This window comes from Cohnella abietis (assembly GCF_004295585.1).
GTDB classification, from domain to species: Bacteria; Bacillota; Bacilli; order Paenibacillales; family Paenibacillaceae; genus Cohnella; species Cohnella abietis.
Map to the genome: position 1 here is coordinate 2432987 of NZ_AP019400.1, position 115343 is coordinate 2548329.

Sequence of the window (115343 nt, forward strand, 5' to 3'; positions counted from 1 at the left end):
TCTCCAGTGACATTGTTAATTTGAAGTAAGCTTGGTGCAATGCCGGTTGTAGTAATAATTGATACGCCTACTGCGATTTCTGAGATGGGATTAGAAGCCGCTTGATTATTAGCTTCACTGCCTGGGACCAAGACGGTGTTAAGCAGCAAGGAGCCTTGCAAACCTCCGCCACTTGTAGGGACGCCTTCAAAGGTGTAGACAATATGGTAAATATGGCCTTGTGCTAAAAATATATCTGTTGTGCCGGAAACATGTGTGATATCTGAACCATTAATCGAATAATTCACATTCAGCGGAACTGGGGTATTCAATGTTGTAAATGTGCCTAGAAAACCGATATCTGCGCTATTTGCTGTTACTACAGGACCCGTTCCACCAGTTGGTCCAGTCACTCCAGTTGCCCCGGTTGCTCCAATTGCTCCAGTGACACCAGTTGGTCCAGTTGCCCCAGTGGTACCTGTAGCACCGGTAGCTCCAGTTGCTCCTCCTGAGGATGAAGACGGAGCAGCTAGAACGCTCTCCAGTTTAAATTGGAGAAGCATTTCTTTCTTGATCACTTCCTGCATAGTGCTTCTTACACTTGCATCAATGGTGAGTAAGTCATTGATTGAAGCCGGCACAGTAAGTCCTGGGAGAGTCCCAACGGCGTATTGAATTTTTTCGGCTTCGGCATTAATGATGTGTCCTAAGCCTAGTTCTTCAAGGGCAATCGATGCTAACAATAGATTTAGTGCGTTATCTCTTGTAAGGGTAATATTGGGAGTTATATTCGGAATATTCGCTTGTGACAAATAATATCATCCTCTCACATATGGTTATGGTACGCACACGTACATCTTATGTTAATGAACGTGCTAGGATTCCCCCAAATTAAGGAGCTGGAATTCACCGCAATAAGGGTAGTAGTCCAGTAAAGTAAAATAGTCCCCATCTTGTACGAGGAAGGGGCTACTAATAAAGCAAGTTGAGCTTGTCACAATTAAAAACGCTTTACACAAAGAGCAGATTGCCTAGCGGTATTTAAAAAGGCTTAGTTATTAGGGTTTTTAGTAATCAATATCATCGAGTTCATTGTAATGATTGGCATTGTATTTATTTTCGAAAGAGGAATCGTAGGGCCCTTGTGAATCAACACTTTTATTAGACGTATTTTTTAGGTTAGATGGTTGTGCGAGTTGCTGGAACTGCATCACGGTGTCGATTTTTTTCATCATTATCCATTCAGCCATCAATATAGAATCAAGTATTTGTGTTACGGTTTGATTAAATTGGATAAATTCGGAGGTTGAAGGCTGGGTAGGGAGGTCTCTCTCTTTCCCTACAAAAGCGAGTGTTTTATCTGCCTCTGCCCGCATCAGGGTAGCTAGCGCTTCTTCCTCGATTGCGATAGATTTTACTAATTGAGAAAGCGCATCATTCAAGGACCTCGAATGGTTCAGGTGATTCTGATCATGCATAAGTCTTCCCCCCCAAGCCTATTCCATCAATCATATGTTTGTATGGAGAAGATTATGTGGACCAACACAAGGCACCAAGGATAGAAAGGACATATCTTACAAAAATGGAGGGGTATCCGGATCTATTCAGATCGTAGGGACAGCCCTCCATTATTATTCCGAAGAACTTGTATATGCAAGTATTAGCTGATAGCAACGCCTGCGCTAGCATATCCTATAATAGTGTTAACCAAGCTTAAACCAGTAGCTGTTGCTGAGAAGACCATGAGTAGACGAGTTTGTGGGGTTACAGGAATGGACAAACCGGTAGTCAGGCCATTAGTGATATCGCCGAGCGAAATAAGTCCAGTAAGTGATGGTGTCAAAGTAACAACTGCTCCTGGAATTGGTGTTAAGGTGTTATTAGGTGTTGTTGAACTGTACAATTGCGCTGAAATTGTAAGAGATGAGCCGATTATTGAAAGACCAGTCGTTACACTGAAGTAAGCGGCAATACTCGTAATCGTTCCTGCCCGAGGTACTGAAAATGCAAAGTTGAGCAGCGTGCCCGCAGCACCAGTCAAGTCGATGGCACCACCACCTAAGAGGCTGACACCTGCAATAGAGGAACCGAAGCCTACTAGGCTCGTTGTGCCTACTAATCCACCAAGAATAGTAGTTAAGGTTGTTGGAATCCCCGAGGCGAACGGGATGATTGCACCAGATCCGGCTATACCAGTGACCCCAGTGACCCCAGTGACCCCAGTGACCCCAGTGACCCCAGTGACCCCAGTGACCCCAGTGACCCCAGTGACCCCAGTGACCCCAGTGACGCCAGTAACGCCAGTAACGCCGGTAACCCCAGTGACTCCGGTGACTCCGGTGACGCCAGTGACGCCAGTAACACCAGTAACACCAGTAACACCAGTGACGCCAGTAACGCCAGTAACACCAGTGACCCCAGTGACGCCAGTAACACCAGTGACTCCGGTAACTCCGGTGACGCCAGTGGCTCCAGTAGCTCCAATGGCTCCGGGATCTCCAGTCGCCCCAGTGGCTCCGGTAGCGCCAATGGCACCAGTCGCCCCAGTGGCTCCGGTAGCGCCAATGGCACCAGTCGCCCCAGTGGCTCCGGGATCTCCAGTAGCTCCAGTAGCCCCAGTTAGGCCTGTAGGTCCAATTGGACCTCCTGCAGGTCCAGTAGCCCCAGTTGGGCCAGTTGGTCCTGAGAAGGATGGTGCAGCCAAGACGCTTTCAAGTTTAAATTGGAGGAGCATTTCTTTTTTTATCAATTCCTGCATCGTGCTTTTCACACTTAGATCAATAGCCAGTAAATCTGAGATGCTAGCCGGTGTAGTAAGTCCTGGTAGAGTCCCAACGGTATATTGGATTTTCTCCGCTTCGGCATTAATGATATGTCCTAAGCCTAATTCTTCAATGGCAATCGACGCTAACAAGAGATTCAGTGCATCATCTCTCGTCACAGTAATGCTTGGTGTTATATTAGGGATATTTGCCTGAGACAACAATATCATCCTTTCACGCTTAGTTTTAGCTTGCACATATCATATGTAATAAATGAGACGAAGGTACGCCATTAAAAATTAAAAGGCTAATAGTCCCCACCCTGTGCTACCAAGGATAGAGACTACTTGATAAAGCTTATGAAAGAGATTGGCATGCTCTTGCTTGTCCCGACTGTAGTTACCTAACACGAAGCGGAAGGAGAAAATCTGCAGGAAACCTCTAAATATTATTATTTTTGTAGAACAGTATGCCGTTTCTGACCAACCGAGCAACCTTGCCCTCATTTAATAATTGTCTTACATACGACTGCGTGATGGTATATGCCAAGTCATATTGTTGTTCAATGTTTTCAAATTCATATTTACTCATCATGCGCTGTGTCAAGCTTTCTATGGTCTGCCATTGTTGTTCGATTAACGATAACACTTCAGAATAAGCATTATCCACGAGGTTTATATTTTCTTCAATTAACTCAGAAATACTTCTATAAATACCTCCGTGATAGATGACGTATTGCCTAGCATGAAGGGTTTTCAGCTTTTCTAGAGATTGCTTTGCTTCGCTTGTCTCCATGAAAAAAAGTAGCTTTTGCTTGGATAATGTTGACGAACCGAATAGAGCATCAGCACAATAGAGAACTTGATCCGGTGTCTGGACACCAATCATTCCGGGAAAGTGTCCCGGCAGTGTGTGAACGGTAAAAGGGATGCCGTTGATCTCAAGCACGCCATCCTGGTAAGGAATGATATCGGTTATTGCAGTTGAATCCGATCGTTCTAATAATTCTGTGTTTGAATGCTGCGCATGGGAATTGGCGCTTATTGGTGCAAGCAAGGAGGGGGAGTTGATAAATGGTGCTGACAGGGGGGAGGCGTAGCTACGAAGCTCAGGGTAATGCTTCCTAAAGTAAGAGCTTCCCCCCGTGTTCACAAAATGGCCATGTGAATGGATAATTGCTGCGACTTGATATCCTTTATTAGTGATCTGGTGATCGATCATTTCTGCTGTTCTTTGATTCGGGCCGCTATCAAGTAAATAGGCTGTTTTAGTTTCCTTATGAAAATAAATTCCTACTGCATATTTTCCCGACCATGCGTAGCTACTGCCTGAAACTTGTATCAGAGTATCATTTGGCATGCGAATTTCTCCTCTGTAATCGTGTTTATCCATAGATCAGAGAAAGCCCTTGTAAGCCTGGGAGCCAATTTGAATTTCAAAGGTATTAGCGTCTCTTTTATTTCTTTGCTTGGTTGTTTTCTTAATATCCTGTTTACTCAAGTATAGAAAGGGACTAGTGGGGTTCTTAGTCATCTCTTTTGATTGAGCAGTATCCTCAGGTTCCGCTTCGATTGGTTCGTTTAGGACAATATGATCTGCCGGAAGCTGAGGCTCCTCCTCTTTTTTTAATAATCCTGTAAGCAATTCTCTTAAGGACGCCTCCATTATTTCCAGTTCTTTGCTGTCGGAAGCGGAGGGAGAGGGCTGCTCGTAAGTGGATAAAGCATTTATTCGTGAGAGGAAAACTTCATAGAGTTGATTTAGCAATTCCGTTTGCTTAGTTCTGTGGTAAGCCAAGAGACTGATTTCTCGTTTGAACATATGGTCTAAATCGATCGCGGTGGAGGTTTGAATTAATTGTACAACGGCCCCGACAAGCATTAGCAATCCTTGCTTACTTTTCGTGACCTCTCTATGTAGCATTATCGTCACCCCGTTAGTAATCAATATCATCAGATTCATTATATATATGGACTTGCTGTTCATTTTCGAATGGGGAAGGGTAGCCAGCTTTGTTTTTAGAGGTAATATTCAGCCCTGATGTTGGTGTGAGGTGCTGGAACTGCATGACAGATTCGATTTTTTTCATTAGCATCCATTCAGCCATCAATATTGAATCAAGTACTTTTGATACTGTTTGATTGAATTGAATAAATTCTAAGCTGGAAGGCTGTGTAGGCAGTTCTCGTTCTTTTCCTACAAAGGCAAGTGTTTTATCTGCTTCTGCTTTCATCAGGGTAGCTAGCGCTTCTTCCTCTATTGCAATGGATTTTACTAATTGAGAAAGTGCATCATTCAAGGACCCGGGACGGTTCAGATGATCCTCATCATGCATCAGCATACCTCCTTGGCATCAGATTCAGGAATTAGTGGTATCTTTATTCCTCAAAAACTTCGAATTCGTGAGTCATCATCTCTTCCAACCGGATAATATCCTCCAGTTTAAACTGCAGGAGCATTTGATTCTTTATGACATTACGCAGCATGATTTCAACGCTACGGTTAATTTTCAAGACATCATTTAAATCTACACAGTGGTCTTTGACAAAACGTTGAATTTTCTCGCCTTCCGCATTAATAATATGAGACAAACCAATTTCTTCTAACGCGATTGAAGTAAGAAGTAGGTTGAGAGCTTCATCCCGTTTAAGTGTAATTTCGGGTCTTATATCTGGAACGTTAGGCATGGACATTAGCGTTCACCTCTTTCTTAGGTAACAAAAACTTCTTAATAATATGCTGGAATGGAGAAGGTTATGTAGATAGTTAGAGGGCGGCAAACATTGTCAGTTTGCCGCTGATAGAGATTAACTCTAACTAACCGTAGCTTTAATGCGTAATGGGAATATTGTTAACGATATTTTCCAACTTGAACTGCAGCAGTATTTCGGTTTTGATGACATCCATCATCGTTGACCTTACACTGCGATTAATGGCAAGGACGTTTGAGATGGTGGCACCAGGTGGTGTAACACCGGGTAGCGTTCCCAGGACGTATTGAATTTTCTCTGCTTCGGAATTTAAGATATGTGCTAGAGCGAGTTCTTCAAGTGCAATGGAAGAAAGCAACAAGGCTACTGTTTGCCCCACAGTGATGGAAATAGTCGGTGTAATGTTCGGAATGTTCGCTTGAGAAATTACAATCACCTCATCATTAATTTTAGTTTGCTAAGAGGGGGCGAGCGGCAAACCCTGTCAAGTTAGCTGATGAGTATGAAGGTTTATAATGTAAGGGGTATGTTGCTAAGTATGTTTTCCAGCTTGAACTGCAGTAGTATTTCGGTTTTAATGACATCTTGCATTGTTGATCTCACACTTTCATTAATGGCAAGAACGTTCGAAATGGTGGCACCAGGCGGAGTAACACCAGGCAGCGTTCCCAGAACGAATTGAATTTTCTCTGCCTCGGAATTTAAGATATGTGCTAGGGCGAGTTCTTCAAGAGCAATGGAAGCAAGTAACAAGGCTACTGTTTGCCCGACGGTGATGGAAATAGTCGGTGTAATATTCGGAATGTTCGCTTGAGAAATGATGATCACCTCTATTTTTTTTTGAAAAACATGTGCCACGTCTGACAAAGCCTATGAACAGAAAGGCAATCTTGACCTCTTGCGGTCACCTCCTTGGTAGGATGTGATCGTTTATCGAAACCATGCTCTTACACTTCAAGGCACATGTAAAGACTATGAGAGATATGATTAATTATGACGTATATCATGTAAGGCTTGACTCACAAGGATAGGCTTGCGGATAAAGTCATTTCTATTATCTTTTGTCCAAAATACTTTCGGTTATTTTGAATGCCAGGATGTTCGGGGTTATGGAAAGAGGCCATTTCATTGTGCAGCTGAGCTTTCGCCCATTGTCCCATCTGATCGTAGCAAATACTTAATTGTGCATGGGGGATCCATGTCCAATAGTCACTAACAATCGGGCCCAGATATTGATCGGGCCGGCCAAGCCGAGTGGCGGTGTTATACCAGTAAATAGCTTGTTCCAGTCGGTTAGATTCCAGAAATATCAATCCCAGACGACAGCACATTTCTGCTCTCGGGGTACCGTACTTAAGGGAGAGGAGCAAGGCTCTTACGGATTCCGCCTCTAGATTTAACTTGCTATAGCAGTCCGCCATGCCCATGCAGGCGTGGAAACAATCCTCTATCCATCCTTGCTTCGTCGCAAGGAACTGCTCGTAGGTCGCAGCGGCCTCCTCAGGGAAATCGTGATCTCTTAGCTCATTGGCATAATAGTACAAGTCTCGTGGACTGAATGTCAGATTCGCTTGCTTTCGTTGACGGAAAATACGCAAATTGCGGTCAGTATGCATCTCTTTCTTGTGGTGAGTGATAGCGATATCACTTTGGAGGATTGTACCACTGACGATAAGGACTTCATGTACCGCTCCTTCCCAGCGGAATTGGCAATCCCGCCGGACAAGCCTGTTACGGCGTAGGCTGAATCCGGGCTTGCCCTTATTGTCAAGAGTAAGATGATAAGGCATCATGACACTATCCGTACCTTTATTCAATTGCTGCTTGAGGGTTATGAATTTCAGACGATCCTTTTCTTCCAATATATCGTCAGCGTCGAGCCACAGAATATAGTCTTCCGTTGCTTGTGCAAAGGCGAAATTACGTGCCGCAGCGAAGTCGTCGATCCAAGGGAAATCATAAATGCGCTGTGTGAATTTTTCAGCAATCTGCTTTGTTTTGTCTGTAGAGCCCGTATCAATGATGTTGATCTCATCCACGATTCCCTGAACCGAAGACAAGCAACGCTCCAACGTTTCTTGCTCATCCTTGACAATCATGCACAAGCTGATCCTGAGCAAGTCGTTCACCCTTTCTTCTCCAATTGCTTCAAAGGCATCGTTAAGCTATCCAGAGCTTCTTGGGCATGGGTGTAGTTAGGGTAGAGACTAAGAGCTTCTTTATAAGCATTTATCGCTAGCTCTGTTTTTCCCAGCTTCTCTAAGCAGCCCCCTTTGTAGTACCAGGCATGAAAGCTACCCGAGCCTCTAAGGGTCAAATGATTGATGTTGTCTTCTCCCATGAGAAGGCATTGCTCGAATACATCGAGCGCCAGTGTATATAGCTTACTAATGTATAAGGCTACTCCTTTGAAGAAATACAAATCTACATAATCGGGATATAACTTTATCGCTTTATCGATGGCGGAGGGGATACCTTCAACACTTCCGACCGAAATGAGGCAAGAATATTTCAATTTGTACAGGAGTGAGGGTGGCAATTTGTCGTTCTTCAGGAAGCGGGCGATGGACAAATTAACGAATTCGTACGCTTGTTCGAATTTGCCGAGTCGATAATATTCACTGGCTAGATGATATTCCGTCCACGGGTTGTTGTTCTCCACAGTTAGCTCATGCAGCAGCATAACTAGGTTTCGTTCATTTTTTTTCTTTGCTGTGGTGTACTCTTGGAGGTAGCCATAGTGATGGATGGTTAGTCCATCATGCAGCTTGATCCTACTGAGAGCATGATCATTGATGAATACCTCTTCAACGTTCAATGTTTCATGTATATGGTATAGGAAACGTAAGCCGATCCGGTTGCGGAACAACCGGGTGTGGGCGATATGAAACGTCTCGTTCGGGTTAGTTTCTTCACCGATGTAATTGATCAGATGAACGTTTAACACGGAATCGGTTTCTGCGGCCAATTGTTCTTTCCAGTCTGCTGCCGCTGAACCATCCAGCACTTCATCTGCGTCCATCCATAGAATCCAGTCTCCGGTCGCCTGATCAAGACTATAATTCCGCGCATCGGCAAAATTATTGTTCCATTCGAACGTATATACTTGGGCTCCTGCCGCTTGGCACAGTTCAATTGTCCGATCAGTCGATCCTGTATCGACGACGATCAATTCATCCGCGAACGGTTTCACGCTTGTCAGACAGCGTTCAATGTTCGCCTCCTCATTTTTGACAATCATGCAGAGGGAAAGGGTTGGCAATAGAAACATCTCCTTTTATGTAGGGGCTGGGAACGGGTTATCATTGCCATATTTATACGGAAAAGGCTGTAATTATGAGCGGTTTGTGGAATAAACCTGAATGGAGCAAAGACCGGGAACCTATGCAGAAGAAACAGCGTGCCGGGTGCCCGGGGGTACTGGAAAGGTCATCTAAAAACAAGGTGCTTATCCTCATTTTTTGAGGATGGGTATCTTGTTTTTTGTTTATGAGGAATTAAAGCATAAATATTGCCTTTACGGCTGCTAGCTCCAATCAACGCGACTAATGGCGAGAGGTTACTGGGGTAATGGGAGGTTATAGTTGCATTTTGCGACGATGGCGGGAGGTTACTGGGGAAAGGGGAATTATAGTAGCAATTTGCGACGATGGCGAGAGGGTGGTGGGGAAATGGGAGGTTAAAGTTGCATTTTGCGACGATGGCGAAGGGTTGGTGGGGAAATGAGGGATTATAGTTGCATTTTGCAACGATGGCGGGAGGTTGGTGGGGAAAAGGGAGGTTATAGTTGCATTTTGCGACGATGGCGGGAGGTTGGCAGGGGAAAGGGGAATTATAGTAGCAATTTGCGACGATGGCGAGAGGGTGGTGGGGAAATGTGAGGTTAAAGTGTGTTCGAGGAAGTTCTTATGGAGGGATAGTGCGGACATGATTTCTTTCATGCATCCTGTGCATAAGAATAGATTAATGAATTTTGTCATTCAGAGATGTTGTTTAGAAGTTCATGCCACATCAACTAACGAAGGAGTGTGAAAGTACATTGTCACAAGCGAGTATTCCTAATATTACGCCCAGTATTACTATAACAAGAGATGACACTCTGAACCTGCTGCTTGCATCCATCGCATTGGAGGAGCTGGGACTCAGTCATATCATCAACGCTGAAGCCGAGAAAATTCAGTTCGCAATCGGCACGTTGCCGGGGCTGAGTACACCAGTCACAATCAGTGATTTGCTAACGGTTAACGAGAGTGTTCGTGCTACGCTGCAGGATACGATAAAGACGGAAATGCTTCTCCAATCTAAACTGGAGAAGGTCTTGGAGTTTAGCTCTATAGCGGGGTCTACTGGCACCGGAGCTACCGGAGCTACAGGAGCGACTGGAGCAACAGGGCCAGCAGGATCAGGAACTGGGACCACCGGAGCAACCGGAGCGACAGGTACAGCGGGGATAACAGGAACGACCGGAGCGACAGGAGCAACAGGGCCAGCAGGCACGGGAACAGGAACCACCGGAGCAACAGGAGCGACGGGAGCGACTGGGACAGCAGGAATAACAGGGGCCACCGGGGTTACAGGTGGCACATTTACCTCCAACAACATCAAAGTAGGTAGCTTTACTCAACAAACCATTACACCAGGATCGTCTTATGTGTTCGATACGACAATAAACTTAAACGGAACGGGAATATCCTTCACACCTGGATCTCCAGATATTAGTTTGAGTCCGAACAGTATATATTGGATAGCCAGCTATCTGGAAGGATTTCAGCTCCCGACTGGAGGGATTGCTTTTGCGCTTCGCTTGAACGGTGTTCCACTTTTTGGAAGCCATGTCGGCAACGGAGGCTCCGTAGGTGTCGATACGCAGCTGTCCGGCGCATTCATACTGAACACTGGGCCCGGCGCTAACATACTGCAGATGTTTAATGATCAAGCCACGAATACGACGACAGCTAGCAACGGGACAATCGGCGCTTCACTGACGATTATGCAAATTGGTTAGAGCAGCATAAAGTAAAGGCCTATACCAAAAATCTCCTCACGCATAGTATGTACCAAACGTCTGTGAGGAGGGAATTCCATGTGCAAACATATTCATATTATTATACGGTGTGAGAATTCAAGGAGGTGCACTCCTGTACATCCAAGGAAAAAGTGCGCTGTCAAGAAGTGTTGCCCACATCGAAGAAGACATAGCCATTGCCGATGTAGAGAACACTATTAAGAAATCGACACGAAGAAGAGGCATAGACAAGAATCTATGCTCTTTCTTCGTGTCTTTTTTGCTAGCTTTGCCTTGCAGCAAGGCAGACAAATTAAGCTAGGCTTGAAGCTGTCGAATGGAAACGATGATAGCTAGAGCTTCATCATAATAAGGTTCATCTTGATAAAGCTCGGAATAGATTTCCTCGAATCGATCCGTATCTGCAATCATTTTCGTCGTAATTATTTCTCTGAACCATGGAATGGCGTAGCCGAAGAGCGTCTGTTTCTTTTCTCGATTAATGTCGTCCTGTGACAATCCTCTGCCTACGAAATGCTGCAGGATCGACTGGTAGCTCCGAAAGATGATCTCGGCAAAATTGTATTCATCCGAAGAAAGACCAGCGTAAGTAAACATGCCGCAATTCATAACGCAGAATCGTGGATTATTTTCCAGAATCGCATATTGCAGATAGAGCTGATTAAAAGAGGAGTGAAGGAATAGTGCGGGCTCCTCAAGCTTCACTAGATCCTCGCGTCGTAGAACAATCGATGTAATAAAGGTGGCATAAATGGATGTTGCATTAAGATAAGCACTCATCCCCTCGCCGGTCCAAATTCTCCCGTCGCCGTTTCTTACGAAGATTTGAACGATTCCGCAATCACCATGGCTGTGAAGAACATGCAACAGTGGCAGTATTGTGCCGTCTACGTAGAAATCATCATCACCCTGCAATTTGACAAATTTACCTTGTGCCAGATTCATAACTTGGAATATATTGCGATCCGCACCGATGTTCTCTTCGTTACGCACAACTCTCATATTCGAATAAAGAGAAGCATATCGATTGGCTATTTCAGCAGTTGCATCGTTAGAAGCGTTATCGGACACGATGACCTCAATTAATTCGTTGTTCCCGATTTGCGAATAGATCGATTGCAGACATTGCTCAAGATGGGGCGCGCGATTATACGTCGGAATGCATATAGATAGAAGGGGATGCTGACGGCGTACGGCGAGAAGCGTATTCGCGTGCATACTTCCAGAAACAGCGATCCATTTGCTTGAAGACACATCGAAGATTTCAACAATTGCAGCTGGATTTCCGGCTACTACGCAATAGTCAGGAACATTGCTTACAACAACGCTATTCGGTCTGACGACGCTGCCGGTGCCAATGCGTACATCACCTGACAGGGTGGCATTCGCGCCGATCCAAGCGCCTTCACCAATATGGATCTGCTTGTTAACCTCGTCATGAATGTGGACATGGGGACCTATAAGCACGTTACGGCCCAATTTAACACTGTTATTGGCGGTAATCGTGAGCCCAGGATTAATCTGGCAGCCGTCCCCTAGAAGGATTGCAGTAGACTTGTTGTCGCTCTCTATAACATTTATCGAATAAGGAGCGCGTATAAATATGCCATGACCGATTGCTATCCGCTCAGGGTGATCGAAGGTACCACCGCTTTGAATATAGGTATGGCTCCCGAATTGCTGAAACCGAGCGGCTAGTTCAGGCGTGATGTACGTTGTCATTTGGCGCCTCCCTTGAATGCTATTGATGATTAGTAAATCCCCTCTTACGGCTTTATTTCCCTATATAAATCATATAGGGTGCAATCATAAATATGTTCATTCAGCTTTTGATCTCAATAAATAGGTTAAATATTTGCAGTGATAGGCATATACCAGAAGAAGAGTTTATTGCTATTTGCGAAAAATAAGATTTTATCCAATAAATTTTGTAAGTGTAGGAGGATTCATCAAAGATGGATTTGTCGGATCAAAGTCTTAGGAAGCAAATTTTGGAGCTATCAGCCGCATACCACGCAAAGAAGTGGCCGCAAAAGGCATTTCGACCAGGTGAAGATTATATTCCTGTTAGCGGAAAGGTGTTCGATCAAGATGAGGTAACATCCTTGGTTGATGCTTCCCTTGATTTTTGCTTGACTACAGACCGTTATGCCCGACAGTTCGAGCGTGAATTTGCTAAGTTCATGAATTGCAGGTTTGCACTCCTAACAAACTCAGGCTCCAGTGCCAACTTGTTGGCCTTAGCTACACTTACCTCTCCGCAGCTTGGGGAGCGCAGGCTCCGTCCAGGTGATGAAGTTATAACGGTTGCTGCCGGGTTTCCCACAACGGTAAATCCCATTATTCAATACGGGCTGGTCCCCGTTTTTTTGGATGTGGATATTCCTACTTACAATTTGGATACCACGTTGTTGGAAGCAGCAATCAGTAGCAAAACCAAGGCAATTGTCATCGCACATACACTTGGTAATTCATTTCGAGTCGATGAGGTCAAACGGATTGCGGATCAGCATGGCTTGTGGCTCATAGAAGATACGTGTGATGCAGTAGGTACGATGTTTCAAGGAAAGAGGGTAGGATCATTCGGGGATTTAGCGACAGTTAGCTTCTATCCAGCGCATCACCTTACGATGGGAGAGGGAGGGGCGGTACTGACCTCTTCACCAAAGCTGAAGAAAATTGTAGAATCGTTCCGGGATTGGGGAAGAGATTGCTGGTGTGATCCCGGTAAAGATAACACCTGCGGTAAAAGATTTCAGTGGCAGCTCGGGGAGCTTCCTTGCGGCTATGATCATAAATATACGTACAGCCATATTGGTTACAACTTGAAGGTTACGGACATGCAGGCGGCCATCGGTGTCGCTCAGTTGAAGAAGCTAGATGGGTTCATCGCCCAGAGAAAGCAAAATTTCAGCTTTCTTAAAGCGGCGTTGAAGCCACTGGAGGATGTGCTCATTCTCCCCGAAGCGACCGAGGGAAGCGATCCAAGCTGGTTTGGATTTCCAATTACTCTACGTGAAGAATCGCCTTTATCACGTAATGAGCTTGTGCAAGCATTGGAAAAGCATCGTATTGGTACTCGGCTGTTATTCGCTGGAAACCTCCTTCGTCAGCCTGCTTATCAAGATATTAACTGCCGTATCGTCGGTGAGCTGCATAATACAGAGCGGATTATGAAGATGACCTTCTGGATTGGTGTGTATCCGGGGCTTACTCAGGAAATGCTGCAGCACGTCGTGAATGTTTTTCATACGCTTCTGAAAGGGAGTTCTTCATCATGAAGGTAGTCATCTTTGCCGGAGGCTTCGGAACGAGGATCAGCGAAGAAACACATTTGAAACCTAAGCCAATGATCGAAATTGGAGATAAACCGATTCTATGGCATGTCATGGATATTTATTCAAAATACGGATTTCGTGAGTTTATTATTTGTCTGGGATATAAAGCAAATGTGATTAAAGAATACTTCGCCCATTATTATTTATATGGTTCAGATGTGACCTTCGATTTCGGCAGTAAAACAAACGAGATCACCGTTCATAACCGATATATCGATCCCTGGAAAGTAACATTAGTGGACACAGGGCTAGACACGATGACAGGTGGAAGATTGAAGCGAGTCCAGAAATATGTGGGTAAGGAGCCGTTTATGCTTACTTATGGGGACGGCCTTTCTGATTTGGATATTCGAAAGCTGGTGGAATTTCATAAATCGCATGGAAAGTTGGCGACGGTGACCGCGACACAGCCTCTTGGGCGGTTCGGAGCCTTACAGGTTACAACCGAGGGACAGGTGCTAGGATTCGTAGAAAAACCTCAGGGTGACGGCGGATGGGTAAATGGTGGTTTTTTTGTCTTGCAGCCAGATGTATTTGACTATATTGATGGTGATGCAACGGTATGGGAAAAAGAACCGCTTGAGTCTCTAGCGAAAGCTGCACAATTGATGGCTTACCATCACACAGGCTTTTGGCATCCGATGGATACCCTTCGTGACAAAAACTATTTGGAGGAGCTGTGGAAAACGGGCAAAGCCTCCTGGAAAAGGAATGGATGAGAAGTGATGCCTAACAATGGTTTCTGGTCGAAAAAAAAGGTGCTGCTTACAGGGCATACAGGCTTTAAGGGAAGCTGGCTCAGTTTATGGCTTCAAGTGATGGGAGCTAACGTGACTGGCTACGCACTACAGCCTGCAAGTGCTCCGAGTCTATATGCCTTGAGCGGCCTTGAGCATTCTATTCGATCCGTTATAGCTGATATTCGAGATCGGGAATCTTTACTTCGAACGATACAAGATACGCAGCCCGACGTCATTATCCATATGGCCGCTCAACCGCTTGTTAGATATTCTTATTTGAATCCGGTTGAAACCTTTGAAGTGAACGTTCTTGGAACCGTTAATCTGCTCGATGCTGTTCGAACGGCCGTAGCTGAAGGAGTACACATACAAGCGGTGCTTAATATCACAACGGACAAATGCTACGAAAATCAGGAATGGACATGGGGCTACCGTGAAAATGATAGACTTGGCGGTTTTGATCCTTATTCGAATAGTAAAGCTTGTGCGGAGCTTGCCACTTCTATGTTCCGAGATAGTTATTTCAACCCCAAGGACTATGCTTCTCACGGACTCAGCATTGCGACAGCAAGAGCGGGTAACGTGATCGGTGGGGGAGACTGGTCGGAGGATCGAATTATTCCCGACTGTATAAGAGCATTAATGGAGGGAAATAAGCTTCCCATACGCAATCCAGTTGCGACACGTCCCTGGCAGCATGTACTTGAACCGTTGCAAGGGTATTTGTTGTTGGTTGAGCAGATGGTGGAGCGCGGAACTAAATTCGGGGAAGCGTGGAATTTTGGACCTAATGACGATGGTGTGAAAAGTGTGGAGTGGCTCGTTAAGAAGATAGGCACACTCTGGGGAGTAAATGATTTCTATGAATTGGCAGAAGGGAGCAATCCTCACGAAGCTACTAATCTCAGCCTTGATAGCTCGAAGGCAAGGCGAGCATTGGGCTGGCAGCCGATATGGAGTGTGGAGAGGGCGCTGGAGAAAACAGTGGAGTGGTTCCAAGCCTATCAACAGCAATCCGATATGAAGGCTGTATGCTTAGAACAATTGGAAGCATACACACTCGCAGGGGCTCATAAGGACAAATAGTAGTGGAGGGGATTAGCGTGAAGTTATCCGACTATGTGATCGATTTCATAAGCAAACAAGGCGTTGCGCATATATTCGAGCTGACTGGCGGAGCTATCGTTCACTTGCTGGACTCCACCTATGACAGGAAGGATATGAACTGCGTCTCAGTTCATCACGAACAATCTGCAGCTTTCGCTGCGGAAGGATACAGTCGGATTAACGGTAAGCTTGGAGTTGCCATGGGTACCAGTGGCCCGGGAGCACTTAATATGCTGACGGGTATCGGCAGCTGCTATTTCGATTCGGTTCCTTGTCTGTTCATTACGGGGCAGGTGAATACGTATGAATATAAATTTGATCAACCCGTTCGGCAAATTGGTTTTCAGGAGACCGATATCGTTAGCATCGCGAAACCGATTGTGAAGTTTGCCGAAATGATTACAGATGCGCAACAAATCCGCTATTCCATGGAAAAAGCAGTATTTGTTGCTCAGCATGGACGTCCGGGCCCAGTTTTACTCGATATCCCTATGAATATACAGCGTGCTCAGATTGAACCGGATGCATTAGAAAGCTTCTTCGATAGCGAGGAATTCTATGGGTATACGAATTTTAAGCAGCCTTGTCCTTCTGGAGACATAGAGCAAACCATTCAATTGCTCCAAAATGCTGAACGCCCCATCATTCTCGTCGGTGGCGGTGTCCGGGCTGCGGATGCTGTCAAAGAGCTACGAGAGCTCATCGATTTTAGCCATATACCAGTTGTCAGCTCATTAATGGGCCTCGATGCCTTGCCTGCGACGCATCCAATGAGCACGGGCCTTATCGGATCTTATGGAAATCGCTACAGTAATCTGGCTTTGGCGAACTGCGATTTTTTGCTTATCTTGGGATCACGACTCGATACTCGTCAGACGGGAACTAGGCCGGAAACCTTTGCTAGAGCAGCGAAGAAAGTTCATGTGGATGTCGAGGATGTTGAACGGCATGGAAAGGTTCGAGCGGATCTAACCATACATGTAGATGTTAAGCAATTCCTCAAAGACATAAATACGGCTTTGTCCGGAATCGTCCTTTCGGATTACTCTCCATGGCATGAAGCTATTCTGCGCTATAAGGAGAAATACCCGAGCGGGGGAATGCTTTCCCAGCTTGATCAAGCTGGACCTATTAATCCGAACCGGTTTATGGAGCTGTTATCCTCACGCAGCAGTGAAGGCGACATTATTGTGCTTGATGTAGGCCAGCATCAAATGTGGGCAAGCCAGTCCTTTCATTTGCTTGAAGGACAACGTCTCTTGAATGCAGGTGGCATGGGAGCTATGGGGTTTGCTCTTCCTGCCGCGATTGGAGCAGCGTTGATGGCTCCGCATCGTCAGATCATTGTAATTGCTGGCGATGGTGGTATGCAGGTGAACATACAGGAGCTTCATACGATTGCCCACCATGGGCTGCCGATTAAGGTTTTTGTCATGAATAATCATAATTTGGGCATGGTACGGCAGTTTCAGGATATGTATTTTGACGGTCGTCAGCAATCTACTGTTCATGGTTATGGCTGTCCTGACTTGGTGAAGGTAGCGAATGCTTATGGGATCCCTGCTTTAAGGATTGAAACCATTGAAGAAGCCGTAGCTAAAATAGACATCGCTTTGCAAACCAAAGGGTGCTTCCTAGTGGAAATCAATTTAGAAACTCAGACGACAGTGAATCCCAAGCTGGTTGTCAATCGGCCTATTGAAGACATGTCGCCATTCCTAGAACGGGAACAACTAACTGCCGAGATGCTCATAGAGCCGCTTGGAGATGAAGAGGTGATCAAATGACCACTAGCATTGTGATCTTGACACATAATCAACTGCCTTTAACTTACAAGTGCTTGCAAAGCATTCGGCAGCATACTGAGGATTATGAGCTCATTGTTGTTGATAATGGCTCGACAGATAACACACTTGCCTACTTAAGACAGCAACCGGATGTGATTCTTATAGAAAATGAAAAAAATCTAGGTTTTGCCAAAGGGTGTAATCAAGGAATTGAACTGTCAAAGGGAGAGAATGTTCTCTTCTTAAATAATGACACAGTTGTAACGGAGTATTGGTTGGAAAATTTGCTGCGTGTTTTGTACGAGAATGAAAGAGTTGGGATGGTAGGCCCTGTTACGAACAACTCAAGCGGTCATCAAATTATTCCAGTTACCTACAGCGATCTCAGCGGACTAGATGCGTTTGCACAGCTCCATTGTGAGGAAAATGCTGGCTGTTATACAGAAGTACGTCGTTTGATCGGCTTCTGCTTGTTAGCTAAAAGAAGCGTTCTCGACGAGATAGGTGGCTTTGACGAGCTGTACGGTCTGGGGAATTTTGAAGACGACGATCTCTGTTTACGAGCTTTGCGAGCGGGATACTCTTTAAGAGTAGTTAACGATTCCTTTATCCACCATGTTGGCCATGCGACTATGCTTCATCTACAGGATGCGGATTTAACGACACTGTTGAAGGTAAATCGCGAGAAAGCAGCGGCGAAGTGGGGGAATGACATCCATCATCTCTTGTATAAACCAGAGATTACGGTCAGCTTATGCATGATCACTAGGGATGCCGAGCAAACTTTGAGGCAATCGCTAGATTCCATAATGGATGATGTAGATGAAATTGTTATTGTTGATATGGGGTCTTCTGATAAGACGGTTGAGATTGCTCATTACTACACTCCGTTTGTGCATAGCCTTGTCGGGAACAGCCACGACATTCGTCCGTACCGGCATGCATTCGAGATGGCAACAAAAGAGTATGTGATTTGGTTAAAGCAAGATGAGGCTGCGGATACCGAAAGCCTTAGAAAGCTGTCTGGTCTTAAGTTTTCAATGGATGGCAGCCAAGATATTGCGACTCTGTCAGACAAGGGTTTAGCAATATTCAGAAGAGCAGCTGGGCTTCGGCTGCCGGACGAATGGAGAGAGGGAGCTGAGCTATGATAACGATCAGCTTGTGCATGATTGTCAAGAATGAAGAGGAAGGACTGGCGAAATGCTTGTCTTCTGTGAAAGGAATTGCCGATGAAATCGTAATTGTGGATACCGGATCAACCGACCGTACGAAGGAAATTGCGGCACAATTTACGGACCGAATTTTCGATTTCGAGTGGATTAATGATTTCTCAGCGGCTCGAAATTATTCCTTCAGCAAGGCAACCAAAAAATATATATTATGGTTAGATGCGGACGATCAGATTCAAGAGAAAGATCGACTGCTATTTATTAAACTGAAAAAAAAACTTACCTTGGACGTTGATAGTGTGACAATGAGTTATAATCTCGCTTTCGACGAGTCAGGGAATGTGACTTCCAGTCTGCGGCGAAACCGCTTAGTCCGCAGAGATCGCAGCTTTCAATGGATTGGCCCTGTTCATGAATATTTAGCTGTATGGGGAAATATACAGAACAGTGATGTAAGCATTACGCATGGTAAAAACAAAGCGTACACAGACCGCAATTTACAAATTTACTTAAAACGAGAGCAGGCTGGTGAACAATTCACGCCAAGGGATTTATATTATTTTGCTAATGAGCTCCGTGATCATGCTCAGTATAGAAAGGCCATTCTCTATTACGAAATGTTTCTGAAGGGAAAGCAGGGGTGGATTGAAGACAATATACAGGCTTGCACGAAAATGGCTGACTGCTTCGGAAAACTGGGTGATAAGGAAAAGTATTTCGAATCGATGTGTATGACACTTTCCTATGATAAACCACGAGCGGAGGTTTGCTACGCCATTGGTATTCATTTTCTAGAAGATAATAAATACGATATCGCGATATTTTGGTTTACGGCAGCGGTCGACTGCGGGATTGACAAGAATAACATGGCGATGGTAAATCCGGCTCATTCCACCTGGCTGCCTCACTTGCAGCTGTGCCTTTGCTATGATCGTTTAGGTCAATTGGAGAAAGCAAATGAGCATAACGAGAAAGCCTTAGCCTATCACCCAACGCATCCTAGCATGCTTTATAACCAAAAATATTTTCAAAATATGTTTAAGGATCGCATCAAGGAGGGGTAGGCATTCAACAAGCTGAGCCGTGATTTAATCAGGCAACTTTATTGTACTTGAACGATAAGTACAGTAAAGTTGCCATTTTACAGTGGAATATGCAATGAATATCGCTATTTACAGTTTAGTTTAATGAAATGAGCAAGTAAGATGAATGTGGATATTAATAGAATCAGAACTATCCTTCTTTACTCACTATTACTTAATCGATGAACAAGAAACGCATTAAGGCATGAGGGTCGGGAAACCGATTCCTTTTGCATTTTCTGGTTTCCGAAGGTACAACCTAGTATAATTAATTTTTCTTATTATTACTTGGCAGGTGAATTCCATGAGCACCATTAACCAAAAGAAACAGCGAAAGTTTTTGCGAAGCATGTACGCATGGATAACGCTTACAATGCTACTGGTGCTAAGCCTATTTGCTACTATAACTTATTTTAGCGCCGGGGGAGCATTATTAAATAATGAATATGCGTCGAACAAGAAAATTTTGTCCCAAGTCAAATTTAATATTGATTACATGGATGAAATGATTCGCAATTCAGTCTTATCTTTATTTTATAACCCGGATGTCCAGACAATATTGTACAACAAAAGTTTGGATCTTGGAGAAACATTAAAAGGGATTAATACCGTCAGAACCTCAATCGTCAATTCCAATCCATTTATTAATTCGATTTATTTTTACAATGACTATTCCAAATTGTATTACTCGACGGGAGATGAGCTACTCTTCCAGGACAAAAGCTTAAATGCAATGTTTGATTCCGGAAAGGTGCTCCCGATACTAAAGCCCATCCCCAGAAGAATTGAATATCCGATGGTGGGGGACAAGATAAGATATGAGAACGTCGTTACCTATTTTATGTACGAGTTTAAAGACGATAATAACTTGCCTAATGGCGCATTAATCGTTAACGCGAGTACGAATTGGATATTAAACAATATCAAAATGATTAACAATGCAGATTTAGATAAGCAAGATCAAATTATGATATTGGATGGGAATGGCGCCTTAGTCGGTGATAGCCTGGAGGAAGATTCATTTCTAACGAATCTGAAAGCAGCTTATGTGCATCAACAAGCTGGAGAAAAAGTAAAAACCGAAACGGAAGAGCAGACAGGCTATTTCACAAGCGATATTAATGGAAAGAAATATCTGATTACCTATACTTATTTAGATAATATGAATTGGACGATAGTGAAAGCACAGCTTTATCACGATGTGTTCCAGAAAATCAATTCGTTAAAATATACATACTTTCTAATCACTGCCGGATTTTTGTTAATTGCATTCATAATCTCGGTGTCTTTATCCCGCAGGTTTTATAAACCGATTGATCGATTGGTTAGACAATTCGTTGTTGTCGATCGCGATCGTGGGCTGCCGAAGGGAGAAGATGAATTCTCGTACTTAAACGATGTTTTTCAAGATGCCATCGACAAGATGAATCATTATAAACAAAGAAGCCATACGTCTCAAGAAGTCATGAGGGCCTATTTCCTAAGAAAATTGCTTGTAGATAGTTATTCGGTGTCGGCGGGTGAGTTTGCTCAAGCCCAGTCAGATTTCAGTATACGTTTAGATGCGGAGATGGGGTTCCTAATCTGTATTGTCAAGATAGATGGTTATAACCAATTTAAGGAAAAGTACAATTTAAGAGATCAGGCACTCTATTTGTATGGAATTGAAAACATGTCGTTGGAATGTATCGGAGAGACTTTCCAATGCGAAGTGGTGAAGATGAAGGATGAGTATATCGCCTTTATTATTAACACCAATTCAGACTCAGAGAATCTGCATGTACTAACGGATAGCTGGAAGAAAGCCCAGATGTATATTATGAAGTATTACCACATTTCCATTTCCGTGTGTATCAGTGACCCTATTGAGCGTTATACGGACCTTTCAGATCAGCATTACGAAACACTAAATAATTCTCTATATCGCTTAATTTACGGCCATTCCAGTATTCTGACTGGTGATCGAATCAGGAACAATGTGGATAATCCGCAGCTCGGATATTCAGCATCGCTTGAGAAGAAGCTGATTGATGCTTTGAAAAGCGGCAGCATTCCTGTTACTGAGGATACACTTTCCAGAATTTTTCGAGAAATTGCTGCTTTGAACTATAACAATGCGCTCTTATCTATTATGAGCTTGCTAAACGTGCTGAAAACGACGGTTGAGGAAATTAGTCGAGTAAAGGTGGAGCCGATCCATGTGAATTTTAATTTGATCACGAAGCGCTTGTTCGAATTGGAAACCTTAACAGAGCTTCAAGAAAAGATCATGCTGTTGTTAGTGGATATGATTTCCAAAACAGATAACATAGAGAATGAGAAGCAGTCCATTGTAGTAGAAACAATGAAAGAACTGATTGATGCGGATTATGCTAATCCGGGACTATGCCTGCAATTTGTTGCCGATAAGCTCAATGTTTCGCCTAAGTCAGCCAGCAAACTGTTTAACTCTAAGTTGAATATGTCAGTTGCTGATTATATTAATGAAGTAAGGCTTAATAAAGCGGTAGAATGGTTGGAAAGCTCCGGACTGAATATCAAGGAGATACTAGCTAAAATTGGTGTTGAAAATGAAAGTTATTTCTACAAGCTATTCAAGAAAAAACACGGAACGACTCCTAAAGAATATATGTTAAGCAAAAGTGTGAAGCAAATTCTAAACAAGAAATGATCCATTATAAGAGGAATTATTGCTGGGCGTGCACTGTACTTGCGTAAAAGTACAGTGCACGCCTTTTTGTACAGTCGAAAATGTTGTAATCGACTCCATTTACACTATATTAATATCGCCCTGTGGCAGTAAAGTTTGGTAGTGAGCAAGAGAGATCTGACAGAATGAAATAAGGGAGACATGCTTTATGGGAAATATGGCTGATCATTCCGTACTTAACATGGAAAATTCGATACGAATCAATAAAAAGAAAAACAGCGGTTTCTGGCGAGGGATCATACGTAACAAAGGCATCATTTCGTTGGCTATACCGGGGCTGCTGTTCGTTATCGTATTCTACTATTTGCCCATGTTCGGACTGGTACTCGCTTTTAAAGATCTGAATTTTACAAAAGGTATTTGGGGAAGCGATTGGGTTGGTTTTACTAACTTCAAGTTTTTCTTCACTTCGGACGCCGCGTTACAGGTAACTCGTAACACGCTCGTGTTGAATTTTTGCTTTATTACGATCACGAATATCGTAGCCGTCACCTTTGCTCTGCTGTTATTCGAACTGAGCCGCAAAGCGGTGAAATTGTATCAGACTGCCATCTTTTTTCCTTATTTCTTATCCTGGGTAACCGTTAGCTATGTCACTTATGCGTTGCTCAATCCCGAGCTGGGAGTCATCAATCACTTACTCGAGCTATTTGGCTGGGAAGGGATCAGCTGGTATTTTGAATCCAAGTATTGGCCTTCTATATTAAGCTTAGCTTTTTTATGGAAAAATGTTGGCTACTCAATGCTTATATATTATACGGGACTGTTGGCAATTGATAAAACCTTCTATGAAGCCGCAGCTATTGATGGCGCTTCTAAATGGCAACAAATTCGCAGCATATCTATTCCTTTGCTCACACCTTTAATTACATTGATTGTCCTCTTGCAGATCGGGCGCATTTTTTATTCCGATTTCGGATTGTTCTATTTCTTGCCTGCAGATTCAGGGGCATTGTATAGTACGACGGACGTCATTGATACGTATGTATTCCGTGCCTTACGTGTAACAGGTGATACCGGAATGGCCACTGCGGCAGGTCTATATCAATCCGTTGTCGGGTTTTTACTTGTTCTGACAGTTAATTTCATCGTTCGCAAGATCAACAAAGAAAATGCAATCTTCTAAATAGATTCAATAAATGAGATAGGAGGAGAAATCATGGATATACGCAGAAAACCTGTTTTATCGAAATGGCTCATTCATTTGTGGTTTATTGTATTCTCACTGTTTTGTATTATCCCATTTTTATATGTAATCTCCATTTCATTCTCGAAGGAATCGGATATCGCGATATACGGATACCAGCTCATCCCAAGAACGATCACTACGTTCGCTTACGAGTACTTGCTAGAAAGTCCTAAGGCCTTAATCAATAGTTATCTGGTATCAATTACCGTAACGGTGCTGGGCACGGCTCTTAGTCTGATCATCACGGCGAAGCTAGCTTATGTGTTGTCGCGAAAAGATTTTCACGGCTCGAAGCCTATGTCCTTCTTCGTATTCTTCACCCTGTTGTTTAGCGGAGGTTTAGTGCCCTCGTATATTCTGATCAAAAATTATATGCACATCGATGATACGATGCTTTCCTTGATTTTTCCCTATGTGATTATGCCTTGGCATGTTTTGCTAATGAAAGGTTTCTTATCGGATATTCCGTTGGCTCTAATCGAATCGGCGAAAATTGACGGGGCGGGCGAATGGAAAATCTTCTATCGCATTGTGCTACCTATTTCCAAGCCGGCGATTGCGACACTTACGCTATTTATCGCTTTCATTTACTGGAACGACTGGTACATGGCTTTACTATATATCGATAATCAGAACCTGGTTCCTTTGCAATTTATGTTGTATCGAATTATGAATAATATTCAGTTCTTATCTACATCGTTGCAAACGGGCAATATCTCCATCGATCTTAGCCAGATGCCGAATGAAACGGCGCGTATGGCCATCGCTATTCTCGCCGCAGGTCCTATATTGTTTGTATTCCCTTTCTTCCAGAAATATTTTGTCAAAGGTTTGACAGTAGGTGCCGTTAAGGGATAAAAGGCTTACATGGGGATAGTTGTAACCGGCATAGCCGATACAATATAGTTAAACACAAAAATATGGGAGGTTTTATTCGTGAACAAAAGAACCACAAAAGCTTTATCTGTCGCCTTGATAGGCATACTGTCGCTATCGATGACATTGGCGGGCTGCGGCAAGAATGAAACAGGTCCGTCCAAACCGGCTGCTACGGAAACAGCTTCAGCTACACAGACGCAAGAAGCGGCTTCACCACAAACAACCGATGTCTCCAAGTTAGACAATGTTGACTTGACCTGGTATTTTGGCGGTACTTCGCAAGCGGATGTAGGCTCAGTGGAAAAGGCAATAAATGAATATTTGAAAGACAAGCTGAATATCAATATTCATTTGAAAGCGGTTGATTGGGGAAGTCTTGGTCAAAAAATGCAATTAGCGAATGCATCCGGCGGAGGTTATGACCTTGCTTTTACTTCAAACTGGGCAAATGATTACTATCAAAATGTAAATAAGGGTGCTTTTCTTCCTTTAGACGATCTATTGAAGCAATATGCGCCTGACATTATGCAAACTTTACCTGAAGGCGGTTGGGAAGCTACCAGAGTAAATGGGGAAATATATGCCGTTCCCAACTATCAAATCTGGGCAAGAACGGATGTTGTATGGCCGATGAAAGAGCTTACTGACAAATACAGCTTGGACGTTGCCAATGTAAAGGGCTATGAAGATTTTACCTCTTTCCTGGAGAAGGTAAAGGCTGGCGAGCCTAACCTCATTCCTTTTGAGAACAGTAAAGTTGGCGAATTTGGAAATGCTGTTGTCCATTATGGTTTTGATGAATTCGTAGGCCGTAATGTTCCAGGCGTAGTTAAATTCGATGATTCCAATCTGCGTGTGCTTAACCAATTCGAATCTCCAGAATATCAATCTTTCGTAACCCTTATGAGAGATTGGAACCAAAAAGGATTTTTCAGAAAAGATGCGGCAACATTGACGGATAGCACAGCTGACCGAAAAGCGGCTAAATTGGCCGTTATGGTTGGCGGTACGGTGAAGCCTGGCGGTGACACTGAGATGAAATCCTTAACACAGAAAGATGTACTGATGGTAGGTGTATCACAACCTGTACTTACAACATCGGGAATTATTGCTACGACTACTGCGATAAGCAAATCCTCTAAAAATCCGGAAAGGGCGATGATGTTCTTAAACCTGCTCTATAAAGATAAAACACTTTTCAATTTAATTGCACACGGTATTGAAGGTAAGCATTATAAGAAAATCAACGACGAGACTGTTGAAACGATCAAAGATGGCGGCTATGATCCGGGTACGGATTGGGTGTTCGGCAATCAGTTTAACGGTTACTACCGTAATGGGCAACAGCCTGGCATTTGGGAAGAGACAATCAAGCTCAATGAGAGTGCAGCCCAATCTGTCCTTCTTGGCTTCAGCTTCGATCCAACACCGATTAAAACCGAGATCGCTCAAATCGCTACTGTGACTGCACAATATGTTCCGTTGTTAGAAACAGGCTCTGTTGACCCAGAAAAATTCCTTCCGGAATTTATAGACAAGCTGAAAAAAGCTGGTAGCGACAAAGTCATTCAGGAAGCGCAAAAGCAAATCGACGCTTGGAAAGCTACGAAATAATAACGATTTATATCATTTAAACCATGCAGGTCTGCTTATCCTGATTGGATATGCGGACCTGAGGTTCGTGTACTTAGCAATTCGGCGAATTGAAAGAGAAGGTAGGAGCGCAGATGGAATATACAATGCTCGGAAAAACGGGATTAAAGGTTTCTCAGCTTGGATTGGGCGGTGCTCCGCTTGCGGGTGATTTCGGCAAGACCGATGAAGAAGAAGTTCAGCGTTTAATTCACGAATCGATCGATTCGGGCATTAATATCATTGATACCGCCCCTTTGTATGGACGTGGTGAATCGGAACGGCGTATTGGCAAAGCACTAAAAGGCCGTAGAGAAAGTGTCGTACTAGCGTCAAAAGCAGTTCGATCCGACTTGTCCTATGATTATGCCAGCACAATTGGCTCGGTAGAAGATAGCTTGAATCGACTGCAAACGGATTGGATTGATCTTCTACAAATTCATGATGTGGAGAAGCAGCAGTATGAAGTGATTATGAATGAGACAGTTCCTGCTTTGCAAAAACTTCAGCAAGACGGGAAAATTCGATATATAGGCGTGACTACGCGGGATTTGCAACTATTAATGCGCTATATGAGGACAGCTTGTTTCGATGCTATTCAATTTTATGCTCGTTATATGCTGATTGATTATACGGCCAAGGACGAAGTGCTTCCGTTGGCAAGCAGCATGGGCATTGGCGTTATTAACGGTAGTGTACTCGGTATGGGAATTTTAGCGGACGCTCCGGCGCACTTTTTGGATCAAGAAACGTTGGATCAGGCCGAATATAGGATGGAGCAGTTGAAGTTCCTACGCAAGCAGGAATCGAAAGGATTGATCGAGCCGGGCATGAGGTTTAGCTTGGGAAATCCCGATATTCATGTGACGCTTACCGGAACATCCTCGCTTAATTCTCTGCGCAACAATCTATCTTTCTGTGACGGGAAAGGACTAGAACCCAATGATCTGCTTAAAGTCCAGGCTTTGTTTCAAGGTCAACCGTTATTTAACTGAAGCTGCATCGAGAAGCTCAATAATATGAGAGGGGTTAGAGCATGGGAGTGATTTGCAACCCGATTCTTACAGGCGATCATCCCGACCCTTCGATTGTTCGTGTTGGGACGGATTATTACATGGTAACATCGACTTTTCAATTCTTTCCTGGGGTTCTTATTCTGCATTCCAAGGACTTGGCACATTGGGAACCGATTGGACACGTTGTCACCCGCAAGAGCCAGCTCGATTTAACCGGATTACCCGATTCATTCGGTGTGTTCGCGCCGGACATTTCCTACTATGACGGAAAGTTCTGGGTGGTCGTCCCGTATTATCACGGACAACCGCGATGCACCAATTTGCTGTTTGTTGCTGACCGACCTGAAGGGCCGTACAGCGAAGCGACTGTGCTTAATCATCATTTTATCGATCCGTCTATCTTTAACGATGATGATGGGAAGCGTTATTTGGTGTTCGGAGGCGGATGGGTCCATGAACTTGCAGAGGACGCTTCAAGGCTGATTGGCGAAGCCAAGCAGGTATGGCCGGGTACCGGGGGGGCTGCCCCGGAAGCGCCCCATATAATCAAACGTAATGGATGGTATTACTTGATGTTGGCTGAAGGGGGAACCTTCTTCGAGCACAAGGAAACGCTAGCCAGAAGTTTATCCATCTGGGGACCTTACGAGCCGTGTCCACATAACCCGGTGCTAATGCAGACGAATCCTGAGATGAAGATCCAGAAAGCTGGACACGGTAAACTGGTTGAAGACGTGAATGGAGAGTGGTGGATGTTCCACTTAGGAGGGCGCCCGCTTACACCAGGAGGCTTCTGTCCACTTGGACGGGAAACCTTCCTTCAGCCAGTTCAATGGACGGATGACGATTGGTTTATGGTCGGTGAGCAGGGTGTTCCTATGAATGAGATAGAGCTGACATTAGTAGAAAACATTGATGGCATTGTGCAGGTGGTTGACGATGAGCATTTTGCCGGAACAGAGCTATCAGCAGAGTGGGAGTGGGTACGGCATCCCGTTGAAGGCGGATTCGGCTTAACGCAAGAAGGTCTGAGCATCGATTGCAAGCCTTTCATTCCCTTCGGACTTCAATCTACGCTTATTTTAACGCGTCGTTGGCGGCATTTTGGTTTTGAGGCTACAACGAAGCTGCTGTTTCATCCCAGGAGCTTAGGCGAGGAGGCGGGAATAACGCTATATCGCGATTCGGATGCTTTTCTATTTTTTTTAATTCGTAGAGGGATTGGTCAAACATCGGGACAGGCTTTTGATGTGACCAAGCTTCATGAGAATCAGGAGCATGATGGGCTGTATGTAGAGCTTAATCAGTATGTGAATGTTGGTAAAAAAATACTAGCTAGAAGCATGCTACCTATCAAACCGGGAGACCCGATATGGTTGCGTACTAGATTGGTTGAAAAGTCTCAAACGTTTACTTTTTATTACTCTCTGGACGATATCGAGTATACGAACATGGGTGTAGAGCTTCCGGCACAATTTCTGTATCCAGAAAACTATACGCGTTTTTTATGTTTTACAGCCCCGAGACTTGGAATATATGCAAAAGGCGTGTATGGGGAACCGGAAGGTTCAGCCTTGTTTCGGACATTTATTTATCGAGGTATATGATCGTATAAAAATAAATGAGCCGTAAGAAACGGACTTAGTAGAAAGCGTGGAGCCTATGTATCGGCAGAACAAAATCATTGATGCACACCAGCATTATTGGCAAATCTCTCGTGGAGATTATGGGTGGCTCACGCCTGAGCTAAAGCTGCTTTACCGTGATTACATGCCTGGAGACTTGGCATCACTATTGCACAAGCATGGTGTTACGGGCACGATTGCCGTTCAGGCGGCGTCCACTGTTGCAGAAACAGAATTTTTGTTGGCGCTGTCGGAGCGGCACAAAGAACTACTCGGTGTTGTCGGTTGGATTGATCTAGATTCGGACGATATAATGGAAACGATCCGGCGTCTAAACCGGCATTCTAAGCTCGTTGGTATTCGCCCAATGCTGCAAAAGCTGCTGGAGACTGATGGAATTCTGTCTTCCCGAGTCATCCGCCATCTACAATTACTTGCTGAAGCAGGGATATCTCTTGACGTAGTTGTGGAGTCGGAGCAGCTTCCTTGTATTGTATCTATGTTAATAAAGGTTCCAAAACTGCGAATTGTTCTGAATCACTTAGGATCGCCAGATGTGAAACGACCGGAGGCTTTTGCCGATTGGGCGGAATGCATATCTGCCATCTCTTGTCATCCTAAAGCAATGTGCAAAATCTCCGGTATGATTACGCTGGCTGACGGCTATGACCCCGCGAGGCTGAAACCGTATGTCAACCATGTACTTCATGCGTTCGGTACTCATCGTGCCATGTTTGGCAGCGACTGGCCTGTTGCCTTGCTTGCGGGCGGGTATGATGAAGTGATTCGGCTCTTCTGGAACAGCTTGCCTGAAGGCTTGAGCCAAGACGATGTCGATCGAATCACATGGCGGAATGCTGAGCATTTTTACAGAATCGAAGAGAGATTGGCTTTAATGGACAAAGGGGAGGCATGATTGGGATGGCATGGAAGAGCAGCTTAGCGGGTATCGCATCTGTTACAGCGCAGGAATCTTGGACGCCGCCGCAGTGGGCGTTGATGGAACGCCAGCTGATCGATACGTTGAACCAGGCGGCGAAGGAATTTGTGCAGAAGTACGTCCGTCCGGACGGTACACTGAACTGGCGCAGTGATTGGCCTGGGATGGACGGCTCGGATGACCCCTACGAGGGATTTATGTATTTGGCTTTGTTGTATGCGATCGGCGGAGCGGAAGAGCTGCGCGAGAAGGCGCTTCACATATGGGAAGGCATTACGTGGCAATGGACGGAATACGGGCAAATCTATCGCGATTTTGACGCCTATTACGATTGGATGCACCATGGAGAAGGATATTTGTTCTTCTATTTCCTTGGACTGGCAGATCCTTTCGATTTGAAAAGCGTCCAGCGCGCGCAACGTTTTGCCAATCTATATACAGGCGACAATCCAGAAGCGCCAAACTTTGACTCGGAGAACAAGCTGATCCGTTCCCCGATTACCGGCAGCCGGGGGCCTCGACACGAAATGTCCGAAGAGGATTGGTGCACCCACCGGGGCATTCTAGACAATTATTTGGCGCCGTTCGAAGATATCCCGGGCGTTGATTTTGCGAGCGGCACTTGTGCATGGTCGGACGATAAGGTGTATCAGGATGTCATTCGCTTAATGAACGAACGCATGGCGAAAGGGGATGTGCCGCTCAATCTGAACGCAACGAGTCTCATCAGCCATGCCTATATGTACTCTGGTGACGAAAAGCTAAAGACGTGGGTACTTAATTATGTGCAAGCGTGGGCGGATCAGGCAGCCAAGAACGGTGGGATCATCCCAGATAACATCGGTCTTTCGGGTGAGATCGGACAATATAACGATGGCAAATGGTGGGGCGGCTATTATGGTTGGCGCTGGCCGCACGGATTTTTGACGATTATTGAGCCCATTGTCAATGCTTCTATGAACGCAGTGCTGCTGAGCGGTGACTTAGACCAACTGCGGTTAGCACGTGATCAGCTCGATCGTAATTGGGCACTCGGACATGAGGACAACGGACGTTGGGTGACCCCGACTAAACATTTTGATAGCGGTTGGACGGCTTATCGCTTGCCAAGTCCCTTGTATCCGATTCAATTGTGGACGGTCTCTATGGCGGAGGAGGACGCAGCCCGTGTCGATCGGATTGACCTCATGCCCTATGACCAAGAAATTGATGTGCCCGAATATTCTGGCACTAATCCGATAACAGGAAAGCTAACCAAACATTATAACGGCAACACTGTACAATGGTTCCATTATATGCGCGGGAAAAACCCGGCGTATCCGGAACAAATTCTTGAAGCTAATTTCAAGCTGGTGTCCCGCCAATTGCAGAAAATGCGCTCAGCAGAAGGAGATCCGGAAAACTGGAAGTCGGACGGATTCAGCCTAGGCGCGTTGTCAAGCATCCACAAATGGCAGGAGATGTGTCCGGTTTATTTCGAAGGGCTGCTACAATTGACGCTCGGTGCACCGATACATACTTCGCATGGCGGTCTTCAGCACGGTCGCGTGCGCTACTTCGATGCACAGGCTGAGCGGCCGGGTTTACCGACAGGCGTAGCCGCGCTTGTCGAAGCGCTTGAGGCCGATTCCTTAACCTTGAGTCTGGTCAATATTGATTTACATGGAGAGAAGCAGGTGATTATTCAGGCGGGTACGTTCGGGGAGCATCAGTTCGAAGAAGTCACGGTTTTGAGTCAGGAAGATCAGGTGAAGGAAATCGTGCAAGCAGACGGCAAGTGGTTTCGCGTCGAGCTTCTTCCTGGTACGGGAATTCGCTTGAGTATGAAGATGAGACGTTACGTCAACAGGCCGACCTATGAAACACCTTGGGGCGATCCGAAAGATAACGTTAAATTGCTTCGCGGTCGGGAGCAAGGATGAGAATGGGGCTGTAAACATGAGAACGAACAGGGAAATCCGAGTCGCTAGGCTGAAATGGGATAGTATCGGTGAGTACCGTCACCTGCATGACCATATACCCGAGCAGAACGTCAAGCACATCATTCAAGCTGGATATACTGAGCTGCAAATTTTTCTGCTGGATGATCTGCTCATTATGTTAACGGAACTCGATCCGTCCCAAGCGCTTCCTGACCGAGTGATCGATGAGCAGGTAGAAAAGGAATGGCACGAAAAAACCGGGCGTTGTTTTGAGTCTGAGTGGCAACAAGTAGATACAATATTCGACTTACAGCAATTGTTGAATAAAGGGTGAAACGCCGGTTATAAATGATGTATCCATGTTAGCATAGCCTATAATAGCTCTCACCATAACACTAGGTGGGGGCTATTTGGCCATTGCGCATATGAAGAACTTAATGAGGTGATAATGGAAGGGATTATTTAAAGACTAGATCTAAGACAAGGGGCAGAGAAATGGAGCTGTTTTTATTCGTATTGTTGATGTTAGGGCTGATTGGAGTATCCAATGTTATTAATCGCTTTGTGCCATTCATTCCTGTTCCATTAATTCAAATCGCGTTGGGGGTAGCTCTAGCGCTTATTCCGTCTGTCGAGCATGTGGAACTGAATCCAGAGCTTTTTTTAGTGCTTTTTATAGCTCCATTGCTGTTTAACGACGGGCGAAGAACGCCACGCAATGAGCTGTGGAAGCTGCGTGCTCCGATCCTGCTAATGGCGCTTGGACTTGTGCTCGCAACGATAATTGTTGTAGGTCCGTTCATCCACTGGCTGATACCGGATATCCCACTCGCGGCAGCATTTGCCCTTGCGGCAATTCTTTCCCCCACCGACGCTGTTGCTGTTGGATCTATAGCCGGTCGCATAAGGCTGCCTCATAATATTATGCGGCTGCTGGAAGGCGAGGCGCTGATGAATGACGCATCAGGATTAGTAGCTTTTAAATTTGCGATTGCTGCGGCCGTTACTGGAGTTTTTTCTGTGGGCGAAGCCACATTAAGCTTCATTCTTATCGCAGTAGGAGGTTTATTGGCAGGAGCAATTCTGGCATTATTGTTAATTAGAATGCGTGTATCTCTTCAGCGTCTCGGAATGGAGGACGTTACGATACATATGCTGATCTTGATTATGACGCCATTTCTTATCTACATGATCTCTGAAGAGATTGGGGTTTCTGGTATCCTTGCCGTAGTGGCAGGAGGCATCGTACATGCTATCGAGCGAGACCGCGTTCAATCTGCATCTGCTGAGTTAAGAATCGTGTCTGAGAATACTTGGACCGTTATTTTATTCATTTTGAATGGTCTCGTTTTTATTATTTTAGGCTTAGAGGTACCCGATGTCGTATCCGTTATTGTTCAAGATCAGGCCTATAAGAATGGTATGGTTTTCGGCTATATCCTTCTTATTACAGCAGCACTGTTAGCTTTGCGATTCATATGGGTCTACCTGCTCTCCTCAGTACGGAAGCCGGGGAAGCTGCATGAGTCGATATTAACCGCGCTCTCGGGCGTTCGTGGAGCTATTACTTTGGCAGGTGCGTTTTCTATACCACTTGTTATTTCGAACGGAACTCCTTTCCCTCAGCGTGATCTTATTATTTTCCTGTCAGCCGGGGTTATTTTACTTACACTTGTACTGGCAAGTGCGTTGCTTCCTTTAATTTATAAAAGTCCGAAGGTTGAAGCGGGCATTGGCGAAGAAATATCAGAAAATATTATGCAAATCCGGTTATTAAAAGCGGGTCTAAAGACTGTGCGTGACAATATGACTGATGAGAACAGAGGAGCTGCTTTATCCATTATTTCTGATTACCAGCAACAGCTTCAATGGATCAGTCGCAAGGATCAGGGCTGCTTGGCTGATATGCAAAGGAAAACAGTGGAAATAAGGCTGCAGGCTTTGCAAAGTGAAGGCCAGACCGTCCGTCGCTGGCTGGAGGAAGGACGAATTACTGAAGAGGTTGCACAAGCTTCCCAATTTGCTCTTAAACAAACAGAGGTTATATTAACTCACCGCTTTAAATTTCTAGCTGCCTCAATACTGTGGACGATTCGACACTTCTTCCACAAAAAGAAGCATAAAGAAATAAACAAATGGACTAAAAGCGAGCTGAAGCCATACAAGGAGCTTAAGATTCAGTCTATTAATGATGCAGTTGAGACCATTAAGCGGAACATCGATGACACCAATCGGGGATCGTCATTAATGGTAATGGCTCATTATCAGGACTTTAAAGAAATGATTCAAGCAGAGAGCTACAATCCGACGATGGACGAGGAGCTACAGGACCAGAAGAAGGAGCTTCAGGTGAAAGCATTCCAATCCGAGCGAAACGTCATTCAAGTGCTTTATGAACGGGGAGACATTGACCGTTCTATGACGAGCAAGCTGCGCTTGTTTTTGAATTATCGAGAAGCAAACGTATTTGAATCAGAGCTTGTAGAAACCTAGATAAAGTCTAGGTTTCACAGGCTATTACTTGTGATTTTTATTTCTCTTTCTTTTCTCATATTTGATTTATAGAACTCACACAATTCACTAGTAATATTAGATTCAAGCCCAACAAAAAAAAGGAGATGTTGAAAATGTTAAAAATGAAAAAAGCAATGGTCGCCTTCCTTTCTTCGGCAATTCTTATCTCAGGTGCTGGTAGTGCATTCGCCGCTACAGGGACTACGACTTCAAAAGCAGCTACGAGCACGACCCAGGCCGCAACGAAATCGGACGCTAAAACGACTGATTCTAAAGGAACGACAGCTGCGGTTAAAGCACCAAAAGTAGTAGCACCTGTAGTTAAGCCAGCAGCGAAACCAGAAGTTAAGCCAGCAGCGAAACCAGAAGTTAAGCCAGCTACAAAACCAGTCGTGAAGCCGGCTGCAAAACCAGCAGCAAAGACTACGACCAAAAAACATAAAGCTGTTAAGCATAAGAAAACAAAACCAGCAAAAAAACCAGTAAAAAAACCAGCTGCAAAGGCAGCAACTAAACCAGCTGCAAAGCCAGCTGTACCTGCGAAGAAAGCAACTAAGTAATCGGCATTTCTAACCCAGCAATTAAGCGCAATAAATAATCAAATGACAAAGGCGGGATGCTTGCATTCCCGTCTTTCTTTTTATACGATCAAATGAGTATCTTAATGAAAATGAAATGTCTTCCACCTATGGTTGAAGGAGGGGCTGTCATGTCACGCATCCTTGTTGTCGATGATGATCAAAATATTTGCCAATTGATATCTGAGTATCTAAAAAAGGACGGACATGAAGTACAAGAATTGTTCAGCGGGGAGGGGCTAATCGACAGGGTTAGGCAGGAGCCCCCCGATTGTCTAATCTTGGATATCGTCATGCCAGGCGTTAATGGTTTGCAATTGCTCACTTCAATTCGAGGCTTCAGTGAACTGCCGATAATTATGGTTTCGGCGAGGGGAGAAGAGCTTGATCGTATTATGGGGCTTGAGCTTGGATGCAATGATTTTCTGGGCAAGCCGTTCCACCCCCGTGAATTAGTTGGTCGGGTTAGATCGATGATGCGTTTGGTGGAATTCTATCAAACTCCTAGAACGGAAGCAGCGACTCCACCTGTCCGGGCCGGGAATTTACTCATATCGGAGCAGTATCGTAAAGTTCAAATCGAGAATGGACCTGAGCTCGTGCTTACCTTTCGAGAGTTTGAGCTTCTGCTTCATTTTGCTAGAAATCCTAATCGTCCTTATAGTCGCGAGCAAGTCATTCGGCAGGTTTGGGATTACGATTTTCTAGGCGATGTTAGAGTAGTCGATGAATTGGTTAAGCGGCTACGCAAAAAAATTCTAAATTCTGCAGCCGGATTCAGCATCGATACGGTGTGGGGCTATGGCTACAAGGCTACAGTTGAATTGTCGTGAGGTCGCTTAGAGCTCGTATTTTATGGTCAATGATGCTCGTCATGATTTTCACGGTTGTTGTGACTGTTGGCTTTTACTCCCACATTACTTATCGAATGCTTATTGATCAAACGAAAAACCAATTGCTTCTTCAGCTGGATAAAGCAATAGGGATTTTGGAGGGTGGCACGCTTGATGATTTGGAGCCCAGTGATCTTACGTTTCGGTACAAAAACCATGAATTTAATGCGCACTTCTATGTTGTTAATGCCTCAGGATTTATTGTAGCGGCAAGCAACGATGATTTCTTGGGCAAGGCTCCTGATCTTCGAGTAAATAAAGAGCATGGAATGGGAACGATACAGGGCAATAAAATCATGTATGTATCGCAAGAGATGGAAGGGTATACGGTTGTTCTATACACGCCGGAAAAATTGTTGAAGCGAATGTTTCATGAGGCGATCCGCCTTGTGTTGGCTTCTATAGCCGTTAGTAGCCTCATTTTGTACGTTATTGGTTTTCTGCTTGTTTGGAAAATTACGCGTCCTATCGTGAAGCTGAAGGAAGTCGTTAATCGTTATGATCCTTATCGTGGCGATCTCAAGGTTTCCCAAGTCGGAGCGACAGAAATTGACGAATTGATGCACACGCTGCAATCGATGTCTAGCCGCATCCGTAATCACCATGAAAACCAGATTGATTTTTTACAGACAGTATCTCATGAGCTTCGTACGCCATTGATGTCGATTCAAGGATACGCTAATGCGATTAAGGACCAGGTCGTATCCCAGGAAAAAGGACTTTCCATTATAACGGAAGAGTCCTATCGGTTGATTCGTATGGTAGATCGGCTCCTCGAGCTGACCAGACTGGAAAATCCGGATTGTCCTCAAAAGGATCAAGTTATCGATTTGAACGAGATGGTTAGTCAGGCAAGCGATTTATTATCAACGAATGCAGCAGAGCACGGAGTTCAGATAATATGGACGGAGCGGGAGGCCAAAATTATAGTTCCTGCGGAGCAGCTTTTTGAGCTTTTAATTAATCTGCTGCAAAATGCGATTCGCTACGCTTCAGCTGTTGTGCGTGTGTCATTCGAAACGAATAAAGGGGAATGGTTTCTAGCCGTTGAGGATGATGGGAACGGAGTGCCACCTGAGCTGCAAGACCGGATTTTCGATCGCTATTTTAAAGGGGAAGCTGGTCAGACAGGTCTGGGGCTCTCCATTTGTCGCCGAATAGCAGAAAGTATACAAGCCGAGCTTCGATATGAACGATCAGAGCTTGGAGGGGCACGTTTTGTTGTTGCAAAGGGCAAAAGCTCATTTTAGGGAGAAGCTTTAAGTAGAGTTTTGTGAATTCAATTGTAAAGGTGAGGGTCCTATTGAATCCATTAATTGAGAAACGACATTTAGCGCTACGAGAAGCTGAAAGGAAAGCCGAAGAGCTGTTCAAAGCGATTGAAGAAAAGGGAATATTGCGTAGTGGGGCGACTGAAAAGCAAATCAATAAAGAGATTTATAGCTTGGCTTTTGAGATGTTTGGAATTAAAAAATATTGGCATAAACGCATTGTGCGAGCGGGCAAAAACACCTTACATCCCTATAATGAAAATCCGCCTGATTTAACGGTCGCTGAGGATGATATTATCTTTCTTGATTTTGGCCCTATTTTCGAAGATTGGGAAGCTGATTTTGGTCGGACATTCGTGCTCGGAGATGATTTGAGAAAGAAAAAGCTAAAGAATGATATTGCTCGGGCATGGGATGAAGGCAAAGCTTATTTTCAATCTCAGCCTAATATTACAGGGAGTGAGCTTTACGTATTTGTTTGCGAGCTTGCTCTAAAGTATGGATGGGAATTCGGGGGTCCGCATGCGGGACATCTTATTGGCGAGTTTCCTCATGAACAAATTCAAGGTGATGAGGTTGAGAACTATATTCATCCCGATAATCAAATTCCGATGAGAGATCCGGACACAAACGGTCATCCAAGAGATTGGATTCTTGAAATCCATTTTATCGACCGTGAGCTCGAAATTGGAGGCTTTATAGAGCATTTACTAACAGTTGAGTAGGCGCTGAGATACTAATGAGACAAGGGTCAAACTACCGCGGATTTTCTAGTGTCTAGTTAGTCTGAGGTCTATCGCCTAACTGACTGTTGTGCGTCCGGGCTAACGAATCGTATCGTGCTTATTACCACAAAAATGATCGGAAATGCATACAAGGACTATTCAATAGAAACCGATCGTGCTATAATCAACTGAAAGTTAATAGCTGGTCGGAGAACGGGAGACACCACAATGCTTGGTCGCGATTGACGCGGCTAAAGATATTGTGGTGTCTTCATTGTGTCCGGCTGCTTGAAAAGTGCTTGGAAGGGGGCATCAAAGCGGCCTTTGCAGGAGAATTGCGCGGTTAAGGTTGACGTCTTAGGTGCTTTAGCCAATTGTTATGATAGCGCTGTCATGATTAAAATTTGATCAGAGGAGATCTTACATGAAAAAGGTATATTCGTTTTTGAAAAAACCGCAGGGGCTGCTGGCCCTCTCGCTGGTACTTATGATTCTGGGCAGCTTCTTCGCAGGCATGTTTAACACGTCTGTTTACTCAGTCAATGTGAAAGAAATATCGTTTAAAGGCGACCATGGCAATCTCAGTGGACTGCTGTACACGCCCAAAGGAGCGGGGCCGGAGGATCCAAGGCCGGTCATCATTACAACGCATGGGTATCTGAACACGAAAGAAATGCAGGACGCTCCCGCCATCGAAATGTCCAGACGCGGCTATATCGTCTTGGCGCTAGACCAATACGACCACGGGGATTCACGATGGACCGCAGATATCCCGGTGAAGAGTATGTTCTCCACCTTCTGGGTCTATTCGCAGTTCGACGCAGCGAAGTATATTTATCAGCAGCCTTACACCAAAAAAGACGAGAAGGGCAACGCTTATGTCGCCGTAAGCGGTCACTCCATGGGCGGATTCTCCTCCCTGGTCTCAATGTACATGGATGAGATGAACGCTTTGAAGACCGGCTATCGCATGATTTATTCAGGTATTGCGGTAGGCGCGGATTTCTCCTACGCTTCAGCAATTGCTCCTCAAGATCAGTTGCAGGCTGCTTTCGGCAACCGGACGGTTGGGGTAATCGGCGGCAAATACGACGAATTCTTCTTTAACAAATCGGAATCGGAGAAAAGCGATTCGGAGAAGAAAGTCAAAGGCACGGTTACGCGCAAGGATTTCGCATCGACCGCTTCGGGCAAAGCGTTCCTTGGCGTGCCAGCGGAACAGCAAGCTGAGGCCGGCAAGTTCTATTCCGTGCAATCCGGTGACCTGCTCTTTGAAGAAAAAACGATCCGTCCCTCAGAGGCGGGCGAGCGCATCGTTTTCACGCCGAATCAAACCCATCCATGGAACCACACATCTCCGACAGTGACGGGGAATTTGATCGAGTTCTATACCCATGCTTTCAACGGAGTCACATCGCCTAACCAAACCCATGCAGACCTTGCTTCGGGCAATCAGATTTGGTGGCTGAAGGAAACCGGTAACTTCATCGCCCTGATCGGCTTCTTCCTGATGTTCGTTCCGCTCATCAGCCTGCTGCTCAAAGTACCGTTCCTGAGTAAAGCCGTGACGGCAAAGATTGCGACCGTATCGGCAGCTTCAACCGGCAAACAAAAATTGGTCTACTGGGTAGCCATTGCGTTCTGTACGCTAATCCCGGCGATCCTGTTCCCGACACTGATGGACAAAAAAGCGGGTGGATTAGATACCCTGAGCGTTATCTCTCTCATTTTGCTGGGGTTGAGTGTGGTAGGGGGTATCATTGGGTTCGTTACGAAAAAGAAGACTATTGGCATAGGTAGCACGCTGCTTGCGGTTGTGTCCCTTGTGATGTGGCTGGTTTTCCAAAATGCCAATTCATTCGTTAAGCTTGGGGCTTACTTTAACGAGCCGACGACGAACCAGATCGTTTACTGGGCGATCGTATCGGCATTGATCACAGCTTTCATCACTTTGGCTTTCCATTATTTCTCTAAGAAAGATGCGGGAACGACGTTCAGCAGCTACGGCATTAGCCTAAACCCGGCTACCATCGTTGCCAGCCTCTGCACGGCGATTGCGGCAGTCGTGATCGGCTATCTGATTTTGTTCACACTCCAGGCCGTATTCGGCACCGACTTCCGCATCTGGGTGCTCGCAGTGCGCACCTTCAGTATGGAGCATTTTATTACGGCCTTGCGGTACATTCCGTTCTTCTTAGTCTATTATTTCGTAAGCGCTGTTGCGTTGAACGCAAATACACGAGGCAAAAAAGGTGGCTACTTGCTGTCGATCATTTTGAACATAGGCGGACTTGTTTTGTGGCTGGTGGCACAGTACGGTAAAGACTTCATTTCGGGTGTTGCGCTTTACCCGGGGCAAGCCTTAAACGGCATCCTATTGCTGGCGCTAGTGCCTTGTCTAGCTATGGCTGCGGTCTATTCCCGCAAGGTGTTCGAGAAGACGAACAACGTATGGCTGACCGCTTTCTTGAATACTCTCTTGTTTACCATGATCACGGTCGCCAACACGGCGTTGTTCTGGAATCTGGTCTAACGGAACGATATGGAATAGTTCACTTTAATCAAGAGTGACATTCCAACGAAAAGGTGTTGGTGCAGGAGATCATCCTGTGCCAACACCTTTCGTTATTGAGCAACTATTCGTATTGGGTTCGTTAGATACATGCTCGATAATGATACTTTCTTTCAATTACTCATACGTGTCATAAAGGCTCCTAATCGTGAGATGTTCCTGGAATGCCTCCAGAGTTAGAGCCTCGGACAGGCTGTCTTTCTTGACTGTAACCGTTTTGGTGCGGTCAGCCGACAAGTCAAAGACGTTATCGCTCCAGAGAGCATCGGCAGTCTTCAAATCCAACAACACGTAGTTGGCGAAAGCTTGGCTGTTCAGCTCGATGATGAAGCTGTCTTGCGACTCAGTAATGCTTGCGCTAATACGAGGATCGAGATAGTCGAAATGCTTGGATTTGACGAACAATACAGAACCGCCGCTTACCGGATGGTTGTCCACCGTCAATTCGAACGCTAGATAGCTTTGTCTCAGCTTTTGTTTGTTGTCTAGGACATCGCTGAAATCCAGTCCTATAGCCTCTTTAGTAGAGAGGGCATCCAATGATACCGCTACTTCCCCAGACTGAATGACCTCGGAAAGATGGTTTAGTAGTCGCCAGCTCAACCTTCCTTCGACGGGGTTCAACGTTTCGTTCGTCACATGAAGAGCAACGGAAGTTCCTTCCTCGCAAGCGGAAGCGAGCACAGGGGCGAAAAACCGTTTGGCTGAGTGGTGCGTAGCTTTCCATCTGCCGAAATAATCGAGACTCGACCAAGAAGCTCCTGGCCAAATATCGTTAAGCTGCCAGTAGATGGCGCCCATGCATCTTCCCCGATTTCTTCTCCAATGTTCCACGGCAACACGCATGCCTTCCGCCTGAATAAGCTGGGACACATACAAGAGCGAGTCGAAGTTTTTAGGGTATTTGAAGTATTCGCTAATGTAATAAAGAATCTTCTCGTTGCCAGTTCCGTTTTTCTGATGGGCTTCCATGACAGATGAGAAAATGTTTCTGTCGGCAGGTAGCGTGAATGTTTCCACCGTCTTGAGAGACGGAAAAGATTGTAGTCCGAATTCGGACATGAATCTCGGAAATAACGTCCTGTATTCCGTAATCGGTTTCCGGCCGTGCCAGACGTCCCAATAGTGCATGTCCCCGACGCTTTCATTATTCGGATCGTCAATTCCTCCGTAGGAAGACGGAGAAGAACGCCAATAGAACGTGCCCGGATCCAACGAGTCGTTAAGCGCTGGAAGGAATTCCTCGAACTGACGGAGATAGTCGTCCCGAAGCTTTTCCCCGTATCTTTCCGTCCATTCCCAGAGCGCCCATGCGTACTCCAACTCGTTATTGCCACTCCATATACCAAGACAAGCGTGATGGCGAAGTCTTTTTACGTTGTCGATCGTCTCCAGCTTGATGTTTTCTTTGAATTCGTCGTTAAAATCGTAAGCCCCACAAGCGTACATATGGTCCTGCCAGACAATCAGCCCGTATTGGTCGCACAAATCGTAGAAATAATCCTCTGGATAATAGCCGCCGCCCCATACTCGAACGCAGTTGTAGTTGGCCTCCACACAGCTCTTTAGCAATTTCTCCGTTCTTTCGAAGCTTAACCGCCCGAAGACGTTATCCTCAGGTATATAGTTGGCACCCATGGCAAATATGCTCTTCCCATTTACTTCAAACTCGAACGATTCGCCCCATTCGTCCTTCGCCTGTCTAATCTTCATTGTTCGTAAGCCGATATTTAGTGTTTTTTCATCGATGATAGTGGTTCCGTCTAGTAAAAATACTCGTAACGAATAAAGCGGCTGGCTGCCATAATTGTTCGGCCACCATATTTGGGGGTTCGTAATATCCAATGTAATGGACGTATCGGTAAGGCTCGGGCTCGCGTTCGTTTCTTGCTCCCACACTTTCCCTTCCGGGGATATCAACGTTGCCCGGATACTCAGATCGGAATTTTTCCACTGCTTAATATCTACATGGATGTCAAGGCTGACACTATTGTCGCTATGCTTTTGCGTTACATTGACGTCGTCGATCCTCCCTTGATCATAAGCGCACAGAGAGATGTTTCTCCATATTCCCGAATCCGGCAGCTGTGGGCCCCAATCCCAGCCGAACATGCTGTGGGCTTTTCGAAGATGGGATATTCCCGGCACCGCATCGGCGCAGCTTGTCAAAAACATTTCCTTATCTTTGTCCAGAACGTAGCGAGTCGGCGATCTTAGAATGACATGGATGTCGTTACGACCTGTAACGAGGAAGTCTTTCACGTCGGTCTCGTAGGTGCGATGCATATTGTCGGATTTCAGCACGAGAGTCCCATTAATAAATAGCTCGCACAACGTATCAAGGCCTTCGCAGCGCAGCAGGACAATGTCATGTGCAAGCGCATCTTCTGCGAGAATAAAGCTTCTTTTGTATTCGAAATCAGATTTAGTCAGCTCCAAAATTTCTTGCTCATTATCCCGGTAGAACGGGTCCTTCATCTTCCCCGCTCGCAGTAGATCGTTAAACACGGAACCGGGAACGGTCGCATCGATCCACTCCAATTCATCGGTTTTTTTCATTTTCCACGCGCCGTTAAGCGTTAGCATATGCATGTTCATTCCTCCTGATTGCATCAAGTGAATTGTGTTATATTCATAACAGAGGTGCTACGAAACCTAGAAGCCAACGTCAAAAACAGCTTGATCATAGCATTCAGGCGGAAACGAGTCTTGTGTTCCTTCGGCCTTTCTTTGTGCTATATTAACATCTAACTTGTTTAACATAATGAAGGTTGGGGGAGAGGGAAATGCAGGTTTCCATGCTGAAAGCGGCAACGCTGATCGATCCGGAGGTACAGTCCAATTTTCATATCGAATATTCGATCAAGCATGCGTACCCGCTACACAGCCATGATTATTATGAAATCTTTATTATTATGGCGGGCAAATGCGCGCATCTCATTAATGGAGAGACGCAGTATCTAGAGGAAGGCACGATGGTGTTTATTCGTCCTGATGATACGCATTGCTACGATTTCTACGAGGATGCGGACTGTCAGTTTATGAATGTGAACTTCTATAGAGAAGTGGTGGAAAATGCCTTCGAATATTTTGGGAGCCCTCTTTTTGCGCAGCAGCTAAAAACCTCTCGACTGTCACCCGTCATTCCACTTCTTCCCTCAGATACGGACGTCCTGCTCCGGAAGGGCAAACAAATTCAGCTTTATACGTCTATCGACAAGCAGAAAGCTCGTATTCTGGCGCGGAGCTTCGTTACCGATGCATTGACGCATTACTTTGGCGATTATCGGGACGAGAGCACTATAATGATGCCTCAATGGTTCGACCTGTTGCTCTCGGAGCTGCAGAAGAAGGAGAATTTCACCGGCGGACTAAATCGGTTGCGTATGCTGTCTGATCGAAGCATTGGTCATTTGAACCGCGTGTTCAAACAGTATCTTCATACAACGCCGACGGCATACATTAATCACTTGCGGCTCGGCTACGCCAAAAACCTGCTCCTCACGACCCGCATGAGCATTCTCGAAGTCGCTTATGAAGCAGGATTTGATAACCTGAGTCACTTCTACCACTTGTTCAAAAGAAGCTACGGTATTTCTCCTGGTAGAGTCCGCTGAGCCGAAAACGGATAGGTTTTATAACGATAAGGAAAGCAGGGTGGCCTTTGGACGAGCTGCCCTGCTTTCTCCAATCTAAGCGATGAAAAACCAATCGCTGTGATATGGTTACGCTTACAAGCTATCCGTATAATAAGGCTACAGAGGTGATCCCATGCTAGCAAGAGTAGCCAAATATCGTTGGCAGTATGTCATGATTGCGCCGGCTGTCGTGTTGTTGTTCTTATTCAGCTACATTCCAATGGCCGGCATTCAAGTTGCGTTCAAAGATTTTCACCTCGGTTATACGATCTGGAACAGTCCGTGGGTTGGGTGGGACAATTTCTCCTTCTTACAGGATGAACAGTTCTGGGTAGTTGTGAAAAACACGCTTTGGATCGCAGTTCTCAAATTGGTGTTTGGATTTCCAGCTCCGATTATTCTGGCCTTGCTCATCAATGAGGTCAGGCACAGCAAGTTCAAGCATTTTGTTCAGTCCGTGAGCTATTTGCCCCATTTCTTTTCCTGGATTGTTGTTGCTTATATTCTACAATCCATGCTTACGTTGGATGGCGGGCTGGTCAATCAGTTCATAACTAAGCTGGGAGGGAACCCGATTTTCTTCCTCGGCTCGACCGATTGGTTCCGACCGATGATTGTGGGAAGCGGTCTGTGGAAGGAGGTTGGCTGGAACACGATTTTGTACCTGGCTGCTATTACAACCATTGATCCGCAGCAGTACGAAGCAGCAAAAGTGGAGGGCGCGGGACGATTGGCGCAAATTCGCAACATTACTATCCCTGGTATGCTGCCAACTATCTCTATTGTACTTATTCTTAGCATGCCGAGCTTGATCGCCGTAGGTATGGATCAGATTTATCCATTGATGAATCCGGCCAATCAGCCAGTTGCAGATGTGCTAGACACGTATATTCTTCGCAGCGGGTTGCAGCAAGGGTACTTCGGAATGGCGACGGCAATTGGGCTGTTGTCTTCAGCAATTAGCTTGATTCTTGTGCTTATCACGAATCAGACAGCGAAGAGAATTAACGGGGAGGGGCTGTGGTAAGCATGAAACAATCCACAAGTGAAAAGGTCGGCCAATTGCTGATCGTCCTGCTTCTCATTCTTCTATGTGTCTCGGTTCTGTATCCCTTCTTATACATGCTGGCTATTTCGCTTAACGTGGGAAGTGATGCGGCTAAGGGTGGGGTATACCTGTGGCCGAGAAAATTCACGCTGTACAACTTCCAAGTCGTGCTTGGCAACTCCGTTATCCAGCACTCTTACTTGATTACCATTGCTCGTACCATCATAGGTACGGTGTCCGGGCTACTTATTACTCTGCTTGCCGCTTTCGGCTTATCCTATCGGGTGCTGCCGCTACGTAGGACGTTGCTTGGTTACGTACTCATTACAATGCTGTTCAACGGAGGACTTATTCCGTTCTATATCCAGCTTCACGAATTGTCCCTTCTGAATTCGTTCTGGGTCTATATCGTGCCGAGTGCATTCTCTGCATGGAACATGTTCGTCATGATGAAATTCATTCAGGGCATTCCCGACGCCTTGGTCGAATCGGCAGAAATAGATGGTGCGCATCCGTTCAGGGTGTTATGGTCCATCATTCTGCCGCTGTCTAAACCGATGTTGGCTGCGCTTGGTTTGTTCACCGGTGTATTTCATTGGAATGATTGGTTTGCGGGAGCGTTCTTCATATCGGATCAGAATCTCATTCCGGTGCAGACGTTCCTCCAGCAGCTGCTGTCGGCGCAGGATATGTCGACTGTGCTCGGCTCCAATAATAACATTGAGGCGCTAGCCAGAGGCTCGATGATGGCAAACGTTACACTGATGTCAATCAAAATGGCTGTCGTTATGGTCAGTGCGCTTCCGATTTTGTGCGTATACCCTTTCTTGCAGAAGTACTTCGTGAAGGGCGTGCTGATCGGTTCGGTGAAAGGCTAGAGTTATTTAACAGTGGGTATAGGGCAATACCAATACCAATCGAGACAAAAGGGAAGGGGAAACATCAATGACTTTTCGTAAAGTAAAAGGAAAGAGTTTGGCAGCAATGACCCTCGCGATGGTTGTACTGGGGACAACGGCCTGCTCAGGCAGCAACAATAATGCCGAGCCTGCTCCGTCTAGTAGTGGGGCTCCAGTATCGACACCTAGCGGGGATGCTAATGCCACTGGAGGAGCGGGCGACTCTAAGTCATTCAAGCTGTGGCTCGGATGGACCGCAACTATCAACAATGACAGCATGGTACAGAAAATCTGGAAAGAGAAAGAGCCAGGTATCGAAGTCAAGCTGGAGGCTACTCAAGGCGACGCTATGACAGCTCTGAACCTGAAGCTAAACACAGGCGGCTTTGATGACGCGGCGATCTTCAAAAGAACCGATATCGTTAATTCCTCTATGATCCGGTCCGGTAGTGTGCTTCCGGTCGAACAATATTTCGACATGCCGGACAAATACCCTGGACTAGCGTCTATACCGAAGCAATATCTGGATGCGATGAAGGACAAGGATGGCCATATTTGGTCGATTCCGACTTGGTTTGACCAGAATCCTAACGATCCTTGGCCAGGCTGGGCATCATTGGGTTGGTTCATCCGGAAGGATGTTCTGGATAAGACTGGCTTGAAAGTAGATGATCTGAAGACGATTGCCGGCGTCGAGGATTATTTAAGGGCGGCAGCCAAGCAGAAGGACGCATCAGGCAAGGCGCTCATTCCGCTTAGCTTCCTTTCAAGTGAGAACGACGAGAATGTTATTCTCAGCACGTTCGGGGTATCAACCGCAACTGCCGGAGGCATGATTCCTGTGCAGAAGAAGGGCGATAGCTATGAGTTCATCTACGACAATCCGCAGTACAAAGTCGCTTACCAATGGATGAATAAAATGTACCGTGAGGGACTCATCGACCCTGAATCGATCACGGACAAGCAAGAGCGTTATAAAGAGAAAACGAAATCTGGGCGCATAGCAATGAACGTCGGTGGATTTTTCAATATGGATGCCCACATGTGGGAAGTGCTAGATGGCCCAACTGAGCCAGCATGGTACATTGATTCGATTCCGTATCCTCAAGTTCCAGGAGTTGATCATGTCGGAGCCAATCAACTTGTTAATCCGTACCCTTATAATGACGTGTATATTAGTAAGGATACGAAAAATCTGAGCGCCATTCTCGCATTCGTGGACTACATGCTTCTGCCGAAGCCGGAGCAGCAACAGGTAGCAAACGAAGGTCCAGCGGGGGTGTTCTGGGATTGGTCAGATAAGCCGCTCGGCAAATGGAAATACACTGACGACAATTATCAAAAGCTTCATGATTCAGGCGATGCGGCGAAGATAGCGAGCACAACTCCGTCGCTGTATAGCATTTCCTCTTACAGCAATGAGTGGTATCCTTGGTGGAACTACGATGTAACGAATCCAGCAGGTAGGCTGAAGACGATCGACCTTACTCAGAAAGTCGGTAAAATGGGCGGTGTCCGCATCGCAGAGCCTTATGACTTGGTAAGTGCAAAGACTGGCGGCCTATTGGAGAAATATTTACCTGAGCTTGAGAATGTCCGTAAAGAGTTCAAGGCTAAGCTGCTGATGGCCAAAGAAGATAAGCAGTTCGAAGCAGCTTGGAAGGATTTCCAATCCGCGCTAGAGAAACGTGCCCACTGGAGCGAGCTTAAGCAGGAGTGGAACGCTAGCTTTCAAGAGCAAACGGCTAAGTCTTAATTCCGAACTATAACGATTAAACCGTACTCTTAAAAGATCAAGGGGAGCTGTCTATACGACGGCTTCCCTTTCGGCTCGATTGTATCTGAAAGCGAAAGGAGCTCGGCAACCTTGAGATTACGGCTGGATAAATGGATTATGGGATTTACTCGAAGCATGAGCCTGCGCGGCAAAATCGTGGTTCTTTACGTCCTAATCCTGCTGCTGCCCACGCTTGCACTCAGCAGCGGTGCCGTGTATCTCGTCATCCAAAGCTTTCACCAGAGCTACTTGAATACGGCGGAAGAAGCAGTGAAGCAGACGTCGCAGAACGTGGACTTTAGTAAAAAAAGCTACGATTTATTGGCTGTCAGAACGGCGACCGACGGCGAGCTGGTTGCCCGACTCGGACGTGAATACACGGAGATGTCCGATATCGTCGATACGGTCAATTACGTGGACCGCACCTTCCTGATAACAAGTAAATATTTGCCTGGTATCGCGGATTTCCGCATTTATCATACGAATGAAACGCTCGTCCAGGACGGGCAGCTGCTTTGGCGTCCCGAGGAGCGGATGCTCTCCGGAATGGTTGAAAGCACGTGGTACCGCGAATCGATGAATTCTCCTACTCCGCTGTTCTGGAGCAGCGTACCGGGTAATCCTGGGCAAATTATCATTACAAGCAAAATCCTTGGTAGTAATGGTGGTCTGCTCGGCATGGTGTACATTCTGTTGAACTACGATGCTGTTTTCGGGGAATTGCTGGACCACCCGTTCAATCGGGGCAGTTTGTACATCGTCGACGATTCGCGACGTATTCTGGCTGCGACGGGGCGGGCTGATATTGGCAAACGGATTTTGCTGAAAAATTGGCCAGTTAGTGGTCAGGATCAGGATGCGCTGGACTTAAATAACATGCAGGGAACACGGGATAATCACGTTCTGGATCTTACAGGGACCAAGGAGCTGTTAATTGTCCAGCCATTGTCTTCCCACTGGCATCTAGTCACCATAATGGGCATGAACTATTTGGACAATCAGAACCGTACGGTATTGATTGTGATTGTTGGCATTATTACCTTTTTTCTGTTGCTGTCGATTTCACTAATGACGACCATTGTCCGAAACATCGTTCGGCGGATTCGTAAGCTCGGCATGCGAATGGGCGACCTCTCACGTGGTGAATTTGAAGCGGCGGTCCGTTACAGCGAGAAAGATGAGCTGGGTGAACTGGAGAACCGGTTCAACTTCATGTCGGAGCGACTCGGCAAGCTGGTCGAAGACATTACAAGAGCAAGCTTGACAGAGAAGGAGCAGGCGTTTAAAGCACTTCAGGCGCAAATAAATCCCCATTTTATATATAACTCGCTCGGTCTACTTCGCTGGCGCGCACTGGACGCGGACGATCAGGAGCAAATCCAGATCATTGATGCGCTGACGACCTTTTATCGGATTACCTTGAACAACGGAATTAGCGCTATCCGTATCCGGGACGAGCTCGAGCATGTGAGGGCCTATCTGGAAATTTGCCAGTTTCGTTATCCGAACAAGGTGAGGGTCGAATGGGAGATCGACGAAGAGTCGCTTAACTTCTATACGATCAAGACCGTGCTGCAGCCAATCGTAGAAAATTGCTATCTGCACGGGGCTATTACCCGAAAGCCCGGCGCTTTAATTCGTATTACAGTTGTCCGGGAAGCGGAGGGGATTCGAATGTCCGTATACGATAACGGGCAGGGCATTTCATCGACCGTTCTTCAAGGCATTGAGACGGGCACTTATACTGGCAAAGGTAACGGATTCGGAATGCCGAACATTAAGGAACGGCTTGCGCTATATTTCGGAAGCGATGCGGCACTCACGATAACTAGTGAGCCCGGGGCGTGGACGCTCGTGTCGATTGTATTCCCGGCTTGTTTCACGGAGCCGATGATTAGGAGGGAATCGTAAATGCTGAAGGTGCTTATTGTGGACGACGAACCTTCCAATATTCAGGGGCTGGTTCGTTATATCGATTGGGCTGGGCTCGGCTACGAACCTCCGGTGACTTTCGAATCCGGGGAAGAGGCGATGGAAGCGCTCATAGAGACTTCCTTCGACGTTCTCATCTCCGACGTTTCGATGCCCGGCATGAACGGGATCGAGCTGGTGGATAACGCCAAGAAATGCTATCCCCACATTCAGGTACTCATGATTAGTGGTTACAACGAGTTTGAATTTGTTCAGGACGCCATTAATGTCGGAGCGCAAGCCTATGTACTGAAGCCGCTAAAGCTTGACGAGGTATCTAGCCGACTGACGGCTTTCCGGAATACGCTGGATAAGATGAGGCAGGTAGTCGAACAGACGAGTGCGCTGGAGCACAAAGTATCTAGTAGTCTCAAACTGATTAAAGAACGCTTCGCTAGCGATCTGATTGCGGAAATGCCGCTGACGGACGAGCTGCTCGCCTCGTGGGGGAATCTGATGAAGCTTCCCTCGATTGAGCTGGGGTTTCAGGCGCTAGTGTTCGGAATAGATTATTATTGGTCCTCTGGCCGGGATGCCAAAGAAAGAATGCTGCTGGGGAGCGGGTTCAAGCAGATGATCGAGATAGCGTTGTCCGATCATGAATCGGTATTCATGGCACAGACTCATCCTGACGAGGTCGTCGTGCTGCATTTGAATCCGACTTTGGAAGAGCAAGTCGTGCTGGAGAAGCAGCTATCGTTCGTGCAGAGCATGATGAGAGAACGTTACGACGCGCCAGTGACGATCGGCCGCAGCCGGATGGGAAGCCGCTGGGAGGAAGCTCCTTTGATCTATAAGGAAGTCAAATTCGCGATGGCCAAAGCTCGGCTAGTAGCGGACGGGCAGATCGTTGGATATGACGATAGCGATTCGAACGAATTCAAAGACTATCGGTTGCGTGAGGAATGGATGCCCAATATCGTCAGACTGATGGAAGCTGGTGATTCGGCGAAGGTTGGCGAATATATGAATCGGATACTCGAGCTGCTTCTTTCGCGTGAGCCAGTCTCCTTCTCCTATGTGCAGGCATTCGGCATGAGCTTCTTGAGCGAGCTCATCGGCACCTTGAAAGGCAAAGAGGGAACTGACGACGAATTAAACATTCTGATGTGGCGGCGAATACTGGATTGCAGCAGTACAAGTCAGATCGTTGAGCTGTTAGCCGAGTACGTGGATCGATACATGCGGGTTGAGAAGAAGGCTAAGCTGAATCAGCAGCATCATTTGATGAGCAACATCGCTGATTTTATCGAGGAGAGGCTTCAAGAAAATTGGACGGTTAAACAGCTAGCGGAGCAGTTCAGCATGAATGCCAGCTATCTAAGTGTTCTCTTCAAACGCGAGATAGGTAAAACGATCTCCGATTTCGTGCAGGACAAACGGATTCAGAGGGCTCGCAAGCTATTGCAGGATCCGAATATTAAAGTCTACGAGGTGGCGGATCAAGTAGGCATTCAGACGCCGGCTTACTTCACCTATTTATTTAAGAAGCTAGTGGGCTCAACGCCTCAGGAGTATCGAGATTATCACTACTCTGAGGATGAGTAGTAACCAAGGCTGATGACATTTTCTATATGAGGATGCATAAGATTACTACCATTTTTCTTCATTTTAGCTAGGGAGCTTGCCACGGGGGCAGCTCCTTTTTTGTACGATCATAAAAATTTGATTTTGCGAGTTCATCTTGATGATTTATTTTTTCTGGATGTTATAATATACCAAACTTCGATTGACGATAGAATGAATAGAATTGCTGGACAGGGAGAAGGGCTGATGACAGGATGATGGCAATAAACTCATACTTAATGCAGCATGTACGACGTTCATTTAAAGTCCGAGTTATTACGATTATTTTGTTAAGTACGTTGATTCCGCTTTTTATCATTGGAATTATTTCTTATTATTCAATTATTTCGATGCTGAATAACAAAATTGAAGGAAGCATTAAGAGTAATTTACAACAGACGAAGACCTCACTGGAAAATATCGTTAATAGTTTGAATTATGTTTCTCAGCAGTTGGCGTTCGATCAGAGGATATATAGCGATTTGGAGAAGTTGAGTTCGGCAACGAGTCTCTTTGAGAAGTCTCAGTATGAGAAGGCCATTATGAGTACCCAGAATTTTGTGAGCTTTACTAACCCCAATGTCGGATTTACTTTTTATTTTTATGAAAATAGTAATCAACCGATCTTTCAGGATACTTCGCTCATGCGCAAGTTTGAACCGCAGAAATTACCTATTATGATGAAGCTGCATAATACGATTTATTACGGACCGCACCGGTCGGTAAATCGTTATAACGAGAATGAAGTTTTCTCAGTTACTCGGCGTTTGGAGGCTCCTGGATATGAAGGTCTAAACGTGTATATAGAGTCCAGTTCCCAACAGTTATTTCCTGAGCAGCCGGGATTTAATGTGAAGTATCTTATTGTAGATCAGCATGACCGAGTGGCATACAGCGAATATGAACAACAGTATCCAGTAGGCTTAGAGCTCAAAGCTAATGAATTAATAGATGATTTGAATGTGGATAATGATAGGTTTTTATTTGTAGGTAAATCCTCGCAAGGATGGCGCATGGTCTCCGTTATTCCTAAAGAAAGCTATTATAAAGAGAGAGACACCTGGCTTATGCAGTATGTTTTGATAGCAATAGGTTCGATTGGACTTGCTTTGTTGTTGTCTTTATTCGTGTGGAAAACAGTGATCACACCGCTGTCACAGCTCAGGAGGGAAATCCTGAATTTGGAGAACAGCAATTTTCATTCACCTGCAGTGAACACCCGCTTTAATGAGTTTGACAGGCTGTTGACTCATTTTCAACGTATGAAGGAACAAGTGCTGGGGCTCATTGTAGAAATTGAGGTAAATGAGAAACAAAAAGCTGAGCTTGAGATCGAAAAACTGCTTCACCAAATTAACCCTCATTTCATCCACAATACGTTAGATACGGTTCGTTGGGTAGCGCGTACGAAAGGGGATCGAGAAATAGACCATCTCGTGTCTACGCTGAATAAACTGCTTTACTACAATATGGGCAAAAGAAGGCATTCTACAATCCGTGAGGAAATCGAAGCAATTGGCGATTATATCCTTTTACAGAGAATGCGTTACGATTTTGAATTCGCTCTGGAAATACAAGCGGACGAGTCAATTATGGATATGGAAATTCCGAGGTTCATCTTACAGCCACTTGTTGAAAACTGTCTCTATCACGGGCTTAAGGATGACGGTGTAATCCAAGTTGGAATCAGGGAAGAAAATAAGCAATTTATCGTTATTAGTGTGAGCGACAATGGAGCAGGGATGGATAATGAGAAGGTCCAAGCACTATTTGATCCCAAGGCAGCTTCAAAGAGAAGCTCCGGATTTGGAATCGGACTTTCCTACGTTCAGAGGATGCTGAAATCCCAATTCGGCAGCAATGCCAGCTTTATTATTGAAAGTACACCAGGGGAGGGCACTAAGATGTCTATATCTATTCCATTCGTTGAGGGAAATTCCGATGTTTAGGGTGCTGTTGGTAGATGACGATAAAATGGTGCGAAAGGGACTTATTGCAACGATGCCATGGAGCGAATATGGCTTCGAAATTGTTGGCGAGGCTAATAATGGAGAGAGTGCTCTTGAATTTCTTAAGCAGCATGAAGTAGATGTTCTGATAACGGATCTGTCTATGCCTAATATGAATGGAATCGAGCTTATGGAATCCGTGTGTAAGATTTACCCGGGAATATGGATTGTAGTCCTTACTTTTCATCAGGATTTCGAATGGATTCAGACTTCTCTCAGACTTGGTGCAATTGATTATATTGCAAAGGTACAGCTGGAGTACGAGCAATCGGAAGCTGTGCTGGAGCGGATCAGAAGCCGGATTCGGCTTGAGCAATCAAAGCGTGCCAATGCTGTTCCGCACGTTCACGATACATTCGACAGAGGGAACGGAGATTATGTAGTCGTTTACGCTTTGAATGAAACATTCAACATAAGCCCTAATGATCAAGACAGTATGCTAATTGAGTTGAAAAAGGGGTTGTGGCTGAAAAAGGACGGGGATACGGAAAAGGATCAGCAATCGATCGTTGATCTGTTAAGTCTGCAATCGGAGCAGCAGGCTGTTATCCTAAATCTATCCGGGTTCCGAGACTATAATATAGACGAATTGACCGGATACTTGCTTAATTACTTGCAGCATTCCTTTTTCTATGAATATGAAAAAGGAAAATCAGTATATGAAATTTCCGGAGAGAAAGTCGAGCCGGCTCACGATGCCTGGACAGGTGCTAAATGGGAGAACGTTATGGAGCATTGGCGTTCTCTAATGTGGGTTGTTCAGGAAGATTATTATGAGAATAACATGGAGCTGATAACGAGCTGCCGTCCCCCTTCCCATAAACTAGAGAGCTTGTTCTATAATGCCAAGCATGAATGGCTCCGTATCATCGGTGAGGATGTGTTCATAAGCCTGCCTTCGTTCAGATCGTTGCGTTATTGGTGTGATTGGAAAGAATGGATTCACGGAGCTAGAACAATTATGAAGCGGAAAATTCAAAAAGCCAATTATTCAGAAGAGATATCGCGTAGCATTCTACAAGCGGTAGAATATATCCATATCGATTTAAAGCGTGAAGTTCGTATAGAGGATTTGGCCAGAAGAGTGAATATGAGCCGAAGCTACTTTAGTCAATGCTTTAAGGATATCGTGGGATTGGCTACTGTAGATTATCTTAGAAAAGTAAGGATGTTGGCTGCACAAAAGCTACTCATCCAAACAACTAATCCAATCCATTGGATTGCGCAGCAATGCGGATATTTAGATGAGAAATACTTCAGTAGGGTATTTCAAGAATATACGGGGACAACACCTAGTAGATATCGTAAAGAACATCCGATAGGAGACAATTCTCCTAAAAAAGGTTGATTATTGTCCTAATTTAAGCTGATGTATTAGCAATAGCAAGAAATGTTCAACTAAAGTCAGGACAATCCTGGCTTTTTACCATTTTATAACTTGATAATATTAAGAAGTACTTAAAAACGACGACGAGGGGTAATTAGAATGTTCAAGAGAAGAAGAGGTATGACGTTCTTACTGACAATGGTAATCATCCTTGTTACCGCATGCAGTAACAACAATGCAAAGCAAACCAACAGTTCGGCACCACTTGAAAGCGCTTCCTCATCAAATAAATTGAGTCCTTCTGAAACAGCACAATCGGACCATGATCCGTTTGGTAAGTTTCCAGAGCCTGTCATTCTGTCAGTAGGTCAAGGATTGCCAGCAAATGATAACACCTTGCCAGAGGGCGACACACTTGAGAACAATCAATTTACAAGACGGATTAAAGAGGTTACTAATGTTGAAGTCAAAATGGCTTGGTCAGCTGTTCGGACATGGGTAAGCGGTGATGCATATGATCAGAAGGTGAAGCTGGCGATTTCAAGTAACAACTTGCCGGATGCCATGATTGTTACGAGATCGGATTTGGAGCTGCTTGTCAAATCGGATCTGATTGCTGATTTAAGTGAGATTTATGATCAATATGCTTCACCGATGCTTAAAGAATACTATGATTCTGTTGAAGGAAGGGCACTGAGAAGCGCGACGTTTAATGGGAAATTAATGGCTCTCCCCAATGTCGTTCCGCAAGCTGACGGTATTAATGTAGTATGGATCCGTAAAGATTGGCTAAACAAACTATCTCTACCAGAGCCTAAGACGATGGATGAATTGGAGCAAACGATTCAGGCTTTCATAGATAAGGATCCAGGCGGAAACGGTAAAGGAAAAACACTCGGTATTGTCGGCGACAGAAACTCTCTTGATACTTTGTTTTCAGCGTATCATGCTTATCCTTCGATCTGGTATAAAAATAACGAAGGTAAAGTAGTATGGGGATCGACAACGCCGGAGACGAAGCAAGCCTTGCAGAAGCTTCAGGATATGTATAAGAAAGGAATTATCGATAAAGAAATCGGATTGCGCAAAGATCCTACAGAACCCGTTGCGGCGGGTCTAACAGGAGTGTTTCTAAACAAATGGTATTCGCCATGGGGAGTTCTAGGCAACGCTACAGTGAATAATCCGACCGCTGAATGGATTCCGTTAACGATTCCTGTGGATAGCGAAGGGAAATTCAATACGAAGATGCTGCCTGTCAGCAACGATTACTTGGTCGTTCGCAAAGGGTATGAGCATCTCGATGCTGTAATGAAACTTACGAACGTGAGAACTAATGCCAGCAATGAAGCTTCTTTGTACGATCAAAGCGTCAGTCCTGGATATTGGCCATTACGCGTTGTGACAGCTCCATTTGGTGTCGAAGAAATGTATCAAGGCGTGAGCAAAGCTTTGAACGGAGAGATTAATCCGGATGATCTGGCGCCTGCTCTTAAGGATACTTATGATCGGTATAAGAGAGTAGAGGCAAATAAAGGAAAGATCGATCTCTCGGATTGGGCGCCGGTCAAGTCTTATATGCTGGGGGGCTCAATTACTTCGTTGCCGATGAATAAGGTGTTCCCGGTATACTCCGCGGAAACTAAATCGATGAAGCTGAAGTGGCCGGCGATGTTGAAACTTGAAGAAGAAACGTTTTATAAAATTATTATGAACGAACAGCCGGTTGACTCCTTTGATAAGTTTGTTTCTAGTTGGAATAAAATGGGTGGTCTTGAAATAACGGCAGAGGTTGAAGAAGCAATTAAATAAGGAATGAAGTAGTAAGACATGAAGAAGAGGCGCAGATGGATTAAACCAATCTCATCTGCCCTTTCCTCTATGGGAGAAGGAGGCAGTCATCTTGTTAAAAAACAATAACAATCAGTTGCATTATCATTTGATGCTACTGCCGGGTATGGTCATCGTCCTATTGTTCAGTATTTTACCGATGGTAGGCATTGTAATAGCTTTCCAGGACTTTAACCCTGGACGTGGGTTATTCCAATCGGAATGGGTAGGGTATGATAACTTTCGTTATATGTTCGAGTTGCCCGAAATCAAACAAGTGTTAATGAATACTGTCAGCATTGCCATTATGAAGATTATCGGCAATATGATATTCCCGCTCATGTTTGCGCTTATGCTACATGAAACAGTGTTTTTAAGAATCAAGCGTTGGGTTCAAACAATTGTATATTTACCTCATTTTTTATCATGGGTTATTTTATCGGGCATTCTTCTTGAGATATTTTCCTATAGGGGAGTAGTCAACCAATTCATCGGCTGGTTTGGATTCGAGCCTATTTTATTCATCAGCAGCAATTCGTGGTTCCGTCCTATTCTGGTGGGCAGTGATATTTGGAAGGAATTCGGCTTCGGAACAATTATTTATCTGGCTGCGTTAACGGGAATAAATCCGGCTCTGTATGAAGCCGCCGAGCTTGATGGGGCTTCACGTTGGCAAAGGCTACGCTATATTACGATGCCGGGTATTACAACAACAATTATTTTACTGGCGACATTGAGCCTAGGTAATGTATTGAATGCGGGTTTTGACCAAATTTTTAATATGTATAATGCTCGTGTATATGACTCAGCGGATATTATTGACACCTACGTATTCAGGGCTGGAATCAACAACTTACAATATGGCTTTGCAACTGCAGTAGGATTATTGAAATCAGTAGTAAGCTTTGTGTTGATAATAATGTCCTATGTATTAGCATCTAGGTTAGCTAACTATCGGATTTTTTGACGAAGGTGGTTTAAGATATGATCCGAAACTCGAAACGAACGATTTCAGACTATGTTTTATTAATAATATTAATTGCCGTAATGCTACTTTGCCTGATGCCCATCTGGAATACGTTGATGATTTCTCTTTCTGACAAATCGGCTGTAGCTGGCGGGGGAATTTTCTTCATTCCAACTGGATTTAATCTGATTGCTTACTCGACAATTTTGAAGGACGGCAGCTTTTTCAGAGCTGCAATCGTATCAATCGAACGTGTGCTGTTAGGTGGGGGTATCACCTTTGTGCTCACGATATTGATGGCTTATGCGCTTTCTCATGATTCGCGGGAATTTCGTTACAGGAACGTGTACATGTGGACATTGGTATTTACGATGCTGTTCTCTGGCGGTTTAATTCCGTTTTACTTAACGATTAAAAATTTGAAAATGCTGGATTCTATCTGGGCTCTTGTATTGCCTGGTGCTGTCCCTGTATTTAGCGTAATTTTATTGTTGAATTTTTTTCGAAATATTCCCAAGGAGCTGAAAGAGGCTGCTTATGTTGACGGAGCAGGACCCTGGTATATAATGGTCCGGATATTCGTTCCGATCTCCCTTCCAGCGTTGGCCACTGTTACCTTGTTCAGCATTGTAACCCATTGGAATTCTTTTCTTGATGGTTTGTTGTTTATGAATAATCCAGATAAATATCCGCTGCAAACTTACATTCAACAATTAGTCGTACAAATTCAATCGGATAATATGAATTCGGAGCAGATGAAACAGCTGGCCAAATTAAGTAATAAAACGTTAAATGCGGCAAAAATTTTTCTCACAATGATTCCTATTCTACTCGTGTATCCGTTTTTGCAGCGTTTTTTCATACATGGAATAACTCTAGGTTCGGTGAAGGAATAGTAGGATAGAGAACAGGAGTTGGGAGTTAAAAAGTGGGTAAACATATAGCAATCGTTTGGGAGAATAGCCGAACGAGCGGTCAGGTGCGAATATATAATGGGAATATTATCAATATAAAGTATTTTAAGGATTCTACTTCGTGGAATAAAGGGGAAAGTTGTTCTGCAGCAGAAACGTATTTACGTATTGAAGTGGAAGTCGACTTCGAATTGCAACCGAATACGGGTCAAACACTTGTTACGATCGAGACAATGCCACACTCGTTCAGCTTCTTTGTAAGTGATGTCAACAGCAATTATCCAATCTATATCCCAGCATATGGTGCTGCAGTAACCGATACGCAGGATACCCGAACCTATTTGGAAATCAAAGAGAGTATTGAAGAAAAAGGTCTACTCACGAATTTGCAGATCATAGAGGCGGAGAAAGAAGAATCTTTCGAAGCAGCGAGTATGCATACAAGGGATCATGCTTGTCCGACTTGGCTTGGGATTAGCAGAGATACCCGAATATTCGAAACACAGGCAAGGGGGCGGGGAAGCAATAATTCCCTACCGCCGCCGATTGAGGGATCAGAGCTGCAATGGGACTGGGTTCAGCCAAGAGAGCATGGGAATGAAGTTGCATTACCGGAAAATGAGGGGCGACCGGTGCGTTACTGTTATATGTTGGGCAGGGGTATCGGATGTTCGGACACGGTTATACGTCGGTTGGATAAGGGTGTTCTGCCTATTCTGAGCACGAAGGTCGTGGATGATGACATCACATATGAAGCCTTATCCTTCGTTTCATTAGAATCAAGCGAACTGAATTCGCAATCGCTTAAAGGAACGCCTTATTTAATAGCGGATGGTTATGGAATAGGCCATATGCTTTCTGCTGATCAGATTAAGCGACGGGATGAACTTCTGGCTCAAGAGCTGGAAACAAGGTCGTGTGAGACCACCGTATTTTATTGCAGAGTCATAGCCGAGAATTCAGGCAAAGTTCCTCGTTATGCGTGGTTTAAGAATATTGTCCCAAATCCTGGACCTAAACCAATTCCCTATACATTTGAGGGGTTCACAGGCTTTGCTCAGTATACTGCTGAGCGAATATTCTGTATATCCAAATTGAATGGTAAGGCACTTCCGAGTGAAGAAAATGCAGTGTTGTTAAAACCGGGCGAAAGTGCGATTTTCGAGTTTTATTTGCCTCATCAGCCGATTTCATATGAACGTGCGGTGAACTTGAGCAAGCAAGATTTCCATTCTCGTTACGTGGAATGTCGAGATTATTGGGAGAAAAAATTGTCAAGCAGTGCGCAAATCCGTATTCCAGAACCTCGTTTGGAGGAGATGGTGCAGGCGGGATTGCTTCATACGGATCTCATCATGTACGGCAAGGAACCGGAAGGGACGCTTGTACCTGCGATCGGCATATATACTGCGATTGGCTCGGAAAGCTCGCCGATTATTCAATTTATGGATTCTATGGGTTGGGGCGGCATTTCGAGACGAGCGCTTATGTTCTTTCTTGACAAGCAGTATGAGGATGGCATGATTCAGAATTACGGCGGATATATGCTAGAAACCGGTGCAGTATTATGGTGCCTCGGTGAGCATTATCGTTACTCGCCTGACGATTCATGGATTGCTCAGATCAAACCGAAGCTGCTCAAAGCTTATGAATTTTTGCTGAGATGGCGGCAACGAAATGAGACTGAGCAATTGCGCGGATGTGGATACGGCATGCTTGAAGGAAAGACAGCTGATCCTGAAGATCCGTATCATTCCTTCATGCTAAATGGATACGCTTACTTAGGCCTTAGTCGCTTGGCTGAATTGTTGAAGAACATAGATGAAGAATTGTCCTCGCAGGTACGTCTGAATGCGGATTTATTGAAGGCGGATATACGTACGGCTTTCGATCTGGCAATGTCGCGATCTCCGGTTGTGCCGTTAGGTGATGGAGGCTGGGTGCCAACGGCACCGCCATGGGTGGAGGCTCGCGGTCCGTTAGCTTTATACGTGGAACAGAATAACTGGTTTACACACGGAACCTTCATGGGCCGCGATTCCATGCTCGGTCCGATGTATCTTATCTTTCAGGAGGTAATCGAGGCAAAGGAAATAGCCGCCGATTTCCTTGTTCAATACCATAATGAACTGATGCTCACTCGAAATGTGGCTTTTAGTCAGCCTTATTATAGTGTTCACCCTTGGGTACACCTGAAGCGCGGCGAAGTAAAGCCGTTCTTGAAAGCGTATTACAACACAGTCTCAGGATTAGCCGACAGAGAAACCTATACTTTCTGGGAGCACTTCTATCAAGTTAGTCCTCATAAAACCCATGAAGAGGCTTGGTTTCTGATGCAAACCCGTTGGATGCTGTATATGGAGGAAGGCACATCATTGCGGCTACTTCCAGGAATCCCTAGAAAATGGTTAGAACAAGGAAAGCGCATCGAGCTCTCAGGGGTCAATACTTATTTCGGAAAATTGTTCCTTCACGTACGGTCAGAATTGGATCAAGGGTTTATATCCGCAACAATAATATGCGATCCTCTCCGTGCACCACAATCCATAGTGCTGCGGCTTCCCCATCCTGATGGCCGAAGAGCGAGTAATGTCGTTGGGGGAACATATGACGAGGGGAAGGAGACTGTAGTTATCAATGCTTTCACAGGGATAGCTGAAATACGATTAGAGTTTTAAGCCTCAAAATTCAAAAAAAATGGAGGATTAAAATGAGTAAAAACCTTCTTTGCAAAGCATCGTTCTTTGTTTGTCTGGTACTTTTGTTCTCCATTGTCATTTCTGTGACCGTGCCTATATCTTATGCTGGTGCGGCTGGGCATGTAGCCGATGAGGTAGCAAGTATTCCGAATAATATAATGGGAGATTACAAGGAGCCCACTGCTGAGTCGATCGAAGGAGTTGAACTCGTAGTCGCAGGAGTAAGTCGTGCAACTGTCGTATTAACTTCGACCGCGACGGATCTTGAAAAGCAGGCGGCACAAGAGCTGCAAAGCTATGTGAAAAAAGTATCTGGAGCGGATATGCCCGTTGTAACCCATGCAAGTGCGATCAATGGGATTAAAATTTTTGTAGGAAGTGCTGCACCCGATCCGCAGCTGGAACAAATCCGTCAAAAGGGTACGGATCCGGATTCCTTTCGTCTGTCAGTTAGTGGGGACAGCATTCAATTAGTCGGCCTATCCGATAGAGGAGTACTGTTTGCAGCTTATGAGCTGCTGGAGCAAATCGGAATCCGTTGGTTCACTCCTGGCGACCTCGGTACTGAAATTCCTTCGCTGCAAACGATTCGTGTGAAGGAGCAGAATACGATCCAGAATCCTGGTGTCATCAATAGGTATGTGGGTGGTATGGATTATCTCTTTTCTAGTGGAGCGATTGAATACGTCGATAAATTCGAGGGAAAGAAGTGGATGCAACATAATCGAGGCAGCACGGTCCCTCTTGGCGGACACGGATTACCTTGTACGATTACACCTCAGGAACGGCCAGATTTATTTATTAAAGTGGATGGAAATCTTACAACCCAACTGGATGTATCACAACCAGGTACACTGACATGTGTCGTGGAAGGGGTATTGGAGTACCTGAAGGAAAACCCAAATACTAAATATATCGATTTGGGACCAGATGACGGTGATAATCTGGGCACAACGGAATGGGATGCTGTAGATTTCGATCCGCTTATGGGCTCTAATTCGATAACTGATCGTTATGTTAAATTTTACAATAAGGTATTGGAACAAATTGAGCCACAATATCCCGATGTAGGTATCGCATTTTTCGCTTATCTTCGCTATATGAGGGCTCCTGTTCGTGAAGTTCCTAACCCAAAGCTATTGCCGGTTATTGCTCCGATCTCGGTCGATCGTATCCATTCGATTGAAAACAGCATGTCTTGGGAACGGGACTATTTGAAAGATCTCATAAATGATTGGAAGAAATTAGGTGTTGATGTATCTGTTTATAGCTACATGTTCAATTTGGCTGACCCTGGTCTGCCCTTTTCAATGATCAATCGTATCGTGGAGGAAATGAGCTATTATCATAAAGAGGAGATGAACCAGCTTCGTTTTGAGGTGATGCCGTCTTGGGGTTATCAGGGCCCCTCCTTGTATATGATGGCCAAATTAAACTGGAATCCGGAGCTCGATGTTCAGAAGACGTTATCAGACTACTTCTCTAAATATTATGGACCAGCAGCTGAGCCCATGTGGAATCACTTTCGCAAGCTGGAAGATGTATTTGCCAATGCGGATTATTATACCGGGGCAGTATTTGATTACTCGAAAATATTGACTCCAGACGTTATGGCAGATCTGGAGAGCACACTGGCTGAAGCGGAAAGTAAGGTAACGGCGAACTCCAAATACGCAAAACGGGTTTGGATGACACGTGTTGCTTTCGATTTTGGAAATGAGTTTACGGATATGCGAGACGCTTACCTCAAATTTGATTTTGTAAAGGCGAAGCAGCACTATGACGAGGCCAAATCGCTATTAGAGTTGGCTTACCTGCAATCCCCTGTCATCATTCATCCTTGGACAGCTGAGTATTTGGATATATTTTGGAAAGAACAAATTGAAATGAGCTACAAACGAGTTACAAATGGTAACCAGATTGTCGCACAGCTGCCAGATGAATGGTTGGCCATGCTAATCCCTGGAGGAAACGGGGATAAGCTGGGGTTGTGGAAGCCGGGTGTCGGTACGAAATCGTGGATGAAGCTGAAGACATATTCCGATACATGGTCAAATCAAGGCTTGCGTTATTACAAGGGTGAGGTCTGGTACCGTACTTCAGTTAATGTCGCGGAGCAATTCAAAGATAAGCCGATCCGGCTTTGGTTTGGAGACATTGACGAAACTCCGCGGGTTTGGATAAATGGCAAGGAAATACAGCCCAAGTCCACAGGGATCGCTACGGTTATACCTTGGGAATACGAAGTGACTAGCGCAATCAAATTTGGGAAAAAAAATGATATTGTCGTCTCCGTAATTAACAAATCGTTAGATGAAGTGGGGACAGGCGGTATTATAGGTCCTGCATTTCTCTGGGCAGTTGCTCCTGAGCCTATAGATGAACCAGGCGATCCGGATGAGCTTCTTACGAATCCTGGATTCGAAAAAGGGACGATAGGATGGGAGCCCTTTTATACGGCTAAATTGACCTCCGTTACTTCTCCTGTGAGTGGTGGTTCTAAAGCGCTTGAAGTTAGTGGAAGGAACAATAACTACACAGGTGCGATGCAGAATCTTAAAGCGATATTGCTAGAGAACGGACAAGGAACTTACGATTTCGGAGCTAATCTGCGTACTAAATCGGGTGAGCAAACGATGTATGTAAATATTTTTGTCAATGATAGCGAAGGCGAACATTACTTTAACGGATCTTTTGAAAACGTGGGAAATGGTAGCTGGGTGAGATCATCAGGCTCAAAAAATATTACATGGACAGGTGAGCTGAAGGCTGCTCGAATATACGTGGAATCTGCTGGGGGAACAGGCGATTTTTATATCGATGACTTCAGCTTCAAAAAAAAAAAATTACCTAGTTTTGATAAAAGCACATTAACGACGAGTGTAAGCACAATACCCGCAGGGACGGAATTTAAGGTTAACTACGGACTCAGCAGCGTGAGTAAAGCTGTCTATGGTCAGGACATCAAGCTGGATTATGATTCTTCCGTCATGGAGTTCGTAACTGCAAAGTCCTTAATAGACGGAGTTGGGATTGTAGAGACTGTCAAGGAACCGGCGGGTAAGCTTCGTTTGATTGTAGCTAGTCAAGGGTCGGAGCATGCTGTCATCGATAACGCGCAAGTGGTAGAGCTTACCTTCAGGGCAAAAAAAATTGCACAATCTGCTTCAGGTGTGATCTCGATTACAAGCGCCATTCTAGGGGATAACCAAGGAAATGAAACCCAGGCGGCATTGTCTTCAATCAGTGTACGGGTAACGGCTATAGTTGCAGTTGAGAACAGTGCGGACATTAATCAAGATGGCAAAGTGACTGTAGGTGATTTGTCCATCATCGCTGCTCGATACGGCAAAGACAGAAGCAGCCCAGATTGGGAGCAAGTGAAGAGTGCCGATATTAATGGGGATGGCGTAATCGATATCCTTGATCTCGTGGCGGTGGCCAAGAAAATATTGGAGTAGCACAAATAAAAAACAGGAAGGGAATGGCTCCTTCCTGTTTTTTAATACAAAACCGAAAACAGGTAAACTTCTCTTAAAAAACAGCACGGTCGTTTTCAAAGAAAGGGTGATCCTACTATGAATCGTAAAATCATGACTATGATACTCCTATTGCTACTTTGTTTACCCTCGGAGCTTCTAACTACCTCTTATGCGGCGACGGCTTCCTCATTTCTTTTAACTACGGATAAACCTGCGGGTGGCAAAGTTGTCGTAACCCTGAGTGGCAAGGGAATAAAAGATTTATATGGCTATGAAGCTAGATTCACATTTGATCCAGATCAGCTTGAGCTGGTAGAATCCAAATCCAGTCTGGACGGTTTCTCTGTGTCGCCTATTATCAAGAAAAATGAGATTATTATCGCCCATACCAAAATCGGCAATGTAACGGGAGAAAGTGGGGATATCGTCATCGGTTCCTTGACTTTTAAGATCAAGAAGAATGGGACTTCCAATGTTAAGTGGGAATCGATGAAGGCAGTAGACCATAATTTGTCGGCTCAAACCTATCCCATAGGAAAGAGTGTTTCCGTGACTGCGGCGAAAAAGGGTTTTCTTGATCTGGAAGGTCACTGGGCCAAGGCAGATATAGAAGTGCTCGCCTCAAAAGGCATTATTGAAGGAATAGATGAAGATCACTTTGCACCGGAAAACCATGTAACGAGAGCACAGTTTGCCGCATTGATTTCGAGAGCACTAAATCTTAAGACGGATACGAAGAAAAGTCCTTTCACTGATGTTGCGCCTGCTTCCTGGTACAAGGATGTCATAAATAGCGCCTATTCGGCAGGGATTATTCAAGGCCTGACGGATACAAAATTTGCTCCGGAACGAAATATTACAAGGGAAGAAATGGCAGTGATGATTGTACGAGCGAATGTCTATGCGGCGCGTTCTTCAACAGAGGAGAACAACAAAGTCGCTGAAATAACTTTTGCAGATTCAGCGGACATCAGTAAGTGGGCTAGAGAGGGAGTCCAAGCTGCCGTTCGTTCAGGAATTATTAAAGGCAAAGCGGGGTTGAAGTTCGATCCTCAGGGTAAGGCATCGCGAGCTGAGGCAGCGACAGTAATTAAAAGATTATTATCTGACTTAAATCTGCTTTAAACATAGGGAGGACATATGGAAAACATACAGAACACACAAAACATTTCTATCTGCGAGAACGGACTTTATCTGGATATTGAGATTACAGAGAGCAAGGATGTTAGGTTGCTGCATTTCTCGCCATTTCCTTTGAAAATACAAGAGCTGGGTACAGAAGAAGCGCGTCGAAGATTTCGCATCGTGGAAATTCAAACGACGGGTGAGGATCAGGATGATCATCACGGATCTAAATATACGGGCACATTGCCAGGTAATCGACTGAAATATATGAGCCACAACGACCTGAGAAACGAGCAGGGGCGGAAGCTGGAAATTGCAATGAAAGATGAAGGGATTCTGGTAACGGTCCACTATCAATTTTATAACGATATTCCGGTTATACGTGCATGGACAGAAATAACGAATGTCTCCGACTCCTCGGTAGGGTTGGAGTATGTGTCTTCTTTCGCTTTGACCGGCATTGCCAAAGAAGGGAGTAACAGCTGGGAGGCGAAGAGCAGGTTACATGTCTCGGACAATACTTGGCATGGTGAAATGAAGTGGAGAAGCAACACACTACCTGAGCTTGGACTGACAAGGGCGAATGATTCATCGCTGAAGCGTCTGTCTTACAGCACTTCGGGGACGTGGTCATCAGAAGGTCTAGTACCAATGGGGTGTTTCGAAAATATAGAACGGGATACTTGCTTGTTCTGGCAAATTGAACATAATGGCTCCTGGCATTGGGAAATTAGCGATGTGGCGAACCATCTCTACTTACAGCTTAGCGGCCCTACTGAAAATGAGAACCATTGGTGGAAAAGTGTTGCACCAGGTGAGACATTCCTCTCCGTCCCAGTGGCTGTAGGCATTGTCGCAGGTCAGTTCGAGCAGGCGATCGGTGAATTAACCCGTTACCGCAGAGAAATTCGTCGACCAAACCAGGACAATGAGTGGTTGCCTGTTATTTTCAACGATTATATGAATTGCTTGTTTGCCAATCCGACAACGGAGAAGATTTTACCTTTAGTCGATGCGGCTGCCGAAGCTGGCTGCGAATATTACTGCATCGATGCTGGCTGGTATGCGGATGGAGAATGGTGGGATGAAGTTGGTTTGTGGCTGCCATCACAAGTGCGCTTTCCCGGCGGTCTGAAGGAAGTGACAGAATATATTCGAAGCAAAGGAATGATTCCGGGGTTATGGCTGGAGCTTGAGGTAATGGGGGTAAACTGTCCACTCGCCGACAAGGTGAGCGATGAATGGTTTTTTATGCGGCACGGAAAACGGGTCATTGATCATGGCCGCTACCAATTGGATTATCGGAATCCTGAGGTGCTTAAGCATGCAGATGAAGTTATTGACCGACTCATATTAGAGTATAAAGTCGGTTACATCAAGATGGACTACAACATCAATGCCGGAATCGGTACTGAGGTTGGAGCCGACAGCTTCGGCGATGGCCTTCTCCAGCATAATCGTGCCTATCTCCAATGGCTCGATAGCGTGTTCGGCCGATATCCCGATCTTGTCATAGAAAACTGCGCCAGCGGTGGAATGCGCTTGGATTATGCATTGCTGAGTCGTCACAGCATTCAGTCAAGCAGTGATCAGACTGATTATCGCAAATATGCGCCCATTGTAGCCTCAGCTCCGACAGCGATAACACCGGAACAATGTGCGGTATGGTCTTACCCGCTCAGGGATTGTACTGAGGAGGAAGTGATTTTCAACCTCGTCAACTGCATGCTGATGAGAGTGCATCAGAGCGGACATCTGGCGGAAATCTCATCGGAACGGTTCGCATTAATTCGCGAAGGGTTGAATTATTACAAGAGCATTCGTCAAGATATTGCTGGAGGACTACCTTTTTGGCCTCTCGGATTACCTTCCTATGGCGATTCATGGATATGTCTGGGGCTTCGTTGCGGGCAAAAGGCGTATTTGGCAGTGTGGAGATTAGAAAGTGAACAAGATACCATTAAACTACCGATACACTTTTTGGCTGGGCAGGATGCTTCCGTTCTATGTGGTTATCCGCAGCGGCAGGACTGTGACTGGCATTGGAATCCGGAAGGCGGGGCGTTAACGGTAACATTACCTTCAATGAATTGTGCCCGTCTGTTTGAGCTTCAATAATATGATGTCATCCATAACCATTCATAGATGGAGGTTGTTATATGAAGAAGAAGCTGTTAATCGTCCTATTAGCAATATCTATGTTGATGACCCTAGCCAGCGGGGTTACTGTCGCAGCGGAGAATAATACTAACAATCGGCTGCAATATTTCGGTTACTATGGTTCGGATGGTGCATCATACGGCAACCCTACCACTGAATATATGCAAATTATCGGAGAATTGGCGAATAGCAACGTCGCTTTTATTAATGGTTGGATTTCTGGGCAGAAGTTAAGGGATACGATCGAGTTTGCCGCTTCGAAAAAAATGAAAGTGATTCTCCAAGTTTCTGATATTTTCTTTGCTTATGAAGCTAATGGGGGATATATGGTTGGGCCGTGGGAATATAATTGGACAACCCTAAAGCAATTGTTGAGCGGACTTGAAGACAATGTGCTCGCTTTTTATTTCGATGAGCCTGCGCTGCTGGGGGTTAGTGAAAAGGACTTCAGATTTGTTACTAAGCTGATCAGAGAAGACTTCCCCGATAAAAAAGTTATGCAAATTAGCGCATTAGCCGACTTTGATCCTGGCAATACCGGGCACGGCATTAGGAGTGATTATCTCGAATATGTTACAGACGTGGGATTCGACTATTACAGTGGCTGGGATATAGGGGACTATTTATATTATCACGAAAAATTGAAATTGCTAGCGAACAAAAACCAGGATATCTGGCTCATCCCTAGAGCATTCAGTAGATTTAATTCTTCCGACGGCATGCAGCAGGAATTGCTGCGACATTATGAGCTGGCTTTAAGAGAGCCGCGGGTTGTCGGTATTCTTCCGTTCAATTTTCCATCAGGAGGGGACTGGGGGGAGGGCTTGGGATATTTTATTGACGATACAAACCCGCTCTATGATTCTTATTTGAAAAATACCCATATTCAGGTTGGAAGAAGCGTGATCGGAAAACAAGGGACAAACGATAATCTATACGGCGCGTCGCTTGATTTCAGTTCCGTACAAGGGGAAAGAGGCTGGTATTATCAACAAGGGAATAGCAGCTCAAATACAGCTTTAATTTGGAATGCCGGAGAAAAGATATGGCAGGGAACGAATTCATTATTAACGATCGGAGCTGATTTTCAGCAGCCTAATGCCGAAGATTCCATTCGCAAGTGGATAGCTCCGAAATCGGGAACAATTGAAATCGCTTCAAACGGAAACATCCGTAAAAGTAGTACTTTAGGTGACGGCGTGCGTCTTAAATTACTGAAAAACGATACTAGAATTTGGCCGAATGATAGCGATTGGAAGCTGCTTCAAAATAACGATAAAACTGGTTTTCCCATGAAAACGACGATTGAAGTACAGGCGGGTGATGCTTTATATTTCGTGGTGAATCAGAATGGGAACTCAATTGGCGACAAAACGTTTTGGAACCCCGTCATTATTTACAAGACTATTACTGAAGCATCTGCTACGTTAACTGGCCCTGCATCTGTGCAACGTGGTGATGCAGCTAATTTGCAAATCGGCATATCCGGCGACCCTCTAAACTTCACAAGCTGGCAAGGTGTTCTAAGCTATGATCCCAACAAGGTGAAGTTTGCCACCAAGACGGTGACCCTCGGAAATAATGGAGGTACCTATCAGGCATTGGCAGACGAAGCTTATACGAATGTACGGCCAGGCTTTCGGCTTTTGTCTAGTGACGTAAAAGAAGAACAAGGTAAAATATATATTTCCATGGCTAGTGTGGTCGCTGAAGATGCAGTACATGAAAGAGGCAATTTGCTTACCTTGCATGGCACAGTAAAGATTGGCGCAGCAATGGGAACTTCAGAGGTAGCGCTTAGCGATCTTAAAGTATCGGTTGGAGGAACAGAAACAAGTGTTGTTGGCGCGTCATTCTCCATGCAGGTAACTGCAAAGGAGCCTATTGATCCGAATGAGCTTCTTACGAATCCTGGATTTGAAAACGGTACGACGGGATGGGAGCCATTCTTTGCAGCTACTTTGAAGTCTGTTACTACTCCTGTGTACTCGGGTTCTAAGGCACTTGGAATAAGTAATAGGGACTCAAACTATACAGGTGCGATGCAGGATATTAAAACGATATTGTTAGACAACGGACAGGGGACTTATGATTTTGGAGCTTATCTGCGCACAGAAGCAGGTACGCAAACGATGTACGTAAATATTTATGTCGTTGATAGTGAGGGTGGTCGTTACTACACGGGATCTTTTGAAAATGTAGGAAATGGAAGCTGGGCGAGATCGTCAGGCTCGGGCGATATTACATGGAAAGGTGAGCTCAAAACAGCTCGAATATACGTGGAATCCGTTACGGAAACAGGAAAAGGCAATTTTTATATCGACAGCTTCAGTTTCAAGAAAAAAACTTTGCCTACCATCGAGAAAAGCACATTGACGACAAGTGTAAGCACTATCCCTGCAGGGACGGTATTTAAAGTTAACTATGGACTTAATGAAGTGAGTCAAGCTATTTATGCGCAGGACTTTAAGCTGGATTATGATCCTGCCGTCATGGAGTTCATATCTGCAAAATCTTTAATAGAAGGGATTGCGATTGTAGGAATCGATAAGGAAAAGGCAGGTAAGCTTCGTTTAATTGTTGCCAGTCAAGGTTCGGAGCACTCTGTCATCGGTAATAAGCAAGTGGTAGAGCTTACCTTTAAAGCAAAAACGATTAAACAATCAGCTCCTGGCGTAATCTCGATTACGAATGCCATTTTAGGAGATGATCAAGGAAATGAATCCAAAGCAGTATTATCGTCCATCGCTCTTGAAGTAACAGCAGGAGGCTTGGGTGGAGATCCTACTGATGTTAATCAAGATGGAAAAGTGACCATAGGTGATTTGTCGATTGTAGCTGCTTATTACGGCAAAGACAGCAGTAGTCCTGAATGGGAGCAAGCGAAGAAAGCGGATATAAATGGAGATGGAAAAATCGATATCCTTGACCTAGCTATTGTGGCTAAGAAGATAGTGAAATGATAATTAGATTAAAGAAGTTTAAGACATCCTTAGATCCTTAGGGGTGTCTTTTTTATTCGTGAAGAAAGAAATAGGAAGACTAGCCTATATTGCTCTGAAAACGGACCAATTGCAGCCAAATGTATTAGACTAATGAAATTTATTCATGAAACAAATAGAGAAGCTTCATTAGACGGTCATAGAACGCGGATGGTAAGTTAAAAGAGAATTAAAACAAATTAAAACGATAGGAATAATAAATATATATCCTGTCGGAGACTAAAAATGGAGGAACCAATCATGAAGAAGTGGAACGTATTAACGGCAATTATTACGATTAGTATGGTGCTGGCAACAACAGCTTGCGGTACTAGCGGTAAAGACAGTAATGGAGGCGGAGGCAACGCTTCGGCAACGGCTAGTCCTGCTCCGGTCATAGCGAGTGAGGCGCCGCCTGTTAAGGTAAAGAAGGTTATTGTAGGCACGAGTACGACATACCCGAAAGTATTTTTTGTTGATGAGAAAGGTAATCTGACTGGCTTTGATGTTGAACTGGTTAAAGAAATCGACAAGCGATTACCTGAGTATGAATTCGAGCTGCAAGCGATGGATTTTACCAACCTGTTACTCAGTCTAGAAACGAAAAAAATTGATTTCATTGCAGCGGAAATGGTAAGGAATGCGGAGCGTGAGCAGAAATATTTGTTTAACAAAGAGCCCTATGCATTTAGAAAAACCAAAATTATTGTGAGCAAGGAAAACACGGGCTCGTTCCAGACACTCGATGATTTGAAGGGGAAAAAGGTGCTGACCAATGCGACAAGTGCTCAGGCAACACTACTGGAAAACTATAATAAGTCGCATGATAATGCTATTACGATTGTTTATCAGAGCGGAGCGATTAACGATACCGTAAGCCAAATCGCTAGTGGGCGTGTGGACGCTACATTGGGTGCAGATTTTACTCTTCCCTTGATAGATCCAGAGGGCAAGCTGAAAACGACGGGCGACCCGATAGAAAGTAGCGACGTTCGGTTCGTTTTCCGAAAAGACGATGCAGAGGAGCAGAAGCTAGCCGATGCCATTGATAAAGCGCTCCAAGAAATCAAGGCTGAAGGTACTTTGTCCAAGCTTAGTATCGAATGGCTCGGAGCAGATTTCACGAAGGGGACGCCGCAATAATACGAAGGGAGCATTAAGCGATGGCCAAACGCAGACAAATGAAGCTAGGCGCAATGCTGCTTGGCGTTGGAAGAGGGAACTCAACTTGGAGACATCCGGATGCAGTGACCGATGCCAGTATAAATCTAGAGGTTTATAAACAATGGGTGAGGAAAGCTGAAGAGGGTAAGCTCGATCTGATTTTTATAGCCGATGGCTTATATATTGAACCCAAATCGATCCCCCATCAGTTGAACCGGTTCGAGCCCATCTCTCTTCTAAGCGCCCTTGCATCTGAAAGCACACATATTGGCTTAGTAGGCACAGTGTCTACCTCGTATAGTGAGCCCTTTAATGTAGCTCGGCAATTTGCTTCTCTGGATATGATCAGCAATGGTCGGGCTGGCTGGAACCTGGTTACTTCTACATTAGACAGCACTGCGCTAAATTTCGGCGGTAAGGGAAGGCAAGGTCATCCGGAACACAATCTGCGGTATCAGATCGCTGCAGAATTTGTGCAGGTTGTACGCGGGCTTTGGGATTCATGGGAGGATGATGCATTTGTGCGGGATAAGGCTTCCGGTGTCTTTTTTGATCCTGCGAAAATGCACACATTAAACCATCACGGTGAGTATTTTGCGGTGAAGGGGCCGCTTAATATTGCTCGCTCTGAGCAAGGGCAGCCTGTCATTTTCCAGGCGGGGACATCGGATGCAGGGAGAGATTTCGCAGCTAGAGAAGCAGATGCTATCTTTACAGGAATAGAGCACGAAACGATAGAGGAATCAGTGGCTTTCTATCATGATGTCAAGACACGGGTAGCCTCTTATGGTCGCGATCCCGACGATGTGCTCATTTTTCCAGTGGTTGCTCCGATCATTGGGCGTACTGAGGGGGAAGCAGAGGACAAATATGAACAGATCGCTAGCCTCGTTTCAATAGAAGATGCGCTGAACAATTTATGCCGCTATTTCGAGTACTATGACTTTTCTTCCTGTCTGTTGGATGAGCCCTTTCCGGAGGTTGGTGAGCTGGGGCGCAACGGCTTTCGCAGTACGACTGATCGTATTAAAGCAAATGCTAAGGAAGGTGGACTGACGCTACGTCAGGTTGCATTGCAGGTCGCAACGCCCCGAAATGCTTTTATTATCGGCACTTCGACTCAGGTGGCTGATCGAATTCAGCAGCTATTTGATGCGGGAGGAGCGGACGGATTTATGCTGGGCGCTGTGCTACCGACGGGACTGGAGGATTTTGTAGATGAGGTTGTGCCTATCCTACAACGGCGTGGGTTGTTCCGAAGCGAATATGCAAGCAATACGTTGCGAGGTAATCTGGAGCTGCCCATCCCACGCAACCGTAATCATGTAGCTGCACGGTGAATGGGCCCCCTGAGGATAATGCAAAGTCTCTGGCATCAAGCGGGTAAATATTTTTTGGCAATGAGGAAGTCACGAAATAGCAGTGTGGCGGGGGATAGATGACGTTTTTCCTTCCAGCCCATTTCTACTGGCATTTTGTCCTCTTCAATGTCGACAGCAATCCAAGAGATTCCTTCTGTTTCGAGGCTTGAAGCGCGTGGCAGTAGGGAAACCCCAAGCCCGGCTGATACGAAGCCCGAGACAGTTGGCAAGTCTTCTGCCTCATAGGTAATATTCGGAACAATGCCCCGTTTGTCGAATAACGCATCTAGAATGCTCTTCAGTCCGCATTGGCTTTTTAATCCGATGTAAGGCTCATCGCCCAGCTCATCTAATCCAAGCCGCTCCCGGCCAACCCAATGGTGATTGCTCGGCACTGCCAGATCGAGTCGGTAGGAGCAGACGGGTGTCCATATGTTGCCTTGTTCTTCCCAGCGGGGTAATGAAATGCATAAGTCGCTTTTCCCTGAATCCAGTTGATTGCGAATAAACGCGCCATTGCCTTGCTGTAGGTCAAAACGCACATTTGGGTACTGTTCGCGAAAGGAACGAATGAACCAAGGAATCAGGCGGGTGCCCAATATGTTGAGAAAAGCGATCGATACAACTCCAGTATCCGGATTGGTGAACGCCTCCAGCTCTTGTTTGCCCATCTTTATCTCATGAAGCACCCGTTCTACCCGCAAGGCAAACATTTCGCCGCAGGCGTTTAATCTGAGATTGCGTCCGCTCCGCTCAAACAATGGCATGCGTAGCTCTTCCTCCAGCTTGGCGATCGAATGGCTGATGGCTGGCTGGGTAATCGATAGCGCTTCTGCTGCACGAGTAACATGCTGTAGCTTGGCAACGGTCAAGAAGTATTCCATTTGATTTAGCTCCATGTTATCTGAACACCTCCTCTGAATATATAAACTCTCGGTATGTAACCATCATTTCCTTCCGAGAGTTTATGTTTTTATTATGAATAAAATTCATGATTTCAAGAAGAATGATGAATTATACAGCGTGAAATGTCAAGTTTTATAATAATAAATAAAATTTGGAAGAAGGTTGCGAATGAGCACAGCATCTGCTGTAAAACTCGTGCAGACGGATAAACTGCTTCGTGTGCTTGCTTTTACTCTTATGATTTCTGTCATGAACGCAACGATGTTTAATGTCGCTCTTCCGCAAATCAGTGTGGAGTTTGCTCTTGTGCCTTCTCAGGTTAGCTGGATTGTTACGTCTTACATGATTGTGTATGCGATCGGTACTGTCATCTATGGAAAGCTGGCTGACAAATATAGACTGAAGGACCTGCTAACATTCGGTTTAATCTTCTTTGCATTTGGCTCAATAGCGGGGCTCATTGCCAATCAATTTTGGCTTATTGTGCTTGGACGCGTGCTTCAGGCAGCGGGATCTTCTGTCGTAACGGCAGCAGCAATGATTATTCCGGTTCGCTATTACTCGCCGGAAAAGAGAGGACGTGCGCTAGGGATTACAGCAATGGGGATAGCGTTCGGGACGGCTGCTGGTCCAATCGTATCTGGCGTAATTACTAGTGCAGCGAGCTGGCGGTATCTGTTCTTGCTGTCGCTGCTCGCATTAATAGCCCTTCCTTCCTTTCGCAGGTATTTGGACGATACGAAAGGAGCGGCGAAACAAGCGGATATCGTGGGTGGTCTGCTGTTAGGCGGCACTGTGGCGGCGTTATTGCTTGCTCTGACAGGTGGAGGAGCTTGGTTACTGGGGGGGGGGGTGCTATTTTTAATTGTTTTATTTGTCATTCGTATTCGTGTGACCAAGGAGCCGTTCATTCAGCCTACGCTGTTTGGCAATAAGCGGTATGTATTCGGTCTAGTAATTAGTTTCTTATCATCGAGTGCGCTATTTAGCATTCCGTTCCTAACACCGCTGCTTCTAGGCAAGATCAATGCTTTTACACCATTGCAGATTGGAGTCGCGATGTTCCCGGCTGCTGCGATAGCGGCGATATTGGGTAGACAAGGCGGCAAAATAGCCGATCATCATGGCAATGGAACCTTGTTTTATTGGGCTGCTTCGTTGCTTGCCTTAGGGTTTGTTCTGCTCTCATGGACAGCCGGATTATTTCCGCTTTTTATTGCCGGTTTTCTTTTGTTCGGTAGTGTAGGGATGACGTTCATGCAAATTGCCATCTCGAATATGATCTCGCGGACATTGAAGGAGGAGCAGGTCGGTGTGGGGATGGGGTTGTACAGCACGCTCGGATATATTTCGGGTGCTGTTTCTATAGCCGTTATTGGCCGCGCACTTGATCATGGAACGACTGCTCATAAGCTGAATCCGCTGCACGGTGGCTTACATGGTATTGTCTACAGCAACCTCTTTCTGGAGCTGGCTGGATTGATCGTGCTGGTTGCTATCCTGTATGCAGGATTCACTCGTTTTTCTCGTGGTTTGTGAGCGTAGACCGGTCCGTCAGCGTTAATTGGCGGGCTTTTTATTTTCCGAAAAGTAAGGATTTAGCGGTTGGAAGGATAAATAAACCAAGAAACTTGCTGGCGACTTCTAGTGGGGAGTTGATTATAATGTAGCTTAGGACAGGAGATGATGTAATGGGACTATCATTAGCTTTATCATTTATGGGAGTGGCTGTTTTACTAACGTTGATGCCCGGACCAGATAATTTATTCGTTCTTGCGCAAAGTATATCAAGTGGCAAAAAGGCGGGCTTCGCAACTGCTCTGGGGCTTTGCACAGGTCTGATCGCACATATAACAGCTGCCACGGTTGGCATATCAGCTATCATTTATCAATCCGCAGTAGCTTTTGCAGTGGTGAAATATGCTGGAGCTGCCTACTTATTATACTTAGCATGGAAGTCTTTCAGAGAGAAGGATTCGGGACAGCTTCTCCAAGATCGAACTTCGTTAGACCTAAAATCATTGTACAAAAAAGGGATTATCATGAATATTTTGAACCCGAAGGTGTCCCTATTCTTTCTAGCATTTCTGCCTCAGTTCGTAGATAAATCAATGGGTAACATTACTCTACAAATGCTTATACTGGGTACAATCTTTTTTGTACAAGCCTTGCTTATCTTTGGTCTAATCAGTATTTTCTCGGATAAGGTGGGTCATATCTTACGCAAGAATCCATCGGTTTCTAAAAGGATCAGTGTTATTCAAGGCACTCTGTTTGGGTTAATTGGATTAAAAATCGCGATAAGTGATAGGTAAAATCAAAAAATTGGACATCAATAAATCGATTTTTTGAATATTCTGTTTCCAGATGAAGCGCTATAATTAGAACGAACTGACGGAAGGTTGGGCGGAACTGTGCGATCCGGTCACCGTGACGATGGACAATCTCGCCTTTGCGATGGGAGAGCGACTGGCGACCGCTGTCGCTCCCGGCGAGGAATATCGTTGGCACTTAGAAGTCAGCGTACGCTGAAGAAGGGGCCGAAGCGATGAGATTTATCAGATGGCTGTTAATCAATCGAAGCATTCGGACCAAAATTGTCTGGAGCAGCGTGCTCACCTCGCTCGTTCCGATGCTTGTCCTTTCCTTCCTATTTTACGAATCCAGCACGAGGTCGCTGGAGCGGACGATGTATCGCAGTACCAATCAGAACGCCCAGTACGTGGCCGGTTATCTGAATCAATATTTTCGCGATTTGTCGTCTTCGGCGTTGCAGGTATACGGATTTTCGCATGTCATGAACTTGATGGAGCACGGCAGCAGTGCAACTGACGAAGACTTCTTCTCGGTGCGCGAATCACTTAAGAACTATTACACTCTCGTCGCTAACAAAAACAAAGATACCGTCATAAAAATTAAGATTTTCGGTAAAGACAACAAGCTCCGGGAGTACTGGTCCCGGTCTGCCAGCTACGATTCGATTCCGTTCAACGATAGCATTCCCCATTATGGGGACATGCTCGATTTGCCTTTCCGGGAGTCGCTCTCCTTTACGTACTTCGACGAAGTCCTAAAGCAGGACTTCTTCGTCTTCGCAATTACGATCTACGACCCTTTCTCCCGCAGCAAGATTGGCTCGCTCGTCTTCTATATCCAGAAGAAAGAGCTTGCTAAAGTAATTGAAGCGAACAACCAGGCGCCGAACGTTATCGTGCTGCGCAACTCCCGGGGCGAGACGTTCTACAATACGAACACTAACTATGCCGACCTCGTTCCGCCGTCCTCTGAGCTCGATCCACATTTGAAAAAGAAGCCGAAAGCCATACAATTCGTGCAGCGCAATGAATTGCTCGTCGGAACGTCCTATCTGGACAATGGCAACTTGACGCTAACGATCGTCTATTCGAACGAAGAGATCAAGCGGAACCGCAATAATACGTTGTTGATCGCCGTTGGCGCTTGCATCTTCGCGATTCTGTGCATTTCCTTGCTGTCGCTGCTCGCGCAGCAGTACATTACGCGTCCGATCAAACGGCTAGGCAAGGCGATGAAAATGGTACGCCAAGGCAACTTCCAAGTTACGCTGGATCAGCCTAACCTGTATCGCGACGATATTTCCGAGCTGACTCGCAACTTTAACTTTATGACGGAAAAAATCTGCGAATTAATCGAGCTGCGCTACCAGATGCAGCTTCGTAATAAGGAAGCGCAGCTGCTCGCGCTGCAAATGCAGATCAATCCGCATTTTCTGTACAATACGCTGCAGACGATCGGCGGCAAGGCGCTGCTGAACGAAGACTACGACATCCCCGAGATGTGCCGGTCGCTCGGCGACATGTTCCGCTACAGCTTCTATGAAGGCAACACTGAATCGACGATCGGGCAGGAGCTGGCGCACGTTGGCAACTATTTGTACATTCAGCAGTTCCGGTTCGAGGATTCGCTTCTGATGGAATTCGACGTGCCGGAAGCGCTAATGGATACGCCCATCATTCGCTTCGTCATGCAGCCGATTATCGAGAATGCTGTCGTGCATGCGCTCGGCGGGCCAGATGACCGTCAATTGCTCATCCGCGTTAGGGCGTGCGTCGAGGACGAAGCGGTCGTGCTGTCGGTGCGCGACAACGGTCCCGGCATCCCCGCCCCGAGGCTTGCTGCGTTGCGAGGCGGTTTGGAGATAAAGTCGATGGAAGTGTTTTCCGGTGTCTCGATCGGACTGAAAAACGTGCACGAGCGCATCCGTCTAGCATACGGCGATCCGTATGGGCTGGCCATCGACAGTAGACCGGACGAAGGGACGGACATTACGATCCGGATTCCATACAGAAAGTGGGGGGAGTCATGTGTTTAAAGTGATGGTCGTCGATGATGAATCTTGGGGACGCAAGTCGGTCAGCAAAATGATCGCTAAGCTGGAGCTAGACGTCGAAGTGGTTGCGGAAGCGCGCAACGGGGCGGAGGCGCTGGAGCTTATTCCGATCAGCAAGCCGCAAATTATTGTGACGGATATGAATATGCCCGTCATGAACGGGCAGCAGTTTCTGGAGCAGCTGTACCATCGTTACAATTATATTAAAATTATCGTTATCAGCGGACATTCGCAGTTCGAATACATGAAGGCAGCTGTGACCTACCAGGCATGTGAATACGTGCTGAAGCCGGTGTCTCTAGCGGATCTGAAAAGCGCGATGATCAAGGCGATGCAGGCAAGCCGCAGCCATCTGAGCTACGAGCAACGTCAGCAATATGCGAACGAGATGCGCAAGCTGAGAACCGAAGCGTTCCTGCAAAATGTGACAGCGCGGCGTATTGCCAATACCGCCGATATCGTTGCCAATGCCGCCAAGCTGCTTGCAGATCCGCCGATCGGCCGTTACCGGCTTGCTGTATGCAAGCTGCGCTGGTTCCGAGAGCTGGCGGAGACGAAGTTCAATGGCAACGCTGACCTGCTTATGTACAGCGTGGAAAATATGATGCACGAAATGACGCGCGAAGCGGCGCTGTATGTGTACAAGTCGGACGACAGAACCCGGCTCTGCCTGTTGCTCCCGGAGTCGGAGTCGGAATGCGTCGCCGTCCGAGATTTGTTCCTGCCGTTTCACGTGGCCGTCAGCCGCATGCTGCAGCTGTACGCCGTCGTCGGGCTGAGCGCGCCGCGAGACCGGCTCGATCAGCTGCCTGAAGCGTTCGAGGAAGCCGCCGATAGGCTGCACGGCAATCCGCTGCAAGGAACGGAGTTCGCCATCAAGTCGGACGACTCGCCGTGCGCGCCTTCGGAAGGCTGCGAAGTGCTCGGGGGTTCGACGCCAAGCTGCTGCATCAAGCGATCGCAGGCGGGCAGGCGGCTGCTGTGCGCCGGATGCTGAGCGAGTTCGCGCGCAAAGCCGAAGCGGCAAATTCGCTGACGATTCAGGCTGCGCAGAAGGAACTGCGCAAGCTTGTCGATGCCGTCGGAGATCAGTGGTCGGCGGTTGCCGCCGTTAGTCCACTATTGTCCGATCATGGGGCGATAGACGGAGTCATGAGCCTCCCTTCGCTTATTAAATATGTCTCGCAGCTGTCTTCGGCCATCGAGAGGCAGATCGGCGCGCGTTCGACACCTGAAGCCGCGAATCCGATGCGCGAGATTGCCGCGTATTTGGACGAGCATTTCTTCGAGGACGTAGGCTTGATCGATGTCGCTACCCGTTACCATATGGATCCTAGTCACTTGAGCAGGCAATTCAAATCGGTGACAGGAGAGAACTTTATCGAATACGTCACGCGCAAGCGAATGGAGAAGGCGTGCGAGCTGCTGCGCGAATCCGATCGTAAAATCAACGACATCGCCGAACTGGTCGGCTACGAGAACCAGCGGTATTTCAGCCAAGTGTTCAAGAAATTCACCGGATTGACTCCATCCGAATACAGAGAATCGCCTGCACCAGTTTCCCCTTCTGCAAAAAATTGAACATGGCGTCCCCAATTTTTTTTATTCCTGACGCTGCAACCACCCGGTAATATGAGCATCAGGACGAGGACGCTCGATCCGACACTATCAAACAAGGGGAAATGGATATGAACAAGAAGCTAAGCCTCGGGCTGATCATCGCGATGCTCGTCGTGCTGCTGGCCGCTTGCGGCGGCAACAAAAAGGAGAACGCCGCAAGCCCGACAACGCCGGCTTCCGCATCCGACAGCCCGGCGACGGAGTCGGCCAGCGTGCCGGCATCGGAACCTGCGGAACCGATCACGATTTCGTTCATGCATTTCAAAAGCGACGCGACGGACGGCATCGCCAAAATCGTCGAGCAGTTCGAAGCGGAAAACCCGAACATCAAGGTCGACGTGCAGCCGGTCAAGTTCGACGATTACGATACGCTGCTCAAGACGAAGCTTGCCAGCGGGGACATCGTCGACGTCTTCACCTTGAACTCCGGCGGCAAGACGAAGCTGTTCAAGGACGGCGGCTACATCGAGGATTTGACCGATCAGGAATTCATGAAGACGTTCGATCCGGGCGTGCTCGCCGATCAGACGACGGACGGCAGAAATTACATTATGCCGCTGAACGCCGGACCGATCGCCGTCTTCTATAACAAGAAAATTTTCAGCGATCTCAACATTGATATTCCGACGACATACGATGCGCTGATCGCGGCAGCGCAGAAGATCAAGGACGCAGGCAAAACGCCGTTCGCGCTCGGCTGGAAGGACGGCTGGCCGCTCGGCATGTGGCTGAGCCGTGACTTTCCGAGCAACACGGTGCTCGTCGAGAAGCAAACGGACTTCTTCGACAAGCTGGAGAAAGGCCAAGCGAAGTTCGCCGACAATCCAGCGACGAAGACGGTCATCGCGCACGCGTTAGATATGTTCAAGTACGGCAACAAGGATCAGCTCGGCGTCGATTACAACGGTGCGGTCGATTTGTTCGCCCGCGAAGAAGCCGCCATGATGTACATGGGAACATGGCCACTGCCGGACATAGAGAAGAAAAATCCGGACTTGTACGCGAACGGTATGGGCTACTTTCCTTATCCGTTCAGCAACGATCCGACGCTGAACAAGCTCGAGTTCAACCCCGACGCATCGATCGCGGTCAATAGCAAGTCCGAGCACAAAGAAGCGGCATTCAAATTCCTCGCGTACTTGGCCAGCGTTCCTGCAGCCAATACATGGGTTGAGAACGTCAAGACGCTGACATACGTGAAAGGCGCTTCCACGGACATCGCGCCGGCGGTTACGGCGCTGAAGCCGTACTTCGATAACGGTCAACTGTACAACTCGCAAGTATACATTACGACGACGATTGACTGGAATACGCAGTTCTCGCAATACGTGCAAAAGGTGTTCTTCAAAAAGGCGACGCCGGATCAGATTATTAAGGATCTCGACGATTGGGTCTCCAAAAACCACAAATAATCCGGGGCTTGACGACGCAAAGCGGCATAGGCGAAGCCTATGCCGTTCCTGCTGACAAAGGAGAGGAAACCAATGGTAAACCTTAGACGAACGATTCGGCGCGAGATGTGGTATATCCTATTCCTTGTTCCTGGTGTACTGCTGTTCACATTCGCCGTCATCGTGCCTTTCGCGACGGGCATTCGTTACTCGTTCACGAACTGGGACGGCATCTCCCGCAAGTTGACTTATATCGGCTGGGACAATTACGTGAATGCGCTCCAAGATCCAGACCTATGGACGGTTCTTGGCAACACGTTCAAATATGCGATTATGCTAACGCTGCTCGTCAACGCCATTTCGCTCTTGTTCGCGCTGCTGCTCGACAGCTACTTGCCGCTGCGCAATCTGTTCCGAACAATTTTCTTCTTGCCGAGCGTCATCTCGGTCGTGCTCGCGGGCTTCATTTGGAGCTACAACTATAGCCAAGGTTTTCCACGGCTGCTGTCGTATCTCGGGCTTGACATGACAAGCCCGCTTGGCAATCCCGACCACGCCCTGATCGGTCTCGTTATCATCGCCGTGTGGCAAGGGGTAGGCGCGCCGATGATTATCTATATCGCCGGCTTGCAGGGAATTCCGTCCGAATTGACAGAGAGTGCGCGCATCGATGGGGCGGGGCCGTTCCGCGTCTTCCGCAGCGTAACACTGCCGCTGCTCGCACCGTCGGTGACGATCAACATGCTGCTCGTGCTGACGGGATCGCTGAAAGTATTCGATCTCGTGCTTGTGACGACGAACGGAGGACCGGGCTTCGCAACCGAAGTTATTGCGACGTTCATCTATAAAAACGCTTTCAACTCGTATAAGGCAGGGTACGGCATGGCACTGTCGTTGATCTTCTTCGTCATTCTAGTCATCGTAACTGTTGTGCAGGTGTCGATCTTCAGGAAGCGGGAGGTGGAAATGTGATGAAAAGCAAGCGAATGTTCGTGTTCATTGCCGTATCAATTGCGGCGCTTATCTTCCTTTTCCCGCTCTACGTCGCCTTGCTGATGGCGTTGAAGTCGGCCAAGCAGACTTTTGAGTCATTCTATGCGCTGCCGCCGAGTTTGGACTTGGCCAACTTCGTTCACGCCTGGGATACGTCCAAGTTCCCAACGGCGTTTCTGAATAGCGTCATCGTTACGACGATTTCCGTCGCGCTCATTCTCATCGTCTCCGCCTTGAGCGGGTATGCGATCGCGCGCGGCAACAAGCCGCTGTACAGCTTCTTTTTCCTTCTATTTCTCTCCGGCATGATGGTGCCGTTCCAGGTTACGATGCTGCCGTTATACCAGCTCGGCAAATCGCTCGGTCTGCTGAACAATCATTGGGGTATGATGCTTATTTACGGCGGCTTCGGCGTACAGTCCGGCGTGCTCTTCTTCACCGGCTTCGTGCGCGGTATCTCACGCGAGATCGAAGAAGCGGCGCGAATCGACGGATGTTCTACACCTGGCATTTTCGTGCGTATCATAATGCCGCTATTGAAGCCGGTGACGGCGACAGTACTCGTGCTTAACGCTCTGTACATCTGGAACGACTTTTTGCTTCCGCTGCTTTATTTGCAGAAGAAAGAGTATCGCACGATCCCGTTGCAGCAATATTTTTTCTTCGGCCAGTACAGTAGCGATCTGAACCTTGCGTTCGCATACGCGGTCATGGGGCTCATTCCGATCATCATCTTCTTCCTGTTCATGCAGCGCTTCATCGTAAAAGGAATCGCCGCAGGGGCAATTAAAGGATAACCTCATCATGCGTCCCGGCGCACATCAACTACTAAAATAATTGTAGTAGGGTATGAATTTCCATGTTGATTTTTACCATCTATAAGTAAATGCGCATAGAGGGCACCCGGCTGGAAATTGCCGGGTGCCCTCTAAACAGTTGTGCGGACGATAGTGCAAAATCGCACGGCGTCAACCCTGTGGCGCATGGTTCTAGACGCCTTGATCCTATCAGATTGTGCGCTTAGGATGTTCGATCCATCCAGTGACATTCATCATTTGTACGCATAAATATAATATTGTATACTAAAATAAAATTTAGTATTCTAAAAGGAGTTTTAGCATGAATTTTCGCGTCGTGATCGCCGCATCGGATCCAGAGTTTCCTGATTACAGCAACGAGAAGCAAATATTGGAGTCGATCTCTGCCTCCTTGGAGGCACGAATCTGCAACACCGTCTCGGAGGTTGTCGCATTCTGCAAGGATGCGCACGCTATTATTACGAATCATTCCCCCTTTACGAAAGAAGTCATCGATCAGTTGGAGCAATGTAAGGTCATTGTCCGATATGGGATTGGCTACGACAATGTGGATATCGCGGCAGCTGCGGTGAGAAATATTCCCGTCGTTAACATTCCCGATTATGGCATTCAGGAGGTAGCTGATCATACGTTCACACTCTTGCTCAGTACGGTCCGCAAAATTCCGACGATGGATCGGAATGTAAGGAAAGGCGATTGGCAGATTGATGCGCTGCGTCCGATCGTTGGGCTTCACAACAAAGTACTTGGGTTGGCCGGCTTCGGAAATATTTCGAGGGAAGTTGCTAATAGAGCGAAAGGGTTCAATCTGCAATTGATTGCCTATGATCCTTATGTGCCGGATGAAGTATTTCAGCAGATGGGTGTTCGCAAAGTTGATTTTAATACTTTACTGTCTGAAAGTGATTTCATTTCCTCGCATTTGCCGTTGAACAAAGCGACTGAGCACATATTTAATAGGGAAGCATTTGAGCGAATGAAACGTACTGCCTTTCTGGTCAACACATCAAGGGGCGGGGTTGTGCATACGTCAGATTTGGTATGGGCATTGGAGAACCGCGTGATTGCTGGGGTGGGTCTTGACGTATATGAAGAGGAACCGCTACCGGTGGATCACCCCTTACTTGCTTTGGAGCAATGTGTGTTAAGCGGTCATGCAGCCTGGTACTCGGAAGACTCTATCGTGAGACTTCAGCAATATGCAGCATTGGAGGTTAAACGGGTGCTGTCAGGTGAACGTCCGAAACACGTTGTTAACGGAGTTTAACGATAGCCAATATTACATTGACTACAATTTATTTAAATTGTATACTAAATTTGAAAAATGAATATTAAATAAATTCGATTATTAATGATACAGATGCTCTTACTATCGGAAGGATGGATTATCATGCAATTTGCAAACCAAGTCGTATTGGTTACGGGGTCCGGGAATGGTATCGGTTGCAGTACAGCGAAATTATTCGCCGGAGAGGGCGCAACTGTAATTGTCGCGGATGTCGATGGCAGTGCCGCAGAAGCGGTGAGTGAACAAATTAGGCAATCGGGAGGAAAGGCGGTAGGGTATCAAGCTGACGTCTCCTCGGCTGAACAGGTCGACCGGTTGTTCGCTAACATAATTAAAGAGTTTGGCGTATTAGACGTGCTTGTTAACAACGTCGGTTCCACGATCCGTAAACCACTTGTGTTTTTCACAGAGGAAGAATGGGATTTTGTGTTCGATACGAATATCAAATCGATGTTTCTATGTGCAAAACAAGCGGGCCAATTGATGCTTAAGCGCGGTAAGGGTGTAGTCGTGAATATCTCATCCATTCATGGGTTAGGCGGTATTAGCGGACGACTTCCTTATTCGACTTCCAAGTCAGCTGTGGAAAGCTTTACGAAAACGTTGGCGTGCGAATGGGCACTTGATGGAGTCCGCGTTAATTGTGTAGCTCCGGGTTATATTCTTACAGAAGCAATGACCGAAATATTCGCCAAAGGCGTTTTGAATCAAGAGGATATGCTACGTCGGACGCCGCAAGCCCGCTTAGGGGCTCCTGTCGATATTGCCGAAGCTGTTCTGTTCCTGTGTTCGGAGCGGGCATCGTTCATCACTGGATCTATCTTGCATGTTGACGGTGGTTATGCCGCTTATCACGGGCCTGAGCCGATTCCGTCCTTTCACCATAAGTTTGAATAGTTGGTAAAAGCGTTTGTAACCTGTATGATCAAATACATATTAGGAGTGTTGTTAAATGGCAAAGGGAACAGTTGTGCATGCTGCAGAAGTTAAGACATTGTATGTGGATGAAACGTACTCATCAAAAATGCTAATCGATCATACGAATTCCTTAACGAAAAATATTCAGATCAACATGGGGATCGTTGCCCCAGGAGCGAAGCACGCCGATCACAATCATAAGCCGGAGTATGATGAGGTTTACTTGATCCAACGAGGTCAGGCGATGGTTCGATTAGACGGAGTAGAGCACAACCTGGAGGCCGGAGATGTTGTGTTTATACCGGGTGGCTCTATGCATGCCATTGCCAATCGTAGTGCAACGGAAGATCTCATCATCTTCACTGCATGGTCGCGCTTACCTGAGCCAGGTGCTAACTCTGTGTACGATCAGCGCTTGAAAGAGTGGGGCAAATCATTCAAGACTATCGATGAAGACTGAATATAAATGAATCCGAAGCAAACGAGTCCGTTTCTGTTCAGACAAGGGGAACTCTTAATTGTATAGTGGAGGTTGTTGTCGTGCTTATGCTACAGGGGAAGGTTGCGTTAGTCACCGGTTCAGGAATCGGAATCGGCAGAGGGATTGCGCTGCAACTGGCGGCGGATGGCGCAGACATCGTCATCAATTATAGAAGCAGTGCCAGCCAGGCTCTAGAGACGGCTGAGCAAATTCGTTCAATGGGCCGCAGGGTGCTAGCCATCCAGGCCGATGTGTCGAAAGTAAGTGAGATTCGCAGGATGACAGAAGAGATCAGAGCTCATTTTGGCGGTGTTGACATTCTGATCAACAATTCAGCGGTGGACCCGATGGACGATTTTTTCGAAGTGACGGAAGAGACATGGGATCGGGTCATCGATACGAACCTGAAGGGTACATTCTTCTGCATCCAAGCATGCGCTGCGGACATGGTTAAGAAAGGGCAAGGCAAGATTATCAACATCAGCTCTGTTCATGGCGTACAAACAATGCCACGTTATGGTGCTTATGCCGCCTCCAAAGGGGGAATGAATGCCTTAACAAGGCAGCTTGCTCTCGATTTGGCACAGTATAATATTCAGGTGAATGCGATTGCTCCTGGTGCAACCGAGGTGGACAAGTTTTCCGCTATCAATCCGAATCACTCCGTAGAGGCGATTGGGGCGCAAATTCCGCTAGGCAGGATCGGATATCCGGAGGATGTGGCCAAAGTCGTCGCTTTCTATGCTTCTTCAGGTTCAGACTTCGTAACCGGACAGGTTGTGACGGTTGATGGCGGGTCGAGTACTCGTTTTTTCTTGAAATAGCTGACATTGTATCCGTTCTATCAAGAAGATATTCAAATAATCCTTATTGTTGACAATATATGCATGTGGTTGTTATTCTGAATTTAATCGATGAATTGGATACAATCGAAATATAATCTAAGGAACGAAATAGATATGAGTAATCATGCGGATTCACTATCACGATCACATCATACCAAGGAAGTTGTTACGCAGCTGCGCAAGGATATTATTCTTGGTAAATATAAGCCCGGTACAAGATTAATTGAAGCGAAGCTTGCTGAACAGATGGGAATCAGCCGTGCTCCAATTAGGACATCCCTTCAACTGCTGGCACAGGAAGGTCTAGTGCTGAATCTAACCAACGGCGGTACAGAGGTAATCGGCTATTCGGCTAAGGATGTGAAGAATATATTCGAGCTACGTCTGCTTCTAGAGCAAACGGCGCTTCAGAATACATTCAAGAGCTCGTCCTTTGTATATAGACCTTTGTTTGATGCGATGGAGCTGCTCGAATCGTATAGGGATAAAGAAGACGAGATTACTAGTGATGACACAGCCTATTTAGATATTACCTTCCATAGAAGTCTTATTCTGATGGCGGACAATAATGCGATGACAGTCGCCTGGAATACAATGGCAAATACCTTGCAGGCGATTCTGCAGATTACGAATATGACAACACCCACTTTCTCAGCGTTTTGTGATGAGCACAGAAAAATGGCGGACATGATTATTCAGAAGAATGAGGAAATCTTCCAAGTACTAAGGCATCACATTATGAATGCGATGAATATCATTATCGAACGTATGGAGAAGAATATGTATTAATGCAAAGGTGAAGCCCAATGAAGCTGGATGCTTTGATAGCAAGCTTGAATCAGCTAGGATGGAAGTACAAGCTGCTTCGCAGCGGCGGGGTAGCCGCTGTTGTCGTGCTTGAGCGCGGAGGAAGAATATTAGGAGTCTATCCGGATGTGGAACATGAGAATGCAGTATGGACAAATCCATCATTGGGCGAGTACAAGGCAGCCAAAAGAATTTATGATCAGGATAATCAGTGGAATACGGGTGGCGAGCGGACATGGTTCAGCCCCGAGTTAGAATACCATGTTGAGAAGCTCGGTCCGCCGGTAAACTATACGGTGCAGCAGGTTATAGATCCAGGTAACTACCGGTTTATAGGGCAAGAGAGTGCACAGGACCAATGTAGCTGGCAGCAGGAGGGAATCGCTCGGCTCTATCGACTTCAAAGCGGAATCCATTTCCGGATTTCCAAATCATGCCGACTTGTAGATGATCCGATTCGACTTACCGATCTTGGTGGAGCAGGCTCTTATCAATACGTCGGATATGAATCGGAAATAAACCTAGAGACGGACGATGGAAGCAATGAGTTTCCCCTTTCAAGCTGGACGATCCTTCAGGTCCCCGCTGGTGGACATGCCTATGTGAAAACATATGGAACAGCGCAGCCAACCGATCTCTTTGCCCCTACGGGTCAATCGCATCTATCGGTTACCGATGGAGTGGTTCGTTTCAATATGGACGCGAAACAAGCACATAAAATATCGCTTAAAAGCGTACAGACAACGGGCAGATTCGGATATTTCCGTCGAGATGAGAACGGTTGCTATTATTTAATAGTGAGGCAGATCGGTGTATATCCGTCCTCTGACTATCTGGATGTTCCGTGGAGTAATCCGGATGATCGTGGTCATTGTGTACAGCTATACAATGATGATGGTCAAATCGGCTCATTCGGGGAATTGGAGCACCATGCACCTGCAGTGAAATGGAACCAAGAGAAGGGCTTATTCACTCGCGATGATGTCTCACAGGTGTGGTACTATAGCGGCTCCTATGATTCGATCGCCGAGGTGTGCCGTTTACTGCTCGGTGTTGAGATCTAGATTGATAGATGAATTGCTTAAAGGCCCATTGCAAATCGCAATGGGCCTTTAGCTTTGCTCCTATACTAAGAGCTAATTGCTATAAACTATTTTGAACAACCTTACAGCTGGCGGTCGATTTTCTTACAATGAGTTTGGTTGGCAAGATGATTCTTTTCCGCTCCTGCTTTGGATTCTCCATGATCGAGACCAACAGTCGGACAGCTTCTGCACCTATATTTTTCTCTTCTTGACTGACACAGGTTGGAGGAACGCTGGATATCGCTGAAAGCTCATAATTATCAAAAAACACGACAGATAAATCCTCAGGCACGCGAATCCCTATTTCGACGGCTGCTTCAATGACTGATAGACCTACAGCAGCATTGGCGGCAAATATAGCTGATATTTCCGGATTTTGTTGGAGGAAGGATTGAATTTCCTTCTTTATAGGCTCGTCGGCAATTCCATCTTCTAATATTAAATTCATCTGCTCCGTATCAAATTGAACAAGACGCAGACGATGGTCTACAGGAATGTTGTGTTCGGCAAGTGCTTTCTCATAACCGCTCAAACGATCTTCTATGCTGGTTGTACCCTGAAATGCGGTGGAAATAAATCCAATTCTAGTGTGACCTAATGAAACAAGATGCGAAGTTGCTTCACGTGCACCTTCGACATTATCTGCGCAGACACAGTTCGTCTCAATCCCCCGCAAATATCGGTCTACTACGACTAGTGGAAATTCATTTAACGTTAAGCGTAAAATATCCTCGCTGTAAGTTTCTCCATCCACTGGAAATATGATGATCCCTTTGACTCCGAGATTGATAACTTCACGTAAAATTTCTTTTTCCGTTTCCTGTGAATCGTGGGTTTTGCAAAATATAAGGCGATATCCTTGTTTGGATAACTCACTTTCAATGCCGTCAAGCATTTGGGCAGTGAATGTGTTAGCAAGACGTGGCATGAGATAAGCTACCAAATCCTTATTTTTGTTGTTAGTAGGTTCTGAGTGGTAGATAAGAGGTTCACCGGACGGGGTAGGGGAAACGAAAGAGCCTTTACCCTGTACTCGAAAGATCAACCCATCTTCAATTAGCTCGGATAGTGCGTTCTTCACTGTAATCCGACTGACCTTGAATTGTTCTGCAAATTCATTCTCAGAAGGTATTTTATCATTGGGGAGCCATATTTTTTGTTCGATTTGTTTCAGTATATATTGGCGTATTTGCGTATATAGTGGAACTCGTTGAGAAGGCTTTGCCATAAGGGATCACTCCTACATTAAATGTATATAACAAATATATAACTTTTTCACGCCGTTGTATAGCGTCTGTTTATTTGATTTACAGTCGAATGTAAATGTTGTATTATTCATTATATACAAGTTATATATTAATGTATACATCTTATAAAATGTAGGCATCAGACAGGGGAGAATTTCGGTTGAGTAAAAAAACGGTTCACATCATTTCTCACTCTCATTGGGATCGGGAATGGTATATGCCATTCGAAAATTTTCGAATGCGGTTGGTTGATTTGATGGATACAACACTCGAATTACTGGAATCATTGGACAACGGTTTTTGTTATTTCCATTTAGATGGCCATGTATTATTAGTGGATGATTATTTAGAAATTCGTCCTGAGCAAGAGGATCGAATTCGATCGTTGGTTGCGTCTGGAAAGCTATTCATTGGACCATGGTATGTCCTGCAAGATGCATTTTTAACAAGTGGTGAAGCGCAAGTGCGAAATTTGCAAATTGGAATTGAACGTGCTGAGCAATTAGGAGGAGTAACTAAGGTTGGTTATTTTCCGGACACGTTTGGGAATATTTCGCAATCAGCACAGCTACTTCGCGGTTTTGAAATCGATACCGCTGTATTTGGGAGGGGTATCAATTCAATTGCTGAAAATAACACTGTACTCAATGACCGAGAATCGGGTTATCATACGGAATTATGGTGGGAATCCCCGGATGGTTCGAAAGTATTGTCAGTGTTTCTGGCAAACTGGTATCATAACGGGATGGAACTGCCGACAGATGCTGATCGTGCTTTGCAGCGCAGTCAATTCATGCTCAAAAATGTTGAACGGTACGCGTCGACAGATCATTTGCTGTTAATGAACGGGTGCGATCATCAGCCTGTTCAAAGGGATGTTGGCAAGGCTATACTAACCTTCAATGAGGTGCTTCCGGATTATGATTTTGTCCATAGCAACTTTCCAGAGTATTTATCTAAGCTGCAAACAAATATAGAATCGTATCAAACGGTAGCAGGAGAATTAATAGGTGAATTTACTGATGGAATGAATACGCTGGTTAATACCGCTTCCTCCAGAATGTATCTCAAGCAATGGAATGCTCGTGTCCAACAGGAGCTGGAACGTTGGGTGGAGCCGTTTACGGCACTTGCACATTTGATGGGCGAACCATATCCGGCAGCCTTTGTTAAGCATGCCTGGAAACTTCTTCTGCAGAATCATCCACACGATAGCATTTGCGGATGTAGCTTGGATGAGGTGCACGATGAAATGGTAACGCGCTTCCAGAAGGCCTATCAGATCGCATTGGGACTTAGCTCTAAGGCTCTAAAATCTATTGCTTCCAAAGTGAATACAGCTTCCTTGATCTCTCAAGCGGATGAAAGCGTCGAAGGCCAAGAGGTTTTTCCAGTGGTGGTATTTAATCCGCTCGGATGGGATCGAGAGGATTGGGTCGAAGCAATTATCGATACGGAAAATGAGTTATTACACCTGCAGTACAAACTATTTGATTCGGACGGATGCGAGATTTACTGCGAGGTAGAAGATGCGGAATGGGTGCATGGCTTTACGCTTCCGGATGACCAATTCCGTATTCCTTGGCGGAAGCGTCGATATAAGCTGCGTTTTCAAGCAAAGCAAGTACCGGCAGTCGGCTACACCACCTTTCTTTGGAAATCAAGTAATGGACATGACTCGGAACCAGAATTAAAAGGGGCGGAGAATACTTTTTGCGATATAGATGGTGCAGGCGGACGAATGGAAAACGAATTTTTTAATATTGAAGTCAAGCAAGACGGCAGGTTGAATGTTACCGATAAGCAATCTGGTAACATTTATTACGACCTTTTCGTGCTTGAAGACAGTGGTGATATTGGCAATGAGTACAATTATAAGGCTGCTGAGAATGCTTCACCGTACCTTTCGCAGGGTAGAAAGGTAAAGATGGAAATTCTATCCTCCGGACCTTTAGCCAAATTAAAAGTAATTTATCAGCTTGAATTGCCCGCGGAACGTGATGGAAATATGCGCTCCTCTAAATTAATAAGCCAGGAAATTGAAGTCATTCTCACATTGGGGACGGGAATGAAGAGAATTGACGTGGAAGTTCACCTCGATAATCAACTCAAGGATCACAGACTGAGGGTTCTATTTCCAACGGATCTAATTACGGATAGTGTTCATGCGGATGCTCCGTTTGATGTCGTGAAACGATCAATTTCTCGCTGGAGTGGATGGGATAACCCTTCCAGCTGTGAGCGTATGCAATCCTTCTTCAGTCTTTCGGACGGCGAACAGGGACTGACTATTGTATCAAGTGGATTGCCGGAATACGAGGTGCTGCGCGATAGTCGAAATACGATGGCACTCACCTTGCTTCGGTGTGTCGGTGAGCTTGGCGATTGGAACTATTTCCCTACCCCTGGCGCCCAATGTCAAGGTGATTTCACAGCTCGATTTGCGATCATTCCCCATAGTGGTAATTATCTAGAGGCTACTAGAGAGGTGTATGCGTATAATGCACCTTTGTTAGCAGCTGCAACTGGCATTCATGCAGGAGTGAACGGCACAAGCTATTCTGCAGTTAAAATATCATCAACTGCTGTACTAATGACTTCACTGAGTAAGGCGACGACCTATGAGGGGATGCAATTACGTGTTGTAAACCTAAGTGAGCGGGAGGAAATCGTTCAGGTATCTGGGGAGCTAATCCGAAACGCCAAAATAATAAATGAAACGCAATTAAATGAGAAGGTGGTTGGTGGGATTGTAAAGGAGGGTGAAGTGACTACGTTGGTGATTCCTCCTAAAAAAATGGTTACGTTGGGTGTATATGTGTGAAGGGGTAGCACCCTATTTAGTGTTGTTTTTATAACATGTTCTAAATATGTATACAAGTGTAAAAAAAGCTGTTTCACCAGTGTTTATAGGGTATTATTCTAATAAACAAATTTATATTTACACCAATGATGTTGAGTGGTATATTTATATTATACAAGTTACAATGTTGTATAAATGTTATATAAAGAGGTGGTAGAAACGAGCGACGTAGACGGAAAGGCCATGTTGATCTCAACATGACTCACTCTGATGCAAGCGGTTACATATTTCAAAATTATAAACAAGGGGTGTTTCTGAAATGGTTAAATTGAAACAACAGTCCAAATGGGTTCTATTATTAGTTAGTGTCGTTCTTGTATTTGCATTAACAGCTTGTGGAGATACGAAGGATGCTGCAAAGGAAACTGGCCAAGGGACAACGCCTTCTGAAACAGCTGCTACAACTGAGGCTCCGAAGAGTGATGTGAGCTTAACGCTTTGGCACTTTAAGGTTGCTTTTGATCCAGGCTTGAAAGCGGTTGCGGATGCTTTCAAGGAGAAGACGGGAGTAACGGTTGTAACTCAAGTGACTACACCTGCCGAAACCTATAATCAAAAAATGACAGCTTCTGCGACAGCTAATAGCTTGCCTGACCTGTACATAACGGGGGCTGCTCCAGGTGCTGGGGCTTACGATGGCAGGGCAATGAGCTGGACGGAAGAGCTTGAGAAAGACAGTGGATGGAAGAACAGCTTCTTCCCAGCAGCTTTGTCTGGTGTAATGGTGAATCAAGGCGCGATTGATGGTTGGAACGCAGATGTGAAAGCGAGTGATTGGCAGAAAGCTCGTACGGTCGGAGAATATTATGGAATTCCTATCGATGTAGGTGCGTTCTACACGATATATGGAAATGCGAAATTAATTGAACAAGCGGGATTACCGACAACTGCGCCTGCATCTATGGAAGACTGGCTTGAAAACATGAAAACAGTTAAAGAGAAGACTGGCGTTCCGGGGTTTGTCTTTAGTGCAAAAACATTCACGGTATATGAAAATTGGATGGCGAACTTCGTGGATTATATGAAGAACGGACCAGAAGAGTATACAAAGTTTATGAATGGTGAATCGAAAATGTCGGATCCAGCACATATCCAAGCTGCACAATTCATAGAGGATGTAACCAAATCGGGGAACATGATCCCAGGAGCTGTATCCCTTGATATTGATCCTGCCGACCAAGCGTTTGCGCAAGGGAAAGCGGCATACAGCTTAGGAGGTACTTTCACCTATGCTTCATTAACTCAGATGGGCATGGATCCTAAAGATATTATTAGCTTCCGTGTACCCGCATATAAAGGATCGAAAATTCCTGATGCACAGGTGACGCCATTCGCTCTTACACAAATACACGTTAAAGATAAGGGGTCTCACCAAAAAGAAGCGATAGAGTTTGTTAAGTTTTTGACATCTGATGAAGGAATGACTTTATATGCTAACGCTGCATTCGATATTCCTGCAGTGAATATAAAAAACACAGATGCCTTGAACGATACGATTAAATCTATGCTAAATTCCCTGAGTTCTGAGAGCAATTGGTTTTCTGAGAATGTAAATATTTCGAATAAGATATTTGAACCACAATGGAATAAGTTCCATGAAATGAAGCAAAAAATCATTCTGGGTGCAGCGACAGCGATACAAGCTGCTGAAGCATTCGATAAGGCTACAGAGGCGGAAAAGGCGAAAAAATAACAAGTCACATATGAGGAGAGGGGGAGTAATAGATGTACTCCCCCTTGCTTACTAAAAAAAGAGGTGTTGTTAATGAATACCGACAGGTTTCACCGTAAAGCATCGTTCAGAGAAGCTCTCTCGGCTTATGTATTATTAGCTCCCGCAGTTATATTGTTCCTTGTTATTGGATTATTCACAGTGCTGTTTTCCATATGGTTGTCCTTTTACCATTTAGGTCAAGGTTCTTTACTTTCAAGCGCGAAATTTGCCGGGCTGGACAATTTCAAAGATTTTTTGATAGGTAGGGATCAGCTGTTAGCGGAAAGCTTCTGGAGGGCACTTGGAAATAATTTAATAATTTGCGTATCCATGGTGTTACTCGTGATTCCAATCTCGTTGGTTCTATCTGTGCTGTTGCAAAATATAACTCGGGGCGTCCGTTTTTTTAGAACCTTATTTTTACTTCCGATGGTCACCTCTTCTGTGGCGATTTATTACGTTTGGACAGGTATTTATGAACCAGAAGGCTCCTTGAATAAAATTTTGTCAGCCGTTGGACTTGATAAGCTATTGGCAGTGAACGGTTGGATTGGTGAACTTCACACAGCTCTTCCAGCTGTTATTTTAGTCATCGTTTGGGGCGCGGTCCCTTTTACAATGATTCTTTATTTTGCTGGTCTGCAATCGATTGATCAGCATTTGTATGAATCTGCTGAAATAGATGGTGCGAATTTCTGGCGGAAGCTGTTACACATTACGTGGCCAATTCTGAAGCCCATTACGGTTATTGCGATTATTATAAACCTCAATGGAGCCATTCAAATATTTGATCAAGTATGGGTTATGACTAAGGGTGGTCCTGCAGGAACGACCGAGGTTGTTAGTGTTCTTATTTATAAAGAAGCTTTTTTGGGTACTGGCGATTTGGGTAGAGCAAATGCAATGGGTTGGACAATGTTTGCTCTCACATTTGCTCTCTCTTTAATAAGTATAAGATCACTCAGAGAGAAAGCTTAGGAGGGGTTAGGTTGTGAGGCTGAAATATCTTAATAAAACTATCGTCTATATGTTATTAATCATTTGGGCGCTGCTATCCATCTATCCTCTGCTTTGGATGATCGGTGCTTCCCTTAAGGACCAGGCAGAAGTGTTCTCTAGTTATTCTTTATTTCCGGACAATGTATGGCATTGGAATACTTATGTAGAGGTATGGAATCGAATAGAGTTTTTCAAATATTTTCTCAACAGTGTTAATGTGACCTTCTGGACTTTAGTGGGTATTATTCTTTTGTTCACGATGGCAGGCTTTGCATTTGCAAAGCTAGAATTTAAGGGGAAGTCATTCCTGTTTTACATGTTTTTGGGCATGATGTTTGTACCGGGAATTACGGTATTAATCCCTCTTTATTTAACAGAAAGCTCATTGCATCTACTAGACTCTCATCTTGGGTTGATCTTACCGATGGTGAATGGTTCAGCACCGATTGCTATCTTTTTATTTCGAAATTATTTCCGTTCCATTCCTCATGAGATTTATGAATCTGTGAAAATGGAAGGCGCAAGCATATTCAGAATACTGTTCCAGATTTATATTCCATTAGCTGTACCTGCCATAGCAACCATTACAATTATGAACTTCCTTAGTTCATGGAATTCGCTAGTATTACCGATGGTTTTGCTTAATAGCCAGAAATTATTCACCTTACCTTTGGCAATCATTTTTCTAGATACAGGCGTATTTCGTCAATGGAATGTATTAATGGCGGGTTCATTAATCGCGGTTGGGCCTGTCATTCTAGCCTTCATCTTCTTCCAAAAGTACTATATTCAAGGGTTGTCCTCAGGTGCAATTAAATCATAACTAAGGAGTGTTCGAATATGAATCTTATTCCTACAACTGCGGGAACATCGTTGAATTATTGGTGTACTTGGGCGACACAGAATTTTGGGCGAGAGGATCAGCTTGATGAAGCAGTGGATGCTTCTAAGTTCGAAGGGGACCAAGGAGCGCAATTAAGCAGAAACTATCTGAATGAAGAAATTGTATTTGGAGAAAACGGTTGGATTCATCAGTTCCCAGAAATAAGAAGCGATCTTTACTTTATGTTTGATTATGGTTGGGATGTTCCGTACAACGATAATTCAGGTCAAGGAGATTGGGTTTTCGGTTCACTTGAGCTTTCGGAGGAACGTTTTCCATCCTGCTCAGGGATTCCAGAAGAACGATTGAAGAAGCTTAATGATAAGGTGAAGTCTTATGGGTGGAAGGGGGCAGGGCTTTGGATTGCCGCCCAAGCCATTGGTGACGGTGAAAATGGTGTGCGGATGGAAGAAGATCTGCTGGAGCCTTATTGGTGCGAGCGTTTACGTTGGAGTCGCGAGGCTGGTATTGAATATTGGAAGGTTGATTTAGGAGCAAGAGCGGACAGCCTATCCTTTCGCGAATGGTTAACAGAGTTGGGTAGAAGAGAAGCTCCCAATCTACGAATTGAACACGCAGTTTGCGTAGGTCCGCTTAATAATGAGCAGGGCTCCGGTCATTTCGCACAATGGGGAGAGATTCCTGATAAGTTTGTCTCTGCTGCTCAATTCTCTGATGTATTTCGTTCCTATGATGTACTGACCCAAACATCGGTGGCTACAACGCTGGATCGACTCGCTTATGTATTTCAACATGCCGTTGCACGACCTGACCGCATAGGTATTGTTAATTGTGAAGATGAAGTTTACATAGGGGCGGTATTGGGCTGTTCAATTGGTATTATGCGTTCCACCTATTGGATCGCTCCGATCGTTCCAGGTTATTGTCCTCAGCTGCAGCACAAGCGAATGGCAGAAACAACACGGGCTGTGCATTGGCAAAGAATCGCCCCTAACTTCGGGCTTGGGGAAGGTCAACTGCAAGTCAGTAATGAAATTCTGCAGGATACTTGGTTCTGTGAAAAGGGAGACACTTGGGCAGGCTGGCTCATTGGTAAAGAAGTCTTGCAGCATGCACCTGCTGTCTTGGCACGAGGAATGGAGTGTCCAACCGTTCAATCGGAGGGAGAGGCGCCATTCGTCATTGCATCCAAGCACCCTAATGGTGCTATTGCGATAGCTACACTCCCTCGTACCACTAAGGCAAAGGGTATTTACTATCCCATAGCTGATATAAAGGTAAACATTGGAGAAGGGAAGCATCCCATTGGGGTATTTGGTGAATTTGGCTCCCTTACTTTAGAGGTTTCTCATTTACCGGAAGAAGTGACCGTTTGGGCACAGGATTTATGTTCGGATCAGGCTTTGGACATCACGAAGGATGTTGTGTTTAGGAATGGACAGGTTATTATTCCTGGGGAATTGCTTCAAAGGATCGGAACATTAGGACAAGCTGTTGGAGATATTTCTGATCCGGGTCTCGTTCTTGTTCTTGAATGAGGTGGTGATTTAATCATTACGGGTTTAATTCTCCGCAGCTTGCTGCGGGGAAGCTAATGATGAGTCGATATGGGCTTTTTAATGTAAGCGCTTAATAATGAATGACAAGTGGAAACGTCACCCCACAGGCTGCAATTTGCATCGGCGAATGCCGAGAGGCTATGAAATATGAGGAGGATGAATATGAAAAATACTTATGTTAAGAAGTGGATGATTTTTCTCATGATCGGGTGTATGATGCTCCCGTATTTCAGCCTCGCATCCGCAGCGGAGTCTATCAGGTCGGATGTGCATGGTCATTGGGCGGAAAGCCAATTGAATCAATGGTTGGATAAAGGGCTTATTAAAGGTTATGCGGATGGTACTGTGAAGCCGAACAACCCCGTTACACGAGCTGAATTGACCGCGCTCATTAACCGTGCTTTCGGATTTACAGAGAAGGCGGAGATCAGCTTTGGGGATATGACCCCTGGTAACTGGGCCTATATAGAAGCTGCGATAGCCGTTAAAGCGGGTTATATAAAGGGTGAACCAGGCGGTGCTTTCGGAGGTGGCAATAAAGCAAGCAGACAAGAGCTTGCTGTGATCGTCAGCAGATTGTTAAACCTGCAAGACGATGAAGCTACCGCGAATACCTATGTGGATGCTGCCTTGTTAGCTTCATGGAGTAAAGCGGCTATAGGAGCGGTATCTTCCAAGAAAATTATGCAAGGGTACGGGGACCGAACGTTCCGACCTCAAGCTCAGTTTACGCGTGCAGAATTGATCGTAACACTGGATAGAGCAATGAAGGTAATGGCGATGCAAGACCCAATAGAGAAAGCTAAAGCAACACCAGCGCCAGAAGCAACGCCTACACCGGCGCCGGGAGCAACCGCCACGTCAACACCAGAACCAACGGCAACACCAGAACCAACGGCAACACCAGAACCAACGGCAACACCAGAACCAACAGCAACACGAATTGTTCCTTTAACGACTTTGGGGCCCAAAATTGGTGGAAATCCCTCGGGAGATGTAATTAGATATACGGTGACCAATGACAGCATTAATATTAATAAATATGTATTTACGAGATTTTCCAATATAGGAAGCGGTTCTTACACAACACTTATTGGCGATAGCCTTGAGTATGATGTGAAATTAAATAATAGGCTGGATGGCGCTGGTGGGGTAGATATTGTTTTTACTGATAATACAACGCTTAGGGACAGTGGTGCAGTAGATGGGAACTATATTGGCGCAGCTCCTCATAAGGATATCTCGTCCCTTGCTACGAATACTTGGTATCATAGAAAGATACCTTTACCTGCAGGGAAAACAGTTTCATACTGGCTATTTGCTGGCGAGAATGACACAGATAATTTAACTTATAGTGCAGATTATGACAATATAGTGATTACCAATAATAATATAACTAAACTCACGGTATATAGTGAGGGGAATACAGATGTAAATCAGCTTTCTTTTACTGATGGTCCAACAGCGGATATTAAAACAGTAACTAATGCATATGGCGGCAACCCAAATGGGGATGTGTTGAATTTCACGGTAAACAACAGTAGCAGTGGGATGTATAAATATAGCTATTGGACATTTTCTAAAGAGGGCTCTGGAAGCTACGTATTTAAAGCAGGAGATTATGTTGAATATGATGTAAATATTGTCGGTGCAGTAGTCGGTGCTGGTGGCATTGAAATTATGAACACGGATGAAACTTACTTTAGGGATAGTGGATGGGTAGATCAAAACCTGGTAGGTGGTGAACCTTGGGCGAGTGTCGAACTAGCATATGGGAAGTGGTACCATAGAAAACTCAAGGTTCCAGATAGTTTAATAGGTAAGACTATTAACCACTGGAACGTAGTTGGTCAAAATTATACGGATAACCTCACTTATTCTGCGAACTACGATAATATAGCCGTTACAAATAATGGAGTAGAGCAATTAGTAGCCTATAAAGAAGGTTTACCGGACGTGAATCATCTTTATTTTTCAGATAATGTAAATTCAGCAAGCTTAACCGTACAACCTAGTACTGCTGTTCGTAATACGGGGCATGCAAATGTAGGTATAGCGAGTGGAACAGCGCTCAAGATGACTGTATTGAATGATAACATTACTACAGATAAAAGTGTTAGATGGCAGTTTTCGAATGAGGGAAGTGGGACTAGTACATTCGAGAATGGTGACTATATTGAATATGATGTCTTTATCGACGGTCAAGCAGTAGGCGCAGGTGGAATTGATATAAGAACAACGGATGATAGCTATCTTTCTGATAGCGTTTGGTATGACCAGTATGGACTAAAAGGAGCGCCAGAAACGAATTTAACCTCGTTTACAAAGGGTGGTTGGTACCATAGAAAGATGCAAGTTCCTTCTTCCATGGTGGGTAAGACGATCTCTACCTGGTATTTATACCAGCACAATAATGAGCCGGGTAAAACATACACTGTTTATTATGATAACGTATTAATTACTAATGAATCAGGAGTAAAGCTGGTTGCCTATACGGATGGTGATCCGAGCTTAAATGAACAAGACACACAAAGCGGGATAAGCGCTGTTTCGTTAATCGCTAGTCCTGTTGCGGATATAGGTAAACCCAACAATGCTATCGCCAAGTTTAATGTCGTGAATGATACGATATTAAATGAGGATAAGTCTATCTATCGTGAAATTTCAAACAACGGTTCAGGCAGTTATATTTATGCTGCTGGGGATTATGTAGAATATGATGTGAAAATTGAGGGTGCAGTAGATGGCGCTGGTGGTATTGAAATTACAAACACGGATGGGACAAGCTTCAAAGATAGTGGCTGGATTGACCAGAATGGTATTAGTGGTCACCCTGAAGCCGACTTGAGTAGCAAGGCTAGTAATGTTTGGTATCATAGAAAATTAAAAATACCAGATTCTATGATAGGAAAAGAAATGAGTAAAAGCTTCTTTGTCGGTGAAAATAAAACATCTGGACAAAACTACACTGCCTATTATGATAATTTCGCGATAACGAATAGTGGAGCTAAGAAGGTTGATATTTTTAGTGATGGGATCTTAAGCTTAAATGCTATAGGGACTCAAGTAGGGACAGCATCTGACCATTTGGAGGTCATACCCTATTTCAACATTACGACTGCTTCTCCGGAATTGATAACGACAGCTTATACGTATAACGACAAGGTAATTGCGTCTTTTAAAGCCTCTGATTTCGGTGCAACTGGAGATGGAGTTACCGATGATACTGCTGCCATCCAAAATGCAATAGACGCTGCCTACAGGGATGGCGGAGGAGTTGTCTATATTGGGGCCGGTAATTATGTTGTAAGAACGCATCTTAGAATACCAAACGGCATCACCTTAAGAGGTGAGTGGCAGAATCCAGACATTTATAGCTCGAATACAGGTACTGTATTGATGGCGTATGAAGGTAAGGGAAATGAAAATGCAACCCCATTTATCACCATGGATGGCAGCACTGGCCTTATGTATGTGAATATTTGGTACCCAGAACAAGATTATTCCAATGTTCAGTTATATCCATGGACCATTCAGCAGGCTCCAGGAGATAATATGACGATTGAAAATGTAACTCTGGTAAACTCATATAAGGGAATAAGAATGGGACCAGAGGTTAATGAATTGCATTATTTACACAATGTATACGGAACTCCATTAAATAGGGGGATCTATATCGATTATACAACCGATGTAGGTAGGCTTGAAGGCATACACTTTGAACCTAAATATTGGAAAAATTCTGGTTTTGCAGGAGCACCAGCATCACCTGAAGGTGAACAGATCTTAAGAGACTATACAACAACAAATGGAATAGGCATTTACCAGGGGCGATCAGACTGGCAATATGCGTATGACATAACTTTGAAAGGATATTATATAGGGGTTTACTTTAGGGCAACCGAGCATGGAGCGGGTCATGGTCAATACTTTAAGCTTAATATTGATGAAGGAAAGATAGGCGTTCAATTGGATCATGTACACTATTTCGGATTCACAATAGCCAATAGTACCATTAATGCAACCGTGGGGACCGATCCAGTAGCTATTTTATCCAATTTGGGTTATAAGAAGACGGTCGTACAGTTTACTAATGTGACTATCGGTGGCACTCCGAATACGGCTGTCAGGTCAACAGATGATGGAACATTATCCTTTCAGAATTGTATATTCACAGATTGGGGATATCAAGGCGGAGCCTACGCAGTTGATGCTCTCAAAGGTACAATTACGCTAGAAGGATGTAAATTTCAGGCGAGCAAAAGCAATATTCAATTAGGTTCAGATGTTGTTTCGGCAGCCATACTGGGAAATACATTTAATGGGACTCCGGTGATCAATAATTTAAGCTCCGGTGATGTCGTAATCGATCATTCTGATTACCATTTTACGCAATTGGATGTTACTGAACACACTTATCGTTCTAGCGATCCTGTACCTACATCAAATCATTTTTATGATGTAAAGGCAGCCTTTAATGCCAAAGGCGACGGCTTAACAGACGATACGAGTGCAATTCAAGCGGCATTAAATGATGCATCAAGTTCAGGTGGGACGGTTTATTTACCTGCGGGGGTATATGTTGTTTATGGCTCACTTTCCGTTCCGAGTGGTGTTGAATTAAGAGGGGTTTCGGATGCTCCGCATCATGCAACTGGATTGGGAAGCGTTATCTTTGCTTACGGAGGAAAAAATAATAGTAGTGGCACTCCGTTAATTAGCCTTGAATCTAATAGTGGTGTTAGAGGTGTAATGATCTATTATCCGGAGCAGGATATTCTTAATGTCACACCTTATCCATGGACGATTCGCGGAAACGGACCAGGTGCATGGGTGATAGACACCGTGTTGACAAATTCATACCAGGGTATAGATTTTGCAACAAACCAGAGTGATGGTCATTTTATTGACTATGTTACAGGAGCTCCACTTAAAACAGGAATAGCTGTAGGGAATAGTGCAACAGAAGGATGGGTGCAAAATGTTAATTTTAATCCTCATAATTGGGGAAGAGTTCAAATTGCAGGTGCAGCTGCAGAACGGTTGATCGCGCAACATAACACTGAAAATCTAGATGCTTTTGTAGTGGGCAGTGTTGGTAATGAGCATTTGTTTAATAATTTCGTATTTGCCACTAAGAATGGAATGCACTTTATAGAGAAAGATGGTATTAGTCCTAGTGCGACAGTTATCGGATTTGGATCGGATGATAGTAAAATTGGCATAAACATTGAAGCTGTCGGCACAAACGGGCTTAACTTTATTAACACTCAAGTCGCGGCTTTTGATTCCACATTAATGAAAAATATTTATATTAATAGTAATAGCAATAATAAGATCAATCTGTTTGGAACGATGTTATGGGGCTATGGACAACTGTATAGTATAGATATTGCCAGTGGGAATGTATCCATCCTACAAGCTAATCTGCATAATGTGCATGAAACGCCAAGTGCCATTAACATTCATGTAACAGGAGGTACTGTTGATATTAACAATAGTTATTTTCAGCAAAGTACGCCACAGATCTATATAGGTGCCGGGGTAACAAATGTAGATGTAATAGGCAATATACTCAATGCACCATCGAATGTTGTAAGTGACTCAAGTAGCGCAGTCATTTCCAATAATATAACCAGATAGAAGCTTTCCAAGGTGACGGTCAGGTCGTAACAGTTGTACACCAAAAGCACGCAGGAGTTAACCTCTTGTATGCTTTTGGTGGTTTATTATGCCCGATATTCGATTGAAAAGAGGAATCTCCTTGCTTAAACAATTACTTTCCGAATTTACATTAAACGATATGAAACTGGAGTATTGGATGCAGCCCTCTTCCCAACAGGTAGGGCTGTTACTGCTGCCTGTTCATTTAGCAGAAAAAGTAGATGTGGCCAAAGAGTATGCGGTGGACCCTTTGATCCAAGTTAAGCTAATTGGAGATGATTATCCAGGGGGATTCTCGCAGGGGAAAACGATGCGTAATTCACAATCTGTGCTGGGTTTTAAATATGATAGCCAATATGTGATGGAAGACGAAAAGGGTAAACATATCGTGACCCTCTTAAAAAATGATAGAAAGCATATTATCGAGCATAAGCTTTCTTATTACCCAGAGTTTGCTGCTTGCGAAGTTGGGACTACGTTTATTAATCAAAATACAGAAGCAGTCCAGCTTGAGATGTTATCTAGTTTTTCTATGGGTGGAATGACGCCATTCAGAGCGGGTGATACACCCGCTTCACTAGTTTTGCATCGAATGAGGAGTAAGTGGAGTAATGAAGGACGTCTAGAGACGTTAGCAATTGAAGACCTTCAGTTGGAGCCATCGTGGGCGAAGTTTGGGGTGCAAAGCGAGCGATTTGGCCAAGTAGGGTCTATGCCGGTGAGAGGCTACTTTCCTTGGGCCGCTATTGAAGATACGAAAATGAATATCATTTGGGCAGCCCAACTGGCTCATGCTGCCTCTTGGCAGATGGAAGTTTACCGACGTGATGATGCGATTTGTTTGTCCGGGGGACTTGCAGACAGAGAATTCGGCCATTGGGTTAAGACGTTGAAGCCTAATGAACGGCTTGTTAGCCCTAAAGCTTATCTTACAGTTGCGGAAGGTCATATAGACCAAGTTGCCCAAAGGCTTACGGCTATTCAGGCCAAAGCCCTTTCGCGAATTCCGGAAGTGGAGAAGGATTTGCCGATTATATTTAACGAATTTTGCACGACATGGGGAAATCCATCCCATGACAATATTTCGAATATTGCCAAGAAGCTCGAGGGTAAAGGGATTACTTATTTGGTCATCGATGCGGGCTGGTATATAGAGGAAGGGAAAAGCTGGGAAAGCAATATGGGCGATTGGAATGTCTCTCCACAATTATTCCCCCAAGGGCTAGAGGCGACTATTCAAGAAATTCGCAAAAACGGCCTTATTCCGGGAATTTGGTTCGAGTTGGAAACCTGTGGACCGCTGGCGGATTCTTATGCACGGACAGAACACCTGTTGCATCGGGACGGAATTCCGATTACTTCGGGTGCCCGGCGGTTTTGGGACTTTAAAGATCCCTATGTCGTTGAATATTTAACGGAAAAGGTCATTCGTTTTATTCAGAAATACGAGTTCGGTTATCTGAAAATTGATTATAACGAGACCATTGGAATTGGCTGTGATGGTGTTGAATCGATGGGAGAAGGCTTGCGACAGCAGATGGAAGCTGTAGAGGCTTTTTTACAAAAGATGCAGAAGGAAATACCGGAGCTTGTCATTGAAAATTGCTCATCCGGAGGGCACAGATTGGAGCCTTCGATGATGGGGTTAACTTCGATGGCTTCTTTCTCGGATGCGCATGAAGAATTGGAAATCCCGATCATAGCCGCGAATCTTCATCGGGCGATCTTACCAAGACAAAGTCAAATATGGGCGGTTCTACGAAAAACAGATTCTCTCCATAGATTGACTTATTCCATGGTAAATACATTTCTAGGACGTATGTGCTTGTCTGGGGACATTTATGACCTTGAAGAAGAACAATGGAAGGTTATCGATGAAGGTATTCGTTTTTATAAGAAAATTTCCACAATCATTAAAGAAGGCTTCAGTTATCGTTACGGACCAACAATTAATAGTTATAGACATCCTGAAGGCTGGCAGGCTGTTATGCGGGTTAGCTCTGACCGATCTCAGGTTCTCGTTATTTTCCATACCTTCGGAGGTCACTTACCAGAACAGATCGACATTCAATTACCGTTTGATGGGACATACGTCATTGATTCTATTTATTCTGAAGATCAACAGAGAATCAAGCTCCAAGAAGGCATGCTGGTCTATCATACACAAGGGGAATTCCATGCTGCGGCAGTGTTACTAGCTTCTGTTTGAGGCTGAGAATATAGGAGTGAGAAGGAGAACAATATGAAACTATCTTTTCGAATTATACCTGCTCGATTTACTAAAGATACTCAATTCAACGAGCTACTGGCTTTTTTACTTGAACACCGGGAAGCAGTAGGTGAAATTTCACTGTTTACGGAATATTGGCATCACGGCTACTATCCGCTGGAGCAGTTTGAACCCTTCTGTGAAGTTGTTACGAAGCGGATCGCAACATTGAGAGAGAACGGCTTCTCTAATGTGGGGGTTAATATGCTCTGTACTTTGGGGCATTTTGATGAAGCTTGTAACTGGCTCCCTTCTTTACCCTATCAAGCGGCTACGGATCACAATGGGATAGAGTCCAAGAGCTGTTTTTGTCCGAATTCACCGCAATTTATGGAATACATCAAGCGCAAATATGAGCTGCTTGCGCAAACAAAACCGGACTTCATTTGGGTGGATGATGATGTTCGGATGCACTCTCACGGGGTGGAATATACTTGTTTTTGTCCGATTTGTATCGATAAGTTTAATCATACGAATGGCACGAATATTGACAGACAGCTTTTAGTGGAACAATTGAATCAGCCAGACGGAGCTCATTATCGTGAGCAATGGATTGAACAAAATACAACGGTAGTTGAGCAGCTTCTGGAACACATCGCAGCATCCGTTCATCGTGTAGATGATCAAATTGAACTGGGTTTCATGACAGTATCCCAAGTGTATGCTAGTTACTCCGGTCCAGATTACGAGAGATGGCTGAGGGCGTTGAAGGCGACAAAGGCTCGACCGGGTGGGGGATTCTATGACGATAGAGAGCCATTAAGCCTCATTCAGAAAATACTGGAAACTAGCCGCCAAACCGTAAGCTTTCCGCGGGAAATTCGGGATCTGCAATATGAATTCGAAAATTTCCCTTTTCAAAGGCTGAGTAAATCGATTCATTTTGGCTTATTGGAGTGTACGGCTGCCCTCGCTACAGGTCTAAATGGGATTGCCTTCGATTTATTAAAGCAGGAAGAAGGAACGCTAGAGGATTATCACGATTGGATGATAGGTATTCAGAAAATGAAACCAATGTGGTCCGCTATGGCTGAGAATGCCGGAGATTATGTGGGTAGAGGTCTGTATCCTGCATTTTCGGCTCAGTTTGATGCGAAACGAAAAGTACAGCAGGAGGGCAATTGGTTCAAGCCTGATAATGGCGACGTGTTAAAGGTTTATTCATTAAGCGAACTTGGAATTCCCCTCTCAATGGATGCGAATCATGCCTGCGGAACGATTCTAACCGGGAAGATGGCAGAAGGCTTTACAACGGAGGAACTGCGGAGCATGCTGGCTGGGGGCTTGCTTATTGACGGCCGTTCGCTGCAGGTTTTATGGGAGAGAGGGCTTGGGCATCTTTGCGGAGTTTCGATTCGAGAAACCTATGATAACGGGGTATACGAGCAATTTACGGATGAAGGATTCAATGGGCGTCATTCAGGGGAAAGAAGAGACGCTAGAATTGCATTCTGGAAAGACCTGGCGTATGTAGTTGAGCCGCTAAACCCCGAGGTGCGGATCATCAGTCGTCTCCTTAACTTTGTTGGAGAGGATCTGGGACCGACGTTCACGTTGTTTGAAAATGAGCTCGGCGGAAGAGTAGCTGTTCATGGATATGCTCCTTGGAAACATATTCATTCGGGTGTCAAGAGAGAGCAGCTCATGAAGGTCTGTGATTGGCTCACTAAAGGGATTCTTCCTGTAATCATTCGAAAGCTAGGTAAAGTTGTCCCTCTTATTCAATCCACACCGGATGGCAGTGGATATTCTCTCATGCTAATTAATGCCACTATGGACCCGACAGGTGAATTTGATGTCGAGGTTAGAACGAGTCATACCCATTGGTCTAGATTAGCAGAAGATGGGGTTTATACGCCTTTGACTAATGGACGAGTTAAGAATGAGAAGGATGTAACTATCATTACGGTAGATAGCATTGGACCTTGGGAATATATCATATTGTCAACCCAGATGGAGAGCGAGAGGTTATGAATAAGCCGCTGCGGCTAGACCCGCTTTTTAATGATCATATGGTTATTCAAAGGGATAAGCCCTTTTTTGTTTGGGGAACAGGCCTTGATGGGATAAGGGTGACAGTGACTTGCCGTAGTGTAAGTGCCGCCGTTGAAATTCATGAGGGCCAATGGAGAGTAGCTTTTCCAGCTATGGGAGTAGGAGAGCCCAGTGAATTAATCGTGCAATCGGAGGGAATTACCCTTACTCTGGTGGATGTTGTATTCGGAGATGTCTGGCTAGCAGGAGGGCAATCTAATATGGAGTGGCCTTTGAGTAAAAGTACTGATGGACAGTCTGTCATAGAAGCTGCGAACTTACCATTGCTGCGATATTATGATGTGCCAAAGGTTGCTTTTGAGGAAGCAGGGATTAATTATAAGGGCAAATGGAAGAGGCTTACTCCAGAAAATGCAGGAGGATTATCTGCCGTTGCTTACTATTATGCACGAGAGCTTATCGCTTCTGAAAATGTTCCAATCGGGATTATCGGCTGCAATTGGGGGGCGACCTCCGCTTCTTGCTGGATTGATAAAGAGGTATTGAAGTCTGATCCGGAGCTTTCTATGTATCCAAAGGAATTCGAGGAACAGATGCAGGGCTTTAATTGGCAAGAATTTATTCAAGAAAATAAGGAATATGTAGAAGCGATTAGCCAATTTAATAAAAGGATCGAGTTAGGGTTTGAAGGAGAAGAGCGTGGGCCTTTCCCTTGGCCAGCTCCATTAAATCCGCATAGCTTTGCGCGACCTAGTGGTTTGTATGAAACGATGCTTCGTAAAGTATTCTCTTATAGGATTAAAGGTGTTATCTATTATCAGGGTGAAAGTGATGTAAACCACCCAGAATTATATAGTCAATTGCTAGAAGCTCTCATCTTAGATTGGCGTAGGCAATGGCAGGATAAAGAGCTCCCTTTTTTCTTCGTACAGCTACCGATTTATGCTTACAATAATAATCCAGCGGGCGAAGAATGGCCCTTGATTAGAGAAGCGCAGCAGCTTGTAGCTGAGAGGGTTCCTTATACGGGGATGGCTGTATTATTAGATTGCGGAGAAGCCGCAGACATTCATCCTGCAGATAAAAAGCCTGTTGGTGAGCGTTTAGCTTTATTAGCACTGGATAAAGTATATGGCAGAACGGTTAAGAGCTCGGGACCTGTGTTTAGTTCGTGTAGCACCGAGCAGGGTCAAGTATTTATCCACTTTGCTCATGCAGAAGCGGGCTTAATCATTCGAGCTGGAGATCAAGTAGCCGGGTTCGAGGTAGCAGCTGAGGATGGCGAATTTATATCGGCAACAGCTGAAATTAGTGGGAATACAGTTAAGGTTAGTCATGTCGAGGTTCCCTCTCCGCGTTATGTCCGGTACGGCTGGGCAAATGTCACTGATGCCAATTTGTTAGGAGTAGATGGTCTGCCGGCTGCTCCGTTTCTTAAAGCTTGCCCGACCTAATAGAGATTTCGCTTAAGCAAAGAAACTACCCAACAGGTCAACTGACCACTGGGTAGTTTCTTTGCTTTCCTCGCGACGCTTCAGGAGCTTTTTGCATGGTTGGGATTTGTAATGTGTTATCCTTCCAAAACCATCTGAATTATGCGGACATGATAGTTGTGAGAATCATTTTCAGTTATAATGAAATTCAGTCTTATATGGATACATAACACTCAAGTATCAGGAAGTGATTAGTATGATTTGGAATGATCATCTATTGCTGTGGAACGAAGCCAGCGTCAAGCTGCTCGATATTAGACATCAGAAATTGGCTAAAGGAGACGAGCTTCGCGATTACAAGCTGCCCTCCAGCGCTTTTCTGTGGATGACGCGTGGACGTGGGCGGGTGATGCTGAACGGAAACGGTTATACCATCAATGGTTTTCATGTGCTTCATGGCGGTAAAGGTATGAGTCTAGATGTATTCTCATCTGAGGATAATTTCGAATATTATCTTATTTTGTACAAGGCTCTGCTTGCTGTTCCTGGCAACCGTTATCTGCATCGACTGCTAAAGCAAGGCAACCCTTTTCGCATTCAATATGGATTCGTCCCTAATGATCCGCTTGCCCTTCATATGAAATTTCAGATGATGGAACAAAGATGGAGAAAGCTTACTCCGATAGATAAGCTATATGCGAAAGGTGTTCTCTATCAATTTGCATCCGAATTGTTTGGTCAGATGGCAACGCAGAAGGCTGGAACGATGAGAATTGACCTTGTGTCCCAAGCTATGCGCTACATAGAGGATAGCTATTCGGAGCCGATTACGGTTGAAGGGATTGCTGGCCTGCTAGGCTGTAGCTCTAGCTTCTTGTCCCGTTTGTTCAAAAAGCAGCTAGGAACGACGCCTATTGAATATTTGACCGGAATCCGGATCGCACACGCTAGTAGGCTTTTAACTGAGACAAAGGCGAATCTGCAAGAGATTACGTCAAGCGTAGGATATTTGGATGTCTACTATTTTAGTCGCGTGTTCAAAAAACAGACCGGATTGCCTCCACTACGCTTCAGATCACTGGCAACGGAGAAATCAGTTCAGAAAAGTCCATTTATTCGTTCAGACGAAGCCATTGTCCCTCGCAAAGGTCACAGATATAATGATAATGATTCTCATCATGGACCAGAGGGAGATTTAACGATGATTAAAGATTTAAAACTGTCGGTAGGCACAGTGATGCTGCTCTGCATGACTTTGCTATTTAGTGGCTGTACAACTTCAACAGGTTCGACTGAACCATCTGTAACGGCTGGGCTATCAACGACTGTCGCACAGAACCAACTGCAGACAAAGCTAGTTAAGCATATGATGGGAGAAAGCGAAATTCCAATCAACCCACAGCGTATAGCCGTGAATGGGCTAGAAGACATTATGCTGGCACTTGATGCTCCAATGGTTCATGCCCAGTCTATGAAGGGACAATACCTGTACGATGTTTTACAAGAAAAAAAGATTACGTCCGTGTATACGCCAGGCAGTTTAAATTATGAGTCCATTCTTGACTCCAAGCCTGATTTAATTGTTGCCAATCTCTTGCCCTCAGACAAAGAGTCATATGAGCAGCTAAGCAAAATCGCTCCAACTATCGTTTATGATCGGAGCGACTGGAAAAGCTCCATAGTCGCTATCGGCAAGGCAATTAACCGCGAAGATCAGGCAGCTTCTGTCATCCAAGCCTACGATGAAAAGCTAAGTAAGGCCAAAGCGGCTATTATTGAAAAAATTGGGGCAGATCGAACTATTGCCTTTATTCGACCGTCGAGCAAGGATGTACAGCTATTTTTCCCGGCATTTTCCTATTCGAGCATCGCTTACAAGGATTTAGGCATGACATTGGATCCCGTTCTGGCGAAATTCCGTGAAAAAGAAGAAGAAGGAAGCTGGGGCATTGAAGCATCGCTTGAAACGCTGCCCAGCTTGAGTGCAGACTATTTATTCGTAACTGCAGGCGGATCTTTCGACTCGGAGGATGAAGCAAAGGCTGCTCTTGAAGAGCTGACCGGAGTAGAAACTCTAAAGGTTTGGAACCAAATTCCCGCAGTTAAGCAAGGTCATGCTTACAAAATGTCAGCCCGACACTGGATGCTGAACGGACCTACCGCAGATAAAATGAAAATCGACGATGTTCTCGCTGCCTTCCATTTACAATAATATGTAGAATACTGGACAAGGGGAAGTTTCTCCCCCTTGTCCAGTGTTTTCCTTCCCCTTACCCACTCCTGCCTTTCCCAAACTTGCAAAAGCCCAGTAGAATTAAGAGAACGACTTCAGTATTTAGTAGGCACACGCTTGTATGAGAATCTGAGACAAGATCAATCTGATAAGAATGATGAAAGGCTATAAATTGAAATAGCTCGCACACTCGCCAAGTAAAGCAGAGCGTCCAAAATAACGTTTACAAATGATGGGGAATGCCTGAGACTTTCGAATGAGCGCTTTGAATCCGATACTTAAATAACTCTTTTCGTTTTTTCCTTATTATGATACATTTAAATGAAACCAATGTTTTTATATATGAAACCATTGAATTTAGTTAAGTAAGCTTGTGCGGGAGGCCCGTACCATCGTCGCCAATCAATCATGATGGGAGAAGGATGATATTTATAATGCCAATTAAAAGTTGGAAAGGAGACTCTCATGAAGGAAATGGAAGAAAAACAGGAACGATACACGATTCAGTCCATAGACAAGGCGCTGGATTTAATAGAGTTACTGTCTGAACGCGGATCTATGAGTCTTATAGAATTAACGGACATGCTCAATCAGCCGAAGTCTTCGACATACCGAATCGTACTGACATTGGAAAATCGGGGCTTCATTAGTCGTAGCGACGAGGATGGTAAATATTGTTTAGGTTATAAACAATTGATCATCACGAAAAATTTATTAGAGCGAAATAATATTCGGTCTGCATCTTTGCTCGAAATGAAAAAGCTGTCTGACTTATATGGTGACACAGTCAACCTCGGAGTCTTGATTGACGGTGAAATTATGTATTTAGAAATTATTGAGAGTACGCATGCTTTGAGGATGACCGACTCCATAGGGTCGAAATCTCCGTTTCATGCAACCGCAATGGGAAAAGCGATTACTGCTCATTTACCGGAGCAGGTTCTTCAAGAGCTGTTGAATCGGCATGGCCTTCCTCCTGTGACTCAGCAGACGATTACATCTCCTGAACGGTTCAAGGAAGAATTAGAGAAGGTACGCAATAATGGTTATGCTCTCGATAATCAGGAAATAGTGGAAGGAGCCCATTGTGTTGCGGCACCTATATTCGGCCTGTTTGGCAACGTTTATGGGGCCATAAGCATGTCTGGTCCAATGCATCGATATAGCGCCGACAAAATCATGGGAATCTCAGAGCACGTGGCCGCAGCGGCAGCCGCAATATCTCATAAATTAGGTAATGCCCAAGCGACTGCTACGCAGTGAGGGTGAAGCTTTGCAGCTAAGCGCAAGTCATATAGCAAGCTTACTAAAATAAACCAAGCGACTAGATTCTATCTTGTTAGCTTGGTTTTTTGATTATTTAACTTACGAATGCAGATATAGAAAAAAATGGTTTACAAATAAATCCGCCATGCTATAATACAAATGAAACATTAGTACCACAGGTTAAAACCAAAACAAAAAAAGGGAGAACTAGAGGAGGATTTCTTATGAGTCGCAATAAGATGTCAAAGGCCTTATTGTACTTGGCGTTAACGGTCGCATTGATTTTGCCAACTGCCTGTAGCTCGGGGAATACGGACGAAGCTTCACCAACGGTGTCCAACAAGCAGAATGAGAAGGCAACAGAAAGTAGCAAGCCAACTGAAGGGGCCAATACCGCTGAGAGCGCGCTTCCGGCCGATCCAATGGGAAAATACGATCCTCCGATTGAAATTTCTACCCTTAGTTCCCTGGACAGTGATGTAAAGTTTCCAGAAGGGGAATCACCTGAAAACAACATTTGGACCAAAACCTACGAAGAACAATTAGGAATCAAGATCAAGATCAAATGGACGGGCCCAAGTGAGCAGGCTGCACAAAAGGTTAACCTCATGATCGTATCCGAAGAATTGCCGAATATTTTGTCAGTTAACGACAATCAATTTCAGCAGCTTTACGATGCTGGCATGCTCGAGGATTTAACCGATGCGTACGAAAAATATGCAACTCCATTTTTGAAGGAACAGCTTACATACGATGGTGGTCGCGCGATGAAATCCGCCACCCGAGATGGGAAATTGTACAGTATTCCTACTTTCCTGGACCCGCTTGATGATACGGCAATGCTGTGGGTACGTACAGACTGGTTGAAAAAGTTAAATTTACCTGAACCAAAAACGATGGCTGATTTTGAGAAAATTGCGGAAGCGTTTACGACGCAGGACCCCGATGGGGATAAGAAAAACAACACGCCCGGATTCACCGTTACCTCGGATATTACGTATCATTTATCCCCATTCTTTAACGGATATCACGCTTATCCCGCTTTCCAGCAGCAGATGGGGTATCCGGTTAAATGGCTGAAGGATTCATCCGGTCAACTGGTCACAGGGCTATTCCAACCGGAAATGACAACGGCCTTGCAGAAGCTGCAGGATTTCTACAAGAAGGGTTGGATCGATAAACAATACGCCGCTCAAGACTATGATACATTGACGAAAGCAATAGCTAACGGCAAGGTAGGCATGCTGTTCGGGGTTTGGTGGTATCCGTCATGGCCGCTTCAGGAAAGCGTTAACAAAGATCCTAACGCGGATTGGAAGGCTTATCCGATTCCTTCGGTCGACGGAACACCGGCAAAAACATCGGCCACAGGTCTTTGGCTCCGCAATCATAATGTCGTCATCAAAGGCTACAAAAACCCCGAAGCACTCATTAAGCTTGCGAACTTGACGCTTGAGAAGTCCTTCGGCAAAACAGCTGAACCGGAAGTCTATCTGAACAAGGCTGACCCGACAAAAGGAAACGCGATGTGGAAGTACAGCGCGGTGTGGGTTGAACTGGGTCACAAAAACCTGCTCAAATTCCAGAAGGTCAAAAATGCTTTGGAAACGAAAAATTCAGATGGCTTAAATGTAGATGAAATGAACACGTACAACAATGTTCTAAAGTACGAGTCCGGGGATGCCACCCATTGGAATTATGAAAAGTTATACGGCATAGACGGATCTTGGAATGTCACAATTGATAACGAGAAAAATGATCTTTTCCAATATGACGAATTTACGGGTTCTCCGACCAAGACGATGGTTGAAAAAGGGCCGATCATTATGAAGAAGTTAAATGAAACCGTAAACAGGATCATTATGGGCGCGTCTATTAACGAATGGGATAAATTCCAGGATTATTGGAAATCCAATGGCGGCGATGAAATTACGAAGGAAGTTAATGAGTGGTATAAGCTTCAAAATAAATAACACCCATCTATCAATTGAAATGAGGAAGGAAGGGAAGCGAAAAATGAAACCGCTTTCCTTCCGCCTACAAAACTATCATCGAGGGAGGCAGTCCTCCAGTCTATGGCAATCAAACGGGAGTTCAAACGCAATTACGCTTTATATTTGATGCTTCTACCCGCGATTATCCTGGTTCTCACCTACAGCTACGGACCAATGGCGGGATTGGTGATCGCCTTTGAAAAATTCACTCCTGCCAGAGGGATTTTCGGCTCTAAGTGGGTCGGATGGCAAAATTTCAATTATGTCATAGGGCTTCCTGAGACGATTCATATTTTATGGAATACGGTTTTTATCGCGCTCATGAAGATCATTGCCGGTCTTATTTTTCCCATTTTTATTTCGATTCTGTTGAATGAGATAAGAACAAAATGGTTCAAAAATAGCATTCAAACCATTATTTATATGCCTTACTTTCTGTCATGGATTATCGTAGGGGGCATTTTGTACGATATGTTGGGCAGAGACGGTATTGTGAATGCCACCCTCAGCTATTTTAACTTGCCTAACGTCTTCTTCTTTGGAAATGATACTTTATTTCCGTACCTTCTCGTTACAACCGATTTATGGAAAACATTTGGTTATTCCACCATTATCTATTTGGCGGCTATTGTGGGCATTAATCCGACTCTATAT

Annotated in this window: 82 protein-coding genes (2 of these 82 running past the window's edge); 67 read left to right on the forward strand and 15 right to left on the reverse strand. The window is 45.2% G+C overall.

Annotated features, from left to right (window positions below; all coding sequences use genetic code 11):
- The 11 genes from KCTCHS21_RS10295 to KCTCHS21_RS10345 all read right to left on the reverse strand — a co-directional run.
- Positions 1–791: the 5' portion of an alpha-helical endospore appendage domain-containing protein gene (locus KCTCHS21_RS10295; protein WP_130607402.1), read on the reverse strand. It extends 43 nt beyond the left edge of the window; only the first 791 of its 834 coding nucleotides appear in the window; its start codon is at positions 789–791; its stop codon lies beyond the left edge, outside the window.
- A 255-nt stretch (positions 792–1046) separates the two neighbouring features.
- Positions 1047–1457, reverse strand: coding sequence for an alpha-helical endospore appendage domain-containing protein (locus tag KCTCHS21_RS10300; protein WP_130607404.1), 411 nt, complete (start codon positions 1455–1457; stop codon positions 1047–1049).
- A gap of 182 nt (positions 1458–1639) precedes the next feature.
- Positions 1640–2971 carry an exosporium glycoprotein BclB-related protein gene (locus KCTCHS21_RS10305; RefSeq protein ID WP_130616445.1) on the reverse strand — a complete coding sequence of 444 codons (1332 nt, stop codon included), beginning with the start codon at positions 2969–2971 and terminating at the stop codon, positions 1640–1642.
- A gap of 211 nt (positions 2972–3182) precedes the next feature.
- Positions 3183–4100 carry an MBL fold metallo-hydrolase gene (locus tag KCTCHS21_RS10310; RefSeq protein ID WP_157994010.1) on the reverse strand — a complete coding sequence of 306 codons (918 nt, stop codon included), beginning with the start codon at positions 4098–4100 and terminating at the stop codon, positions 3183–3185.
- Between the two features lie 36 nt (positions 4101–4136).
- The gene (locus KCTCHS21_RS10315) at positions 4137–4664 is read right to left on the reverse strand and encodes a hypothetical protein (protein WP_130607408.1); all 528 of its coding nucleotides are present in this window, start codon (positions 4662–4664) and stop codon (positions 4137–4139) included.
- Between the two features lie 13 nt (positions 4665–4677).
- Entirely contained in the window at positions 4678–5076 is a 399-nt protein-coding gene (locus tag KCTCHS21_RS10320) for an alpha-helical endospore appendage domain-containing protein (protein WP_130607410.1), read from the reverse strand.
- 43 nt (positions 5077–5119) lie between these two features.
- Complete coding sequence (locus tag KCTCHS21_RS10325; RefSeq protein ID WP_130607412.1) at positions 5120–5434, reverse strand: alpha-helical endospore appendage domain-containing protein; 315 nt, start codon at positions 5432–5434, stop codon at positions 5120–5122.
- A gap of 136 nt (positions 5435–5570) precedes the next feature.
- Positions 5571–5879 (reverse strand): alpha-helical endospore appendage domain-containing protein, encoded by a 309-nt coding sequence (locus tag KCTCHS21_RS10330; RefSeq protein ID WP_130616446.1) that lies wholly within the window; start codon positions 5877–5879, stop codon positions 5571–5573.
- Positions 5880–5962: 83 nt separating this feature from the next.
- On the reverse strand, positions 5963–6271 hold the full coding sequence (locus tag KCTCHS21_RS10335; RefSeq protein WP_130616447.1) for an alpha-helical endospore appendage domain-containing protein: 309 nt from the start codon (positions 6269–6271) through the stop codon (positions 5963–5965).
- A gap of 200 nt (positions 6272–6471) precedes the next feature.
- Complete coding sequence (locus tag KCTCHS21_RS10340) at positions 6472–7581, reverse strand: glycosyltransferase family 2 protein (RefSeq protein ID WP_232058154.1); 1110 nt, start codon at positions 7579–7581, stop codon at positions 6472–6474.
- Entirely contained in the window at positions 7578–8693 is a 1116-nt protein-coding gene (locus KCTCHS21_RS10345) for a glycosyltransferase (RefSeq protein WP_232058155.1), read from the reverse strand. Before KCTCHS21_RS10345 ends, KCTCHS21_RS10340 begins: the two co-directional genes overlap by 4 nt.
- 762 nt (positions 8694–9455) lie before the next feature.
- On the opposite strand from KCTCHS21_RS10345, the gene KCTCHS21_RS31685 reads away from it, so the two are divergent.
- A complete protein-coding gene (locus KCTCHS21_RS31685; protein ID WP_232058156.1) occupies positions 9456–10457 on the forward strand; it encodes an alpha-helical endospore appendage domain-containing protein in 1002 nt (333 codons plus the stop codon).
- Between the two features lie 318 nt (positions 10458–10775).
- Here the strand turns inward: KCTCHS21_RS31685 and KCTCHS21_RS10355 are convergent, their stop codons facing one another.
- On the reverse strand, positions 10776–12200 hold the full coding sequence (locus KCTCHS21_RS10355) for a glycosyltransferase (protein ID WP_130607416.1): 1425 nt from the start codon (positions 12198–12200) through the stop codon (positions 10776–10778).
- A gap of 233 nt (positions 12201–12433) precedes the next feature.
- On the opposite strand from KCTCHS21_RS10355, the gene rfbH reads away from it, so the two are divergent.
- From rfbH to KCTCHS21_RS10460, 21 genes are all read left to right on the forward strand, one after another.
- Positions 12434–13759: a lipopolysaccharide biosynthesis protein RfbH gene (gene rfbH, locus KCTCHS21_RS10360; protein ID WP_130607418.1), complete on the forward strand. Its 1326-nt coding sequence runs from the start codon at positions 12434–12436 to the stop codon at positions 13757–13759.
- Entirely contained in the window at positions 13756–14535 is a 780-nt protein-coding gene (gene rfbF, locus KCTCHS21_RS10365; protein WP_130607420.1) for a glucose-1-phosphate cytidylyltransferase, read from the forward strand. Before rfbH ends, rfbF begins: the two co-directional genes overlap by 4 nt.
- 6 nt (positions 14536–14541) lie before the next feature.
- Positions 14542–15642 (forward strand): CDP-glucose 4,6-dehydratase, encoded by a 1101-nt coding sequence (gene rfbG, locus KCTCHS21_RS10370; RefSeq protein ID WP_130607422.1) that lies wholly within the window; start codon positions 14542–14544, stop codon positions 15640–15642.
- 17 nt (positions 15643–15659) lie between these two features.
- Positions 15660–17450, forward strand: coding sequence for a thiamine pyrophosphate-binding protein (locus tag KCTCHS21_RS10375; RefSeq protein WP_130607424.1), 1791 nt, complete (start codon positions 15660–15662; stop codon positions 17448–17450).
- The gene (locus KCTCHS21_RS10380) at positions 17447–18601 is read left to right on the forward strand and encodes a glycosyltransferase family 2 protein (RefSeq protein WP_130607426.1); all 1155 of its coding nucleotides are present in this window, start codon (positions 17447–17449) and stop codon (positions 18599–18601) included. Before KCTCHS21_RS10375 ends, KCTCHS21_RS10380 begins: the two co-directional genes overlap by 4 nt.
- Entirely contained in the window at positions 18598–19686 is a 1089-nt protein-coding gene (locus KCTCHS21_RS10385; RefSeq protein ID WP_130607428.1) for a glycosyltransferase family 2 protein, read from the forward strand. The genes KCTCHS21_RS10380 and KCTCHS21_RS10385 overlap by 4 nt, the downstream gene beginning before the upstream one ends.
- A 367-nt stretch (positions 19687–20053) precedes the next feature.
- The gene (locus KCTCHS21_RS10390) at positions 20054–22375 is read left to right on the forward strand and encodes an AraC family transcriptional regulator (RefSeq protein WP_162309306.1); all 2322 of its coding nucleotides are present in this window, start codon (positions 20054–20056) and stop codon (positions 22373–22375) included.
- A gap of 187 nt (positions 22376–22562) precedes the next feature.
- Positions 22563–23540, forward strand: coding sequence for an ABC transporter permease (locus tag KCTCHS21_RS10395; protein WP_331872071.1), 978 nt, complete (start codon positions 22563–22565; stop codon positions 23538–23540).
- Between the two features lie 33 nt (positions 23541–23573).
- On the forward strand, positions 23574–24461 hold the full coding sequence (locus tag KCTCHS21_RS10400; RefSeq protein WP_130607432.1) for a carbohydrate ABC transporter permease: 888 nt from the start codon (positions 23574–23576) through the stop codon (positions 24459–24461).
- Positions 24462–24539: 78 nt separating this feature from the next.
- Positions 24540–26096: an ABC transporter substrate-binding protein gene (locus KCTCHS21_RS10405; protein ID WP_197726518.1), complete on the forward strand. Its 1557-nt coding sequence runs from the start codon at positions 24540–24542 to the stop codon at positions 26094–26096.
- Positions 26097–26221: 125 nt separating this feature from the next.
- A complete protein-coding gene (locus tag KCTCHS21_RS10410) occupies positions 26222–27109 on the forward strand; it encodes an aldo/keto reductase (RefSeq protein WP_232058157.1) in 888 nt (295 codons plus the stop codon).
- A gap of 41 nt (positions 27110–27150) precedes the next feature.
- Complete coding sequence (locus KCTCHS21_RS10415) at positions 27151–28737, forward strand: glycoside hydrolase family 43 protein (RefSeq protein WP_130607436.1); 1587 nt, start codon at positions 27151–27153, stop codon at positions 28735–28737.
- 55 nt (positions 28738–28792) lie between these two features.
- Positions 28793–29671 carry an amidohydrolase family protein gene (locus KCTCHS21_RS10420; RefSeq protein ID WP_130607438.1) on the forward strand — a complete coding sequence of 293 codons (879 nt, stop codon included), beginning with the start codon at positions 28793–28795 and terminating at the stop codon, positions 29669–29671.
- 5 nt (positions 29672–29676) lie between these two features.
- Positions 29677–31617, forward strand: coding sequence for a DUF8034 domain-containing protein (locus KCTCHS21_RS10425; RefSeq protein ID WP_130607440.1), 1941 nt, complete (start codon positions 29677–29679; stop codon positions 31615–31617).
- A 16-nt stretch (positions 31618–31633) separates the two neighbouring features.
- Positions 31634–31951, forward strand: coding sequence for an L-rhamnose mutarotase (locus KCTCHS21_RS10430; protein ID WP_157994011.1), 318 nt, complete (start codon positions 31634–31636; stop codon positions 31949–31951).
- 161 nt (positions 31952–32112) lie between these two features.
- A complete protein-coding gene (locus KCTCHS21_RS10435; RefSeq protein ID WP_130607444.1) occupies positions 32113–34110 on the forward strand; it encodes a Na+/H+ antiporter in 1998 nt (665 codons plus the stop codon).
- A 134-nt stretch (positions 34111–34244) separates the two neighbouring features.
- Positions 34245–34691, forward strand: a complete 447-nt coding sequence (locus tag KCTCHS21_RS31930; RefSeq protein WP_179952668.1) for a hypothetical protein — start codon at positions 34245–34247, stop codon at positions 34689–34691.
- Positions 34692–34840: 149 nt separating this feature from the next.
- Entirely contained in the window at positions 34841–35542 is a 702-nt protein-coding gene (locus KCTCHS21_RS10445) for a response regulator transcription factor (protein WP_130607446.1), read from the forward strand.
- A 29-nt stretch (positions 35543–35571) separates the two neighbouring features.
- On the forward strand, positions 35572–36852 hold the full coding sequence (locus KCTCHS21_RS10450; RefSeq protein WP_130607448.1) for a sensor histidine kinase: 1281 nt from the start codon (positions 35572–35574) through the stop codon (positions 36850–36852).
- 53 nt (positions 36853–36905) lie between these two features.
- Complete coding sequence (locus tag KCTCHS21_RS10455) at positions 36906–37598, forward strand: M24 family metallopeptidase (protein ID WP_130607450.1); 693 nt, start codon at positions 36906–36908, stop codon at positions 37596–37598.
- A gap of 424 nt (positions 37599–38022) precedes the next feature.
- Entirely contained in the window at positions 38023–40131 is a 2109-nt protein-coding gene (locus KCTCHS21_RS10460; protein ID WP_130607452.1) for a serine aminopeptidase domain-containing protein, read from the forward strand.
- A gap of 156 nt (positions 40132–40287) precedes the next feature.
- On the opposite strand, the gene KCTCHS21_RS10465 is transcribed toward KCTCHS21_RS10460, so the two are convergent.
- Complete coding sequence (locus tag KCTCHS21_RS10465; protein ID WP_130607454.1) at positions 40288–42762, reverse strand: beta-mannosidase; 2475 nt, start codon at positions 42760–42762, stop codon at positions 40288–40290.
- A 194-nt stretch (positions 42763–42956) separates the two neighbouring features.
- Here KCTCHS21_RS10465 and KCTCHS21_RS10470 point away from each other — a divergent pair, with 194 nt between their 5' ends.
- The 18 genes from KCTCHS21_RS10470 (at position 42957) to KCTCHS21_RS10555 (ending at position 73067) form a co-directional block, all read left to right on the forward strand.
- Complete coding sequence (locus tag KCTCHS21_RS10470; protein ID WP_130607456.1) at positions 42957–43787, forward strand: helix-turn-helix domain-containing protein; 831 nt, start codon at positions 42957–42959, stop codon at positions 43785–43787.
- Between the two features lie 154 nt (positions 43788–43941).
- The gene (locus KCTCHS21_RS10475) at positions 43942–44835 is read left to right on the forward strand and encodes an ABC transporter permease (RefSeq protein ID WP_130607458.1); all 894 of its coding nucleotides are present in this window, start codon (positions 43942–43944) and stop codon (positions 44833–44835) included.
- Positions 44836–44837: 2 nt separating this feature from the next.
- Positions 44838–45734, forward strand: a complete 897-nt coding sequence (locus KCTCHS21_RS10480) for a carbohydrate ABC transporter permease (protein ID WP_130607460.1) — start codon at positions 44838–44840, stop codon at positions 45732–45734.
- Positions 45735–45801: 67 nt separating this feature from the next.
- Positions 45802–47511: a type 2 periplasmic-binding domain-containing protein gene (locus KCTCHS21_RS10485; protein WP_130607462.1), complete on the forward strand. Its 1710-nt coding sequence runs from the start codon at positions 45802–45804 to the stop codon at positions 47509–47511.
- Positions 47512–47622: 111 nt separating this feature from the next.
- Complete coding sequence (locus KCTCHS21_RS10490; protein ID WP_232058158.1) at positions 47623–49443, forward strand: sensor histidine kinase; 1821 nt, start codon at positions 47623–47625, stop codon at positions 49441–49443.
- Positions 49444–51051: a response regulator transcription factor gene (locus KCTCHS21_RS10495; protein WP_130607464.1), complete on the forward strand. Its 1608-nt coding sequence runs from the start codon at positions 49444–49446 to the stop codon at positions 51049–51051.
- Between the two features lie 233 nt (positions 51052–51284).
- Positions 51285–53018: a sensor histidine kinase gene (locus KCTCHS21_RS10500; protein ID WP_130607466.1), complete on the forward strand. Its 1734-nt coding sequence runs from the start codon at positions 51285–51287 to the stop codon at positions 53016–53018.
- Entirely contained in the window at positions 53011–54426 is a 1416-nt protein-coding gene (locus tag KCTCHS21_RS10505; RefSeq protein ID WP_162309307.1) for a response regulator transcription factor, read from the forward strand. Before KCTCHS21_RS10500 ends, KCTCHS21_RS10505 begins: the two co-directional genes overlap by 8 nt.
- A gap of 138 nt (positions 54427–54564) precedes the next feature.
- Positions 54565–56217, forward strand: coding sequence for an extracellular solute-binding protein (locus tag KCTCHS21_RS10510; RefSeq protein WP_130607470.1), 1653 nt, complete (start codon positions 54565–54567; stop codon positions 56215–56217).
- 130 nt (positions 56218–56347) lie between these two features.
- A complete protein-coding gene (locus tag KCTCHS21_RS10515; protein WP_130616452.1) occupies positions 56348–57202 on the forward strand; it encodes an ABC transporter permease in 855 nt (284 codons plus the stop codon).
- Positions 57203–57219: 17 nt separating this feature from the next.
- A complete protein-coding gene (locus tag KCTCHS21_RS10520) occupies positions 57220–58098 on the forward strand; it encodes a carbohydrate ABC transporter permease (RefSeq protein ID WP_130607472.1) in 879 nt (292 codons plus the stop codon).
- 32 nt (positions 58099–58130) lie between these two features.
- Positions 58131–60794 carry a glucosidase family protein gene (locus KCTCHS21_RS10525; protein ID WP_130607474.1) on the forward strand — a complete coding sequence of 888 codons (2664 nt, stop codon included), beginning with the start codon at positions 58131–58133 and terminating at the stop codon, positions 60792–60794.
- 32 nt (positions 60795–60826) lie between these two features.
- Entirely contained in the window at positions 60827–64276 is a 3450-nt protein-coding gene (locus KCTCHS21_RS10530) for a DUF4838 domain-containing protein (RefSeq protein ID WP_130607476.1), read from the forward strand.
- Between the two features lie 117 nt (positions 64277–64393).
- Positions 64394–65422: an S-layer homology domain-containing protein gene (locus KCTCHS21_RS10535; protein ID WP_130607478.1), complete on the forward strand. Its 1029-nt coding sequence runs from the start codon at positions 64394–64396 to the stop codon at positions 65420–65422.
- A 15-nt stretch (positions 65423–65437) separates the two neighbouring features.
- Positions 65438–67540 (forward strand): glycoside hydrolase family 36 protein, encoded by a 2103-nt coding sequence (locus KCTCHS21_RS10540; RefSeq protein WP_130607480.1) that lies wholly within the window; start codon positions 65438–65440, stop codon positions 67538–67540.
- 41 nt (positions 67541–67581) lie between these two features.
- Positions 67582–70545: a cohesin domain-containing protein gene (locus KCTCHS21_RS10545; RefSeq protein ID WP_130607482.1), complete on the forward strand. Its 2964-nt coding sequence runs from the start codon at positions 67582–67584 to the stop codon at positions 70543–70545.
- Positions 70546–70824: 279 nt separating this feature from the next.
- Positions 70825–71706 carry a transporter substrate-binding domain-containing protein gene (locus KCTCHS21_RS10550; RefSeq protein WP_130607484.1) on the forward strand — a complete coding sequence of 294 codons (882 nt, stop codon included), beginning with the start codon at positions 70825–70827 and terminating at the stop codon, positions 71704–71706.
- A 20-nt stretch (positions 71707–71726) separates the two neighbouring features.
- Positions 71727–73067 (forward strand): LLM class flavin-dependent oxidoreductase, encoded by a 1341-nt coding sequence (locus KCTCHS21_RS10555; protein ID WP_130607486.1) that lies wholly within the window; start codon positions 71727–71729, stop codon positions 73065–73067.
- Between the two features lie 35 nt (positions 73068–73102).
- Here KCTCHS21_RS10555 and KCTCHS21_RS10560 read toward each other — a convergent pair whose 3' ends face one another.
- Entirely contained in the window at positions 73103–73987 is an 885-nt protein-coding gene (locus tag KCTCHS21_RS10560; protein WP_130607488.1) for a LysR family transcriptional regulator, read from the reverse strand.
- A gap of 175 nt (positions 73988–74162) precedes the next feature.
- Between KCTCHS21_RS10560 and KCTCHS21_RS10565 the strand changes: the two genes are divergently transcribed.
- From KCTCHS21_RS10565 to KCTCHS21_RS10630, 14 genes are all read left to right on the forward strand, one after another.
- Positions 74163–75533 (forward strand): MFS transporter, encoded by a 1371-nt coding sequence (locus tag KCTCHS21_RS10565; protein ID WP_130607490.1) that lies wholly within the window; start codon positions 74163–74165, stop codon positions 75531–75533.
- A 152-nt stretch (positions 75534–75685) separates the two neighbouring features.
- The gene (locus KCTCHS21_RS10570) at positions 75686–76309 is read left to right on the forward strand and encodes a LysE family translocator (RefSeq protein WP_130607492.1); all 624 of its coding nucleotides are present in this window, start codon (positions 75686–75688) and stop codon (positions 76307–76309) included.
- Between the two features lie 233 nt (positions 76310–76542).
- Complete coding sequence (locus KCTCHS21_RS10575; protein ID WP_130607494.1) at positions 76543–78345, forward strand: sensor histidine kinase; 1803 nt, start codon at positions 76543–76545, stop codon at positions 78343–78345.
- Positions 78338–79360 (forward strand): response regulator, encoded by a 1023-nt coding sequence (locus KCTCHS21_RS10580; RefSeq protein ID WP_157994012.1) that lies wholly within the window; start codon positions 78338–78340, stop codon positions 79358–79360. Before KCTCHS21_RS10575 ends, KCTCHS21_RS10580 begins: the two co-directional genes overlap by 8 nt.
- Entirely contained in the window at positions 79354–79944 is a 591-nt protein-coding gene (locus tag KCTCHS21_RS10585; RefSeq protein ID WP_130607498.1) for a helix-turn-helix domain-containing protein, read from the forward strand. Before KCTCHS21_RS10580 ends, KCTCHS21_RS10585 begins: the two co-directional genes overlap by 7 nt.
- Before the next feature lie 107 nt (positions 79945–80051).
- Positions 80052–81395, forward strand: coding sequence for an ABC transporter substrate-binding protein (locus KCTCHS21_RS10590; RefSeq protein ID WP_130607500.1), 1344 nt, complete (start codon positions 80052–80054; stop codon positions 81393–81395).
- A 72-nt stretch (positions 81396–81467) separates the two neighbouring features.
- On the forward strand, positions 81468–82346 hold the full coding sequence (locus tag KCTCHS21_RS10595) for a carbohydrate ABC transporter permease (RefSeq protein WP_130607502.1): 879 nt from the start codon (positions 81468–81470) through the stop codon (positions 82344–82346).
- A complete protein-coding gene (locus tag KCTCHS21_RS10600) occupies positions 82346–83164 on the forward strand; it encodes a carbohydrate ABC transporter permease (RefSeq protein WP_130607504.1) in 819 nt (272 codons plus the stop codon). Before KCTCHS21_RS10595 ends, KCTCHS21_RS10600 begins: the two co-directional genes overlap by 1 nt.
- A gap of 322 nt (positions 83165–83486) precedes the next feature.
- Positions 83487–84452 carry a C-terminal binding protein gene (locus tag KCTCHS21_RS10605; protein WP_130607506.1) on the forward strand — a complete coding sequence of 322 codons (966 nt, stop codon included), beginning with the start codon at positions 83487–83489 and terminating at the stop codon, positions 84450–84452.
- Between the two features lie 123 nt (positions 84453–84575).
- A complete protein-coding gene (locus KCTCHS21_RS10610) occupies positions 84576–85370 on the forward strand; it encodes an SDR family NAD(P)-dependent oxidoreductase (RefSeq protein WP_157994013.1) in 795 nt (264 codons plus the stop codon).
- A 55-nt stretch (positions 85371–85425) separates the two neighbouring features.
- Complete coding sequence (locus KCTCHS21_RS10615) at positions 85426–85851, forward strand: cupin domain-containing protein (RefSeq protein WP_130607510.1); 426 nt, start codon at positions 85426–85428, stop codon at positions 85849–85851.
- An 86-nt stretch (positions 85852–85937) separates the two neighbouring features.
- Positions 85938–86696 (forward strand): 3-oxoacyl-ACP reductase family protein, encoded by a 759-nt coding sequence (locus KCTCHS21_RS10620; protein WP_232058234.1) that lies wholly within the window; start codon positions 85938–85940, stop codon positions 86694–86696.
- Between the two features lie 135 nt (positions 86697–86831).
- On the forward strand, positions 86832–87506 hold the full coding sequence (locus tag KCTCHS21_RS10625) for a GntR family transcriptional regulator (protein WP_162309308.1): 675 nt from the start codon (positions 86832–86834) through the stop codon (positions 87504–87506).
- Between the two features lie 17 nt (positions 87507–87523).
- Positions 87524–88588 (forward strand): DUF6786 family protein, encoded by a 1065-nt coding sequence (locus KCTCHS21_RS10630; protein WP_130607517.1) that lies wholly within the window; start codon positions 87524–87526, stop codon positions 88586–88588.
- Positions 88589–88667: 79 nt separating this feature from the next.
- Here KCTCHS21_RS10630 and KCTCHS21_RS10635 read toward each other — a convergent pair whose 3' ends face one another.
- Positions 88668–89837 (reverse strand): GntR family transcriptional regulator, encoded by a 1170-nt coding sequence (locus KCTCHS21_RS10635; protein WP_130607519.1) that lies wholly within the window; start codon positions 89835–89837, stop codon positions 88668–88670.
- Positions 89838–90016: 179 nt separating this feature from the next.
- Between KCTCHS21_RS10635 and KCTCHS21_RS10640 the strand changes: the two genes are divergently transcribed.
- The 13 genes from KCTCHS21_RS10640 to KCTCHS21_RS10700 all read left to right on the forward strand — a co-directional run.
- Positions 90017–92680, forward strand: a complete 2664-nt coding sequence (locus KCTCHS21_RS10640) for an alpha-mannosidase (RefSeq protein WP_130607521.1) — start codon at positions 90017–90019, stop codon at positions 92678–92680.
- Between the two features lie 298 nt (positions 92681–92978).
- Entirely contained in the window at positions 92979–94412 is a 1434-nt protein-coding gene (locus tag KCTCHS21_RS10645; protein WP_130607523.1) for an ABC transporter substrate-binding protein, read from the forward strand.
- 72 nt (positions 94413–94484) lie between these two features.
- Complete coding sequence (locus KCTCHS21_RS10650; protein WP_130607525.1) at positions 94485–95411, forward strand: carbohydrate ABC transporter permease; 927 nt, start codon at positions 94485–94487, stop codon at positions 95409–95411.
- Positions 95412–95424: 13 nt separating this feature from the next.
- Positions 95425–96255 carry a carbohydrate ABC transporter permease gene (locus KCTCHS21_RS10655; protein WP_130607527.1) on the forward strand — a complete coding sequence of 277 codons (831 nt, stop codon included), beginning with the start codon at positions 95425–95427 and terminating at the stop codon, positions 96253–96255.
- 17 nt (positions 96256–96272) lie between these two features.
- Positions 96273–97814, forward strand: coding sequence for a hypothetical protein (locus KCTCHS21_RS10660; RefSeq protein ID WP_130607529.1), 1542 nt, complete (start codon positions 96273–96275; stop codon positions 97812–97814).
- Positions 97815–97997: 183 nt separating this feature from the next.
- The gene (locus KCTCHS21_RS10665; protein WP_162309309.1) at positions 97998–103478 is read left to right on the forward strand and encodes an S-layer homology domain-containing protein; all 5481 of its coding nucleotides are present in this window, start codon (positions 97998–98000) and stop codon (positions 103476–103478) included.
- A gap of 121 nt (positions 103479–103599) precedes the next feature.
- Complete coding sequence (locus KCTCHS21_RS10670) at positions 103600–105708, forward strand: glycoside hydrolase family 36 protein (RefSeq protein ID WP_157994014.1); 2109 nt, start codon at positions 103600–103602, stop codon at positions 105706–105708.
- Between the two features lie 33 nt (positions 105709–105741).
- Positions 105742–107742, forward strand: a complete 2001-nt coding sequence (locus KCTCHS21_RS10675) for a hypothetical protein (protein WP_130607535.1) — start codon at positions 105742–105744, stop codon at positions 107740–107742.
- A complete protein-coding gene (locus tag KCTCHS21_RS10680) occupies positions 107739–109217 on the forward strand; it encodes a sialate O-acetylesterase (RefSeq protein WP_130607537.1) in 1479 nt (492 codons plus the stop codon). The genes KCTCHS21_RS10675 and KCTCHS21_RS10680 overlap by 4 nt, the downstream gene beginning before the upstream one ends.
- Before the next feature lie 235 nt (positions 109218–109452).
- Entirely contained in the window at positions 109453–111408 is a 1956-nt protein-coding gene (locus KCTCHS21_RS10685; RefSeq protein ID WP_130607539.1) for an AraC family transcriptional regulator, read from the forward strand.
- A gap of 486 nt (positions 111409–111894) precedes the next feature.
- Complete coding sequence (locus KCTCHS21_RS10690; protein ID WP_130607541.1) at positions 111895–112692, forward strand: IclR family transcriptional regulator; 798 nt, start codon at positions 111895–111897, stop codon at positions 112690–112692.
- Positions 112693–112919: 227 nt separating this feature from the next.
- A complete protein-coding gene (locus tag KCTCHS21_RS10695; protein WP_130607543.1) occupies positions 112920–114668 on the forward strand; it encodes a type 2 periplasmic-binding domain-containing protein in 1749 nt (582 codons plus the stop codon).
- Positions 114669–114770: 102 nt separating this feature from the next.
- A protein-coding gene (locus KCTCHS21_RS10700; RefSeq protein ID WP_130607545.1) for an ABC transporter permease crosses the window boundary here: on the forward strand, positions 114771–115343 show its 5' portion. It continues 339 nt past the right edge of the window; only the first 573 of its 912 coding nucleotides appear in the window; it begins with the start codon at positions 114771–114773; the stop codon falls past the right edge of the window.

Bases quoted from the DNA above. Each gene is read 5' to 3' on its own strand.
- KCTCHS21_RS10300 (WP_130607404.1), bottom strand. From the start codon at position 1,457: ATGCATGATCAGAATCACCTGAACCATTCGAGGTCCTTGAATGATGCG.
- KCTCHS21_RS10305 (WP_130616445.1), bottom strand. From the start codon at position 2,971: ATGATATTGTTGTCTCAGGCAAATATCCCTAATATAACACCAAGCATT.
- KCTCHS21_RS10310 (WP_157994010.1), bottom strand. From the start codon at position 4,100: ATGCCAAATGATACTCTGATACAAGTTTCAGGCAGTAGCTACGCATGG.
- KCTCHS21_RS10315 (WP_130607408.1), bottom strand. From the start codon at position 4,664: ATGCTACATAGAGAGGTCACGAAAAGTAAGCAAGGATTGCTAATGCTT.
- KCTCHS21_RS10320 (WP_130607410.1), bottom strand. From the start codon at position 5,076: ATGCATGATGAGGATCATCTGAACCGTCCCGGGTCCTTGAATGATGCA.
- KCTCHS21_RS10325 (WP_130607412.1), bottom strand. From the start codon at position 5,434: ATGTCCATGCCTAACGTTCCAGATATAAGACCCGAAATTACACTTAAA.
- KCTCHS21_RS10345 (WP_232058155.1), bottom strand. From the start codon at position 8,693: ATGATTGTCAAAAATGAGGAGGCGAACATTGAACGCTGTCTGACAAGC.
- KCTCHS21_RS31685 (WP_232058156.1), top strand. From the start codon at position 9,456: ATGCCACATCAACTAACGAAGGAGTGTGAAAGTACATTGTCACAAGCG.
- KCTCHS21_RS10355 (WP_130607416.1), bottom strand. From the start codon at position 12,200: ATGACAACGTACATCACGCCTGAACTAGCCGCTCGGTTTCAGCAATTC.
- rfbH (WP_130607418.1), top strand. From the start codon at position 12,434: ATGGATTTGTCGGATCAAAGTCTTAGGAAGCAAATTTTGGAGCTATCA.
- rfbF (WP_130607420.1), top strand. From the start codon at position 13,756: ATGAAGGTAGTCATCTTTGCCGGAGGCTTCGGAACGAGGATCAGCGAA.
- rfbG (WP_130607422.1), top strand. From the start codon at position 14,542: ATGCCTAACAATGGTTTCTGGTCGAAAAAAAAGGTGCTGCTTACAGGG.
- KCTCHS21_RS10380 (WP_130607426.1), top strand. From the start codon at position 17,447: ATGACCACTAGCATTGTGATCTTGACACATAATCAACTGCCTTTAACT.
- KCTCHS21_RS10385 (WP_130607428.1), top strand. From the start codon at position 18,598: ATGATAACGATCAGCTTGTGCATGATTGTCAAGAATGAAGAGGAAGGA.
- KCTCHS21_RS10390 (WP_162309306.1), top strand. From the start codon at position 20,054: ATGTACGCATGGATAACGCTTACAATGCTACTGGTGCTAAGCCTATTT.
- KCTCHS21_RS10395 (WP_331872071.1), top strand. From the start codon at position 22,563: ATGGGAAATATGGCTGATCATTCCGTACTTAACATGGAAAATTCGATA.
- KCTCHS21_RS10400 (WP_130607432.1), top strand. From the start codon at position 23,574: ATGGATATACGCAGAAAACCTGTTTTATCGAAATGGCTCATTCATTTG.
- KCTCHS21_RS10410 (WP_232058157.1), top strand. From the start codon at position 26,222: ATGCTCGGAAAAACGGGATTAAAGGTTTCTCAGCTTGGATTGGGCGGT.
- KCTCHS21_RS10415 (WP_130607436.1), top strand. From the start codon at position 27,151: ATGGGAGTGATTTGCAACCCGATTCTTACAGGCGATCATCCCGACCCT.
- KCTCHS21_RS10420 (WP_130607438.1), top strand. From the start codon at position 28,793: ATGTATCGGCAGAACAAAATCATTGATGCACACCAGCATTATTGGCAA.
- KCTCHS21_RS10425 (WP_130607440.1), top strand. From the start codon at position 29,677: ATGGCATGGAAGAGCAGCTTAGCGGGTATCGCATCTGTTACAGCGCAG.
- KCTCHS21_RS10430 (WP_157994011.1), top strand. From the start codon at position 31,634: ATGAGAACGAACAGGGAAATCCGAGTCGCTAGGCTGAAATGGGATAGT.
- KCTCHS21_RS10435 (WP_130607444.1), top strand. From the start codon at position 32,113: ATGGAGCTGTTTTTATTCGTATTGTTGATGTTAGGGCTGATTGGAGTA.
- KCTCHS21_RS31930 (WP_179952668.1), top strand. From the start codon at position 34,245: ATGTTAAAAATGAAAAAAGCAATGGTCGCCTTCCTTTCTTCGGCAATT.
- KCTCHS21_RS10445 (WP_130607446.1), top strand. From the start codon at position 34,841: ATGTCACGCATCCTTGTTGTCGATGATGATCAAAATATTTGCCAATTG.
- KCTCHS21_RS10450 (WP_130607448.1), top strand. From the start codon at position 35,572: ATGATGCTCGTCATGATTTTCACGGTTGTTGTGACTGTTGGCTTTTAC.
- KCTCHS21_RS10460 (WP_130607452.1), top strand. From the start codon at position 38,023: ATGAAAAAGGTATATTCGTTTTTGAAAAAACCGCAGGGGCTGCTGGCC.
- KCTCHS21_RS10465 (WP_130607454.1), bottom strand. From the start codon at position 42,762: ATGCATATGCTAACGCTTAACGGCGCGTGGAAAATGAAAAAAACCGAT.
- KCTCHS21_RS10470 (WP_130607456.1), top strand. From the start codon at position 42,957: ATGCAGGTTTCCATGCTGAAAGCGGCAACGCTGATCGATCCGGAGGTA.
- KCTCHS21_RS10475 (WP_130607458.1), top strand. From the start codon at position 43,942: ATGCTAGCAAGAGTAGCCAAATATCGTTGGCAGTATGTCATGATTGCG.
- KCTCHS21_RS10480 (WP_130607460.1), top strand. From the start codon at position 44,838: ATGAAACAATCCACAAGTGAAAAGGTCGGCCAATTGCTGATCGTCCTG.
- KCTCHS21_RS10485 (WP_130607462.1), top strand. From the start codon at position 45,802: ATGACTTTTCGTAAAGTAAAAGGAAAGAGTTTGGCAGCAATGACCCTC.
- KCTCHS21_RS10495 (WP_130607464.1), top strand. From the start codon at position 49,444: ATGCTGAAGGTGCTTATTGTGGACGACGAACCTTCCAATATTCAGGGG.
- KCTCHS21_RS10500 (WP_130607466.1), top strand. From the start codon at position 51,285: ATGATGGCAATAAACTCATACTTAATGCAGCATGTACGACGTTCATTT.
- KCTCHS21_RS10505 (WP_162309307.1), top strand. From the start codon at position 53,011: ATGTTTAGGGTGCTGTTGGTAGATGACGATAAAATGGTGCGAAAGGGA.
- KCTCHS21_RS10510 (WP_130607470.1), top strand. From the start codon at position 54,565: ATGTTCAAGAGAAGAAGAGGTATGACGTTCTTACTGACAATGGTAATC.
- KCTCHS21_RS10515 (WP_130616452.1), top strand. From the start codon at position 56,348: ATGCTACTGCCGGGTATGGTCATCGTCCTATTGTTCAGTATTTTACCG.
- KCTCHS21_RS10520 (WP_130607472.1), top strand. From the start codon at position 57,220: ATGATCCGAAACTCGAAACGAACGATTTCAGACTATGTTTTATTAATA.
- KCTCHS21_RS10530 (WP_130607476.1), top strand. From the start codon at position 60,827: ATGAGTAAAAACCTTCTTTGCAAAGCATCGTTCTTTGTTTGTCTGGTA.
- KCTCHS21_RS10535 (WP_130607478.1), top strand. From the start codon at position 64,394: ATGAATCGTAAAATCATGACTATGATACTCCTATTGCTACTTTGTTTA.
- KCTCHS21_RS10540 (WP_130607480.1), top strand. From the start codon at position 65,438: ATGGAAAACATACAGAACACACAAAACATTTCTATCTGCGAGAACGGA.
- KCTCHS21_RS10545 (WP_130607482.1), top strand. From the start codon at position 67,582: ATGAAGAAGAAGCTGTTAATCGTCCTATTAGCAATATCTATGTTGATG.
- KCTCHS21_RS10550 (WP_130607484.1), top strand. From the start codon at position 70,825: ATGAAGAAGTGGAACGTATTAACGGCAATTATTACGATTAGTATGGTG.
- KCTCHS21_RS10555 (WP_130607486.1), top strand. From the start codon at position 71,727: ATGGCCAAACGCAGACAAATGAAGCTAGGCGCAATGCTGCTTGGCGTT.
- KCTCHS21_RS10560 (WP_130607488.1), bottom strand. From the start codon at position 73,987: ATGGAGCTAAATCAAATGGAATACTTCTTGACCGTTGCCAAGCTACAG.
- KCTCHS21_RS10565 (WP_130607490.1), top strand. From the start codon at position 74,163: ATGAGCACAGCATCTGCTGTAAAACTCGTGCAGACGGATAAACTGCTT.
- KCTCHS21_RS10570 (WP_130607492.1), top strand. From the start codon at position 75,686: ATGGGACTATCATTAGCTTTATCATTTATGGGAGTGGCTGTTTTACTA.
- KCTCHS21_RS10575 (WP_130607494.1), top strand. From the start codon at position 76,543: ATGAGATTTATCAGATGGCTGTTAATCAATCGAAGCATTCGGACCAAA.
- KCTCHS21_RS10585 (WP_130607498.1), top strand. From the start codon at position 79,354: ATGCTGAGCGAGTTCGCGCGCAAAGCCGAAGCGGCAAATTCGCTGACG.
- KCTCHS21_RS10590 (WP_130607500.1), top strand. From the start codon at position 80,052: ATGAACAAGAAGCTAAGCCTCGGGCTGATCATCGCGATGCTCGTCGTG.
- KCTCHS21_RS10595 (WP_130607502.1), top strand. From the start codon at position 81,468: ATGGTAAACCTTAGACGAACGATTCGGCGCGAGATGTGGTATATCCTA.
- KCTCHS21_RS10600 (WP_130607504.1), top strand. From the start codon at position 82,346: ATGAAAAGCAAGCGAATGTTCGTGTTCATTGCCGTATCAATTGCGGCG.
- KCTCHS21_RS10605 (WP_130607506.1), top strand. From the start codon at position 83,487: ATGAATTTTCGCGTCGTGATCGCCGCATCGGATCCAGAGTTTCCTGAT.
- KCTCHS21_RS10610 (WP_157994013.1), top strand. From the start codon at position 84,576: ATGCAATTTGCAAACCAAGTCGTATTGGTTACGGGGTCCGGGAATGGT.
- KCTCHS21_RS10615 (WP_130607510.1), top strand. From the start codon at position 85,426: ATGGCAAAGGGAACAGTTGTGCATGCTGCAGAAGTTAAGACATTGTAT.
- KCTCHS21_RS10620 (WP_232058234.1), top strand. From the start codon at position 85,938: ATGCTACAGGGGAAGGTTGCGTTAGTCACCGGTTCAGGAATCGGAATC.
- KCTCHS21_RS10625 (WP_162309308.1), top strand. From the start codon at position 86,832: ATGAGTAATCATGCGGATTCACTATCACGATCACATCATACCAAGGAA.
- KCTCHS21_RS10630 (WP_130607517.1), top strand. From the start codon at position 87,524: ATGAAGCTGGATGCTTTGATAGCAAGCTTGAATCAGCTAGGATGGAAG.
- KCTCHS21_RS10635 (WP_130607519.1), bottom strand. From the start codon at position 89,837: ATGGCAAAGCCTTCTCAACGAGTTCCACTATATACGCAAATACGCCAA.
- KCTCHS21_RS10645 (WP_130607523.1), top strand. From the start codon at position 92,979: ATGGTTAAATTGAAACAACAGTCCAAATGGGTTCTATTATTAGTTAGT.
- KCTCHS21_RS10650 (WP_130607525.1), top strand. From the start codon at position 94,485: ATGAATACCGACAGGTTTCACCGTAAAGCATCGTTCAGAGAAGCTCTC.
- KCTCHS21_RS10660 (WP_130607529.1), top strand. From the start codon at position 96,273: ATGAATCTTATTCCTACAACTGCGGGAACATCGTTGAATTATTGGTGT.
- KCTCHS21_RS10665 (WP_162309309.1), top strand. From the start codon at position 97,998: ATGAAAAATACTTATGTTAAGAAGTGGATGATTTTTCTCATGATCGGG.
- KCTCHS21_RS10675 (WP_130607535.1), top strand. From the start codon at position 105,742: ATGAAACTATCTTTTCGAATTATACCTGCTCGATTTACTAAAGATACT.
- KCTCHS21_RS10680 (WP_130607537.1), top strand. From the start codon at position 107,739: ATGAATAAGCCGCTGCGGCTAGACCCGCTTTTTAATGATCATATGGTT.
- KCTCHS21_RS10685 (WP_130607539.1), top strand. From the start codon at position 109,453: ATGATTTGGAATGATCATCTATTGCTGTGGAACGAAGCCAGCGTCAAG.
- KCTCHS21_RS10690 (WP_130607541.1), top strand. From the start codon at position 111,895: ATGAAGGAAATGGAAGAAAAACAGGAACGATACACGATTCAGTCCATA.
- KCTCHS21_RS10695 (WP_130607543.1), top strand. From the start codon at position 112,920: ATGAGTCGCAATAAGATGTCAAAGGCCTTATTGTACTTGGCGTTAACG.